An 81,902-nucleotide genomic window follows, 5' to 3' on the forward strand; every position below is an offset into this window, starting at 1 on the left:
CGAGCCCAGGCCGTCGAACATCATGTCCACCTGGCCGCCGACCAGGTCGCGCAAGGCGGGACCGGCGCCGGTGTAGGGGATGTGGGTGATGAAGGTCTTGGTCTGCTGCTTGAACAGCTCGCCGGCCAGGTGGTGCGAGGTGCCGGCGCCGGCCGAGCCGTAGTTGTAGCGGCCCGGGCTCTTCTTCACAGCTTCGAGGAAGCCCTTGATGTCGTTGAAGGGCATGTTCTTGGGGTTGACCACCAGGATCTGCGGCACGCTTGCGGCCAGCACCAGGGGCACGAAGTCGCGGTCCAGGTTGTAGTCCAGCCGCGGATACATCGATGGCGCGATGGTGTGGTGCACAGCGCCCATGAATACGGTGTAGCCGTCCGGCGCGGCCTTGGCCGCGATGCTCGCACCCACCGTGCCGCCGGCGCCGCCGCGGTTCTCGATCACCAGGTTCTTGCCGGTCTGCTTGGCGAACTGCGCCGACAGCGGGCGGCCGAAGGCATCGGTGCCACCGCCCGCAGCAAAGGGCACGACCATGTTGACCGGTTTGGTCGGCCAGGCGCTGGCCTGGGCCCAGGCCAGCGGCGATGAGGTTGCGGCGCTGGCTGCAGCCAGGCGCATGAGGGTGCGTCGGTTCAATGCGTTCACTTCTTGTCTCTCCTGGTTTTCTGGTTTGGAAGGGGGATTCTCTCGGAAATCTCTCACCGTGGCTGCCTCAGCGCAGCACCGCGCTGGCCTGGGCCGCCTGGAGCAGGCGCTGGGCGTCCTCGGCCAGCAAAAAGCCCTGTGTCTGGGCCTTGTCGGCCGCCTTGCGCACCGCCGCCACATAGCCCTCGTGCGAGCCATAACGCTCCTCCAGCGAGGGACGCGGGTCACCCGAGGCACGGCGCTCGGCCGCCGTCCTGGCAAACGGCAGCATGCCGCCCACGTAGTTGCAGATCTGGCCCTGGTGGAAGGGCCGCGCCCCGCCGGCCGTGATGTTCCAGCCCAGGTAGGTGCCCAGCGGCGCCTCCAGCAGCACGACGGGCACGCCACCGAGCTCATTGCCGTCGGCGTCCACCCGCGGCGCGTACATGGGCAGCACCTGGCGCACGGGCGGCGGCGCCAGCGATGCCACGCCCGAGCCGTCGGCCGGGTTGAAGCCCGGACCCCAGTCGTAGTCCAGCACCGGCATGATGAAGTCGGGCTCGGGCACGGTGGGCCGCAGTTGGGGCAGCGTGGGAAAGCCGATGCCGGCCTTGTGCGCCGGCGCCAGCGTGCCCCGTGCCTCGCCGCTGGCGGCGGCCAGGGTCGGCCAACGGCTTGCCGGCGGCTGCGTGCCCTTCATCACCCAGTTGCGCAGGTGCACGCGCAGCGCATTCACCGTTTCCGTGTGCGGCACCGGGTTGGCCGGCAGCAGGCCCGTGCCGTAGTTGTTGCCTGGGCAGACCGCGCCCGTGGTGGGCAGGCCCACGCCGGGCAGGCTGGTGTCGAAGCCGCCGGCGCCACCGCCGTGGTTGGAACTGGCGATGTAGTAGCGCCGCACATTGGACGGCAGGGGCAGGTCGGCCTTGCCGTCCGTGCCCACCCACTCGGGCGTGAGCTTGAGCGCCCAGACCTCGGCCGAACCGAAGTGCTCGAAGATCTTCGGGCAGGTCCGGCTGGCCTCGCAGCGCTCCAGGATGCCGCCGGGCGCGCCGCCGCGCAGCGGGTCGGGATGGCGCGACCACCATTGCGGTCCCTCGCTGCCGGCCTGGTACAGCTCCAGCACGCCGTCGGGCTGGGCCCAGCGGAAGTTCAGGGCGATGCGGCGCCCGGCAATGATGGGCCACAGGCCGTCGTGCACCTGGCGGCCCGTCTCGTCCTGGTTGAAGCCCAGGTGCAGCCAGCCGCGCAGGAAATTGCCCGACTGCGAGACGCCGCGCCCGATGCTGTGGGTGACGGCGCCGGCAATCGGGTTGGGCGTGCCCGTGTCGTCGGCCTTGGCCGTCTTGAAGAACACGCCGACATCGCGCCAGGCGGCAAAGCCCACGCCCAGCAGATAGGGATCGGCCGCCTTGAACACCACCTGGTAGAGCTTGCCGGCGTCGAAGCCGCTCTTGAGGCAGATCTGCGTGGGGTCGGGCGTGCCGGGGAAGGGATTGGCCGCATCGCATTTGGCCCAGGCCCAGTCGGTGGGCGCGATCAGCGTTTCGCCGATCACCTCGCCGCGGGTGGATTCGGCCGCGCGCGACACCAGCCGCGCCTGCCGCGTGTCCAGGCTGGTGGGCTTGTAGGGCACGGGGTTGGTCTGCACGATCAGAGGCTGCGAGCCCGGCCCCGAACGGTTGACGATGCGCCCGAAGACCTCGCCGGTCACCGGCGAGCCGTCGGCGTTCTTCGCCACCGGCAGCTTGAGCCAGTGCGGCTGCTCCACCGCCGCCGTGGCACGCACCGTCGTCGCGCCGGCGTTGTCGCCCTGCCAGGCGCTGGTCAGGTCGATGTCGCCCATCGCGCGCTCCTGCACCACGTTGGGCCGCCGGTTGCCGCGGTTGGGCACCTCGTGCCAGAGCACGCCGCTGGCCTGCTTGAGGTCCACCGGCTTGGTGATGACGAAGGTGGTCACGTAACGCAGCTTGCCGTCCGCGTCCTTGCCCAGTTCGGCGTCCTGGATGATGGCGTTGACCGGCAGCTTGGGATCGAGTTCGCCGAAGGCGCGGCCGGCCAGCTGCTCGAAGGCGACACCTCCGGAGGCAGCCGCGGCCAGCGGCACCCTCTCGTCGATGACGATGCGCGTGACCCGGGCCTGGGCCGGCAAGGCCAGCAAGCCCAAGGCGGCCAGGGCCGCGGCGGCGCCGCACGCAGTGAAGCGGTGAATTGGCATGTCTCTTGTCTCCTCGTTGTTATCTTTGGCTGCAGGGTTCTGCGACCCTGGCTCCGCGCTATCTCATGGCAGCAAGCCCTCGACGGCGGACGACACGGCGATTTTGCCCTCGGCCAGCTGGCTGCGGTGCTTGTCCAGTCGCTTCAAGTCGTAAAGGTAGTTGACCATCAGGCCGTAGGACTGCTTGAGGCCCTTGACCGAGGGGTCGGCCGCCCAATTGAGCCGCTCGACGCGTGCGCCGTTGCCCAGGTGGAAGCGCGCCACCGGGTCGGCCGGCTTGCCCTCGTTGGTCTCGCGGCCCAGGTACTGCGCGGCGGCGGCCAGCGCAAAGGCGCGCAGCGGCGACTTGGCGTCCAGCTCCAGCGGCTTGTCCAGCGCGGCCAGCAGCCTGTCGGGCGTGGCTTCACCCTCCAGGGCGCGGGCCAGTTCGGCGCGCGGCTTGGAGTCCATCTGCTCGAGCAAACTGGCGGCGTTCTTGCCCAGCCAGCCGCGCAGGCCAGGGATGGGCGAGAGCGTGGCAAAGCATTTGAGCTTGGGGAACTCCAGCTTGAGCGTCTCCACCACCCGCTTGATCAGCGAGTCGCCGAAGCTCACGCCGCGCAGGCCGGCCTGGGTGTTGCTGATGGAATAGAAGATCGCCGTCGTCGCCTTGGACAGATCGGCCGGCTCCGCTGCCTCATCAAGCAAGGGCGTGATGCTGCCGGCCATGTCATCGACCAGGGCGACCTCGACGAAGATCAGCGGCTCGCCTTCCAGCCGCGGGTGGAAGAAGCCATAGCAGCGGCGGTCGCTGTCCAGGCGGTTCTTCACGTCGGCCCAGCTGCGGATGTCGTGCACCGCCTCGTACTTGATCAATTTTTCGATCAGCGAAGCCGGTGAATCCCAGCTGATGCGCTGCAGGTCCAGGAAGCCGACGTCGAACCAGGTGGAGAACATGTACTCCATCTCCACGTCCAGGGCCGCCAGGCGCTTGTCGGCCTTGATGTGGGGTTGCATCTCGGCGCGCATCTCCACCAGCAGGCGGATGCCGCCGGGGTTGGCGGAAAAGCGCTGCAGCAGGCGGCGCCGCGGCGAGACGGTGGCGCGGCGGTACTGCACCTCGGCGGCGGCCTCGTCGGGCGTGCCCACAGCCGCCGCGTACTGGGCCTGGGCCTTCTTGACCTTGGCCGGGTCGGCGGTGAACTGCTCGCTCATCAGCAGCCACATGTCGCGCCGCTGCTCCGGCGTGGCCTTGGCGTACCAGCGGGCCACACCCATGGCGCGGCGCCCGCCTTCGACCTCGCTGACCCGCGGGTCGACGATGGCCTGCAGTTCTTCCAGCGTGCGGCGCAGCACGCGCGGCGACAGCGCCTCCTCGCCCTTGCGCAAGGTGGCGCCCAGGCGCTCGCGGGTGGAGCGTCCATTGCCCGGCGTCGCGGCTTTGGCGTCGGTGGCGGCCCTGGCCTCGGGCCGGGCCGAGGCGGCATCGGCAGCCACCGCCAGCTTGGGGCGCAGCACGGCCACGCCCCGGGTGATCCAGGTCGGCGTGTCCATCAGGCCAGCCTCGAGCGTTGGTTGCGGGCCAGCTCGCGCAGGGCCCCGCGCTGGCGCGTCAGGTGGGTGCGCATGGCCGCCTCCGCGCCCTCGGGGTCGCGCGCCTTGAGCGCCGCGAACACCGCCAGGTGCTCGGACAGGCTCTGCTCCAGCCGGCCCGGCGCGTGCAGCTGCTGCAGCCGCGCCAGCTTGACGATCTTGCGCAGACCGGTGATCACCTGGGCCAGCCAGTGGTTGGCCGCCAGCTTGATGATGGCCTCGTGGATGGCGAAGTTGGCGGCGTAGTAGTCGTTGATGCGCCTGGCCTTGGCGTGGCGGCTGAGCTTGTCGTGCAAGGCTTCCAGCGCCTGCAGGTCGGTGTCGCTGGCGTTGCGCGCGGCCTCGTAGGCGCAGCGCCCTTCCAGCAGGGCGATGACGGGAAAGATCTCGTCCAGGTCCTGCTCGGTCACCTCGGCCACGAAGCAGCCGCGCCGCGGCTCGTGGCGCACCAGGCCCTCGGCCGTCAGCACCTTGAGGGCTTCACGCAGCGGCGTGCGCGAGATTGCCAACTCGCCCGCCAGCTTGACCTCGTCGAGAAAACTGCCGGGCGCCAGCTCGCCCGCGAAGATCAGCTCGCGCAGCCGGTCGGCGACGTCGTCGTGCAGGGAACTGTGGACCAGGCGCATGGGCTCTTGCTCCGTAATTTCAAGTAATTACGGGTAATTATGAGCACCCGGCACCCAGCCGTGGGGGAAAAATCGCCGGGAGAAACCCTAGGGCCGGCCGACCTGTGCCCGGCCGTTGGCCCACAACCACAGGCCCATGCCGGCCAGCACCATGGGCACGCACAGCCACTGGCCCATGCTCATGCCCAGCGACAGCAGGCCCAGGTGGGCGTCGGGCTCGCGGAAGAACTCCGCGATGAAGCGGAAGATGCCGTAGCCGATCAGGAACACAGCCGAGACCTGCGCCTGCTTGCGCTGGCGGCGCGCGTACAGCCACAACAGGACGAACAGCAGCACGCCTTCGAGCAGGAACTGGTAGACCTGGGACGGGTGGCGCGCCACCATGGAGCCGCTTTGCGGGAACACCATGGCCCAGGGCAGCAAGGGGTCGGCCGCCCTGCCCCAGAGCTCGCCGTTGATGAAGTTGCCGACCCGGCCGGCCGCCAGCCCCAGCGGCACGCAGGGCGCGACAAAGTCCATCACCTGCCAGAAGGGCTTGCCGCGCGAGCGGGCGAACCACCACTGCGAGACGATCACGCCCAGCAGGCCGCCATGAAAACTCATGCCGCCCTGCCAGACGAAGAAGATCTCCAGCGGGTGGGTGGCGTAGTACATGGGCTTGTAGAACAGGCAGTAGCCGATGCGGCCGCCCGCGACCACGCCCAGCACGCCCAGGAACAGCATGTCCTCCACGTCCTTGGCGCTCCAGGCGCCCGGGCCGGTGATGGCGGCATAGGGCTGGTGCTTCAGGCGCATGTGCGCCGTCAACAGGAACAAGCCAAAGGCCGCCAGGTAGGTCAGGCCGTACCAGTGGATGGACAGGGGGCCGAGCTGCAGCGCGACGGGATTGATCTGGGGAAACATCAGCATGCGGCGTATTGTGCCCGCCGCCTGTGACGCCGGAGCCGCCAGCCAGCCCTACTTGCGAAGCTGCTGACGGGCGAATTCGGTGAAGCGCTGCAGCGTCGCACCGGCGGGCCGGGCGCTCCACACCAGGCTGGTCTCGCAGGCCGGCGCAGCCTTCCTGCCCGTGCCCTCCAGGCTGCGGTAGACCACGCCCGGGCGCTGGAACTGGCGCACGCTCTCGGGCACCCAGGCCAGGCCCAGGCCGGCCGCCACCAGGTTGACGATGGTCTGCATCTGGATCGCCTCCTGCGCCACCAGCGGCGCGCGGCTGGCCGCGTGGTACAGGCCGAAGATGGCGTCGTGCAGCGAGGGCAGGATGCGGCGCGGGAAGATCACCAGCGGTTCGTCCAGCAGCTTGCGCAGCAAGAGCGGCTGCGCGCCGGCCAGCGGGTGCTGCTCGGGCAGGGCCAGCACCAGCGGCTCGCGCGCGATGCGCAGCTGCTCCAGGCCCGGCGGCGCGAAGCCGGGCGAATGCAGCATGAAGCCGGCATCGATGTCGCCGCGCTCCAGCGCCTGCAGTTGCACGTCGCCCGTGGCTTCGATCAGCTCCAGCTGCACCTGCGGATGCTGGGCGCGAAAGCCCCGCACCCAGCGCGGCAGCAGGTCAAAGCCCACGGTGGAGACGAAGGCCACGCGCAAGCGCCCTGCCCCGCCCTCGGCCGCGGCCCGGGCCTGGGCCGGCAGGGCCTGGGCCCGCGCCAGCAGCGCGCGCGCCTCGGGCAGCAAGGCGGCACCGGCCTCGGTCAGCTGCACGCTGCGCTTGCTGCGGTCGAACAGGCGCACGCCCAGCAGTTGCTCCAGGTTGGCGATGGCCTGGGTCAGCGGCGGCTGGGTCATGTGCAGGCGCAGCGCGGCACGGCCGAAATGCAGCTCCTCGGCCACGGCCACGAACTGGCGCCACAGGCGCAGGTCGATCCAGGGTTCAGGGGATGCGTCACTCATATGCCAGACATATTAATCGAGGCGAAAAACGGATTGGAAAGAATCAGTCGGCGGGGGCATACTTTGCCCCTTCCCCCAGAACACACCCACGAGACCATGGACACCAAACCCATCGAGATCAACCGCCGCAGCAAGAACATCACCGAGGGCAAGTCGCGTGCGCCGAACCGCTCGATGTACTACGCCATGGGCTACGAGGAGAGCGACTTCAAGAAGCCCATGGTCGGCGTGGCCAACGGCCACAGCACCATCACGCCCTGCAACTCCGGCCTGCAAAAGCTGGCCGACGCGGCGGTGGCCGGCATCGAGGAAGCCGGCGGCAACGCCCAGATCTTCGGCACGCCGACCATCAGCGACGGCATGGCCATGGGCACCGAGGGCATGAAGTACTCGCTGGTCAGCCGCGAAGTCATCTCCGACTGCATCGAGACCTGCGTGCAGGGCCAGTGGATGGACGGCGTGGTGGTGGTCGGCGGCTGCGACAAGAACATGCCCGGCGGCATGATGGGCATGCTGCGCGCCAACGTGCCGGCCATCTATGTCTATGGCGGCACCATCCTGCCGGGCCGCTACAAGGGCCAGGACCTGAACATCGTCAGCGTGTTCGAGGCCGTGGGCCAGAACGCCGCCGGCAACATGAGCGACGAAGACCTGCGCGAGATCGAGATGCGCGCCATCCCGGGCCCGGGCTCCTGCGGCGGCATGTACACCGCCAACACCATGAGCTCGGCCTTCGAGGCCCTGGGCCTGTCCCTGCCCTACTCGTCGACCATGGCCAACCCGCACGACGAGAAGCAGAACTCGGCCAAGGAGTCGGCCAAGGTGCTGATCGAGGCCATCAAGAGGGACATCAAGCCGCGCGACATCGTCACCAAGAAGGCGCTGGAGAACGCGGTGGCCGTCATCATGGCCACTGGCGGCTCGACCAACGCCGTGCTCCACTTCCTGGCCATCGCCCACGCCGCCGGGGTGGAATGGACCATCGACGACTTCGAGCGCGTCCGCCAGAAGACGCCGGTGCTGTGCGACCTCAAGCCCTCGGGCAAGTACCTGGCGGTGGACCTGCACCAAGCCGGCGGCATCCCGCAGGTGATGAAGGTGCTGCTGCAGGCCGGCCTGCTGCACGGCGACTGCCTGACCATCAGCGGCCAGACGATTGCCGAAGTGCTCAAGGATGTGCCGGACGCGCCGCGTGCCGACCAGGACGTGATCCGCCCCATCGACAAGCCGATGTATGCCCAGGGCCACCTGGCCATCCTCAAGGGCAACCTCTCGCCCGAGGGCGCTGTGGCCAAGATCACCGGCCTGAAGAACCCGGTGATCACCGGGCCGGCGCGCGTCTTCGACGACGAGCAGTCGGCGCTGGCCGCCATTCTGGCCGGCAAGATCGTCGCCGGCGACGTGATGGTGCTGCGCTACCTGGGCCCCAAGGGCGGCCCCGGCATGCCCGAGATGCTGGCCCCGACGGGCGCCCTGATCGGCGCCGGCCTGGGCGAGAGCGTGGGCCTGATCACCGACGGCCGTTTCTCCGGCGGGACCTGGGGCATGGTGGTCGGCCACGTGGCGCCGGAAGCGGCAGCCGGCGGCACCATCGCCTTCGTCAACGAAGGCGACTCCATCACCATCGATGCGCACAAGCTGGTGCTGGAACTGAACGTGCCGGAAGCCGAGATCGCCAAGCGCCGCGCCGCGTGGACCGCGCCGGCCCCACGCTACACCCGCGGCGTGCAGGCCAAGTTCGCCTTCAATGCCGCCAGTGCCAGCAAGGGCGCGGTGCTGGACAACTACTGAAGCAAAGCAAAAGGGCGCCGCGCGGCGCCCTTTTTTGTGCAGGCGCCCTAGCGCTTGCGCCGGTTGCCCATGCCCAGGGCATCGCGGCTCTTCTCGATGCGGGCCTTCTTCCTGGCGTCTTCCTTTTCCATGGCCTTTTTCTTGGTGTAGCCCGACCAGTCGGCCCAGGCCCACCAGAGCATCGCCAGGCCGAATGGAGACAGCACCACGTACCAGGGCCACAGGGCCACGGGACCGATTTCCAGGTACCACAGGGCCAGCAGAACGATTCCCAAACCCAGCAGATACATCGCTATTCCTTCACCAGAGGCCGTTGGCGGCTTTACCGGGGGCTGACACAGCGGGTCAACCGCCCTCACTACAATGACGTTGAAGAATAACCCAACCCCAAGAGGATCCACGATGAAACGTGCCTTGTTCGCACTTGTTGCCGCCGCCGCGGTGGCTGGCCCGGCGCTGGCTGACCAGGCTCTGGCCACGGCCAAGAACTGCATGGCCTGCCACGCAGTCGACAAAAAGCTGGTCGGCCCCTCGTACAAGGACGTGGCCGGCAAGTACGCCGGCCAGGCCGGCGCCGCCGACAAACTGGCGGTGAAGATCCAGAAGGGTGGCTCCGGCGTCTGGGGCCCCGTGCCCATGCCCGCCAACGCCCAGGTCAGCGAAGCCGAGGCCAAGAAGCTGGCCGCCTGGGTCCTGACGCTCAAGTAATCCGGGCGCAGTCCCCAACAAAAAACCCGCCGAGGCGGGTTTTTTGTTGTCTTACAGCTTTTCCGCCAACTGCTCCAGGATGGCCGGATTCTCCAGGGTCGAGGTGTCCTGGGTGATGGCCTCGCCCTTGGCGATGCTGCGCAGCAGGCGGCGCATGATCTTGCCGCTGCGGGTCTTGGGCAGGTTGTCGCCGAAGCGGATGTCCTTGGGCTTGGCGATGGGGCCGATCTCCTTGGCCACCCAGTTGCGCAGCTCGGTGGCGATCTGCTTGGCCTCCTCGCCGGTGGGGCGCGAGCGCTTGAGCACGACGAAGGCGCAGATGGCTTCGCCGGTCAGGTCGTCGGGCCGGCCAACCACGGCGGCCTCGGCCACCAGGTCGGTCTTGGACACCAGGGCCGACTCGATCTCCATCGTGCCCAGACGGTGGCCGGACACGTTCAAGACGTCGTCGATGCGGCCGGTGATGCGGAAGTAGGCCCGGTCCGCGCTGCGCACGGCGCCGTCGCCGGCCAGGTAGTAGGTGCCCCCCATCTCCTCGGGGAAATAGCTTTTCTTGAAGCGCTCCGGGTCGCCCCAGATGGTGCGGATCATCGAGGGCCAGGGCCGCTTGATCACCAGCATGCCGCCCGAGCCATTGGGCACGTCCTTGCCCAGCTCGTCGACGATGGCCGCCATGATGCCCGGCAGCGGCAGCGTGCACGAGCCCGGCACCAGGGGCGTGGCGCCCGGCAGCGGCGTGATCACGTGGCCGCCGGTCTCGGTCTGCCAGAAGGTGTCGACGATGGGGCAGCGCTCGCCGCCCACGTTCTTGTAGTACCACATCCAGGCTTCGGGGTTGATGGGCTCGCCCACGCTGCCCAGGATGCGCAGGCTGCTCAAGTCGCTGCGGGCCGGGTGCACCTTCTCGTCGCCCTCGGCCGCCTTGATCAGCGAGCGGATGGCGGTGGGCGCAGTGTAGAAGATCGTGACCTTGTGCTTTTCGATCATCTGCCAGAAGCGGCCGGCGTTCGGATAGGTGGGAACGCCCTCAAAGATGACTTGTGTGGCGCCGGCGGCCAGCGGGCCGTAGGCCACGTAGGTATGTCCAGTGATCCAGCCGATGTCGGCCGTGCACCAGAACACGTCCTCGGGCCGGATGTCGAAGGTCCAGTCCATGGTCAGCTTGGCCCACAGCAGGTAGCCGCCGGTGGAGTGCTGCACGCCCTTGGGCTTGCCGGTGGAGCCCGAGGTGTAGAGGATGAACAGCGGATGCTCTGCCCCCACGGCCTGCGGCTTGCAGTCGCTGGGCTGGCCCTGCAACGCCGCGTCAAAGGTCTTGTCGCGGCCGGCCACCATGTTGCAGGCCGTGGGCGTGCGCATATAGACCAGCACCGTCTTGAGCGTGGTGCAGCCGCCCATGGCGATGCCCTCGTCGACGATGGACTTGAGCGGCAGCTCCTTGCCGCCGCGCATCTGGAAGTTGGCGGTGATGACGGCCACCGCGCCGGCGTCGATGATGCGTTCGTTCAGGGCCTTGGCCGAGAAGCCGCCGAACACCACGCTGTGGGTGGCACCTATGCGCGCGCAGGCCTGCATCGCGATCACGCCCTCGATGGTCATGGGCATGTAGACGATGACGCGGTCGCCCTTGGCGATGCCCTGTGCCTTGAGCGCGTTGGCGAATTGGGCCACGCGGCCCAGCAGCTCCTTGTAAGTGACCTTGGTGACGGCGCCGTCGTCGGCCTCGAAGACGATGGCCGTCTTGTTCTCCACCGGCGTGCCCATGTGCTTGTCCAGGCAGTTGGCGCTGGCGTTGAGCTCGCCGTCCTCGAACCACTTGTAGAACGGCGCCTGGGACTCGTCCAGCACCTTGGCAAAGGGCTTGCTCCAGTCCAGGTTTTCGCGCGCCAGCCGGGCCCAGAAGCCCTCGAAGTCCTTGTCCGCCTCGGCGCACAGCGCGTTGTAGGCCTCCATGCCGGAGATGCGCGCGGCTTTGACCGTGGCATCGGCAGGGGGGAACACACGGTTTTCGACCAGAACCGACTCGATGGCACTCATTGCATTGTCTCCGCAGGTGAACTTGGAATTTCACGGGACTGTCGTGTTTGGCACTTACAGTGCACTGACTGGCGCCAAGCTTACAAAGATACCCCTTTCCGGGGCATGCCGCCGCCGAATCTACAATCGCGCTTCCTCACGAAGCCCCCCACATGCAAGACCCCAATTTCCCGCCCAAGATCTCCCCCCTGCGTCCCGTGCCCAACCTGATCTTCGCCAGCCGCTGGCTGCAGCTGCCGCTGTACCTGGGCCTGATCGCTGCGCAGGCGGTCTATGTCTTCCATTTCTGGGTGGAACTGGTGCATCTGCTGGAAGCAGCATTCGGCAGCAAGACCGCGCTGGAGGCGCTGGTCAGCAGCATCGGCTACAAGTCCACCGTACCGCTGACCGGCCTGAACGAGACCGTCATCATGCTGGTGGTGCTTGCGCTGATCGACGTGGTGATGATCTCCAATCTGCTGATCATGGTGATCGTGGGCGGCTACGAGACCTTTGTCAGCCGCATGGGCCTGCAGGGCCACCCCGACCAGCCCGAGTGGCTGTCGCACGTGAATGCCTCGGTGCTCAAGGTGAAGCTGGCGACCGCCATCATCGGCATCTCCTCGATCCACCTGCTCAAGACCTTCATCAACGCCGACAACTACTCGGACAAGGTGCTGATCGCCCAGACGGCCATCCACATCACCTTCCTGCTGTCGTCCATCGCCATCGCCTACACCGACAAGATCATGTCGGGCATCGCCTCCAGCAAGCCCCACTGATCCGCTACGCTTTCGATAGCGCCGCAAGTCCTTTCCACGGGGGCTTGCGGCGTTTTTACTTTGCTTTCGAAGCGCGCAGCAGGAGCAGGGTGCCGAGCACGGCGGCGACCAGCGAGCCGGCCAGCACGCCGATCTTGAGCTGCATCTCGAAGGCCGGGCCCTGCCCCTCGAAGGCCAGGGCGCCGATGAACAGGCTCATGGTGAAGCCGATGCCGCACAGCACGCAGACGCCGAAGAACTGCTGCCAGTTCGCCTGCGCCGGCAGCGCGGCGCCGCGAAAGCGGATCAGCAGCCAGGACGCGCCGAACACGCCGATGGCCTTGCCCAGCACCAGGCCTGCGGCGATGCCCAGCGGCACGCCCTGCACCAGCGAGGCCGGCGTCACGCCGGCCAGGGACACGCCGGCATTGACGAAGGCAAAAACAGGCAGCACCAGGAAGGCCACCCAGGGTTGCAGCACATGTTCGGCGCGCTTGAGTGGCGAGCCGCCGCGCGGATCGGCCAGCGGCACGGCCAGGGCGGTCACGACGCCCGCCAGTGTGGCATGGACGCCGGACTTGAGCACGCAGACCCAGACCACCAGGCCGACGATCACATAGGGCGCGATGGCCATGACACGGGCGCGGTTGAGGGCCAACAGCAATACGCTCCCCGTGGCCGCGGCCAGCAGCATGGTGAACGACAGGTCAGCGGTGTAGAACAGCGCGATGACGACAATGGCGCCCAGGTCGTCGATGATGGCCACCGCCGTGAGAAAGACCTTGAGCGAGGCCGGCACCCGGCTGCCCAGCAGGACCAGCACGCCCAGCGCGAAAGCGATGTCGGTGGCCGCCGGGATGGCCCAGCCGCGCAGCGCCACCGGGTCGGCGTGGTTGATGGCCGCGTAGATCAGCGCCGGGACCACCATGCCGCCCAGTGCGGCGCCGGCCGGCAGCTGGGCCTGCTTGAGCGAGGACAACTCGCCCTCGAGCAGTTCGCGCTTGATCTCCAGCCCCACCAGGAAGAAGAACGCTGACATCCACAGGTCGTTGACCCACAGCAGCAGGGGCTTGGCCAGCACCAGTGAGCCGCCGATGGCCACCTGGCCGGGCGTGCGCAGCAGGTCCTGGTACTCGTCCGCCAGCTGCGAATTGCTCACCAGCAACGCGACCAGCGCCGCCAGGGCCAGCAGGATGCCGCCGGTGGATTGCGAGGCCACGAAACGCTGGAAGTGACGGTGCAGGCGCTGGAGCATCGCCGCAGGATACACGCCGGCGGCGTCAGCCCTGGCCGCCGACCATGTCGCCGGGCCTGACCCAGGCGTCGAACTGCTCGCCCGTGACATGGCCCGAGGCGATGGCGGCCTCGCGCAGGCTGCTGCCCTCCTTGTGGGCCTTCTTGGCGATGAAGGCCGCCTTGTCGTAGCCGATGTGCGGGTTGAGCGCCGTCACCAGCATCAGCGAGCGGCCCACCAGCTCGCTGATGCGCTCGCGATTGGGCTCGATGCCCACGGCGCAGTTGTCGTTGAAGCTGCGCATGCCATCGGCCAGCAGGCGCACGCTCTGCTGGAAGTTGTGGGCGATCATCGGCCGGAACACATTGAGCTCGAAGTTGCCCGAAGCGCCGCCGAAGTTGATGGCCACGTCGTTGCCGAAGACCTGGCAGCACAGCATGGTCACGGCCTCGCTCTGGGTCGGATTGACCTTGCCCGGCATGATGGACGAGCCCGGCTCGTTCTCGGGGATGGACAGCTCGCCGATGCCGCTGCGCGGACCGCTGGCCAGCCAGCGCACGTCGTTGGCGATCTTCATCAGGCTGGCCGCCAGGGTCTTGAGCGCGCCGTGGGCGTGGACCAGGGCGTCGGCCGCGGCCATCACCTCGAACTTGCTGGGCGCGCTGACGAAAGGCAGGCCGGTCAGGCGCGCCAGTTCGGCCGCCACCTTGTCGGCGTAGCCTGGCGGCGCGTTCAGGCCCGTGCCCACGGCCGTGCCGCCCAGGGCCAGCTCGCACAGATGCGGCAGGCTGGCGTGCAGGTGACGGTCGCACTGCTGCAGCTGCGCCACGTAACCGGAGAACTCCTGGCCCAGGGTCAGGGGCGTGGCGTCTTGCAGGTGGGTGCGGCCTATCTTGACGATGTCCTTGAACGCCTCGCTCTTTTGCGCCAGCGTGGCCTCGAGCTTTTGCAGCGAAGGCAGCAGGCGGTTGCGGATGGACTCCACCGCCGCCACGTGCATGGCGGTGGGAAAGACGTCGTTGGACGACTGGCTCATGTTGACGTGGTCGTTGGGATGGACCAGCCTGCCCTCGCCGCGCACTCCGCCCAGCAGCTCGCTGGCGCGGTTGGCCAGCACCTCGTTGACGTTCATGTTGCTCTGCGTGCCCGAGCCGGTCTGCCAGACCACCAGCGGGAACTCGTCGGTGTGCTGGCCGGCCAGCACCTCGTCGGCGGCGGCGATGATGGCCGCGGCCTTGCTGTCATCGAGCAGGCCCATCAGGTGGTTGACCACCGCGCTGGAACGCTTGACCTGGACCAGGGCGCGGATGATTTCGCGCGGCTGGCGCTCGCCCGAGATGTCGAAGTTCTGCAGCGAGCGCTGCGTCTGTGCGCCCCACAGGCGCTCGGCCGGGACGGCGATGGGGCCGAAAGTGTCGCGTTCGGAACGGGTCTTCATGGCGTGCTCGCCCTCTCTGCTACGGGCTGGGAACAGCCTTGCCCAAGCCCGCCAGTATCGCGCAGATCAGCCCACCTGCTCGGCCTCCCCGGCCAGGACGCCCCCGTGGGCCAGCGTCAGGCCGACGGTGGTCTGCACGCCCACCAGCCGCACCAGCGCATCGCCGGGGTTGATGCCGGCAGTGGCGTTGGAGATGAACAGGTAGCGGTCGCCGCCGTGCAGGAAGGCGGCCACGGCCGTCTGGTAGGCAGCCACGGGCCCGCCCGCCTGGATGGCTGCTTCGGTCCAGGTGATCTTCTCCGCCAGTGTTCCTTCGCTGGCGAAGCTGGCGTAGCCCTGGGAGATACGGGCCACGCCCGGCATCGCCGTTGCATGGTCGACGGTGACGGCGGTGAACAGGGCCAGGGCAGAATCGCCGTAGCGGATGAAATCCCGGCCCGTGCCCCAGTTGGTGAACTCGTCGGCGCTGGCCGCCAGCTGGGCCGCGCTGGCAGCCGCAAAGTGGCTGGAATAGAGAGTGAAAAAATCGCCGCCCGTGACGCGGCCGCCGGTGAAGATGTCGATGCCGGCACTGCCGATCAGCTGGTTTTGGTTGTGCTCGCTGCCTTTGGCCGTGATGCCGTTGAGGCCCCCGGCATTCAGCTCGAAAGCACCCGTGCCATTGAGCGCCACTGTCATGCGCTCGGACCGGCCCGGCTCGAACGACAGGCGCACCTGGCCCGCACCGGTCGATTCGATGCTGCGCACGTTGGTGCCGGCCACCCCTCGCAACCCGGCTGCACCGCTCAGATCGATGTCCACCACCGTGGCGCCGCCCAGCATGCCGGTCAGGTCCAGCGAGCCCTGCCCTGTGGCATTGACCTGCAACGCAGATCCCAGGCCCGTGAAGCGGGGGTTGCCGGTGTAGTTGGTGGTGAAATCCAGATTCAGTGTCCGCATCTGCGGCACGTCCAGTACCAGGCCGGCAGAGGATGCCTGCAGCACCAGCGATTCGACGCCGGGCAGATGGATGGTCGCCGCCTGCCCGGTGATCTGGTCAACGCGGGCAAGGGTCGCGGTGGTGGTGCCGGCCGCGTCGCGGTCGGCGAATTCCACGCTCAAGTCCGCGCCTTCGTAGGCCTGGACGGCCAGGCTGACTGCACTGTTCAGGCCGCGCAGCACCATGGCGCCATGCACGTGCATGCCCACCGTAGTCAGGCCGGCGATGCCGGCAAGGTTGACCACGGCCCGAGCGCCGTCGAGCCATACCTGTTCGATGCCGCTGACGCGCAGGCCGGTGGTGTCGAGGTTGCCGCCGCCAAGGAATATCAGGGTGTCGGAGCCACCGCCCCCGTCCAGCCTGTCGCTTGCATCCAGCGTGCCCTGTGGCGCCCGGAAGAAGTCGCTGCCGGTGGACGCCACGAACAGGCTGCTTGAGGCAGTGGTGTTGACGCTGCCATCGATGGTGTCCGCGCCGGTAGTGAGCTCGAAAGGCCGGCCGGGCGGCTGGCCCAGCGCTGCCGCGGCGGACATCGCAACCTGGGCACCGGCCACCGCAGCAGTCACGCTCGCTGGATCATTGCTCACGGCCAGCAGCCAGGACCGCGCCGAGTTCCCGGCGGCGGTCCCGGAGTAATAGGTGTTCTCCAGCTGCGTGTCCAGGGCGGCTTCGAAGGCGGCAGCGGCCTGCAGCTTGTTGGCCACTGTCGTGCGATCGGTGTTCTGCGCACCCTGCAGCAAGCCAATGGGGAGATCCGCCAGGCCCAGCCGGCCGGAAGCCACCTCGGCGGCCCAGTAGGCCTGCGCCGCCGGTTCGGCGCCGCGGTTGAACAGGCGTTGGTAGGCCGCTTCGATCAGCGCCGGCACATCCGTCGAGGGGCCGAATTCGGCCGAGCCGAAGAAGGCCCGCCCCAGGCCGGGGCTTTGCATGCTATCGCCGGACCCATACTGGGCATAAGCGTCCCTCGGCCGACCGAGATAGGCGAGGTAGTAGTCGCGTAGCTGTGCGGAAACAATGGCCATTGCGTGCACCCTGGTGAACTTTCATTCTGGCGCATCCGGTGCGCAGCAGGTGTAACTGCGCGCGCTGACCAAGCGTGCAGGGCCCTTACTCCACCACCCCCGCCCGCTCCAGCATCACGCGCAACAGCACGTTCGCACCCGCCTCCACGTGGTCCGCTCTCGCATCCTCGATCTCGTTGTGGCTGATGCCGTCCTTGCAGGGGATGAAGACCATGGCGGCCGGGGCGCGCCGCGCCAGGTAGATCGCGTCGTGGCCAGCGCCGGACACCGCCGGCATGTGGCTGTAGCCCAGGTCCCGCGCGGCCTGCGCGATGGCGGCAACGCTCGCGGCGTCGAACTGCTGCGCGGGGTAGCTGGAAACCAGTTCGATGTGGATCGCCAGCCCCGTCTCGGCCTGCAGCCGCGTGGCGCAGGCTTGCACCTGCGCAACCTGGGCATCCACCGCTGTGTCGGTGGCGTTGCGAAGGTCGATCGAGAACTGCACCCGTCCGGGAATCACGTTGCGGCTGTTGGGATGCACATGCACCATGCCGACGGTGCCGCGCCCGTGCGGGCCATGGCTTGCCGCGGAAGCCACGACTTCCTGCATCAGCCGGGTGGCCACTTGCAACGCATCGCGGCGCAGCTTCATCGGCGTGGGGCCGGCGTGCGCCTCCATGCCGGTGACGGTGCAGTCGAACCAGCGGATGGCCAGCACGCCCTCCACCACGCCGATGGTCACGTCCGCGTCCTCCAGCACCGGGCCCTGCTCGATGTGGACTTCAAAGTAGGCGCCCACCGGGTGCTGCCCCGGCACCTGCGGCCCCAGGTAGCCAATTGCCTCGAGCTCGTCGCGCACCGTCTTGCCGGCAACGTCGGTGGCGGCATAGGCCTGCTCCAGGCTGAAGGCGCCGGCGAACACGCCCGAGCCCATCATCACCGGCACGAAGCGCGAACCTTCCTCGTTGGTCCAGAACGCCACCTCCACCGGCGCGCGGGTGCGGATGCCGTGATCGTTGAGCGTGCGCACCACCTCCAGGCCAGCGAGCACGCCGTAGTTGCCGTCGAACTTGCCGCCGGTGGGCTGGGTGTCGATGTGGCTGCCGGCCATCACTGGCGGCAGGCTCTCATCCTCTCCGGCGCGCCGCATGAACACATTTCCGATGCGGTCCACAGTCACCTGCAGTCCGGCCTCGCGGGCCCAGGCCGTAACCTGGTCGCGGCCCAGCCGGTCCTCGTCGCTGAGGGCGAGCCGGCAGACACCGCCCTTGGCGGTGGCACCGATGCGCGCCAACTCCATCAGGCTGTGCCACAGCCGCGGGCCGTCGATGCGCAACTGCGAAGCAGTCAGGGAAGAGATGGTTTGGTCTTTCATGGCCTTCGCGCCCTAGGGCGCGCTGTTGTCTTGCACGATCCGCTGCGCAGGTTCATCGGTTGGTCTTCATTGCTTTTCATGCCGGCGCGCCCTGCTCCACCAGCAGGCAGCGCACCGCATGGCCGGCCTCGGGCCAGCGCACTTCGGGCCGGGCTTCGAGGCAGGCAGCCTGGGCCTGGCTGCAGCGCGGCGCGAAGGCACAGCCGGCAGGCAGGGCGCTCAAATCCGGCGGCGCGCCGGCGATGGTTTCCAGCCGCGTGTTGCGGGCGAGCGCGCCGTCGGCCCGGCTGCGCAGCAGCGCCAATGTGTAGGGATGGCGCGGGGACCGCAGCACGGTGCGCACCGGCCCTTCCTCGACGATGCGGCCCGCGTACATCACGGCGATGCGGTCGGCCACCTCGACCGCGGCGCCGATGTCGTGTGTGACGAAGACCACGGCCAGGCCCAGCTCGCGTTGCAGCTCGCGCAGCAGCAGCAGGATCTGGATCTGCACCGTGGCGTCCAGCGCCGTGGTCGGCTCGTCGGCCAGCAGCAGCTGCGGCTGGCAGGCCAAAGCCAACGCGATCATCGCGCGCTGGCGCATGCCGCCGGACAGCTCGTGCGGGTAGGCCTGCAGGCGCCGCTCGGGACTGGGGATGCGCACCCGCTCGAACAGTTGCAGCGCGCGCTGCATGGCCTGGGCCTGGCTCACCGGCTCATGGCGGCGGATGGCCTCGGCGATCTGCGCGCCGACGGTGTACACCGGGTCCATGGCCAGCAGCGGCTCCTGGAAAACCATGGCGGCGACCTTGCCGCGGTAGGCGGCCAGCGCGGACTGCGACAGCTTGAGCACATCGTGCGAGCCCACCCGCACCGCGCCTTCGATGCGGGTGCGCTGGGGCGGGTGCAGCCGCAGCAGGCTGCGCAGCGTGACGCTCTTGCCGGAACCGGACTCACCGATCAACGCCACCACCTCGCCGCGCTGCACCTGCAGGTCGACCCCGCTGACCGCCTCCACGACTTTGCCGCCACCGGTGAAACTGACGTGCAGCTGGCGCACGTCGACAAAGGGTTCTTGCGCGCTCACGGGCTGAGCTCCGAGCCACACGCTGCGGCCACGGGGGCAGCGCTGTGCCCGCTGCCCGCCACATGCATCCAGCAGGCGACCACCTGGCCGGCAGCAACCGGCAGCAAGGCTGGGCTGCGCTGCGCGCACACAACTTCCGCGTGCTTGCAGCGGGGATGGAAGCGGCAGCCCGAGGGCGGGTTGATCGGGTCCGGCGGGTCACCCGCCAGTGGCGGCTGCTCGGTGCGCCGGTCCGGGTCCAGCGACGGGATGGAGGACAGCAGCGCCCGTGTGTAAGGGTGGGCGGGCTCGCTGAACAGGGCTTCGCTCGCGCCGATCTCCACCACCTGGCCCAGGTACATCACCATCACGCGGTCGCTCATGTAGCGCACCACGTTGAGGTCGTGGCTGATGAACAGGTAGGTCAGGCCGAATTCCTGCTTCAGGTCCAGCAGCAGGTTCAGCACCTGGGCTTCGACCGACTTGTCCAATGCCGACACGGCTTCGTCCAGGATGACCAGCCGCGGCTGCAACGCCAGGGCCCGGGCGATGTTGACGCGCTGGCGCTGGCCGCCGGACAGCTCGTGCGGGTAGCGCCCGGCAAAGCGGCTGGGCTCCAGCCCCACGCGTGCCAGCAGGTCGCGGGCCCGCGCCACCGCGGCCTGGCGCGATGCGCCGTGCACCTGGGGGGCGAAGGCGATCGAATCTTCCATCGTGAGCCGGGGGTTGAGCGAGGCGTAGCTGTCCTGGAACACCATCTGCGCCTGGCGCCGGAACTGCTTGAGCGGCAGCGCCGCGCCAGCCACCGTTTCGCCGTCGAAGGTCAGGTCGCCGCGGTCTGCGGCGATCAGGTGCATGAGCAAGCGGGCGGTGGTCGACTTGCCGCAGCCGGACTCGCCCACCACGCCCAGCGTCTCGCCCTTGCGGATATCGAAGGCTATGCCGTCCACCGCGCGCACCACGCCGCCGCCGCGCCCCAGCACGTCCTTTTTCAGGGGGAAATGCTTGACCAGACCCCGCACCGTCAGCAGGGGCTGGGCCGGTCCACCCACGTCCACCGCGCTCACTGCTTGATCTCCATCGCCGAACGCAGGCCGTCGGCCAGCAGGTTGAAGGCGATCGAGGTGATGAAGATCATCACGCCCGGCAGCGCGGCCAGCCAGGGCTCGATGTAGATGGCGGTGCGCAGGGTGTTGAGCATCAGGCCCCATTCCGGCTCGGGCGGCTTCACGCCCAGCCCCAGGAAGCTCAGGCCCGAGGCCAGGATCATGGACACCGCCACCAGGCTGGTGGCGTAGACAAAGATCGGCCCCATGACGTTGCCCAGCACATGGACCCGCACGATGGTGAAGGCGCCGGCACCGGAGGCGCGCGCGGCATCGACGAAGTCGCGGTGGCGGATCTGGGTGGTGACGCTTTCGGCCACCCGCGCCAGGGGCGGGATGAAGACGATGGTCAGCGAGATCAGCGAGTTGGTCGTGCCGGCGCCCAGCGCCCCCGACAGCGCGATGGCCAGCAGCACAGAGGGAAAGGCGTAGAACACATCGACGGTGCGCATGATCACGTTGTTGAGCCAACCGCCGGCATAGCCGGCCGTGATGCCGATCAACGAGCCGGCCAGGAAGGCGAAGATCACCGGCGTGATGCCCATGAACAGGGACAGCCGCGAGCCCACCATCAAACGCGAGAGCATGTCACGCCCCAGTTCGTCCGTGCCCAGCGGATGGCCGGCAAAGCCGATGGGCTTGAGACGGTTGAGCATGGCCGCGGCATAGGGATCCATAGGCACCAGCAGCGGCGCGAAGACGGCCAGCAGCAGCAGCAGCGCGATGACGATGCCGGCACCGAGCGCCACCTTTTCGCGCAGGAAGCGCCGCAGCACGGTCTGCCAGTAGCCAGGCGAGCGTTCGAGGGCGATGGCCCCGATCTGGGAAGGTGTCTGGGCGGTGGCTTGCAGCACGGGCATCTCTCAGGCGCGCGCGATGCGCGGATCCAGCAGGGTCTGCACGACGTCCACCAGCAGGTTGAGCACCACGAAGAACATCGCCAGCACGAGGATCGTTCCCTGCAGCAGCGGCAGGTCGCGCTGGAAAATCGCGGAGTTCAGCAGAAAGCCGGTGCCGGGCCAGGAGAACACCGTCTCGATCAGGATCGATCCTCCCAGCAGATACCCCAGTTGCAGCCCCATCACAGCCAGCGCGGTGGGCGCGGCGTTCTTCACCACATGCAGGAAGATGCCCAGGTCGGTCAGGCCCTTGGCGCGCAGGCCGACGATGAACTCCTGCGCCAGGATGTCCGCCACCAGCGCGCGCACGGTGCGCGAGATGATGCCCATGGGGATCACGCTCATGGTCACGGCGGGCAGCAGCATGTGCTTGAAGTGTTCCCAGTCCCAGGCCCACTCGGTGGAAGCACCGGCGCCGCCCGGCGGCAGCCAGTTGAGGAACACCGAGAACACGATCACCAGCACCATGCCCAGCCAGTAGTGGGGCACGCTGACGCCCAGCACGGAGACCAGCGAGGCCGCCCTGTCAATCCACGAATGCTGGAAATAACCGGCCACGAAGCCGAACATGCAGCCCAGGACGAAGCCGATCAGCGTCGCCAGCAGGGCGATCCGCAACGTGTTGCCGACCGCCCGCAGCACCTCCGAGGCCACCGGCCGGCCCGAAGCGATGGAGGTGCCCAGGTCACCCTGCACGGCGCGCCAGACCCAGCCGGCAAACTGCTCCGGATAGGAGCGGTTGAAGCCATACAGCTCGCGCAGCCGCTCCTGCAACTCCACCGAGGCATCGGGCGGGAGGATGGACACCAGCGGATCGCCCGGCGCGAGGTGCACCAGGGCGAAACACACCAGCGCCACCCCCGCCATGATCGGCAGCGTGTAGAGCAGCCGGCGCAGCAGAAAACCAAGCATGCGCGCCTTCCCGTTGCGCCCTTAATCCATGGACATGGTGGCGATGTCGATGAACCAGCTTTGCGGCTGGACCACGCCCTTGACCTTGGCGCTGATGGCGCGCGGGCCGACGTCATGGGCGATCCAGACGAAGGGCGCGTCTTCGACGATGCGCGCGTGCAGCTTTGCCAGCGCGGCGTCGCGCGCCTTGTCGTCGAAGGCATTGCGCGCATCCGCCACCAGCTTGTCGACTTCCGCGTTGCCGAAGTAGCCCCAGTTGTTGCTGACCGGCGGGAAGGTCTTGGTGCTGACGAAGCGCACCATCGCGAAGAACGGGTCCATCGCGGCGAAGCTCACGTTGATGGCGTTGGCGCCGTTGGCCGAGGGATCCTTCGCGCCCTTGCGCCAGTTGGTGAACAAGGTGTTCCACTCGATCACGTCGAACTGCACGTCGAAGCCACAGGCCTTGAGCGACTGCTGCACGAACTCGTTCATCGGCAGGGGCTGCATCTGGCCGGAACCGCTGGCGGAGATCTGCACCTTGACCTTCAAGGGCTTGGCAGTGCTGTGGCCTGCCTCGGCCATCAGCTTGCGAGCCGCTTCCGGGTCGTACTTGATGTCGAACTTCGGGTTGCCCCACCACGGATGGCCCGGCGGCACCGTGCCCTTGGGAATGGCCATCATGCCGCCCAGCAGCTTGAGCATGCCGGTGCGGTCGACGCAGAGGTTGGCGGCCTGGCGCACCCGCTTGTCCAGCCAGGGCGAGCCGTCCGCGAAGGACAGCTGCCACGGCCACACGTGGGGTTGCTGGTTGAAGTACATCTTGAAGCCGCGGGACTGGATCGGGCCCATGGCGTCGGGGGACGGCGCCTCGATCCAGTCGACCTGGCCGGACAGCAGGGCCGCGGTGCGGGCATTGGCCTCGGGCATGGGCAGCATCACAACGCGGTCGATCTTGGGTGTGCGCAGGGGGTCCCAGTAGGCCTTGTTGGCCACCACTTCGAGCCGCTCGCGCGGCACGAAGCGCACCATCTTGAACGGTCCGCTGCCCGAAGCGTCCGCAGCGAAAGCCGTCCATGCGGTCTTGGCCTTGTCGGTCGGCGTGGCGCCGGCAGCGGCGTCGAACTTCTTTTGCCAGTGCACCGGGCTGGCCATGAACAGGTTCGTCAGGTTCAGGGGCAGGAAGGCATCGGGCTCGGTGGTGGTCAGTTCCACGCTCAGGTTGTCGATCTTGCGGGCGCTTTTGAGCGTCGGCATGCGCGAGGCGGTGACGCCCACCTGGCTGGCGTCGAAATGCGGCGCGTCCTTGTCCAGCACCTTGCGCACGTTCCACACCACGGCGTCGGCATTGAACTCGGAGCCGTCGTGGAACTTCACGCCCGGGCGCAGCTTGAAGACCCACTTGGTCTTGTCCTTGGCATCAACCGCCCAGGCCGTGGCCAGGCCGGGAATGATCACGCTGGCCCGGTCGGACTTGGACAAATCCCAGTGCGTCAGCGCGTCGTACATGGGGATGCCGGTGAAGCGGTTGCCCTCGAAACCCTGGTCCGGCTGGCCCAGCGTGCGCGGAATGTCGGCCGCCGTCATGGCGATGCGCAAGACCTTGTCCTGGGCCAGCAGGACGGGCGAGGCAAAGGTGGCGAGCACGCCGGCAGCAAGCGCGATGGCACGGGCCGGTTTGGACAGGCTTGGGAGGGCGGCGGACAGGATCATCGGGGCTCCAGAGTTGAGGCTGACGCGGTGTCCGGCATGGGGTTTCCGCTTGGGATCAGCTACAGCTCCTAAGCAACGGCTGTGCCATGAGCGCCCGTTCTCACCAAACATCGGCGACAAGCATCCGCGCACGCCTTCGGAGGCCGGCGCACCAGCAAGACGCAAATCCCGCTGGTGGCGCACCAGGAAGGCCACTGGGGCCCAACAGCGTCTGGGATAATCTGCCAACGCCTCTCCCTACCCTCTCAAAAGCCATGACGACCATCAAAGCCAACGATCTGATCGAGTCGATCTCCGCCGCCCTGCAGTACATCAGCTACTACCACCCGGCCGACTACATCGCCCACCTGGCGCGCGCCTACGAGCGCGAGCAAAGCCCGGCGTCCAAGGATGCGATCGCCCAGATCCTGACCAACAGCCGCATGAGCGCCACCGGCCACCGGCCCATCTGCCAGGACACGGGCATCGTCAACGTCTTCCTCAAGGTCGGCATGGATGTGCGCTGGGAAGGCTTCACCGGCAGCCTGGACGACGCCATCAACGAAGGCGTGCGCCGCGGCTACAACCACCCGGACAACACCTTGCGCGCCTCGGTCGTGGCCGACCCGCAGTTCGCCCGCAAGAACACCAAGGACAACACGCCGGCGGTGATCTTCACCGAGCTGGTCCCCGGCGACAAGCTGGACATCACGGTGGCGGCCAAGGGCGGAGGCAGCGAGAACAAGAGCAAGATGATCATGCTCAACCCGGGCGACTCGGTGGTTGACTGGGTGCTCAAGACCGTGCCCACCATGGGCGCCGGCTGGTGCCCGCCGGGCATGCTGGGCATCGGCATCGGCGGCACGGCCGAAAAGGCCGTGCTGATGGCCAAGGAATCGCTGATGGACGACATCGACATGTACGAGCTGCAGGCCAAGTCCTCGCGCGGCGAGGCGCTGGACAAGGTCGAGGAGATGCGCCTGGAGCTGTACGAGAAGGTCAACGCCCTGGGCATCGGCGCGCAGGGCCTGGGCGGCCTGACCACGGTGCTGGACATCAAGATCAAGCTCTACCCCACGCACGCGGCCAGCAAGCCTGTGGCCATGATCCCCAACTGCGCGGCGACCCGCCATGCGCACTTCGTCATGGACGGATCGGGCCCGGTCTACCTGGACGCGCCCTCGTTGGACCTGTGGCCCGACGTCAACTGGGAGCCCGACTACAAGAAGAGCAAGAAGGTCGACCTCAACACCTTGAGCAAGGAAGAAGTCGCCAGCTGGAAGCCGGGCGACACCCTGCTCCTGAACGGCAAGATGCTGACCGGCCGCGACGCCGCCCACAAGCGCATCCAGGACATGCTGGCCAAGGGCGAGCAGTTGCCGGTGGACTTCGCCAACCGCGTCATCTACTACGTCGGTCCGGTCGATCCCATCAAGGGCGAGGCCGTGGGCCCGGCCGGCCCCACCACGGCCACCCGCATGGACGGCTTCACCGAGATGATGCTGGCCCAGACCGGCCTGATCGCCATGGTGGGCAAGGCCGAGCGCGGCCCGGTCGCCATCGAGGCCATCCGCAAGCACAAGAGCGCCTACCTGATGGCCGTGGGCGGCGCCGCCTACCTGGTGTCCAAGGCCATCAAGACCGCCAAGGTCGTGGGTTTTGCCGACCTGGGCATGGAAGCCATCTACGAGTTCGACATGGTCGACATGCCGGTGACCGTGGCTGTGGATGCCGGAGGCACCAGCGCCCACATCACCGGCCCGGCCGAGTGGCAAAAGCGCATCGCCACCGGCGAGTTCAAGAACATCCCGGTCGCCGCTGCCTGACGATGCGCGCTGGCGCCGCCGCCGCACCCATCGGCAGCATCACGAGCGCCGATCGGCCGATCGGCGTGTTCGACAGCGGTGTCGGCGGCTTGAGCGTGCTCAGGGCGCTGCGCGCCGAATTACCGCAGGAAGACTTCGTCTACTTCGCCGACAGCGGCAACGCGCCGTATGGCGAGCGTGACGACGCCTTCGTGGCCCAGCGCTCGCAGGCCATTGCACAGCAACTGCGCGAAGAGCACGGCATCAAGGCCCTGGTCGTGGCCTGCAACACGGCGACAGCCGCAGCCGTGCACCTGCTGCGCGCCGGCCATCCCGGACTGCCCCTGGTCGGCGTCGAGCCTGCGCTCAAGCCGGCGGCGGCACGCAGCCGCACCCGGCGCATCGCCGTGCTGGCCACGCGCGGCACGCTGGCCTCGGCCAAATTTGCAGCGTTGCATGCCTCGCTGCGCGATGAAGCAGAGTTCCTGCTCCAGCCCTGCGACGGCCTGGCCGCTGCCATCGAAGCCGACGACGCTACAAAAATCAGAGCGCTCTGCGAAGAATACACGCGGGCTAGCGGCCGATTTGGCTCCAAAAATGGGCAAATCGACAGCCTGGTGCTCGGTTGCACCCACTACCCCTTTGCCGCGAACCATTTCGCCGAATTGGCCGGACCGGAGGTGGCCTTGATCGAGACCGGCGAGCCGGTGGCGCGCCAGACCCGGCGCCTGCTGGGAGCCGCCGGCCTGCTGCGCACGCAAGGCGTGGGCAGCATCACGCTGCAGGCCAGCGCTGGGCAGGCAGCCCTGCACGCCACCGCCACGCGCTGGCTGGGCCGCTAGGGGGCCTGCAAGGCCGCGGCGCGGCCGCGTGCCACGTCCACCTTCAGCAGCAGCACCAGGCCGACGAAGAACAGCACCGTGGTCGAGAGGATGGCGATGCGCTGGTTGCCGCCGGTCGCCCAGGCAATGGCGCCGTAGCTCAGGGGGCCGATCACGCTGGCCAGGCGGATGGCGAAGGTCCACAGGCCGAAGAACTCGCCCAGCTGCCTGGGCGGCGCAAACAGACCGGCCATGGCACGGCCGGCCGACTGGCTGGAGCCCATGCACAGGCCGGCGATGGCGGCGGCCCACCAGAACTGGCCCTTGCTGGTGCTGACAGCGGCGATCACGCAGGTGGCGATCCAGCCGACCAGGGTGCTGCCCAGGGCCAGCTTGTGGCCGATACGGTCCTGCAGGTAGCCCCAGGCGAAGGCGCCGCCGGCGGCCGCCAGGTTGAGCACGAAGATCAGCACCATGGTCTCCTGCGGCTCGAAGCCGATCACCTGCTCGGCGTAGATGGCCGCCAGCGTGATCGCCACCGCCACGCCGCCCTGGTAGAACACCGCGCAGGCCAGCAGCCACATGAAGTCTCGGTAGCGCCGGGCCTGGCGGAAAGTCTGCTGCAACTGGCGCAGCGAGGCCTGCAGGCCGCTCTGCTGTGCGGCCGCGGGATTGGGCTGGGCACGCTCGCTCAGCAGCCAGAATGTCACCAGCGAGGCCGAGCCGTAGATGGCGGCCGTCAGCAGCACCGTCACCGGCACGAAGCTGCTGGCGGGAATGCCCTGTTTTTGCGCCCACAGCACGTAGCCAAGGCTGATGCCCAGGGCCAGCATGCCGCCGAAGTAACCGAAGCCCCAACCCCAGCCGCTGACCTTGCCCAGCGACTCAGGCCGCGCCAGCTCCGGCAGGAAGGCCGCCGTCAGCGATTCGCCCCAGGCATAGAAGGTGTTGGACAAGATGATGAGCGCCACCGCCAACGCCACCGAGCCGGTGCCGGCCAGGGCCAGGGCCGCGGTGCTGAGCACGCATCCGGCCGTCACCATCATCAGCAGCTTCTTTTTGGCGGCGCGCAGGTCGGCCCAGGCGCCCAGGCTGGGCATGGTGAGCATGACGATGGCGTAGGAGGTGCTCAGAGCCGCCGTCCAGGCAAACGTGGCCCACTCGGCCTTTTGCGCGATCCCGCCGACGAAGTAGGCGGCGAACACGGCGGTGATGATCACCGTGGTGTAGCCCGAGTTGGCGAAGTCGTACATCGCCCAGCCGAACACCTCGCGCCGGCGCACGCCGGGATTGAGAGCTTCCCTGGAAAAAAGGGCCACGCTGCGTCTCCTTGGTTGGAGCGCAGCATAGCCCAGGCCGGTGACGGCCCGGCCGGATCAGTGCAGGTGGCGCGGGCGGCGTCCGCCGCCGTGGCCTCCGCCGGTCCCACCGCTGCCGCGCGGCGGGCGGCCGATCTCCAGCGAGTTGACCAGGGCGTCAAAGCGCTGGCTGAAGAGCTTGTCGATCTCGCCGACCACGCCGCCCAATTCGGCGCCGTCGAAATGGCGCTCCATCAGGTTGACCACGTCCTCGACCAGCAGGTCGCGCTGCACCTGCATGATGGCCGCCGGATTGGGCCCGACGAACAGCATGATGAAGTCGTCGCGCGATTCGGCCTCGGGGCGCTCTTCTTCCTCGTCGAACTCGGCGTCGTAGAAGGTCACCTCGATCGCGGCGCCCTGATCGGCCAGTTCGTTCAGGCTCATGCACATTTCGTCGAGCGACTGGCGGAAGTCCTCGTCACCCGGCAGCGTCCAGCACATGGTCAGCAGGTGCTTGGCGGCGTCGAACTTCAGGCCCGACTCTTCCTCGTAGGTGCTTTCGGCGGCGTCGGCCAGCGATTTGGCGCCGGCGTACTTCCACAGCGGTTTGAGGGCCTCCTGCAGCTGGGCGAAGCTCACATCGGCGCGCAGAGGCACATCGCCGTGGACGTGGATTTCAAAAGGGGCGTTGTAGTTGGACATGTTCGTACTCCGGCTGGTGCCTCGAGCCGGGCTTGAACCGGCACGCCCCCTTGCGGGTAGCGGCGGATTTTAAGTCCGCTGTGTCTACCAATTTCACCATCGAGGCTTCGAGCCCAATGTAAGACAAAACAGCCCCGGCAACCTGGGTTGTCGGGGCTGTATGTCTGGAGGCGCGACCCAGAGTTGAACTGGGCTAGCCGGATTTGCAATCCGGTGCATAACCGCTTTGCTATCGCGCCCGAATCCGTTCGCTGTTGCCGCATGAAAAAGGGAAGCCGAAGCTTCCCTTTTACCGGTTCTACCGGCAAAAGCAGCACTGCTGCTTTTGAAATATGGAGCGGGAAAAGAGTCTCGAACTCTCGACCTCAACCTTGGCAAGGTTGCGCTCTACCAACTGAGCTATTCCCGCATTTCGAGCCTCGAATTATAGCGCAATTTTTTGGCTCTTTGCAACCATCCTCAATGTTTCACTGAGGCGGGCGTTGTGACCGGCGCTGCCACCGGCGCGGCGGCCGCTGCCGGTTCGTCGTCGGGCAGGGGCGTGGGCGGGCGCTCCAGCGCCAGTTCCAGCACCTTGTCGATCCACTTGACCGGCACGATCTCCAGGCCCTGCTTGACGTTGTCCGGAATCTCCTGCAGGTCCTTCTGGTTCTCTTCGGGGATCAGCACCGTCTTGATGCCGCCGCGCAGGGCTGCCAGCAGTTTTTCCTTCAGGCCGCCGATGGCCGTGACCTCGCCGCGCAGCGTGATCTCGCCGGTCATGGCGACGTCGGCGCGCACCGGGATGCCGGTCAGGGCCGACACCATGGCGGTGGTCATCGCCGCGCCGGCGCTGGGGCCGTCCTTGGGCGTGGCGCCGTCGGGCACGTGGATGTGCATGTCCTTTTTCTCGAACACTTCATCGGGAATGCCCAGGCCGCGGGCGCGGCTGCGCACCACGGTGCGGGCAGCCGAGACCGATTCCTTCATCACGTCGCCCAGCGAACCGGTGGTGGTGATCACGCCCTTGCCGGGCATCAGCGCCGCCTCGATGGTCAGCAGGTCGCCGCCGACCTCGGTCCAGGCCAGGCCCACGACCTGGCCGACCTGGTTCTGCTGCTCGGCGCGGCCGTAGGTGAACTTGCGCACGCCCAGGTAGTCGTGCAGGTTCTCGCCGTTGACCGTGACCAGAGGCTTGAGCTTCTTGAGCTGCAGGCCCTTGACCACCTTGCGGCAGATCTTGGACAGTTCGCGCTCGAGCGAGCGCACGCCCGCTTCGCGGGTGTAGTAGCGCACCACATCGCGGATGGCTTCTTCCGTGACCAGCAGTTCCACATCCTTCAGGCCGTTGTTCTTCAGCTGCTTGGGCAGCAGGTACTTCAGGGCGATATTGGTCTTCTCGTCCTCGGTGTAACCCGACAGGCGGATCACTTCCATCCGGTCGAGCAGCGCCGGCGGGATGTTCATCGAGTTGGAGGTGGCCACGAACATCACGTCCGACAGATCGAAGTCGACCTCAACGTAGTGGTCACCGAAGGTGTGGTTCTGTTCCGGGTCCAGCACTTCGAGCAGCGCACTGGAGGGGTCGCCGCGGAAGTCCGTGCCCAGCTTGTCGATCTCGTCGAGCAGGAACAACGGATTGCGCGTGCCGATCTTGCCCAGGCTTTGCAGCACCTTGCCCGGCAACGCGCCGATGTAGGTGCGGCGATGGCCGCGGATCTCCGCCTCGTCGCGCATGCCGCCCAGGGCCATGCGCACGTACTTGCGGCCGGTGGCCTTGGCGACCGACTGGCCAAGCGAGGTCTTGCCCACGCCGGGCGGGCCGACCAGGCACAGGATGGGCGCCTTGACCTTGTCCACGCGTTGCTGCACCGCGAGGTATTCGAGGATGCGGTCCTTGACCTTGTCCAGCCCGTAATGGTCCTCGTTGAGCACCTTCTCGGCGTTGGCCAGGTCGTGCTTGATCTTGGTCTTCTTGCTCCAGGGCAGGCCGGTGAGCACGTCGATGTAGTTGCGCACCACGGTGGCCTCGGCCGACATGGGCGACATGAGCTTGAGCTTCTTGAGCTCGCCCTCGGCCTTCTTCAGGGCTTCCTTGGGCATCTTGGCGAGCTTGATCTTCTTCTCGATCTCCTCGATGTCGGCGCCCTCTTCACCCTCGCCCAGTTCCTTCTGGATGGCCTTGACCTGCTCGTTGAGGTAGAAGTCGCGCTGGTTCTTTTCCATCTGGCGCTTGACGCGGCCGCGGATCTTCTTGTCGACGTTGAGGATGTCGACCTCGCGCTCGATCTGCTCGAACAGGTTCTCCAGGCGCAGCTTGACGTCGGCCAGGTCCAGGACGACCTGCTTGTTGTCCAGCTTGAGCGGCAGGTGGGCGGCGATGGTGTCGGCCAGGCGGCCGGGATCGTCGATGCTGGAGATCGAGGTCAGGATCTCCGGCGGAATCTTCTTGTTCAGTTTGACGTACTGGTCAAACTGCTGCATCACCGCGCGGCGCAGGGCCTCGATCTCGCTGGACTTGGGCTCCTGGCCCGAGGCGTCCACCGGCGTGACGTTGGCGGTGAAATGCAGTTCACCGTCCTCGATGCGGTTGACGGTGGCGCGCTGCTGGCCTTCGACCAGCACCTTCACGGTGCCGTCGGGCAGTTTGAGCATCTGCAAGATGGTGGACACGCAGCCCACCTCGAACATGTCGCCCACCGAGGGCTCGTCCTTGGCGGCGGCCTTCTGGGCCACCAGCATGATGCGCCGCTCGGCTTCCATCGCCGCTTCCAGGGCCTTGATGCTCTTGGGACGGCCGACGAACAGCGGAATGACCATGTGGGGGAACACCACCACGTCCCGCAGCGGCAGGAGCGGCAGGTCGATGGCGGTTGCAGGCAGGGGGACGTGTCCGGACATGGGAATCCTTGTTGTTACCAGTCGAATATGGACTGGAATAGGGCATTTTCAACCCACCCGCGGTCCCCTGCGAGGCTGCGGGTGGGAAGACAAGCAAGATACCACCAGAGGGCAGATCTTCAGGCCCCGATAACCGGCTGTTTCAAGCCTTTTTCGCGGCTTCGCGGTAGACCAGCAGCGGCGGCTTGTTCTCGTCGATGGTCGACTCGTCCACGACCACTTTGTCCACATTGGACGTGGTGGGAAGCTCGAACATGGTGTCGATCAGCGACTGCTCCAGGATGGAGCGCAGGCCGCGGGCGCCGGTCTTGCGCTTGAGCGCCTTGCGGGCGATGGCGCGCAAGGCGTTGGGGCGGATCTCCAGGTCCACGCCCTCCATCTGCAGCAGCTTGCCGTACTGCTTGACCAGGGCGTTCTTGGGCTCGGTCAGGATCTGCACCAGAGCGTCCTCGCTGAGCTCGGCCAGGGTGGCGACCACCGGCATGCGGCCGACCAGCTCGGGGATGAGGCCGAACTTGATCAGGTCCTCCGGCTCGACATCGCGGAACACGTCGGTCAGGCTGCGCTGCTGCTTGCTCTTGACCGCGGCGCCAAAGCCGATGCCCGAGGACTCGGTGCGCTGCTCGATGACCTTTTCCAGGCCGGCGAAGGCACCGCCGCAGATGAACAGGATGTTGGTCGTGTCGATCTGCAGGAAATCCTGATTGGGGTGCTTGCGCCCGCCCTGCGGCGGCACGCTGGCCATGGTGCCTTCGATCAGCTTGAGCAGGGCCTGCTGCACGCCCTCGCCCGAGACGTCGCGGGTGATGGAGGGGTTGTCGGACTTGCGCGAGATCTTGTCGATCTCATCGATGTAGACGATGCCGCGCTGGGCCCGCTCGACCTCGTAGTTGCAGCTTTGCAGCAGCTTCTGGATGATGTTCTCGACGTCCTCGCCGACGTAGCCAGCCTCGGTCAGCGTGGTGGCGTCGGCCATCACGAAGGGCACGTCCAGCATGCGCGCCAGAGTCTGGGCCAGCAGGGTCTTGCCCGAGCCGGTGGGGCCGATCAGCAAGATGTTGCTCTTGGTGAGCTCGACCTCGTCCTTCTTGGCCTTTTCCTTGTGGCGCAGCCGCTTGTAGTGGTTGTACACCGCCACCGACAGCGTCCGCTTGGCCGGCTCCTGGCCGATCACGTAGTTGTCGAGGTTGGACTTGATCTCCACCGGAGTGGGCAGGTCGCCGCGTGCTTCCTTGGTCTCATCGCCGGTGGGCAACTCATCGCGGATGATCTCGTTGCACAGGTCAATGCACTCGTCGCAGATGAAGACGGAAGGTCCGGCGATGAGCTTCTTGACCTCGTGCTGGCTCTTGCCGCAGAAGGAGCAATAGAGCGTTTTTTCGCTGGAAGAGCCTTTTTTCTCGGCCATGTGCGCTGTGCCCTCAGAAGGTGTTTCTCAATGATACCCAAATAGCAAACGGCGCTTCCCCTGTTACAGGGAGCGCCGTTGCGGCTGTGCAACCCGGCGCCCGGCGGCGCCGGCGGCCGGCCTCAGGGACGCTTGGCGATGACCTGGTCGATCAGGCCGTAAGCCTTGGCCTCTTCGGCCTCCAAGAAGTAGTCGCGCTCGGTGTCGTTCTTGATCTTTTCCAGCGGCTGGCCGGTGCGCTCGGCCAGGATGCGGTTCATCTGGTCCTTGGTGCGCAGGATGTCGCGCGCATGGATCTCGATGTCGGTGGCTTGGCCGCGGGCGCCGCCCAGCACCTGGTGGATCATGATCTTGGAGTTGGGCAGCGAAAAGCGCTTGCCCTTCTCGCCGGCGGCCAGCAGGAAGGCGCCCATGCTGGCGGCGAAGCCGCAGCACAGGGTGGACACGGCCGGCTTGATGAAATTCATGGTGTCGAAGATCGCCATGCCGGCCGTGACGCTGCCGCCCGGCGAGTTGATGTAGAACGAGATGTCCTTGTCCGGGTTCTCGCTCTCCAGGAACAGCAGCTGCGCCACGATCACGTTGGCGGTCTGGTCGTTGACCTCGCCGACCAAGAAGATCACCCGCTCCTTGAGCAGGCGCGAGTAGATGTCATAGGACCGCTCGCCGCGGCCCGACTGCTCGATGACCATCGGGATCATGCCGAGGTTCTGGGTCTCAAGTGCGCTCATGGAATGCTCCGTTTCGTTACGCCTACTGTATCCAAAAAGGATTTGGGGCCGGGATGGCCTTTGACAAGACCGTCCGGCCCCAGCGGGGACGCGGCCCTCAGGCCGCGTTGTCCTGCGTTCAGCCCTGCTGGCCCATCAGGTCGTCGAAAGCGATGTCCTTGGCGGTGACCTTGGCCTTGGCCAGGACGAAGTCGGTGACGTTGTTCTCGATCACGATGGCTTCGACTTCCGCCAGGCGGCGGGTGTCGCTGAAGTACCAGCGGATCACGTCGGTGGGCTTCTCGTAGCTGGCAGCCAGTTCCTCGACGTGGGCCTTGACCTGCTCGGGCTTGGCCTGCAGGTCGTTGGAACGCACCAGCTCGGCGACCACCAGGCCCAGGCGCACGCGGCGCTCGGCTTGCGGGCGGAAGATGTCGTCGGGGATCGGCGCCTTGTCGGCGTCCTTGATGCCGCGCTGCTTGAGGTCGGCGCGGGCGCTCTCGATCATGCGGTCGAGTTCAGCTTGCACGCTGGACTTGGGCAGGTCGAGTTCGGCCTTGGCCACCAGGGCGTCCATGACGGCCTGCTTGTTGCGGCCCAGCAGGCGGAACTTGACTTCGCGCTCCAGGTTTTTCTTGATGTCGGCGCGCAGGCCGTCCACCGTGGCGTCGGCGATGCCCAGCGACTTGGCCAGGGCTTCGTTGACTTCGGGCAGGTGGGCCGCTTCGACCTTCTTGACCGTGACCAGGAAGTCGGCCTGCTTGCCGGCCACGTCCTGGCCGTGGTAGTCGGCCGGGAAGGCCAGCGGGAAGGTCTTGCTCTCGCCGGACTTCATGCCGCGCACCGCAGCCTCGAACTCCTTGAGCATCTGGCCTTCGCCGACCAGGAACTGGAAGTCCTCAGCCTTGCCGCCCTGGAAGGTCTCGCCGTCGATCTTGCCTTCGAAGTCCACCGTCACGCGGTCGCCGTCCTGGGCACCGTCGGTCAGGGAGCGCTGGGCAAAGCTGCGGCGCTGCTTGCGCAGGATGTCCAGGGTCTTGTCAATGGCAGCATCGGTCACTTCGGCCGACAGCTTGTCGACCTCGGCCGCGGCCAGGTCGCCGATCTTGACCTCGGGATAGACCTCGAAGACGGCGTCGAAGGCCATCTCGCCCTCGGGCGCGCTTTCCTTCTCGGTGATGCGCGGCTGGCCGGCCACGCGCAGCTTGGCCTCATTGGCAGCCTGGGCGAAGGCCTCGCCGACCTTGTCGTTCATGACCTCGTAGTGCACCGAGTAGCCGTAGCGCTGGGCCACGACGGTCATGGGCACCTTGCCGGGACGGAAACCGTCCATCTTCACGGTGCGCGCCAGGCGCTTGAGGCGGGAATCGACTTCCGACTGGATCACGTTGACGGGCAGCGTCAGCGTCATCTTGCGTTCGAGCTTCTCGAGGGTTTCAACGGTCACGGCCATGGTAGGTCTCTCAAAGGTGATTTGGACGGTGTATGGGGCTGTCTGGTGCGCGGGGGGGGACTCGAACCCCCACACCATTGCTGGCGTCAGGACCTAAACCTGGTGCGTCTACCAATTTCGCCACCCGCGCGCCCCAATTCGGGCAACCGGCTATTTTAACCGGGCGCGGGAGCCTCTTCCCGCTTGACCCTGAACCACGCTGCATACATCGCCGGCAAGGCCAGCAAAGTCAGCACCGTGGCGACGATCAAGCCGCCCATGATGGCCACGGCCATAGGCCCCCAGAACACCGAGCGCGACAGCGGGATCATGGCCAGCACGGCGGCCGCGGCCGTCAGCACGATGGGCCGCAGGCGCCGCACGGCGGACTCCACGATGGCGTCCCAGGCGGGCACGCCGCGGGCGCGGTCCTGCTCGATCTGGTCGATCAGGATCACCGAATTGCGCTGAATCATCCCCATCAGGGCGATCACGCCCAGCAGGGCGACGAAGCCGAAGGGGCGATTGAGCAGCAGCAGGGCGCCGGCCACACCGGCGATGCCCAGCGGGCCGGTGATGAAAACCAGCATGGCGCGGCTGAAACTCTGCAACTGCAGCATCAGCAGGGTGAAGGTCAGGAACAGCATGATGGGGATGCCGGCCGAGATCGATGACGAGCCCTTGGAGCTTTCCTCCACCGCGCCGGCCACCTGGATGGCATAGCCCTGCGGCCACTTGGCCTCCAGCGCCTTGAGCTCGGGGAGCAGCTGCGCGCTGACGGTGGCGCCCTGCAGGCCCTCAATGATGTCGCCCTGCACGGTGATGGCGTAGTCGCGGTTCTCGCGCCACATCACGCCGGGCTCCCAGCTGAGCGTCGGCTTGGTGATCTGCGTCAGCGGGATCGATTTGCCCGAAGCCGTCGGCAGGTAGGCGTTGGCCAGGTCGGTGATGGCATTGCGCTCGTCCAGCGGCTGGCGCAGCACGATGTCGATCAGGCGGTCGCCCTCGCGGAACTGGCCCACGTTGGCGCCGGCCAGGATGGTCTTGGAGGCCTGGGCGATGGACTGGCTGGTCACGCCCAGGGCACGCGCCTTGGACTGGTCCACTTCCAGCCGCAACACCTTGACCGACTCGTTCCAGTTGTCGTTGACGCCGCGCGTGTTCGGGCTTTGCCGCATCACGGCCTTGACCTCGTCGGCGCGCGCGCGCAGCTGCGCCGGGTCCGGGCCGACCACGCGGAACTGCACCGGATAGGGCACGGGCGGGCCGTTGGGCAGCAGCTTGACGCGGCCGCGCACCTCGGGGAACTCCTGCGCCAGCAGGGCCGGCAGCTTGATGCGCAGCGATTCGCGCAGCTTCAGGTCGCGCGGAATGATGATGAACTGCGACACATTGGCCTGCGGGAAGACCTGGTCCAGCGGCAGGTAAAAGCGCGGCACGCCCGAGCCCACCCAGACACTGACGTCGACCACGCCCTCCTCATCGCGCAAGCGCTTTTCCACGCGCTTGACGACCTCCTCGTTGGCGGCAAACGAAGTGCCCTCGGGAAACCATATGTCGACCAGGACTTCGGGCCGGCTGGAGTCGGGGAAGAACTGCTGCTGCACCTTGCCCATGCCCAGGATGCCCAGGGCGAACACCAGCACGGTGGCGCCGATCGTCAGCCAGCGGTGCTGCACGCACCAGTTGACCGCGCCGCGGAAGGCCCGGTAGAACGGCGTGTCGAAGTGCTCGTGGTGCGCGGCTTCGCCGTTGGCCGGCAGGGGCTTGGCCTTGAGCAGCAGCGTGCCCAGGTAGGGCACGAAGTAGACCGAGACCAGCCAGCTCAGGACCAGGGCGATGACGGTGACGGCGAAGATGGCGTAGGTGTACTCGCCCACCGTCGACTTGGCCATGCCGATGGGCAGGAAGCCCGCCGCCGTGATCAGGGTGCCGGTCAGCATGGGCATGGCCGTCACCTCATAGGCGAAGGTGGCGGCGCGCACCTTGTCGTAGCCCTCCTCCATCTTGCGCACCATCATCTCCACCGCGATGATGGCGTCGTCCACCAGCAGGCCCAGGGCGATGATCAGCGAGCCCAGCGAGATCTTGTGCAGGCCGATGCCCCAGTAGTTCATGGCCAGAAAGGTGACTGCCAGCACCAGGGGGATGGTGATGCCCACCACCAGGCCGGGTCGGACGTCGATGTAGTAGCGCCGCCACAAAGGCAGGCCGGGCTCGGGCCGCTTGTGCAAGCCCAGGGCGATGAAGCTCACGGCCAGCACGATGACCACGGCCTCGATCAGGGTGCTGACGAATTCGTTGACCGAGCTGGCCACCGCCCTGGGCTGGTCCTGGATCTGCGACAGCTTGATGCCGGCCGGCAGGCCGGTCTCGATCTTGCCAAACGCCGTCTTGAGCGACTCGCCCAGGCGGATGATGTCGCCGCCCTTGGCCATGGACACGCCCAGGGCGATGACCTCCTTGCCCTGGTGGCGCACCTTGACCACCGGCGGGTCGACGTAGCCGCGCCCGATGGTGGCGATGTCGCCCAGGCGCAGTTGCGCCCCCGAGCTGCCGCGGATCGGCATGGCGCGCAGTTGCTCGACCAGCTCGAACTGGCCGGCCACGCGCACCTGCACCACGTCCAGCGGCGTCTGCACCGCGCCGGCCGACTCCACCGCGTTCTGCTGGCCCAGTTGGGCCAGCACCTGGTTCATGTCCAGCCCGAGCTGGGCCAGGCGCTTTTGCGAAATCTCGATGTAGACCTTCTCGTCCTGGACGCCAAAGAGTTCGACCTTGGCCACGTCGGGCACGCGCAGCAGCTGCTGGCGCACGTCGTCGGCAAAGGTCTTGAGCTCGGCATAGTTGAATCCGTCGGACTCCAGCGCGTAGATCACGCCATAGACGTCACCGAATTCGTCGTTGAAGAAGGGGCCGAGCACGCCCTGCGGCAAGGTGGAACGCATGTCGGCGACCTTCTTGCGCACCGTGTACCAGACGTTGGCCACGTCGCCGGGCTTGGACGAGTCCTTGATCTGGAAAATGATCTGCGATTCGCCCGGCTTGGAATAGCTGCGGATCTTGTCGGCATAGGGCACTTCCTGCAGGGTGCGCTCGAGCTTGTCGGTCACCTGCTCGGCCACCTGCTGGGCGGTGGCGCCTGGCCAGTACGTGCGCACGACCATGGCGCGGAAGGTGAAGGGTGGGTCCTCGTCCTGGCCCAGCTGGAAGTAGGCGGCACAGCCCAGCAGCATCAGCACCACCATCAGGTAGCGGGTCAGGGCCGGATGCTCCAGCGCCCACTTGGACAGGTTGAAGGACTCGCGGGCCGGTGGCGTCTGCGTCATGCGCGCCTCACTTGGCCGGAGCCGGGGTCGTGGTTGCTACCGTTTTGGTAGCATCCGGACCAGGATTGGCAGGGGCTACAACCTGTTTTCCCTGGTAAATCGTGACTTTCTGGCCGGCCGAGAGCACATGAACGCCAGCGACCACCACCAGCTGGCCGGGCTGCAGGCCGGCGGCCACCACCGCCTCGTTGCCGTCTGCTGTGGCGATCTGGACGGGCTGCGACTTCAGCGTCATGCTGGCCTTGTCCAGCACCCAGACCGCGGTGGCCCCGCCTTCCTGGCGCAGGGCGCTGGTGGGCAGCTTGATGACCTGGGCGCCGGCGTGGCTGAACACCTGCGGCGCCACATAGACCGTCGCCCCCAGCGGCGGCGGCGCCGCGCCATCGAGGCCGACCTTGACCGCATAGGTGCGGGTGACGGGGTCGGCGCTGGCAGCGACTTCACGCACCTTGCCGCTAAGCGTGCGGTTCTCGGACCACAGGCGCACGCTGACCTCGGAGCCCGGCTTGATCGCCACCACCTTGTCTTCCGGCACGGCGAAGACCACGTCGCGCGGGCCGTCCTGGGCGATGCGCACCACCGGCGCGCCGGCGCTCACCACTTGGCCGGGCTCGGCCTCAATGGCCGTAACCACGCCCGAGACATCAGCCACCAGGCTGGTGTAGCGGGCCTGGTTGCCCTGTGAGGACAGCTGCGCCCTGGCTTGGTCGAATTGGGCCTGGGCCGACTTGAGCGTGGTCTCGCGGCGCTCCAGTTCGGCGCCGCTGATGAAGTTCTGGTTCTTCAACTGGGTGTAGCGCTTGAAGTCCGCCGCCGCCAGCTCGAGGTTGGTCGTCGCTGCGGTCAGCTGGGCCCGCGCCACTTCGGCGGCCAGCTGGTAGTCCTGCGGGTCCAGCTGGGCCAGCACCTCACCGGCCTTGACCCGCTGGCCCAGTTCGGCCTGGCGGCGGGTGATCTTGCCGCCGACGCGAAAGCCCAGGCGCGACTCGACGCGTGGCCGCACCTCGGCGGCAAATTCGGTGGCGGACTGGAAGCCGCTGGTGCCCACGGTCAGCACCTTCACCGCCCGCACCGGCTCTTGCGCCGGCTCGGGCCGGGAACAGGCGGACAGGACCAGGGCGCTGGCGCTGGCGGCGGCCAGCAGGACAAGGCGTGCAAAGGAGGAAAGAGGCTGGGTGGGCATGGCAAACCTGATGGAAAGGACGGGCACAGGGATGGCGGGAGCGTCCGTCGGTCGCTAATGACTGACTGGTTAGTAATCTAAATCCTGCTCCGGAGGCTGTCAAGGCAAAAAGTTCCCCGACAATTCCCGCGTGACGCCCCCTTCCCCGCCGCCAGCCGCGCCCGACCAGCTCCTGCTGTTGCGCGGCGTCAGCCGCTCCTTCTACCTGTCGATCCGCCTGCTGCCGCCGCCCCTGCGCGAGCCCATTGCCGTGGCCTACCTGCTGGCCCGCGCCACCGACACGGTGGCCGACACCACAGGCCTGCCGGCGCCGCAGCGCCTGGTCCAGCTCCAGGTGCTGGGGCTGGCGATCGAGGGCTACAGCAAGGCCCGCGAGGCCATCCCCGCCCTGGCCGCGTCTTTCTCGGCGCTGCAGCAGGACCCGGCCGAGACCGCCCTGATCCAGGCTCTGCCCCAGTGCCTGGCCTGGCTGGACGCCCTGGGACCGGCCGATCGCGCCGACGTGCGGGAGGTGCTGCGCAAGATCACCCACGGCCAGATGCTGGACGTGGAGCGCTTCGGTGACGGCGGCGCACTGCAGGCCCTGGCCGATGCGCAGGAACTCCACGGCTACACCTATCTGGTGGCCGGCTGCGTCGGCGAGTTCTGGACCACCCTGTGCCAGCGCCACCTGGCCGGCTTCGCCACGCTCCAGGCGCAGCGCATGCTGGAACTGGCGCGCGACTACGGCATGGGATTGCAACTGGTCAACATCCTGCGCGACCTGCCGGCCGACCTGGCCGCGGGCCGCTGCTACCTGCCGCGCGACGAGCTGGCGGCCGCCGGCCTCACGCCGCAGGACCTGCTGCGCGAGAGCGCGCTGGCGGCGCCGCTGCAGGCGCGCTGGCGCGGCGAAGCGGCGCGCAAGCTCGTCGCGGGCATGGACTACGCGCTGGCCGTCAACAGCCGCCGCGTGCGTGCCGCCTCCGCCCTGCCCGCCCTGCTGGGCGCACGTACGCTGGCGCTGCTGGCGCAGCCGCAGGCCCTGGGCCAGCGGGTCAAGGTGCCACGCAGCGAAGTGCGCGCCATGGCGCTGCGGCTGGCGCTGGGTCTGGCCGGCCGCAGCACGCTGACCGCCATGTCGCGTGCGCTGCGCGCAGCGGCACGCGATGCCGATGGGACAATCGGGCCATGACTCCGCAACAGTACGTGCAGGACAAGGCCGCTGCCTCGGGCAGCAGCTTCTACTACGCCTTTCTCTTCCTGCCCAAGCCGCGCCGCGCCGCCATCACCGCCTTCTATGCCTTCTGCCGCGAGGTCGACGACGTGGTCGACGAGGTGATGGACCCGGGCGTCGCCGCCACCAAGCTGGCCTGGTGGCAGTCCGAGGTGGCCCAGGCCTTTGCCGGCCAGCCCCACCATCCTGTGATGCAGGCCCTGATGCCCTGCGCCGCGCAATTCGGCATCGAACAACACCATCTGCAGCAGGTGATCGAGGGCTGCCGCATGGATCTGGAGCAGACCCGCTACCTGGACTACCAGGCCCTGCAGCGCTACTGCCACCTGGTGGCCGGCGTGGTCGGCGAGGTGGCGGCCCGCATCTTCGGCCAGACGCAGGAGCAGACCACCGAGTTCGCGCACAAGATGGGCCAGGCCTTCCAGCTGACCAACATCATCCGCGACGTCGGCGAGGACGCCTTGCGCGGGCGCATCTACCTGCCAGTCAGCGAGCTGCAGCAGTTCGACGTCAAGGCCCACGAGATCCTCAAGCGCACCTACTCGGAGCGCTTCACCGCCCTGATGCAGTTCCAGGCGCAGCGCGCCCACCGCCTCTACGACGAGGCCATGGCCCTGCTGCCGCCGCAAGACCGGCGCAGCCAGAAGCCCGGCCTGATGATGGCCAGCATCTACCGCACCCTGCTGCGCGAGATCGAGGCCGATGGCTTCCAGGTGCTGCACCAGCGCGTCAGCCTCACTCCCTTGCGCAAGCTCTGGCTGGCTTGGCGGGTGCAGGCTCTGGGCAGGCTCTGAATCGCGTCATTCCCGCGCAGGCGGGAATCCAGTGCGTTCGCATTCGGACTGTCCTCAGATTCCGTTCGGGCTGAGCCTGCCTGTAGCGACTCACCTTTGCGCTTCTATCGGCTGGAGAAGGGAGAGCGCCACGGCCCATTGACCTTGACTCATCAGTCGGACATGATCTGCAAAGTCGGGCAGCCAAGGTGAAGACACGAGCCGAGTTATTTTCGGCAGACCCGGGTCGTCCTCATTCACACCGCAAAGGGGTATTGGTGTTCAAACTTGGTCTCGCTTTTCTATTCGCTACTGTGCTGACTGCATGTGGCGGGTCTTCCTCGTCTTCTCAAGCTCAGCCCGCTCATTCCCAGTTTGCCTCTACCGTAGAAACGGCAGACGACGAAAATCTGCGGTTACCCATGGCTGAGACTCCTGTTCTTGAAGGGCACAGCGGTTCGGCGTACCGGATGTATCAGGCGGCCTTCGACAGAGCGCCTGATTCCGCAGGCCTCAATTACTACATTGAAAAGCTGTCTACACGTCAGATGACGCTTAAAAGTATGGCTATTGGTTTCTACAACAGCCCGGAATTCAAGTCGCGTTACGGGGATGTAGGACCCCAAACCTTTATCGACTTGCTTTACCGCAACGTTCTAGGTCGGGACGGTGAAACTGCCGGGCGGTTCTTTCACATGTCCAACATTGCGAACGGTCGAACTGATGTGTATGACACGTTAGTCTCGTTTTCAGAGTCACCCGAGAACATCGCGCGCGTGTCCGCTAGCCTCGGAACAGGCACAGCACCTGGCACCGGAACATTGGCCACATGTCCCGTTGCTACCGACTCAAAGATGGCGCGGCCGTATTCGAACTGGCTGTTCGTTCAATCGGACAAAGCTCTCCAGGTTCGTTACGGAATTTTGAAAGAGTATTCCGACGGAACGGCGGACGTCTGTCTACAGTATCAAGTGAACAAGGCCGATTCTATTCACTGCACTTCAGCAAGCTGCGATGGCTACATCCTTGAAACGAACGTCCTTGAAGTCCCCTCCAACTCATCTCGGCACTATTGGTTTACGCGGGCTTTCGATGGACCATACACCGAGACCTTTCTAAAGCGAAGACTGAAGTTCAGCGATGGCTCTGAACTGCGATGGGATCAGAGCAAGGGAATAGTCTTGTTAGAGAGCGGCGTCGCCACTGGAGGGGTTTGGTCAACGCTCTGCGTTGACAACAAGCTCACATCGGGCTCTACTCGGTGCACATACTACCGTCCTGACATGTCCAAAACAGTCTCCATCAACGGTAGTTGAACCTGGCACTGTCTGCTCCAACTGCAACGGCCGCAAGGCTAGCTGGCGCACCGAGTAGGCCAGCATGCCGCCGTAGTATCGACCCTGCATATTCCCAGGTGCCTTGACGGCTTCCTGCCGGAAGACCGCCGGATCGGCGCCAGTTCGGTGGAGCAGCAACGCATGAAAGTGTATATGCGGCTGTCGGGCTAGCAATGCGGAAAGACGCAGGCTTTCCGCAAACAAATGTTCCAACCCGCTAGAGCGGACAGGTGAACTCAAACGTTATAGACGGCACCATGAAATCTGTGGAGGCACTCGCAGTGATAAGAACCCTCTGCGGGCTGTACTACTTCGCACCCGGCATGTCGGCAGGAAGACACCTCCGAGATCGGGAGCGTGCGGGCGGGCTGCGGGACGCCATTCGACGGGTGCCGGGGAAATCTGCCTGGCCGTGTCGGCGAGCGCAACGCACTCCGTGCACTGACTTGCGGCAGCAAGCCTAAACGGAACGGCCTCATGGCGCGAAGTGAGTTCTGCCGCCCGACAGGCCAGGCGGATTTCTCCGGGAAGCGTATGCGGGGCGAAGCGAACATGCGCCGCCCGTTGTGCACCACGCGGCCCGCCCGCACGCGGCTGGGGCGCTCAGCGGAGGGCTTTGACAAGCTCAGTCCGAACGGATATCGGATTTCAGCAGGTCCACCAGTTCGGTCAGCGAGACCACCGTCAGGTGCGGCTGCGGCTCGTGCGGCCAGATCGTCTCGGTGCGGTTGAGCCAAACCGCCTGCATGCCGGCGTTGAGCGCGCCCAGCGCATCGAGCGTGGCGTCGTCGCCTATGTGCAGGACGTTCTCCGGCGGCACCTCCACCGCGCCGGCGGCGGCGTGGAAGATGCGCGGGTCGGGCTTGCCCACGCCGAACTCGCGCGCCGAGATCGCGGCGCGGAAGTACCTGGCGATGCCCACCCGCTGGAGGTTGGCATTGCCGTTGGACAGGCTGACCATGGGATAGCGCGCGGACAGGAACTCCAGTGCCGCCGGCACGTCCTCGTACAACGTCACGTTCTGCCGCTCAGCAAAGAAGGCCTCGAAGGCCGGCTCGGCCAGCAGCGGGTTCTCGCCGGCGCGGTACAGGGCCAGCCGGATCGACTCGCGCCGCACGGCGCTCAGGTCGTTCTTCAACTCGGGCCGCTGGGTCGCCATATGGTTGCGGATGTCACGCAGGGCCGCCGGGCTGGAGAACAGGGCCGCGGCCATGGGCGCGTTGTCCACCAGCCAGTTGTGCAGCGCCTTTTCCGCCCGCTCGATGGTCGGCCAGATGGGCCACAGGGTGTCGTCCAGGTCGATGGTGATCGCCCTGATTTTTCCAAGGTCCAGCATGCAGGGGAGAATACCTGATGCCTTCCCCATCCCCTGCTACCGCCGTGGTCCTGTGCAACCTGGGAACGCCGGATGCGCCCACGGCACCGGCCGTGCGCCGCTACCTGGCGCAGTTCCTGTCCGATCCGCGCGTGGTCGAGATCCCGCGCGCCGTCTGGCTGCCCATCCTGTACGGCGCCGTGCTGACCACCCGGCCGGCGAAGTCGGCCGCCAAATATGCCAGCATCTGGTTGCCCGAAGGCTCGCCGCTGAAGGTCTGGACCGAGCGCCAGGCCGCCGCCTTGCAGGAAGCCCTGGGGCCCGAGGTCACGGTGCGCGCCGCCATGCGCTACGGCGAGCCCGCCCTGGCCTCGGTGCTGGACGCGCTGCGCGCCCAGGGCGCGGACCGCATCCTTGTGCTGCCGGCCTATCCGCAGTACAGCGGAACGACCACGGCCAGCGTCTGGGACGCGCTGGCGCAATGGGCAGGCGCGCAGCGCAATCTGCCCGCGCTGCGCTTCGTGCGCGGCTACCACGACGACGCCGGCTACATAGGCGCTCTTGCCGCCACTGTGCGCGCCCACTGGCAGCGTAACGGCCGCGGCGGCCACCTGGTCATGAGCTTCCATGGCGTGCCGCAGCGCACCGTGGACCAGGGCGACTCCTACGCCGATGAGTGCCGCGAGACTGCCCGCCTGCTGGCCGCGGCCTTGCAACTGCAAGAAGGCAGCTGGAGCCTGAGCTTCCAGTCGCGCTTTGGCAAGGCCAAATGGCTGGAGCCAGCCACCGAGCCCAGCCTGGTGGCTCTGGCGTGTGCCGGCACGGCGCGGGTCGATGTGATGTGCCCGGGCTTTACCAGCGACTGCCTGGAGACCCTGGAAGAGATCGACCAGGAGGGACGCGCCGCCTTCATGGCCGCCGGCGGCAGCACGTTCCACTACATCCCCTGCCTGAATGCCGACGCCGCATGGACAGCAGCCCTGGCCGGCCTGGCCCGCAGGCAGCTTGCCGGCTGGCTCCCGCAATCACAGGAAAATCAGGCCGCGGCTCCCGGCTCCTGGACCTGAGGCGCTATTGATTCGATAGCGCAGCGGCTTCGCATGCAGCCTCGATGAAGGCCGTGACCGGGTCCAGCTGCGAGGCCACGTTGAGCGCCGGTGCATGGCCGCAGCCGGGCACCTCGATCAGTTCGGCCAGGCCGCGCGCGCCCGGCCCGCGGCGCAGCATCTCCTGCGCTGTCTCGGGCAGCACCAGGTCCGACTCGGCGCCGCGCAGGCACAGCACCGGGATCTCCAGCGCGTCGTAGTGCTCCCACAGCGCGTAGTCGTCGGGATGGTCGATGAACTGGCGCACCATCGCCGGGTCGTAGTGCGGCGTGACGCGGCCATCGGCCAGGCGGCGCGCCGAGCTCTCGGTCAGGCGCCGCCACTGCGCGTCGCTCAGCCAGCCATAGGGCCGGTAGACCTGGCGAAAGAAGGCTTCCAGTTCGGCGATGGTGGCAAACGACGGCGGACTGCCCGCATAAGCCTTGATGCGCTCGACTGCCGGCGCCGCCAGCTGCGGCGCGTTGTCGTTGAGGACCAGGCTGTGGATGCGGCCCTTGAGCTGGGGCTGCATCAGGCCGGCGGCACAGACCGTGCCGATGGCCCCGCCCATGGAGGTGCCGATCCAGTGCACGGCGTCGAGCTGCAGCTGCTCGAACAGGCCGGCAGCGATGCGCGCATAGAACTCCAGCTGGTACTCGCCGCCCGGGTCGGCCGCCCACTGGCTCAGGCCTCGGCCGATGGTGTCGGGACAGATCACCCGCCAGCCGCGCCCGGCCAGGTGGGCCGCCAGTTCGTCCATGTCGCGGCCGGTGCGCGCCAGGCCATGCCAGGCCAGCACCGTGCGGCCATGCTGCGCGCCCCACTGCGTGTAGTGGATCTCGCGCCCCGCGCATGTCACGTAGTTCGAGCTGTAGTCCATTGCCTGCGTCCTCAAGATCCTGTGTGCCGTCCGCGCGCCTGCCCCATCGCCCGCAGCTTGCCCACCACGCCGGTGGGAAAGTAATACACGGACAAGACGAAAAGCAGGCCCAGCCAGAGCAGCCAGCGGTCGGGCGACAGCAGGGCCGACAGCCAGGGCAGCGATGCAGTGGCTTCGCTGCCCAGGCGCAGCAGGTCCTGCAGGTAGCTCTGGGCGATCACGAAAATGGCCGAACCGATGGCCGCGCCATACATCGTCCCCATGCCGCCGATGACGACGATCAGCAGCACGTCGATCATGATTTCGAAGGACAGCGAGGTGTCCGGGCCGTTGTAGCGCAGCCAGATCGCCAGCATCGCGCCAGCGGCGCAGGCGAACAGGGCCGACAGCACGCTGGAGGTGGTGCGGTAGACCACCACGCGGTAGCCGATCGCCTCGGCGCGGAACTCGTTCTCGCGGATCGCCTGCAGCACGCGGCCGAAGGGCGAGTTGACGATGCGCAGCAACGCCAGCAGCAGGCCCAGGGCGACAAAGAACAGCAGGTAGTAGCACAGCAGGCGGCCGTCCAGGTTCACGCCCAGGAACGGTGTGTCCGACAGCTCGAAGCTGGGCGACAGCAGCTCGGGCACCTTGAAGCTCAGCCCGTCCTCACCGCCGGTGAAGTCCGACAGCTGCGAGGCCAGGGTCTGGAAGGCCGCGGCCACCGCCAGCGTGATCATGGTGAAGAAGATGGCCTTGACCCGCAGCGAGAACAGGCCCACCACCAGGGCCAGCACAAAGGACAGGGCCAGGGCCGCGGCCAGGCCCAGGGCCAGTGCACCCCAGCCCGCGCCCATGCGCGTGGAGGCAATCGCGATGCCGTAAGCACCGATGCCGTAGAACATGGTGTGGGCAAAGCTGACGATGCCGGTGTAACCCAGCAGCAGGTCGAAGCTGGCCACCAGCACCAGGAAAACCAGCACCTTGGCCGCCACGTTCAGCGCCTTGACGCCGGGGAACAGGAAGGGCGTGAAGGCCAGGGCCAGCAGCAGCGCCACCAGCAGCACGGCCAGAACGCGGTTGCGCGGGAAATCGTTGGAGAGAAGTCGGGTCAGCATGGCGGTCTCAGCGGCCCGCGCCGCGCACGCCCTGCGGGCGCCACAGCAGGATGGCCATCATCAGGGCGATGTTGGAAAACAGCGCCGCCTTGGGCGCCAGGAAGCCGGCGTAGTTGGTCAGCAGGCCCACCAGCAGCGCGCCGATCAGGGCGCCGCCGGTGGAGCCCAGGCCGCCGATGATGAGCACGATGAAGATCAGGATGTTGACCTGCGCGCCGATCTGCGGCGTCACATTCTGCAGGTACAGGCCCCACATCACGCCGCCCAGGCCGGCCAGCGCGCTGCCCGCGACAAACACGCCGATGAACAGCACGTTGATGCGGTAGCCCAGCGACTCCACCATCTCGCGGTCCTGCACGCCGGCGCGGATCAGCAGGCCGATCTTGGTGCGCGCCAGGGTCCAGGCCAGCAGGCCGAACACCGCCAGGCCGACCACCACCGCGATCACCCGGTACTTCTCGATCGCCGCCTCACCCAGAAAGATGGTGCCGCGCATGCCCGCGGGCAGCGGCAGCGGCACCTGCAGCGGGCCCCAGATCACCTTGATCAGCTCCTCGCCGATGATGGCGCCGCCCACAGTGATGAGAATCTGCTTGAGGTGGTTGCCGTAGACCGGCCGCACGATGAAGCGCTCGAAGGCCAGGCCGCCGGCGCTGGCCACCAGCATGGCCACCAGCATGGCCGGCAGCACCGCCAGCAGGTTGCGCCAGAGCTCGCCCGAAGCCGTCCAGTCGCCCATGCCGGCGAGCACGCTGGTGGCGATGAAGGCGCCCAGGGTGATGAAGATGCCGTGGCCGAAGTTCATCACGTCCATCAGGCCGAAGACCAGGGTCAGGCCCGAGGCGATGATGAAGATGATCATGCCCATGGCCAGGCCGGCCACGGTCAGCGTGACCCAGGTCGAGCCCGAGCCGATGAAGGGCAGGACGATCAGCGCCAGCAGGGGCACCAGGGCCAGCGGCTTCCAGTCGATGTCTTTCACTCCGTTCATAGCGCCAGCCCCAGCAGCGAGCGCTGCAGTTCCTCGTTCTCAGACAGTTCACGCATGGAGCCGGCATGCACGACCACGCCGTTGTCCATGACGGCGACCGTGTCGCCCAAGCGCTTGGCGAAATTGATGTTCTGTTCGACCAGCAGAATGGTCACGCCGCTGGCCTTCAACTGCGCGAAGGCCTCGATCATGTTGTTGATGATGGCCGGCGCCAGGCCCTTGCTGGGCTCGTCCACGATCAGCAGCTCGCGCGGCTCGACGATGGCGCGCGAGACCGCCAGCATCTGTTTTTGCCCGCCCGAGAGCTTGCCGGCCGGGTGGTTCCAGAACTTCTCCACCGCCGGGAACAGCGAGAAGATCCATTGCAGGCGCTGGCTGTCGATGTCGGCAGCGCTGCGCGCGCCGCGCGCGGCCAGCAGCATGTTCTCCTTGACCGTGAGGTCGGCGAAGATGCCCATGTTTTCTGGCACGTAGGCGATGCCCAGGCCGGCGATCTGCGGCGTGGCCAGGGCCGTGCTGTCCTGGCCGTTGAAGACGATGCTTCCCTGCGAGGCTTTCCACAGGCCCATGATGGTGCGCAGCGTGGTGGTCTTGCCCGCGCCATTGCGCCCCAGCAGCATGGTGAGCTGGCCGCGCGGCACGGCCAGGTCCACGCCGTGCAGGATGTGGTACGCCCCGATGTGGGTGTGCACGCCCTTCAATTCGAGGAGCTTGTCGCTGCTCATGCGGCCTCCTTCGGGGCGACGCCCAGATAAGCCTCTTGAACGATTGGGGAGGCAATCACCTCCGCCGGTTCGCCGTCGGCCACCAGCGAGCCGTTGTGCAGCACGATGATGCGGTCGGCCAGCTCGCGCACCACGTCCATCTTGTGCTCGACCAGCAGGATGGTCTTGCTGCGGTCTTCTTTGAGCTTGCGGATCAGGTTGAGGATGACCGGCGCCTCGGCGCTGTTCATGCCGGCGGTGGGCTCGTCGAACATGAAGACCTTGGACTCCAGCGCCATCAGCAGCGCCACCTCCAGCTTGCGCTGGTCGCCGTGCGGCAAGCTGGCCACCAGCTCGCCGGCCTTGTCGGCCAGCGCCACCGCCTGCAGGACCTCGTCGGCCCGCTCCATCAAGCCCTTGTGGTCGCTCCACACACTCCACAGGTTCAGGCCGCGCCGGTGCGCACCGTCCCGCGTGGCCTGCACGGCCAGCCGGATGTTCTCCAGCACCGTCAGGCGCGGGAACAGGTTGGTCAGCTGGAAGGCCCGGCCCAGGCCGGCGCGCGTGCGCGCGGATGCGGACAGGCCGGACAGGTCACGCCCATCCAGCGTGACCTGGCCGCTGCTGGCCCTGAGCTGGCCCGAGATCAGGTTGAAGTAGGTGGTCTTGCCCGCTCCGTTGGGGCCGACGATGGCGGTCAGCGTGCCCGGCTGGAAAGCGCAGGTCACGGCGTTGACCGCCACGTGGCCGCCGAAGCGGATGGTCAGGTCCTTGGTGGCTAGCAGACTCAAGTGATCTCCGAAGGGCAATGGGACGTCGGGGACAGGGTTGTCGCCTGTGTGTCGGGATGCAGACAACCTGCCCCCGTGTCACAGGGGGCCTCAGTCACGAACTGCAAAAACAGGGGGCGGCCGGCGGGCTGCCCCGAAGCGGCTCAGCGCTTGTTGCGGATCGGCACGTTCATCTCGGCCGCCGTGATTTCCTTGACCAGCTGCAGATCGGCCTGCGCGCCCATCTTGGCGCCGGGCGCCACGCGGAAGTGGTACATGGACTGCATGGCCTGGTGGTCTTCCTTGCGGAAGGTCATCGTGCCCTTAGGCGTGTCGAAGCTCAGGCCTTCCATGCCGGCGATGAGCTTGTCGCTCGCGGTCTCGCCGTTGGTCTTCTTGAGCGCGGCCACCAGGGCGGCGGCGGCACTGAAACCACCGGCGGTGAAGAAGTCGGGCGGCGACTTGAAGCGGCTGTAGTGGTTGGTCACCAGCCAGACGTTGGCCGGGTTCTTGGGAAAGCCGTAGTAGTAATAGCTCGCGCCTTCCATGCCGGGGAACTGGTTGTAGGCCACCATGGCCGGCAAGATGTTGCCGCCGGTGGCGATCTCGATGCCGTAGCGCTTGAGGTCCAGGTCGGCGATCTTGAAGGGGTTGCCGGCGCCTGCCCAGACGATCCAGATGACCTTGCGGCCGGGCAGGTCCTTGAGCTTGTCGATCAGGCGCTGGGCACCGGCGGTGAAGTCGGTGGTGTTAGCCGGCAGGTATTCCTCATGGGCGATCTTGGCGGTCTTGATCGACTCCTTGAAGGCCTTCACGCCGTCGCGGCCGAAGGCGTAGTCCTGCGCCAGGGTGGCGATGTTCACGCCGGCCTTGTCCAGCGCCACGGCGTTGGAGATCGCGTCCTGCGAGCTGTTGCGGCCGGTGCGGAAGATGTACTTGTTCCACTTGTCGCCGGTGATGGAGTCGGCCACGGCCGGCTCGACCAGCAGGATCTTCTTGTATTCCTCGGCCACCGGCAGCATCGCCAGGGCGACGCCGGAAGACGTCGGGCCAACGGCGATGTCGGCCTTGTCGTCGGAGTAGGCGGTGGCCAGCAGTGACTTGCCCAGGTCGGGCTTGCCCTGGTCGTCCTTCTCGATCACCACCAGCTTGCGGCCATTGACGGCCATGGTGCCGCCGGTGGCGTATTCCAGGCCCAGCAGCAGGCCGGCCTGGGTCTGCTTGCCGTAGGCCTCGAGCGGACCGGTGCGGCTGTAGACGTGGGCGATCTTGATGTCCTTGGCCTGGGCCATGGCCAGGGGGGCGGTGAAGGCGGTGGCGGCAAAAGCGGCCAGCGCAACCAGATTGCGACGCTGCATGGGGACTGTCTCCTGTTATTGGTGCAAGAACTCGCACCAACAATGCACAGTGCGTGCCAGCGTCTAAGTCCTTGATTTATATGACGGCGAACCGGCGTCAACGCCAATTTGCCTGACAATCAGACAGATTTGAGTGTCTATATTTCAGACAATGACTGAATATCAGGCATTGCATCCAGCCGCTCATAGAGCTTGGCACGTGAGATGCCCAGCAGTCTGGCGGCGCCCAGCTTGTTGCCGCCGGTGGCTGCCAGCGCCGCCGTGATGGCCTGGCGCTCCAGCCGCGCCACCTGCTCGGCCAGCGGCCGCAAGGCGTGGCCGGCCGGCGGTGCCGGCACCGTGGCGGGCACAACGGCCGGCGCAATCTGCTGGATGCCGGACTCGCGCAGCACATCCTCCAGATGCTCGATCTCGATGTGCTGCGAGTCGCTGCGCATGGCGGCCTGCTCCAGCACGTTGCGCAACTCGCGGATGTTGCCGCGCCAGGCCTGGGCCGACAGCAGGGCGATGGCGCCGGCGCTCAGCTCCGGCGGGGCCGAGCCGCTGCGCAGCGCCATGTCCTCGCCCAGCACTTCCACCAGGGTCGGGATGTCGGCGCGGCGCTCGCGCAGCGCCGGCACGCGGATGGGCAACACGTTCAGGCGGTAATACAGGTCTTCGCGGAACTTGCCTTCGCGCACCAGGGCGCCCAGGTCGCGCGAGGTGGCGGCGATGACGCGGGCGTCGAAAGGGATGACCTTGTTCGAGCCCAGTGCCTCGATCTCTCCCTCCTGCAGGGCGCGTAGCAGCTTGGGCTGCAGGCTGGGCGGCATGTCGCCGATCTCGTCGAGGAACAGCGTGCCGCCGTCGGCCAGCTTGAACTTGCCGTCGCGGCCCTTGCGGTCGGCGCCGGTGAAGGCGCCCGGCGCCACACCGAAGAACTCAGCCTCCAGCAGCGTGTCGGGCACGGCGGCGATGTTGATGCTGACCAGCGGGCCGGCGGCCCGGGCCGACGCGGCGTGGATGGCATGGGCCAGCAACTCCTTGCCCGTGCCTGTCTCGCCCAGCAGCAGCACCGGGCTGGACGAGAGCGCGGCGCGGCGCGCCTGGCGCTTGACCTCCACCGCGGCCACGCTGCCGCCGACAAAGCTGGCCAGGGTGTACTTGGTGCGGCGCTGGCTGGCCAGTTCGCGGCGGGCGTCGTCCAGATCGCGCTGCAGGTGGGCGAACTTGTGGATCAGCGGTTGCAGCGTGGTCTCCGGGTGGTCGAACAGCACGATGCCGATGGCGCCGATGAGCGCGCCGTTGTGCTCGTCGCGCAGCGGGATGCGGCTGACCACAAAGGTGCCGGCCTTGTTGGTCAGCAGGTCGATCAGCACCGGCTGGCCGGTCTCCAGCACGCGGCGCATCTGGGTGTTGGGCACCACGTCCTCGACCATGTGGCCCAGGAACTGGTCGACCGAGGAGAAGCCCAGGGCCGGCAGGAAGCGCTTGTAACCCTCGTTGAGCCACACAATCCGCCCGGTGCGGTCGACCAGGAACATGCCCTGGCTGACACTGGAAAACAGCTGGAACATCGAGCGCGCGGCCAGCGCCAGGATGCTCTGGCCGTCCAGGGGCAGGCTCTGGCTGGTGGGGGTGTCGCTGGCCGTCATGGGCCCATCCTAGCCTGAGATCCGGCGCGCTTAGACCTGGCGCTGAGCGCGCAGCCGCATCAGCCGCGGCACGGCCAGGACGGCCAGCACCACAAGGAGCAGCACCAGCGACATCGGCCGCTGCACGAAGATCAGGAAGCTGCCCTCGCCAATGGACACGGCGTTGCGCATCTGGGCTTCCGCAAGAGGGCCCAGGATCATGCCCACCACCACCGGGGCGGTGGGAAAGTCAAAGCGTCGCATCACCACGCCCAGCAGGCCGATGCCATACAGCAGCACCAGATCGAAGGCGCTCTGGCGCATGCCATAGGCGCCAACGGTGGCAAAGATCAGGATGCCGGCATACAGCTGCGGCTTGGGGATCTTCAGCAGCTTGACCCAGAGCTTGATCATCGGCAGGTTCAGCACCAGCAGCATCACGTTGCCGATGTAGAGCGAGGCGATCAGCGCCCACACCAGGGCGGCCGAGGTGGTGAACAGCTGGGGCCCTGGCTGGATGCCGTAGTTCTGGAAAGCGCCCAGCAGGATGGCCGTGGTGTTGGAGGTGGGGATGCCCAGGGTCAGCAGCGGGATCAGCGCCGCCGTCACCGAGGCGTTGTTGGCCGCCTCGGGGCCGGCCACGCCCTCGATCGCGCCCTTGCTGCCGAACTCCGCCAGGTTCTCGCCCTTGGCCAGCTTCTTTTCCGTCGCGTAGCTCAGAAAGGTAGGGATCTCGGTGCCGCCGGCCGGGATGCAGCCGAAGGGCACGCCAATGGCCGTGCCGCGCAGCCAGGCGGGGATGGAGCGGCGCCATTCCTTGCCCGTCATGTAGACCTTGCTCATGGCGTTCTGGGTCTCGTCGCTGCGGCCCTCGTACATGGCGGCGTACAACACCTCGGCAACGGCGAACAGGCCGACCGCCACCAGCACGATCACGATTCCCTCGAGCAGATCGGGCACGCCCAAGGTGTAGCGTCCCTGGCCCCAGATCTGGTCCAGGCCGAAGCAACCGATGGCCAGGCCCAGCAGCAGCGCCGTCATGCCGCGCAAGGTGCTCTTGCCCAGCACCGCGCTGACCGTGGTGAAGGCCAGCACCATGAGCATGAAGTACTCGGGCGGTCCCAGCTTGACGGCGAACTCCGCGACAAAGGGCGCGAACAGGGTGACGATGACGGTGGCGATGGTGCCGGCCACGAAGGAGCCGATGGCCGCCGTGGCCAGGGCCGCGCCGGCGCGGCCGCTCTTGGCCATCTTGTTGCCCTCCATGGCCGTGACCATGCTGGCGGTTTCGCCCGGCGTGTTCAACAGGATGGAGGTGGTCGAACCGCCATACATCGCGCCGTAGTAGATGCCCGAGAAAAAGATCATCGAGGCCGTGATGTCGACCTTGCCCGTGATGGGCAGCAGCATGGCCACGGCCACGGCCGGACCGATGCCGGGCAGCACGCCGACGGCCGTGCCCAGGGCGCAGCCGACAAAAGCCCAGACCAGGTTGACCGGCGAGATCGCCGTGGCGAAGCCCTGCAGCAGTGCGTTGAGGATTTCCATCACAGCCATCCCGTCGAAGTCAGGCCCGGCAGGTTGATGGCCAGGAACTGCGTGAACATCCAGAACACCGGGGCCGAGATGATGGCGCCGGTGGCCGCATCCACCACCCAGGTGCTGGCTGCGATGGACTGGCCGCTGGCGCGGCGCAGGCCCTGCACCGCCAGCAGGTAGCACAGCGTGCAGCTGAGGATGAAGCCGATGCTGGTGATCAGCGCCGCATTGGCCAGCAGGCCGGCCGAGACCCAGACCAGGCCGGCCCAGTTGGCGCGCGCAGCGCCCGTGGGCTCCTCCATCGCGCGAAAGCCGCCGGTGCGCGCCTCGCGGATGATGAGCGCGCCGCACAGCGCCAGAGAGACCGCCACCAGCCAGGGCAGGAAGTTGGGCCCGACGCCGCCGTAGCCGGCCGCCGAGGGGATGGAGACCGCGCCGGCCGCCAGGGCCAGGCCCAGCAGCAGCACGCCGGCGCCAACGGCGGTCTGTACCGCGCTTGCAGGGCTTGCTTGTGTCATGTTTGATCTTTCGCAATGCACGAAAAAACGCCCGGCAGGCCGGGCGTCGCGTCTGGCATGGACGCCGCTCAGACCATGCCGGACTTGACCATGGTGGCGCGCAGGCTGGCGAATTCGTCGTCGACGAACTTGTCGAAGGCCGGGCCGGACAGCACGGCCGGCGTCCAGTCGTTCTTGGCCAGCGACTCCTGCCAGGACTTGGTCTTGAGGGCCGCCAGCACCATGTCGGTCAGGGCCTTGCGCTGCGCCTCGTTGATACCGGAGGCGCCGTAGACGCCGCGCCAGTTGCCGATCTCGATGTTCAGGCCCTGCTCCTTGAGCGTGGGCACGCCCTTGAGGCGCTGGGCCGAGGTGACGGCGATGGCCTTCATCTTGCCTGCCGTGATGTACTCGGCGAACTCGCTGTAGCCGCTGCCACCCACGGTGACGTTGCCGCCCAGGATGGCGGCCGTGGCTTCGCCGCCGCCACGGAAGGCGACATAGTTGATCCTGGACGGGTCGACGCCCACTTCGCGGGCGATCATGGCGGCGGCGATGTGCTCGGTCGATCCGCGCGAACCGCCGCCCCACTTGACGCTGCCCGGGTCCTTCTTGAGCTGGGCGATCACGTCGGCCATGGTCTTGAACGGCGAATTGGCCGGCAGCACGAAGACGTTGTACTCGCTGGTGATGCGGGCGATCGGCGTGGCCTGCGACAGGTTGACCGGCGGCTTGCCGGTGATGATGCCGCCGAGCATGACGGCGCCCATCACCATCATGGCGTTCGGATCGCCCTTGCTGCCGTTGACGAACTGGGCCAGGCCCAGCGCGCCGGCGGCGCCGCCCTTGTTGTCGAAGCTGACGTTGTCGGCGACCTTGGCTTCCAGCAGGGCCTTGCCCAGGGCGCGGCCCGTGCTGTCCCAGCCGCCGCCGGGATTGGCCGGAATCATCATCTTGACGCTGGCGGCAGCCTGGGCCGACAACGGCAGTGCGCCAGCGGCGGCCAGTGCGGCCATGGATTTGAGGAAGGTGTCGCGACGCATGGGCTGTCTCCTGGAAATACTTGTTGGAAGGTGAACGGCCAAATCATGCGCCCGCTGCCTGTCAAACGGCTGTCCAGGGCATTGGGGAAACTACTACATTCGGCGGGCCCCGCGGCATCCGCTAACCTCGCATCCATTGATGAAACTCCTGCTGGTCGAAGACGATCCCTCCATGCGCGCCACCCTGGAGCGCGCGCTGTCGCGGCGCGGCATGCAGGTGAGCAGCTGCGGCGACGGCCTACAGGCCCTGGCCCAATGGAAGGACAGCGCGCCCGATGCCCTGGTGCTGGACCTGAGCCTGCCCGGCCTGGACGGCTTGCAGGTGCTGGAGCAGGGACGCCGCGCCGGCCTGCACACGCCGGTGCTGATCCTCACGGCCCGCGGCACCGTGGGTGATCGCGTGATGGGCCTCAACAGCGGCGCGGACGATTACCTGCCCAAGCCCTTTGACCTGGACGAACTGGAGGCGCGGCTGCGCGCGCTGCTGCGCCGCGGTCCCGCGTCCGGTGCCGAACCGGCCTCCAGCCCTTTGCAAATGGGCGCGCTGCGCTATGAAAAAGAGAGCGGTGCGGTCTACCACCGGGACCAGGTGCTGGAGCTGACGCCGCGTGAGGCCGCCCTGCTGCAAGCCCTGATGGCGCGGCCGGCGCACGCCGTCTCCAAGGAGAAACTGTTCGAGCTGGTCTTTCCCGGCGAGGCCGACGTGCAGTACGAGGCGGTGGAAGTGGTGGTCTACCGCCTGCGCAAGAAGCTGGCCCACACCGGCGTCACCCTGATGACGCTGCGCGGCCTGGGCTACCTGCTGAAGGAGGAATGAGCGTGCGGGCGCTTTCGCTCAGACGGTATTTGCTGGTCGGCATCCTGGTGCCGGTGGTGCTGCTCATCACCCTCAACAGCGTGAGCCTGTACACCCAGGCGCTGGCGGCGGTGAACACGGCCTACGACCGCACCCTGCTGGCTTCGGCCAAGGTGATCGGCGAGCAGCTCGATGTCGAGGGTTATGACGAGCTCTCGCTGCTGCGTGCCACCGTGCCCTACTCCGCGCTGGAAGCCTTCGAGGCCGACAACAGCAGCCGCATGTTCTACCGCGTCTCCAGCCTCAAGGGCGAGATGGTCTCGGGCTTCGCAGAATTGCCGTTCTGGCGCGGCACCCTGCCGCAGCGCCCGCCCTATGCCGCCCTGGTGGACTTCTACGACGACAGCTTCCGCGGCGCCGAGGTCCGGGTGGCGGTGATGCTGCAGCCGGTGGCCAGCCCCACCGGACGCGCCATGGCCGTGGTCCAGGTGGCCGAGACCCTGGAGCTGCGCCGCACCCTGGCCCGGCAGATCCTGGTCGACACCATCTGGCGCCAGGCCGTGCTGGTGGCGGTGATCGCCCTGGTGGTGGTGGTCGTGGTGCAACGGGCCACGCGGCCGGTGCGCCGGCTGTCGGGCGAGCTGCAAGAGCGGCGCGAGGGCGACCTCACGCCGATTGCCGCACCGGACGCCCCCCGCGAACTGCTGCCCCTGGTGGACGCCACCAACCAGGTGATGGCGCGGCTGGACCAGTTGCTGGACAACCAGAAGCGCTTCGTGCGCGACACCGCCCACCAGCTGCGCACGCCGCTGGCCGTGCTCAAGACCCAGGTGCAGTCGGCCCTGCGCGGCGACGCCCCGCCTTTGCAGGCGCTGCAGGAGATCAACGCCACGGTCGAACGCGCCACCGTGCTGGCCAACCAGATGCTGTCGCTGGCCAAGGTGGAACAGCTGCGCCAGCAGCCCGATGCGGCGGTCAACGACCTGTCGGCCCTGGTGCGCGCCATGGCGCTGGAGCTGTCGCCGCTGATCGCCGAGAAGGACCTGGACTTCGAGATCAGCACCCACAGCGCACCGGTGATGGCGCACGAATGGATGCTGCGCGAGCTCTCGCGCAATCTGCTGCACAACGCCATCCGCCACAGCCCGGTGGGCGGCGGCCTGGCTGTGCAGGTGGTCAGCGACGCGCATGCTGTCGCCCTGACCGTGGCCGACGCCGGGCCCGGCATCACGCAGGCCCTGCGCGGCCGCCTGTTCCAGCCGTTTTCGGCCGGCGACCTGCACCACGGCTCCGGCCTGGGCCTGGCCATCTGCCAGGAGATCGTGCAGGCGCTGGGCGGCAGCATCGCCCTTGAAAACCGCGAGCGCCATGGCCAGGTGCAGGGACTCGACGCCACGGTGCGCCTGCCGCGCGCCCAACCGGCGGACAATGGGCACTGACATGGACAAGTTACGCATCGACAAGTGGCTCTGGGCCGCGCGCTTTTACAAGACGCGCAGCCTGGCCAGCGAGGAAATCACGAAAGGCCGGGTCGAGGTCAATGGCCTGGAGGCCAAGCCCTCCCGCGAGGTGAAAGTGGGTGACACGGTGCAGCTGCGGCGCGAGGCCGTGGTCCGCACCGTGGTGGTCAAGGGCCTGTCGGCCACGCGCGGCGCGGCGCAGGTGGCCCAGCAGCTGTACGAGGAAACGCCCGACAGCCTGCGCGCGCGCGAGCAGGCTGCAGAGCAACGCCGCTTGGCGCCCGAGCCGGCGCTGGCCATCGAACACGGCCGCCCCACCAAGCGCGGCCGGCGCGAACTGGACCAGGCCCAGGGCGGCTGGGGCGACCGCTGGAGCGCCTCGGCCGACGAATAGCCCACGTTGCAGGCCAAAGCGGCCTGTAGCCCCCGGGATAGGGACCCCGGATGCTCCTGATTCCATAGCAAGCCGGAAATCGCCGGCGGCCCCGGGCTTTCACTATGGAGCGGCCCACCGCATACATGGTCTACTTCTTGCCTCTCTGACATCTCAGTTTTTCTGGAGCAAGACATGAGCATCAAGCACTGGGCCGCCGCCTTCGCCGCCACCCTGGCCTTCGCAGGCGCAGCCAACGCGCAGCAGTTCTTCCGCATCGGCACCGGCGGCACCGCCGGCACCTACTACCCGGTGGGCGGCATGATCGCCAACTCGGTCTCGCAGCCGGGCAAGCTCATCGCCACCGCCCAGGCCAGCAACGGCTCGCTGGCCAATGTCACGGCCGTGGCCGGCGGCTCGCTGGAAGCGGGCATGACCCAGTCGGACGTCGCCACCTGGGCCTTCACCGGCACCGGCGCCTTCGAGGGCAAGCCCAAGATCGCCGACCTGCGCATGATCGCCAACCTCTACCCCGAGAGCATTCACCTGGTGGTCAAGAAGGGCTCGGGCATCAAGTCCGTGGCCGACCTCAAGGGCAAGCGCGTGGCGCTGGACGAGCCGGGCTCGGGCACGCTGATCAACGCCCGCATGGTGCTGGCCGCCTACGGCGTCAAGGAAGCCGACATCAAGCCCGAGTACATCAAGCCCAACCAGGCCGGTGACAAGCTCAAGGACGGTGCGCTCGACGCCTTCTTCTTCGTCGGCGGCGCCCCGGCCGGCGCCATCGCCGAACTGGCCTCCGGCGGCGCCGGCATCGAACTGGTGGCGCTGACCGGCCCGCAAGCCGAAGCCCTGCGCAAGACCAACCCCTACTTCGCGGTCGACAACATCGCCGCCGGCACCTACAAGGATGTGGCGGCCGTGCAGACCCTGGCCGTGGGCGCCCAGCTGGTGACCAGCGCCAAGATCGACACCGAGACCGTCTACCAGGTGACCAAGGCCATGTACAGCGAGGCCACCCAGAAGGCGCTGCAGGCAGGCCATGCCAAGGGCAAGTTCATCACCAAGGAAAACGCCGTCCAGGGCGTGGGCATCCCCTACCACGCAGGCGCCGAGAAGTTCTACAAGGAAGCCGGCCTGCTCAAGTAAGCACCGCGCACGCAACGAGGGAAACAGGGAGGCCCGCCTCCCTGTTTGTATTTTGAAGAGGACGAAAAGATGACGACAAGCACGCTGGACGACAAGAAGCTGCAGGAACTGGAAGAAAAATTCGACCCGGAGATGCGTTTCCGGCAGGTGGTGCCGCCGGCCTCGCAGATCGTCAAGTGGCTGCTGATCGCGCTGTCGTGCTTTCACTACTACACGGCCGGCTTTGGCCTGCTGCGCGAGACCACCCACCGCGGCGTGCACCTGGCCTTCGTGCTAGGCCTGATCTTCCTGGTCTTCGCCGCCAGCAAGAAGTCGCTGGAGAACCCGCGGCAAAACAGCTGGCTGGCGCCCGGCGGCGTGCCCCTGGTCGACTGGCTGCTGGGCCTGGCCTGCGCCGCCAGCGTGATGTACATCCCCTACATCTTCGAGGACATGGCCTTCCGTGTCGGCAACCCCGACACCATGGACGTGGTGATGGGCTCCATCCTGTTCCTCACCCTGCTGGAAGCCACGCGCCGCTCCATGGGCTGGCCGCTGCCGCTGATCGCGCTGGGCTTCACCGCCTATGCCCTGGCCGGGCCCATGTTCCCCGGCCTCCTGAAGCACGCCGGCGCCAACTGGAGCCAGATGATCAACCACCAGTACCTCACCAGCCAGGGCATCTACGGCGTGGCGGTGGGCGTGGTGGCGACCTATGTCTTTCACTTCGTGCTGTTCGGCGTCATGGCCACGCGCATCGGCCTGGGCCAGCTGTTCCTGGACATCGCCTCCAGCGTGGCCGGCCGCTATGCCGGCGGCCCGGCCAAGGTCAGCGTCTTCGGCTCGGCCATGTTCGGCATGCTCAGCGGCTCCTCGGTGGCCAATGCGGTGACGGTGGGCTCGCTGACCATCCCGGCCATGATCCGCGTGGGCTACAGGCGCGAGTTCGCCGCGGCGGTGGAAGCAGCCTCGTCCACCGGCGGCCAGATCACACCGCCGGTGCTGGGGGCCGCGGCCTTCCTGATGATCGAGTTCCTCAACGTGCCCTACCAGACCATCATCGCCGCGGCGGTGATCCCGGCCTTCATGCACTTCTTCGGCGTCTTCATGCAGGTGCATTTCGAAGCCAAGCGCTTCGGCCTGCGTGGTCTGACCGAAGAGGAAATGCCCAAGCTCAAGGAGTCGCTGCGCCAGCGCTGGCCGACCCTGATCCCGCTGGTGCTGCTGATCGCCATCCTGGTGTCGGGCCGCACGCCCTACTTGGCAGCCTTCACCGGCATCAGCTCCTGCGCCATCGTCGGCCTGACCACCCAGACCCAAGGCAATTCGCCCAAGAACTGGGCCCTCATGCTCGCGCTGCACGCCATCCTGGGCGTGATCGCGTTTGCCGACCTGGGCCAGCAAAGCGAATGGATCAAGCTGGGCCTGTTCGCCGTGGGCACGGCCATCGCCCTGGCCGGCTGGAAGCTCGCCGGCATCACCGGCCGCATCAAGCACGGCGTGCTGGTCGAAGCCTTCGAGACCGGCGCCAAGTACGCGCTGGCCGTGGGCGCGGCAGCGGCCACGGTGGGCATCGTCATCGGCGTGGTCACGCTCACCGGTGTCGGCTTCAAGATCAGCTACATCATCACCAGCTGGGCCACCGTCATCGCCAGCGGCCTGTCGGTGGTGGTGCCGGACTTCCTGGCTGGCACCAAGGGCCTGACCCTGTTTGCCGCCCTGGTGATGACCGGCATGGTCTGCATCCTCATGGGCTGCGGCATTCCGACCACGGCCAACTACATCATCATGGTGACGGTGGCCGCGCCCACCCTGGTGCAGTTGGGCGTGGAGCCGCTGGTGGCCCACTTCTTCGTCTTCTACTACGGGGTTCTGGCCGACATCACGCCGCCGGTGGCGCTGGCCGCCTATGCGGCCGCCGGCATGGCCGGCAGCGACCCGTTCAAGACCGGCAACATGGCCTTCCGCCTGGGCCTGGCCAAGGTGCTGGTGCCCTTTGTCTTCGTCTTTTCGCCCTCGCTGCTGCTGGTCGCCAAGGGCTTCACCTGGTACGACTTCAGCGTCACCTTCATCGGCTGCATCCTGGGCATCGTGGCGCTGGCGGCGGCGCTGTCGCGGTTCTTCCTGGTGGAGATGAAGCGCTGGGAACAGGCGCTGTGCCTGCTAGCGGCCCTGCTGCTGATCGCGCCGGGACTGATCGTCACCCTGATCGGCGCGGCCATGCTGGTGCCCATCCTCGTGCACCAGCTGGCTGCCTGGAAACTGGGCAACACGCGGGCAGCGCCGGCCTGACTGCCCGGCTGTGGGACAGGTCCGACCTCATCTGTAGCAGCCTGCTGTCACAACGCTGTCGCCATCGCAGCCCATACTGCACAGCGTTGTTTCAGAGAGGTCCAACAAGATGAACGAAGCCAAGTCCCCTTCCGTGCTGCAGCGCCTGACGCGCATCCTGGCCGTCACGGCCGCCGCCTATGGCCTGCCCCAGCCGGCACAGCTGCCGGCGCATTGAACAGGCAAGCCCCTGCGGGCATGAAAAAAAGCCGCCCTCGGGCGGCTTTTTTGTTTGCGGGGATGCCCCTGCGGCTCCCCCCAGTCGGAGTACTTCTCGCAGGTCTTGTTGACTTCCTTGCCTTTGCGGGTGTCGGCAAATGTCACCAGGTTGCCCTTGAAGTCGTCGGGCGTCACGTTCCGCACGCAGGTGCATCAAGCTTGCGCCTTGGTCTGGCCCTTGATCGGGCGGGCGTCGTTGCAGGCAGGAGGGTCACGGTCGCCGTAAGCAACAGCTACGACCGTCCCTTGCGTTGACGCGCCCGGCGCACCTGGCGGCTTGCACCGTCCATTGCCTTGGCGTCGGCCCGCTCCCTGGCCTGCTTGGCGCGGCGCTCGCGAAAGCCCCGGCCCAGCACGCGGGCGACAACAAAGGTGGCAATGAAGCACACCAGGGCAAAGGCGATGGCACCAGTGCTGAGGTTCATATCGGCAGAATCTGAAAAAACAAAACCCGCCAGAAGGCGGGTTTTGAAGGTTTTGGCGGAAACGGAGGGATTCGAACCCTCGATGAGGCTCTACACCCCATACTCCCTTAGCAGGGGAGCACCTTCGGCCACTCGGTCACGTTTCCTGCAAATGCGATTATAGGCGCTCAGACAGCCGGCTGATCCAGATCGAAGGCCTTGTGCAGCGCGCGCACGGCCAATTCCATGTACTTCTCGTCGATCACCACCGAGGTCTTGATCTCGCTGGTAGAGATCATCTGGATGTTAATGCCCTCTTCGGACAGGGCGCGGAACATCTTGCTGGCGATGCCCACGTGGCTGCGCATGCCGATGCCCACGATGCTGACCTTGCAGATCTTGGTGTCGCCTTCGATGTGGTCGGTGCCCAGGCTGGGCAGCACCTTGGCCTTGAGCAGGTCCACGGTGCGCGCGTAGTCGTTGCGGTGCACGGTGAAGCTGAAGTCGGTCTTGCCGTCCTTGCTGATGTTCTGGATGATGACATCGACCTCGATGTTGGCATCGGCCACCGCGCCCAGAATGTTGTAGGCAATGCCGGGCTTGTCCGGCACGCTCAGGATGGAGATCTTGGCTTCGTCGCGGTTGAACGCGATGCCGGACACGACGGCTTGTTCCATTTGTTCGTCTTCCTCGAAAGTGATCAGCGTCCCGGAAGCCGCCTCTTCATTGATGTCGATGTCCCAGGGCGTGAAGCTCGACAGCACGCGCAGCGGCACCTTGTATTTGCCGGCGAATTCCACCGAGCGGATCTGCAGGACCTTGGAGCCCATGGAGGCCATCTCCAGCATCTCCTCGAAGCTCACCGTGTGCAGGCGCCGCGCCTCGGGCACGACGCGCGGGTCGGTGGTGTACACGCCGTCGACGTCGGTGTAGATCAGGCACTCGGCGGCCTTCATGGCAGCGGCCACGGCCACGGCCGAGGTGTCGCTGCCGCCGCGGCCCAGGGTGGTGATGTGGCCCTGGTCGTCCACGCCCTGGAAACCGGTGACGATGACCACCTTGCCGGCGGCCAGGTCGGCACGCACCTTCTGGTCGTCGATCGATTCGATGCGGGCCTTGGTGTAGGCGCTGTTGGTGCGGATGGGAACCTGCCAGCCGGCGTAGCTGACCGACTCCTGGCCTTCTGCCTGCAGGGCAATCGCCAGCAGGGCCGACGAGGCCTGCTCGCCAGTGGACGCCAGCATGTCGAGCTCGCGGTCGTAGGCCGGCGAGGCCTTGCCCGGCGCCAGTTCCCTGGCCAGGCCCAGCAGGCGGTTGGTCTCGCCGCTCATGGCGCTGGGCACGACCACCATCTGGTGGCCGGCGCGCGCCCATTTGGCCACGCGCTTGGCGACATTGCGGATGCGCTCGGTCGAGCCCATCGACGTGCCGCCGTATTTGTGAACGATCAGTGCCATTGGAATGGAAAGGATGATGCGGCGAGAAATGGAAAAGGCCCCGACAGGGCGTGCCGCGTGAAACCCTGGGATTATACCGAGGGCGGGAGGGCGGCCGCGTAGCCCAGGGCGGCCCCCTGCCTGAGCACGAAACCGGCGCCGACCTTGATGCGGATGGCGTGGCCGCGCGTGGTGCAGGCCGCCACCTGGTCGAGCAACTCCTCCAGCTGGGCGGCGCTGGCGGCAGCCCCGTGCTGCGCACGCAACCAGTGCCGCAGCAGATTGGCCTGGCGCGAGCGCGGCAGCGCCTGCAGCACGGCGATGGCCGGCGGCGCGCCCGCGGCCACGAGGTCGTCGGCGGCCAGCGCGGCCAGCAGTTCCTGCGCCTGGGCCGCATGCCGGGCCGAGCGCGCAAAGGTCTCGCGAAACTGCGGAAAGGCTTGCTCCAGCGCGGGCAGCAGTTGGTGGCGGATGCGGTTGCGGGTGAAGGAGGTATCGGCGTTGCTGGGGTCCTGCACACAGGCGATGCCGGCATCGTCCAGCCATTGCCGCAGCGCCGCGCCGCTGGTGCCCAGCAAGGGCCGCTCGAAGCGCATGCCGTGCCGCTCGAAGCGCGCCGGCATGGCCGCCAGGCCCGGCAGGCCGGCGCCACGGCTCAGGGCCAGCAACAGGGTCTCGACCTGGTCGTCCGCATGCTGGCCCAGCAGCACGCAGGCCAGGCCGTTGGCCTGCGCCGCGCCGGCCAGCGCCCGGTAGCGCGCGCGCCGGGCCGCGTCCTCCGGGCTCTCGCCGGACGCGTGGCGGGCGTCGACCCGCAGGGCATGCAAGGGCACACCGGCCTGCTCGCAGACGGCCATGCAATGGCGCTCGAAGTCATCGGCCGCCGCCTGCAAGCCGTGGTGGACATGGATGGCATGGACCTGGCCGGGCCAGGCCTGTGCCGCGGCCAGCAGCAAGGCAGTGGAGTCGGCGCCGCCGCTGAAGGCGACTGCCAGCGGCAGGGACGGATTGAGCCCCTGCAAAGGGGCCAGGGCGGGGTTGCCCCCCGTGCTAGCGGGCGTCGGCCTTGGTGTCGGTGAAGCGGCCATAGCCTTGCAGCCGCTCGTAACGGCGGTCCAGCAACTCTCGCACCTTGAGGTCGCTGACCTGACGCCAGGCATCGTTGAGGGCGCGCTTGAGAAAAGCCGCCATCTGCTTGTGGTCACGGTGGGCACCACCCACCGGCTCGTTGACGATCTTGTCGACCAGGCCCAGGGCCTTGAGGCGGTGCGCGGTGATGCCCATGGCGTCGGCCGCGTCCTGCGCCTTCTCGGAGGTCTTCCAGAGGATGGAAGCGCAGCCCTCGGGGCTGATCACCGAGTAGATCGAGTACTGCAGCATGACCACCTGGTCGGCCACCGAGATGGCCAGCGCGCCGCCGGAGCCGCCCTCGCCAATCACCGTGGTGATGATGGGCACTTCGAGCTGGGCCATCTCGTAGATGTTGCGGCCGATGGCCTCGGACTGGCCGCGCTCCTCGGCGTCGATGCCCGGGTAGGCACCGGGCGTGTCGACGAAGGTGAAGACCGGCAGCTTGAACTTCTCGGCCGTCTTCATCAGGCGCAGCGCCTTGCGGTAGCCCTCGGGCCGGCTCATGCCGAAGTTGCGCAGGCCGCGCTCCTTGGTGTCGCGGCCCTTCTGGTGGCCCAGCACCACGCAGGCGTTGCCGTTGAAGCGGGCCAGGCCGCCGACGATGGACAGGTCATCGGCAAAGTGGCGGTCACCGTGCAGCTCGATGAAGTCGGTGAAGATTTCGTTGATGTAATCGAGCGTGTAGGGACGTTCCGGATGGCGGGCGATCTTGGTGATCTGCCAGGGCGACAGCTCGCTGTAGATGTCCTTGGTCAGCTGCTGGCTCTTCTTGCTCAGCTGGTCGATCTCCTCGGAGATGTCGACGGCCGACTCGGTCTGCACATAACGCAGTTCTTCGATCTTGGTCTCGAGTTCGGCAATGGGCTGCTCGAAATCCAGAAAGGTCTTCTTTGCCAAGGTGTGCTCCTTGTAGGGGGTCGTTGCCCGTCAGTAGGCCACGGGCAGGGGGTCGAGCGAGCGCCAAATATACCAAGTCGCGACACTGCAATAGGGCTCCCAGGCGGCGGCCACCTCGCGGGCGTCGCTGCGACTGACCGGGTCGCCGGAAAAGTAGTTTTTGCTGATGCCGGTGATCAGGCCGACGTCGTCCAGCGGCAGCACGTTGGGGCGCATCAGGTGGAAGATCAGGAACATCTCGGCAGTCCAGCGGCCGATGCCGCGGATGCCCACCAGCTCGGCGATGACGGTTTCGTCGTCCATGGCCTGCCAGGCCTCAACGCGGATCGCGCCGGAATCGAAATGCAATGACAGGTCGACCAGGTACTCGATCTTGCGCGCCGACAGGCCGGCCGAGCGCATGTCGTCGACCTTGAGCTTGAGCACATTGCCCGGCAGCATGCGCCGCGGCAGCTTGGCGAAGCGGTCCCACACGGTCTGGGCCGCCTTCACCGAGATCTGCTGGCCGACGATGCTGCGCGCCAGCGTGGTGAACGCGTCGCCGCGCGACTGCAGGCAGCCGTCGCCGAACTGCGGGATCAGGCGCTTCATCACCCGGTCTTTTTTGGCCAGGTGCCTGCAGGCCTCGTCCCAGTAGCCCGGGGTGATCAGTTCCACCGCGTCGCTCACTGGAGCGCCTCCCAGGTGGTGCCGGCAGCAGAGTCCTTGAGCACGATGCCCTGGGCCAGCAGTTGCTGGCGGATGCGGTCGGCTTCGGCGAAGTTCTTCGCGGCCTTGGCGGCAGCGCGTTCGGCGATCAGGCCAGCGATGCTGGCCTCGTCGAGCGCCGCGCCGGCCTGCAGGAAGGCCTTGGGCTCCCCCTGCAACAGGCCCAGCACGCCCCCCAGGGCCTTGAGCTGGCCCGCCGCTTCGGCGCTGCGGCTGCGGTTGACGTCGGCCGCCAGCTCGAATAGCACGGCCACGGCCTCGGGTGTGCCGAAGTCGTTGTCCATCGCCGCCTTGAAGCGGGCCGCGTGCGGTGCGGACCAGTCGATCCCGGCCTGGGCCGGCGCCACCAGGTCCAGGGCCGTGTACAGCCGCTTGAGCGAGGCACGGGCGTCGTCCAGGTGCACATCGCTGTAATTCAGCGAACTGCGGTAATGGGTACGGACGATGAAGAAGCGCACGGTTTCCGCATCGAACTTGCCCAGCACGTCGCGGATGGTGTCGAAGTTGCCCAACGACTTGGACATCTTCTCGTTGTCCTTGTTGACGAAGCCGTTGTGCATCCAGAGCTTGGCCAGGGGCACGCCGTTGGCGCCCTCGCTCTGGGCGATCTCGTTCTCGTGGTGCGGGAAGGTCAGGTCCAGCCCACCGCCGTGGATGTCGAAGGTCTCGCCCAGCAGGGCGCAAGCCATGGCGGAGCATTCGATGTGCCAGCCGGGGCGGCCCCGGCCATAGTCGCTGTCCCACTGCGCGTCCTGCGGTTCATGCGGCTTGGCAGGCTTCCACAGCACGAAGTCCAGCGGGTCTTCCTTGCCATCGAGCACGGCCACGCGCTCACCGGCATGCAGTTCGTCCAGCGACTTGCCCGAGAGCTTGCCGTAGCCCGGGAAGCGCCGCACGGCGTAGTTCACGTCGCCGCCCTCGGCCCGGTAAGCCAGGCCCTTGGCCTCGAGCTTACGCACGATGTCCAGCATCTGCGGCACGTAGTCGGTGGCGCGCGGGTCGTGAGTGGGCCGCTCGATGCCCAGGGCGTCGAAGTCGCGGTACATCTCGGCGATCATGCGGTCGGTCAATGAGCGCACGCTCTCGCCGTTCTCGACCGAACGGCGGATGATCTTGTCCTCGATGTCGGTGATGTTGCGCACGAAGGTCACGCGCAGGCCGCTGGCCTTGAGCCAGCGCTGCACCACGTCGAAGGCAATGTTGGCACGGGCATGGCCCACGTGGCACAAGTCATAGACCGTGATGCCGCAGACGTACATGCGCACATGGCCGGGTTCAAGCGGAGAAAAGTCCTCCAGAGCACGCGACAGCGTGTTGTAGATTCGCAGGCTCATGGGTGTATCAGGGGGCCGGGCTGCGGTGCATGCCGGCGGCGCAATTCGGATTGGCTTTGTTCGTCAGGAGTCCGGGGCCCCGACGGGGTGCCCCGGCTACAATCCGATGCAGTATATAGCCCGTGGTACGGGCTTGTCACACGTGTAGATCCAAGAGGCCTTCATGACGCATGCCCGCTTTCCCGTCCCCAAAACGCTGCGCCTGGTGGCCCTGGCCGCAGCCCTGCTGGGGCCCGTCGTCGCATTCGCCGATGACTACAGCGACGTCAACCAGTTGATGCGCTCGGGCAAGCTCGCCGAAGCCCTGACCAAGGCCGACCAGGTCCTGGCAGCCAAGCCCCGCGACCCGCAGATGCGTTTCCTCAAGGGCGTGATCCAGACCGAGGCCGGCCGGCCGGCCGAGGCCATCACCACCTTCACCAAGCTTACCGAGGACTACCCGGAGCTGCCCGAGCCGTACAACAACCTGGCCGTCCTGTATGCCGGCCAGAGCCAGTTCGACAAGGCCCGCGCAGCGCTGGAGATGGCCATCCGCACCAACCCCAGCTATGCGACGGCGCATGAGAACCTGGGCGATGTCTACGCGAAGTTGGCCAGCCAGGCCTATAGCAAGGCACTGCAACTCGACGCCAGCAACACCGCCGTGCAACCCAAGCTGGCGCTGATCCGCGATCTGTTCACCCCTGGCGCCAAGGGCTCCAAGCCCGGCGCCCCGGCCGCTGCCGCGCCCGCCCCCGCCGTGGTCGCCAAGGCGCCAGCGGCCGCCGGCCCGGTGACTCCCGCCCCCGCCCCGGCTGCGGCGGCTCCCGTACCAGCCGCTGCGCCCGCTGCCGCCGCGCCCGCAGCGCCAGCCTCGGCAGCCAGCCGCGAGGTCGAAGCCGCCGTGCAGGCCTGGGCTACGGCCTGGGCCGCCAAGGACATGGGTGGCTACCTGGGCGCCTACGGCAAGGAATTCGATCCGCCCGGCGGTCAGGCCCGCAAGGCCTGGGAAGACGAGCGGCGCAGCCGCATCGTGGGCAAATCCCGCATCAGCGTGAAGCTCAGCGACGTCGCGGTGTCGGTCAACGGCAGCAAGGCCACGGCGAAATTCAAGCAGGCCTACAGCGCCGACACCCTGAACGTGTCCAGCCGCAAGACGCTGGAACTGGTCAAGGCCGGCGACCGCTGGCTGATCGTGCGCGAAAGCACCGGCGCCTGATCACGTGGCTAGCGCCGCGCCGGCGCACAGGGTGTTGCCGTTTTGAATTCTTCTCTTTGTCTGTCCAAGCCATGAAGCGGGCGTTGCTCGTCCTTTGCTGCGTGCTGTCGGTCGCCCTGATGGCGGCGCAGGCCTGGGCCGCGCCGCAGAAAAAGGCCAAGGCCCGCAGCCAGGCGCCGGTGGTGCGCGATGGTGAGGCAGAAGCCCGGCTGCTCGAGGTCTACCGCCTCATCGGCCAGGCCCAGGGCCGCCAAGCCCTGGCCAAGGCCGAGGCGCTGGTGACCGAGCATCCCAATTTCCAGCTGGCCCAGCTGGTCTACGGCGACCTGCTGGCGTCGCAAAGCCGGCCGCTGCGGGCCCTGGGCGATGTGCCGGACGCAGTGGCCAAAAGCGGCGCGCAACTCCTGAGCGACCTGCGCGACGAGTCCGCGCTGCGCATCCGCGCCCTGCGCGAACGGCCGCCGGCAGGGACCATCCCCGCGCAATTCCTGCAGCTGTCGATGCGCAACAAGCACGCCATTGCCATCGACAGTTCGCGCGCCCGCCTCTACCTCTTCGAGAACACAGGCGGCGAACTCAAGCTGCTGGCCGACTACTACATCTCGGTGGGCAAGTCCGGCATTGAAAAGGCGGTGGAGGGCGACCTGCGCACACCGCTGGGCATCTACTTCGTCACCAGCAACCTCGACCCGAAGTCGCTGAAAGACTTCTACGGTGTGGGCGCCCTGCCGATCAACTACCCCAACCCCTACGATGCGCGCCGCGGCAAGACCGGTGGCGGCATCTGGCTGCACGGCACGCCGCCGGCGCAGTTCTCGCGCGCGCCCAAGGCCACCGACGGCTGCGTGGTGCTGGCCAACCCGGACCTGCAGCGCATCATCCGCACGGTGGAGATCCGCACCACGCCGGTCGTGATCGCCGACAAGCTCAACTGGGTCACGCCGCAAAGCGTGCAGCCCGACAGCCGGCGTTTTGCCGACACGCTGCAGGCCTGGCGGGCCGCCAAGGCCAGTGCCGACATGACCCGCCTGCTGGCGTTCTATTCGGCCGATTTCTCGTTCTACGGCAAGAACCTGGCCGAATGGACACCGGCGCTACGCAGCGAGCTGGACAAGGCCCGTGGCCGCGACATCCAGCTCAAGGACGTGTCCTACCTGCACTGGACCGACAGTGCCGATACCATGGTGGTCACCTTCGGCGAAGTGCCCGAAGGCGCCCGCAGCGGCCCGGTCAAGCGCCAGTACTGGCTGCGCCAGGGGACGCAGTGGAAAATCTTTTTCGAAGGAGTGATCGGATGAACCCATTGGCCCTGGCAATGACGCGACGCGGCGCGGCCGCCCTGCTGTATTGCAGCCTCGCAGGCGCAGGTGCTCTGGCACACGCCAACGATGCGCCGCGCGTGAAGTTCGCCACCACGGCCGGCGACTTCGTGGTTGAGGTCTATCCCGACAAGGCGCCCAAGACGGTGGACAACTTCCTGCAGTACGTCAAGGACAAGCATTACGACGGCACGGTCTTCCACCGCGTCATCGACAACTTCATGGTCCAGGGCGGCGGCTTCGACACCAGCTACGCCCAGAAGCCGACCCGTTCGCCGGTGGCGCATGAAGGCCGCGAGGCGCTGGCAAAGGGTGGGGCCAAGAACGTGGTGGGCACGCTGGCGATGGCGCGCACCAACGACCCCAACTCGGCCTCCTCGCAGTTCTTCATCAACGTCAAGGACAACGCCTTCCTTGACCCCACCATCATCCCGCCCGGCGACCCGGTGCCCCGGTTCGAATACCAGGGCAAGGTCTACGAGAACATCGCGCGCGCCCAGTTGGTCAATGCGCCTCAGCTGTTCGGCTACACGGTGTTCGGCAAGGTCGTCAGCGGCATGGATGTCGTCAACAAGATCAAGGCCGTGCCCACCGCCGCGGGCGGCCCCTTCCCCTCCGACGTGCCCAAGACGCAGGTCGTCATCACGTCGGCCACGCTGGTCAAGTAAACATTCGCAAAGGATTTCCCATGAGCAACCCCAAAGTCGAACTGCACATCGCCAACCACGGCGTCATCACCCTTGAGCTGGACGAGGCCAAGGCGCCCAAGTCGGTCGAGAACTTCCTGAACTACGTCAAGAAGGGCCACTACGACCGCACCATCTTCCACCGCGTCATTCCCGGCTTCATGGTCCAGGGCGGCGGCTTCGAACCGGGCATGACCCAGAAGCCCACCGACGCGACCATCGAGAACGAGGCCAACAACGGCCTGAAGAACGACAACTACACGGTGGCCATGGCCCGCACGAATGCGCCGCATTCGGCCTCCTCGCAGTTCTTCATCAACATCGCCGACAACGCCTTCCTCAACCACACGGCGCCCAGCGCCCAGGGCTGGGGCTACGCGGTGTTCGGCAAGGTCGTGGCCGGCACCGAGGTGGTCGACAAGATCAAGGCCGTCAAGACCGGCCGCAAGGGCTTCCACGACGACGTGCCCAACGAAGACGTGGTGATCGAAAAGGCCGTGGTCGTCGCCTGACGGCCGCCCCGCCTGCCCATGGACGCTGCATTGCCCCGGTTCGGCCAGGTGCTGGCGCCGCCGGGCTGGCGCAGCGTGGAGCTGATCTCCGACCTGCACCTGCAGGCGTCGGAGCCCGCCACCTTCGAGGCCTGGCGCAGCTACATGCGGGACACGGCGGCCGACGCCGTGTTCATCCTGGGCGACCTGTTCGAGGTGTGGGTCGGCGATGACGCCGCCGCGCAGCCCGGCTTCGCCGCCGACTGCGCCGCCGTGCTGCAAGCGACCAGCGCTGCGCGGCCGGTGTTCTTCCTGCACGGCAACCGCGACTTCCTGGTTGGTTCTGCCTTCCTGCAGTCCTGCGGCGTGACCCTGCTGGAAGACCCCAGCGTGCTGGACTTCGCCGGCCGGCGCTGGCTGCTCTCGCACGGCGACGCCCTGTGCCTGGCCGACACCGACTACCTGCGCTTTCGCCAGCAGGTGCGCCAGGCCGGCTGGCAGCGCGACTTCCTGGCCAAGCCCCTGGCCGAGCGCCAGGCCATCGGCAGAGCGATGCGCGAGCAAAGCGAGGCGCGCAAGCAGCCCGATAGCGGCTGGGCCGACGTCGACAGCGGTGCGGCGCTGGCCTGGTTGGCAGCAGCCGGCGCCGATGTGCTGGTGCACGGCCACACCCACAGGCCCGCCCGACACGCCCTGGATGCGGTCCGTGAGCGCATTGTCCTGACCGACTGGGATGCCAGCGCGGTGCCGCCACGCCTGCAGGCCCTGCGCCTGGACAGCGCCGGAGCGCAGCGCATCCCCCTGGCCTGATGTTTGGCTGGTTCAAACCGGGCCGCGCCACGCGCGCCATCCCCGAGCCCCTGTGGCAGGACGTGCTGGAGCGCCACCCCTTTCTGGCCGAGCGTGCCGGGCGTGATCTGCCACGCCTGCGCGAACTGGCCGGCCAGTTCCTGGCCAGCAAGGAGTTCCATGGTGCTGCCGGCTTCGACGTCAGCGACGAGATGGCCGTGGCCATCGCCGCCCAGGCCGTGTTGCCGGTGCTGCACCTGGGCCTGGCCTGGTACGACGACTTCGTGGGCATCGTGGTCCACGCCGGCGAGGTGCTGGCCCAGCGCACGGTGACGGACGAGGACGGCGTGGTCCACCACTACGACGAGGTGCTCGCCGGCGAAGCCATGGACGGCGGCCCCGTCATGCTCAGCTGGCAGGACGTGGAAGCCGCCGGCGACAGCGCCGAACAGGGCTACAACGTTGTGATCCATGAGTTTGCGCACAAGCTGGACATGCGCGACGGCGAGCCCGACGGCTGCCCGCCACTGGCCAACCGCGCGGCGCGGCAGGCCTGGCTGGCGGTCATGCAGGCCGAGTACGAGAGCTTCCGCGAGAAGGTCATCATCGCCGAGCGCTTCGGCGGCGAGTCCACCTGGCTAGATCCTTATGGGGCGCAGTCCATCGACGAGTTCTTCGCCGTGACCTGCGAGGCCTGGTTCGTCAACCGCCAGCGCTTCATGGACGAGTTCCCCCGCCTCACACTGCTGTTCGAAAGATTTTTCGGCCTCTAGCCCCCGTCAAATGGGCGCAGGCCGCTATCAAATAGATAGCGGCCTGCGTTCTTTCAGTCGCGCAGCAGGACCTTCAGCACGTTCTGCAGGCGGCGTGCGACCTGCGGCTCGTGCGTCGACGCCAGCACGCGCGCTGCATCCTGGCCCCAGGTCTGGGCCGGCGAAGGATCGTTGCGCCTGGTCAGCAGCTGCAGCTGCAGCAGGCGGCGCGCGCTGATCTGATCAGCCGGCGTCGGCACTTCGGCGGCGATCTCCAGCCGCAGCAGTGCCTCGCCTGCATCCTTGGCCGGCGCTGCGCCCAGGGCCTGGGCCCAGCTGCCGCGCACGGCCGGCGACACCGACTTGCCCAGCTCGCTCTGGCTGGGCACCTGGTCGGCTGCCCGCTTCTCCCAGGCCGTGATCAGCTGGGTCAGCGCCTCGCCATGGGCCTGGGCCGCCAGCTTCCTGAGGGTGGACTGGGCGTGTTCGAGTGCGTCGCGTTGCGCGCGGAAGGCGGCATCGCCCAGACGCGGGCCGCGGTCTTCCTGCTCACGGTCGCCAAAGCGCCCGCCCCGGTCACCGCGGTCACCGCGGTCACCGCGATCGCCCGGCTTGTCGCCAAAGCGCCCGCCTGGAGCGCCCTTGCGGTCACCGAACTTGCCGCCGCGGCCAGCCGCAGCCGGCTCGGCCTTCTTCATGCCGGGGCGGTCGTCGCCACGCATGGCGATGACCGGCTTGGGCGGCGCCTTGGGCGGGGGTGCCACAGGCGCGGCAGCCGCATCCGGCGCAGCGGACTCGGCGCCCTCGCCTTCCGGCGCTGTTGTTTCGGCTGCGGCGGCAGAAGCAGCCGGCGCGAGCTCGGCACGGGACGCAGCCTCCTCGTCCTCTTTTTTCACCGCGGCCGCTGCCTGGGCCTGACCGCGCAGGGCGGCGTCCAGGCCGGCCATTGCGGCGCGGATCTTGTGCGCATCACCGTCGGCGTTGGCAGCTTCCAGGGCCTTGGAGGCATCGAGCACGGCGCGGTCGCGCTCGCTCAGCGCCGCAGCGGCATGGTCGCGTTCTTCACCCTTGCGGTTGAAGGCTTCGTCAATCGGCTTGCGGAATGCGTCCCAGAGCTTTTGCTCGTGCTTGCGGTCCAGCGGCACGCCCTGGGCTTCGACCTGCCAGCGCTGTTGCAAAGCCTTGACGGCATCGACACGCAACTGGGGCGCTGCGCCCAGAACCCTGGCCTCGTCGATCAGCGCATGGCGGCGCTCCAGGCTCTGCTTTTGCATCGTTTCAAGAGGTGCGGCGGCGCCATGGATGGCTTCTTTCCACAGCGGCTGCAGTTCGGCATAGGCCTTCTCGCTGAGGTGGCCGGCATCGCGCCAGCGGTCGGAGAACTGGTGCAGGATGCGGTTGAACCCTTTCCAGTCGCCATCCTTGGCCGTCTGGTTGTCCGCACCCCAGGCTTTGACTTCCGCGATCAGGGCCAGGCGCTGCGCCTTGTGCTCCGCCGCCTCGGACTTGACCTTGTCCAGCCAAGCCTCGACCACCTTGTAGGCCTCGTTGCAGGCGTCGTCGAAACGCTTCCACAGGGCGTGGTTGGGCGGGCCACCCTGGTCGGTCTGCTTCCACTGCTCGCGCAGCGCGCGCAGGCTCTCCTGCATCTTGCGGCCGCCAAAGCGCGGCTTGCGCGCCTGGCTCTGCGCAGGCGCAACCGCTGTAACCGGGGCAACCGGCGCTGCAGCCTCCGCGCCTTCGACCGGGGGCACGACAGCTTCGGCTTCGGCTGCGGTTTCTGCTGCGGGGGCGGGCGCCGGAGCGGCTGGAACGCGCTCGAACAGCGCCTCGGCCTTGGCCACCAGCTCCTGGCGCAGCTGGTCGGCACGCCAGCGTTGCCAGCCTTCCAGTTCACCGGCTGCCGCCAGGGCGGCATGGGCCTGGCTTTCCAGCTTCTCGCCGGCCAGCTTGCCGTGTTCCTTCAAGGCGTTGCGCAGGGCTGCTGCCGCGCCGGCGCTGGCCTTGCCATGGCCTTGGGCGATTTCCTGCTCCAGCTTGGCAAGCGGCTCGCGCACGGCTTGTGCTGCCTTGGCCCGCACTTCCGGATCGACCTTGGGCCGGCCCGGCTTGGCCTGCGCTTCCACCGGCAAGCCGCGCGCAGCGCGCATCTCGTCGGCCCAGACCTGCACTGGCGGAAGCGGCGCAGCAGGATCTGCATCGGCGGCGGTCGCGAGCGCCAGCGCGCCCTGGAAAGCGTCCCACACGGCCTGCAGTTGCCCCCGCGATGCTTCCAGCAAGGGCGGGAATTTCACATCCACGCTGGCCCAACCCGGATCTGCCAGCAGGCCGCTGGCCTGCGTCTGCCAATCGGGCACGTCGGCGGCCAGGATGGCGGCGGCCGCGCTGGCATCGCGCCAGGACTTCATGGACAGCACCTCGATGCGCTGCGCCAGCAGGACAGCCGCCTCGCGCTGCACCTGCACGCGATGCTGCAGGTCTTCGATGCTACGCACACGGTCGGCCAGTTGCGTCTTGAGCGACGCCAGAGGTTCGCGGCTCAGGGGCGCGCCGGCCTTGGCGGCATCGCGCTGCCAGGCCATGGCATCGGCGATATTGAGCTTGCCCTGGGCCAGCAGGCCCTGCGCCTTGTCGGCCCATTCCGCGCCAATGGCCTCCTGGCCCTTGCTGCGCTTGATCTCGTCGAGGCGCTCGCGCAGCAGCTTGGCTGCCCCCTTGTCGCGGCCGCTGAGTTCACGGTACACCTCCTGCATCTGCTCCACGGCGGGATTGGCGGCAAGCCAATCGCGCACGCGTGCTGCGCGCTCGCCCGATGTGGGAGCCGTGAAGGCGCCGCCGGTCAACGCGTCAAGCGCCTGGGTGTCGTTGGATTTGATGCTGGCTTGGGTCACTGAATGTCTGGCTCTCAAATAGATAGCTGCCCCCGGCGCGAGGGCAAACCGCTATTCTCGCCGCGAAACAGCTGCCCTCGCGCGGCAGTCGGTCTGCGCCACCTGCCCAACAAAAGAGAAAGCCCGGAAGGAGGCCTGAAGCCACCCTGCCGGGCTTGACGGCTGACACGAGGTCTTTTGCCGTCGAGGGCCGCAGACAAGGAGATTGAAGTCCCCATCTGCGTCGGAGGCAAGAGATTGCCTCCAGGAGGGGCCGGGGCTACCACCGAAGTGGCCCTACCGGCTGAGTGCCCGATCACTCGGGCCTTCCAAAGTTAGGCGAGGCGGCCGCCCTTTCCCAATCTGGGTTTTCAATCGCGCGGGGCCGCGTGATTGCGGCATTTGCATTGACAAGTCCCTGCGCAGAGCTGTCTTTCGCAAGGAGCTATATTGAGACCGGTCCGCCAAATCCTGTTACCCGAACGCAGTCCGACGAACGGTCGCAAGCCCATTCAATTCCACATGATGGATTTGAAGGAATTGACGGGCCAAACTCAAGAATTCCCAAACTCTGCCGACAGGCCCCGCCCCTTGCCTTGCGGTCGCGCTCTCCTTTTGGGAGCACAGCGCCGCGCAACAAGGGTTTGCAGGCCTTGTCTGACATCCATATGCGCCATTCGGGGACATGTTTCCAAGCCTTCTTGTAGGTAAATTCCTGATGTCTTATGTAATTTTAGAAATTAAAAACTAATTTCATATTCTTGACTGCATATTTAGACCCCCCCTAGAATCCGCCGTCCCTGGCAAAAGTACCAGGGGCCATTCGAATCGCTGCCGAACCGGCTAAGTCGAATCGCTGCAGTAGGTCTTGAGAGACCACCAGCTTTTTGATGGCGTACCAATCCAAACGAGGGGCCAGACGTTTGTGATGCCTGCAAGGCAGCACACCACGGACCGGCCCCGCGCGTAGAAAGGAAGTGCTATGACAGCGCTAGGAAAAATCGCCGCAGGCCTGCGAACCTTCGCATCCGATATCGCCCAAGGCTTTTTTGAGATCACCCACAATGGTTTTGCCCTCGTCGGCCTGACCGTCGTGTTTTCCGTGATCACACTGACTGCCCGGCCTGACCTGCGTCAGACCGGCGAAACCAAGTTGATGGGCTGGCTGCAGGCCAGACAGGCCGCAACCCTGGGCATGGTGCCCGAGCTCGACGCGATCGATCGCGCCACGGCCACCAATCCCAAGGACCTGCCCAAGCAGCAGGCGGCCGTGGCCTACTGGCTGAGCAAGAAATACAAGGTGGCTCCCGAACCGCTGAGCGCCCTGGTGGCCGAGGCGTATGAAATCGGCGCCCGGGCGAAGCTGGACCCCACGCTCATCCTGGCGGTGATGGCCGTGGAATCGGGCTTCAACCCCTTTGCCCAGAGCCCGGTGGGCGCACAAGGCCTGATGCAGGTCATGACAGGCGTGCACAGCGACAAGTACGAGAGCTTCGGCGGCAAGCTGGCCGCGTTCGATCCCGTCACCAACCTGCGGGTGGGCGTCAAGGTGCTGCAGGAATGCATCCAGCGCAGCGGCTCACTGCACGGCGGGCTGCGTTTTTATGTGGGCGCCGCCAACCTGGGCGACGACGGCGGCTATGCCGACAAGGTGATGGCCGAGCATGCCCGCCTGCTGCAAGTGGCCTCCGGCCGTGCCGTGCCACTGCTTGCGCCGCCCACAATCCGGACCATCGCCCCAGCTCCCCAAGCCGAGCCGGTGGCCGAGGACAAGGTCGCCGCGCTGGTGATCTCCTGACTTTCAGGGCCTCAGCTACACTAGCGCTGTACGCGACTGGCGATAGGCGCGGCGCCCTCCGGGCGACCCGCTGACGTGGAAATGCAACCACTGGGAAGCGTGCCGCCGGGGGCCTTGGCAACCGACGTTCAGCCGTTCGCCTGGGCAGCCCTTGTCTGACCGCAGGGAGCCATTGTCTTCAGGACTGCCGCAATGTACCAACGCAATATTCTCATCGAGCAAACCGATCCCGAGCTCTGGGCTGCCATCCAGGCGGAAAACGCCCGCCAGGAGCAGCATATCGAGCTGATCGCCAGCGAAAACTACGCCTCGCCGGCTGTCATGGCGGCCCAGGGCACCCAACTGACGAACAAATACGCCGAAGGCTATCCCGGCAAGCGCTACTACGGCGGCTGCGAGCACGTGGACGTCGCCGAACAGCTGGCCCTGGACCGCATCAAGCAGATCTTCGGCGCCGAAGCCGCGAACGTGCAGGCGCATTGCGGCGCGTCGGCCAATGAGGCCGTCTTCCTGGCCTTCCTCAAGCCCGGAGACACCATCATGGGCATGAGCCTGGCCGAAGGCGGCCATCTGACCCATGGCATGGCGCTGAACATGAGCGGCAAGTGGTTCAACGTGGTGAGCTATGGCCTGAACGACAAGGAAGAGATCGACTACGACGCCATGGAGCGCAAGGCCCATGAGTGCAAGCCCAAGCTGATCATTGCGGGCGCATCGGCCTACTCGCTGCGCATCGACTTCGAGCGCTTCGCCAAGGTGGCCAAGGATGTGGGTGCGATCTTCATGGTCGACATGGCCCACTACGCCGGCCTGATCGCCGCGGGCGTGTATCCCAACCCGGTGCCGCATGCGGACGTGGTCACCTCCACCACGCACAAGAGCCTGCGCGGTCCGCGCGGCGGTTTCATCCTGATGAAGGCGCAGCACGAAAAAGCCATCAACAGCGCGATCTTCCCCGGCCTGCAGGGCGGTCCGCTGATGCATGTGATCGCCGCCAAGGCCGTGGCCTTCAAGGAGGCATTAGCCCCGGAATTCAAGGTCTACCAGCAGCAGGTAGTCAAAAACGCCCAGATCGTCGCTGAAACCCTGGTGCAGCGCGGCCTTCGCATCGTCAGCGGCCGCACTGAAAGCCACGTCATGCTGGTGGACCTGCGTGCCAAGGGCATCACCGGAAAGGAAGCCGAGGCGGTGCTGGGCGACGCCCACATGACGATCAACAAGAACGCCATCCCCAACGACCCGGAAAAGCCCATGGTCACCAGCGGTGTGCGCATCGGCACGCCGGCCATGACCACCCGCGGCTTCAAGGAAGAAGAGGCGCGCATGACAGCCAACCTGCTCGCCGACGTGCTGGACAACCCACGTGACGCGGCCAACATCGCAGCCGTGCGCGACAAGGTCAACACCCTGACCAGCCGCTTCCCGGTCTACAAGTGATGGCCGCGCGATGAAGTGCCCGTTCTGCGGCAACGTCGACACCCAGGTGGTGGAAACGCGCGTGGCCGAGGACGGGGACTTCATCCGCCGCCGCCGCCAGTGCGGCAGCTGCGAGAAGCGCTTCACAACCTATGAGCGGCCGGACGTCACCTTTCCCTCCGTGGTCAAGAAGGACGGCCGGCGCATCGATTACGAGCACGCCAAGCTGGCTGCGTCGATGAACCTGGCGCTGCGCAAGCGGCCGGTCAGCACCGAGCAGGTCGACGGCGCCATGGAGCGCATCGAGGAAAAGCTGCTGAACCTGGGCGTGCGGGAGATCCCCTCGACCCGCATCGGCGAACTCGTCATGCGCGAACTCAAGAAGCTGGACAAGGTCGCTTATGTCCGCTTTGCCAGCGTTTACCGCAGCTTCGAGGACATCGACGAGTTCAAGACGCTGGTGGACGAGGTCAGGCGCTAGCGGCACCGCCGGTCACTGCCTTCCAACCGCCCGTCTGGCCGCCATTGCGGCTGCAAACCGTCACGACGGACAATCGGTCCATGCGTAGATCATACGGGTTCACTTTGGTCGAACTGCTGGTCGTGATGACGATTCTGGGCATCCTGTCAGCGATCGCCGTGCCCTCCCTGCAGCGGTTCATCCGGTCGAGTTCCATGTCCAGCGCGGTCAATACCTTCATGGCGGATGCACGCTACGCCCGAAGCGAGGCAATTCGCCGCGGTGGTGGGGTGGTTTTGTGCAGAAGCAACTTCCCCGAAGCGGCGGCCCCGGTTTGTAATACTGGCTCAGGCCCAGGCGGCAATGGATGGGTGAGCGGCTGGATCGTCTTTCACGACCTGAACAGGGACGGCGACAAGGATGCAAACGAGCCTGTTTTGCGTGTCCAAGCGGCCATCACAAGCGTCAATTCCATCGTGGATGCACCTGCGTCGACAAAGCTCAATTTCGTCGGCAGTGGCAGATTGAACCTGGGCGCATTGGCGAGCTTTCAATTCGGAAGCACTCCGCAGTTTGCCAATAGTGAGCAACGCGTACTTTGTGTCAGTCGCGGTGGGCGTGTGCGCATCGCCGGCGACGGAACGGCGGGCTGCGCATGACTGCTTTTCGCCGCTCCCTTTCCCGCGAAGCGGGCTCAAGTCTGATCGAGGTGCTTATCGCAATCCTGGTGCTGTCGTTTGGCATGCTGGGCCTCAGCGGCATGCTTGCGTTTGCCGTCCAGGCCCCCAAGCTGTCAGGCAATCGCGCAACCGCCGCCAACCTGGCCTCCAGCCATGTGGAACGAATCCGCGCGAATCCAGCTGGTTTTTCCGGCGGGAACTACGCCAAGCCGCTCACCTACGACGAAACCTTCAACAGCATTTCGGTGACCGCGTGCGCCTACCCCAATTGCACGGTCTCCTCGCTGGCCGACATGGACCATGGCGAAACAGCCAGGGCCATCCGCCTCGCACTGCCAGCTGGGGGGATGCTGATGTCCTGTGACCCCTCGCCGTGCAACGAAACCTCATACGGCAATCTGTGGGTGATCTGGCAGGAACCCGCCACGTCGGCCACGCTCAGTGGCGCCAACTCCGACAATTGTCCTGCGGCGGTCGCAAGTTTCGTCAATCCGGTGCCGCGCTGCCTCTATGTGAGGTTCAAGCCGTGAAAATTGCCCAGATCATTTCGGGTCCGCGTCCGAGCCGCCTCGCCGGCCTGACACTCATCGAGTTGCTTGTTTCGATGGTGCTGGGACTGTTGATCATCCTGGCGGCGACCTCCACCTACCTCGGAGCATCCGGAGCGGGCCGGATGGCGGAAGCCCAGGGCCGCATGAACGAAGACGGACAGGCTGCGCTCTCGATCCTGTCGCAACAAATCCGGATGGCCGGCAACAATCCGGACCAGCCCAACCGGGTCGTGGAAAGCCGCCGCAACCCGGTGTACCTGCCCAATACCTTGACCTCGACGCTCACACTGACTGCGTTTTCGATTCGCGGCTGCGACGGCAAGGCGACCAACATCACGGCCACAGTCACCATCGATGGCCTGACATGCGCAGCGGGCACCTCAACGCTTCCAGATTCGATCGCGATCAACTACGAGGCCGATATTTACAACACGCCGCGCATAGCCTCGAGCGGGGGGCGGCCGAGCGACTGCCTGGGAAGCCAGCCCGGCACAGCGACAGCGAATCTGAGCGTCATCAATGGGGCTGGCACGGGAACACTGACCAGCGCCGTGAACTACCACGTTGCCGAGAATAGGTTCTTCATCGGAACCTCCACGGCCATCGTCTCGCCCAGCCTGTATTGCCGCGGCAATGGTGGAGCGGGTGCATTCGAGCCGCTCGTCGAAAACATCGAAGACCTGCAGTTCACCTACGGCACCGTGCCTGCAAACGCGACCTCCACCAGCGTCAATGTGGCCGGCTACCTGAGCGCCGCCTCGGTGCTGTCGGAATCGACTCTGGCAGCGCTCACGACCGACGCCGACCGGTGGGGCAAGGTGGTCGCCGTCCGGATTTGCGTGGTCGCCCGCAGCGAAGCCCCTGTCGTGAACGATGCGGCGTCCGCGCGCTATCTCAAATGCGATGGCACCGTCGAGGAGAACCCGCCCGACCTGCGATTGCGGCGCGCCTACACAACCACGGTCGTCCTGCGCAATCGCCTCTAGCCGGCGCCAACCTCGATCTACGCCACCGAACCGTCGCCATGCAAGA

Annotated in this window: 69 protein-coding genes, 5 tRNA genes and 1 riboswitch (1 of these 75 cut by a window edge); of the genes, 26 read left to right on the forward strand and 48 right to left on the reverse strand. The window is 67.0% G+C overall.

Features of this window, described 5'->3' with window-relative positions; genetic code table 11:
- The 6 genes from Q0632_RS10620 to Q0632_RS10645 form a co-directional block, all read right to left on the reverse strand.
- Positions 1 to 612, reverse strand: the 5' portion of a protein-coding gene (locus tag Q0632_RS10620) for a tripartite tricarboxylate transporter substrate binding protein (RefSeq protein ID WP_298928913.1). 348 nt of this gene lie to the left of the window's left edge; only the first 612 of its 960 coding nucleotides appear in the window; its start codon is at positions 610 to 612; the stop codon falls past the left edge of the window.
- A 94-nt stretch (positions 613 to 706) separates the two neighbouring features.
- The gene (locus Q0632_RS10625) at positions 707 to 2,833 is read right to left on the reverse strand and encodes an alpha/beta hydrolase domain-containing protein (protein WP_298928654.1); all 2,127 of its coding nucleotides are present in this window, start codon (positions 2,831 to 2,833) and stop codon (positions 707 to 709) included.
- A 63-nt stretch (positions 2,834 to 2,896) separates the two neighbouring features.
- Complete coding sequence (locus tag Q0632_RS10630; RefSeq protein ID WP_298928657.1) at positions 2,897 to 4,366, reverse strand: malonyl-CoA decarboxylase family protein; 1,470 nt, start codon at positions 4,364 to 4,366, stop codon at positions 2,897 to 2,899.
- Positions 4,366 to 5,031 carry a GntR family transcriptional regulator gene (locus Q0632_RS10635; RefSeq protein WP_298928662.1) on the reverse strand — a complete coding sequence of 222 codons (666 nt, stop codon included), beginning with the start codon at positions 5,029 to 5,031 and terminating at the stop codon, positions 4,366 to 4,368. Before Q0632_RS10635 ends, Q0632_RS10630 begins: the two co-directional genes overlap by 1 nt.
- Before the next feature lie 87 nt (positions 5,032 to 5,118).
- Positions 5,119 to 5,940, reverse strand: coding sequence for a prolipoprotein diacylglyceryl transferase (lgt, locus tag Q0632_RS10640; RefSeq protein WP_298928665.1), 822 nt, complete (start codon positions 5,938 to 5,940; stop codon positions 5,119 to 5,121).
- 48 nt (positions 5,941 to 5,988) lie between these two features.
- A complete protein-coding gene (locus Q0632_RS10645) occupies positions 5,989 to 6,918 on the reverse strand; it encodes a LysR family transcriptional regulator (RefSeq protein WP_298928667.1) in 930 nt (309 codons plus the stop codon).
- A gap of 96 nt (positions 6,919 to 7,014) precedes the next feature.
- Between Q0632_RS10645 and ilvD the strand changes: the two genes are divergently transcribed.
- Positions 7,015 to 8,709 carry a dihydroxy-acid dehydratase gene (gene ilvD / locus Q0632_RS10650; protein ID WP_298928669.1) on the forward strand — a complete coding sequence of 565 codons (1,695 nt, stop codon included), beginning with the start codon at positions 7,015 to 7,017 and terminating at the stop codon, positions 8,707 to 8,709.
- 47 nt (positions 8,710 to 8,756) lie between these two features.
- Here ilvD and Q0632_RS10655 read toward each other — a convergent pair whose 3' ends face one another.
- A complete protein-coding gene (locus Q0632_RS10655) occupies positions 8,757 to 8,999 on the reverse strand; it encodes a TIGR04438 family Trp-rich protein (RefSeq protein WP_298928672.1) in 243 nt (80 codons plus the stop codon).
- A 112-nt stretch (positions 9,000 to 9,111) separates the two neighbouring features.
- Here Q0632_RS10655 and Q0632_RS10660 point away from each other — a divergent pair, with 112 nt between their 5' ends.
- Positions 9,112 to 9,417, forward strand: a complete 306-nt coding sequence (locus Q0632_RS10660) for a c-type cytochrome (RefSeq protein ID WP_298928675.1) — start codon at positions 9,112 to 9,114, stop codon at positions 9,415 to 9,417.
- 51 nt (positions 9,418 to 9,468) lie between these two features.
- Here the strand turns inward: Q0632_RS10660 and acs are convergent, their stop codons facing one another.
- Positions 9,469 to 11,454, reverse strand: coding sequence for an acetate--CoA ligase (gene acs / locus Q0632_RS10665; protein ID WP_298928678.1), 1,986 nt, complete (start codon positions 11,452 to 11,454; stop codon positions 9,469 to 9,471).
- Positions 11,455 to 11,606: 152 nt separating this feature from the next.
- On the opposite strand from acs, the gene Q0632_RS10670 reads away from it, so the two are divergent.
- The gene (locus tag Q0632_RS10670; protein ID WP_298928681.1) at positions 11,607 to 12,215 is read left to right on the forward strand and encodes a YqhA family protein; all 609 of its coding nucleotides are present in this window, start codon (positions 11,607 to 11,609) and stop codon (positions 12,213 to 12,215) included.
- 55 nt (positions 12,216 to 12,270) lie between these two features.
- Here the strand turns inward: Q0632_RS10670 and nhaA are convergent, their stop codons facing one another.
- From nhaA to Q0632_RS10715, 9 genes are all read right to left on the reverse strand, one after another.
- Positions 12,271 to 13,449 (reverse strand): Na+/H+ antiporter NhaA, encoded by a 1,179-nt coding sequence (gene nhaA, locus Q0632_RS10675; RefSeq protein WP_298928684.1) that lies wholly within the window; start codon positions 13,447 to 13,449, stop codon positions 12,271 to 12,273.
- 25 nt (positions 13,450 to 13,474) lie between these two features.
- The gene (gene fumC / locus Q0632_RS10680; RefSeq protein WP_298928687.1) at positions 13,475 to 14,866 is read right to left on the reverse strand and encodes a class II fumarate hydratase; all 1,392 of its coding nucleotides are present in this window, start codon (positions 14,864 to 14,866) and stop codon (positions 13,475 to 13,477) included.
- Between the two features lie 66 nt (positions 14,867 to 14,932).
- The gene (locus Q0632_RS10685; protein ID WP_298928689.1) at positions 14,933 to 16,774 is read right to left on the reverse strand and encodes a hypothetical protein; all 1,842 of its coding nucleotides are present in this window, start codon (positions 16,772 to 16,774) and stop codon (positions 14,933 to 14,935) included.
- Positions 16,775 to 16,952: 178 nt separating this feature from the next.
- A complete protein-coding gene (locus Q0632_RS10690) occupies positions 16,953 to 18,221 on the reverse strand; it encodes a Zn-dependent hydrolase (RefSeq protein WP_298928693.1) in 1,269 nt (422 codons plus the stop codon).
- Between the two features lie 76 nt (positions 18,222 to 18,297).
- On the reverse strand, positions 18,298 to 19,287 hold the full coding sequence (locus tag Q0632_RS10695; RefSeq protein ID WP_298928696.1) for an ABC transporter ATP-binding protein: 990 nt from the start codon (positions 19,285 to 19,287) through the stop codon (positions 18,298 to 18,300).
- A complete protein-coding gene (locus Q0632_RS10700; RefSeq protein ID WP_298928702.1) occupies positions 19,284 to 20,333 on the reverse strand; it encodes an ABC transporter ATP-binding protein in 1,050 nt (349 codons plus the stop codon). The genes Q0632_RS10695 and Q0632_RS10700 overlap by 4 nt, the downstream gene beginning before the upstream one ends.
- The gene (locus tag Q0632_RS10705) at positions 20,330 to 21,232 is read right to left on the reverse strand and encodes an ABC transporter permease (RefSeq protein WP_298928705.1); all 903 of its coding nucleotides are present in this window, start codon (positions 21,230 to 21,232) and stop codon (positions 20,330 to 20,332) included. Before Q0632_RS10705 ends, Q0632_RS10700 begins: the two co-directional genes overlap by 4 nt.
- A gap of 3 nt (positions 21,233 to 21,235) precedes the next feature.
- Positions 21,236 to 22,183 (reverse strand): ABC transporter permease, encoded by a 948-nt coding sequence (locus Q0632_RS10710; protein ID WP_298928708.1) that lies wholly within the window; start codon positions 22,181 to 22,183, stop codon positions 21,236 to 21,238.
- 21 nt (positions 22,184 to 22,204) lie between these two features.
- Positions 22,205 to 23,875: an ABC transporter substrate-binding protein gene (locus Q0632_RS10715; protein WP_298928714.1), complete on the reverse strand. Its 1,671-nt coding sequence runs from the start codon at positions 23,873 to 23,875 to the stop codon at positions 22,205 to 22,207.
- Between the two features lie 254 nt (positions 23,876 to 24,129).
- Between Q0632_RS10715 and Q0632_RS10720 the strand changes: the two genes are divergently transcribed.
- Both Q0632_RS10720 and murI read left to right on the forward strand, forming a co-directional pair.
- Positions 24,130 to 25,680 carry a fumarate hydratase gene (locus Q0632_RS10720; RefSeq protein ID WP_298928717.1) on the forward strand — a complete coding sequence of 517 codons (1,551 nt, stop codon included), beginning with the start codon at positions 24,130 to 24,132 and terminating at the stop codon, positions 25,678 to 25,680.
- Positions 25,681 to 25,682: 2 nt separating this feature from the next.
- The gene (murI, locus tag Q0632_RS10725) at positions 25,683 to 26,501 is read left to right on the forward strand and encodes a glutamate racemase (protein WP_298928720.1); all 819 of its coding nucleotides are present in this window, start codon (positions 25,683 to 25,685) and stop codon (positions 26,499 to 26,501) included.
- Here murI and Q0632_RS10730 read toward each other — a convergent pair.
- From Q0632_RS10730 to Q0632_RS10785, 12 genes are all read right to left on the reverse strand, one after another.
- Positions 26,498 to 27,799, reverse strand: a complete 1,302-nt coding sequence (locus tag Q0632_RS10730; protein ID WP_298928724.1) for an MFS transporter — start codon at positions 27,797 to 27,799, stop codon at positions 26,498 to 26,500. The genes murI and Q0632_RS10730 overlap by 4 nt on opposite strands.
- Positions 27,800 to 27,856: 57 nt before the next feature.
- Positions 27,857 to 28,483, reverse strand: a complete 627-nt coding sequence (locus tag Q0632_RS10735; RefSeq protein ID WP_298928727.1) for a DUF6806 family protein — start codon at positions 28,481 to 28,483, stop codon at positions 27,857 to 27,859.
- A gap of 14 nt (positions 28,484 to 28,497) precedes the next feature.
- Positions 28,498 to 28,589 (reverse strand) — tRNA-Leu (locus Q0632_RS10740).
- A gap of 59 nt (positions 28,590 to 28,648) precedes the next feature.
- A tRNA-Cys gene (locus Q0632_RS10745) sits at positions 28,649 to 28,722 on the reverse strand.
- 94 nt (positions 28,723 to 28,816) lie between these two features.
- Positions 28,817 to 28,892 (reverse strand) — tRNA-Gly (locus tag Q0632_RS10750).
- A 50-nt stretch (positions 28,893 to 28,942) separates the two neighbouring features.
- On the reverse strand, positions 28,943 to 31,363 hold the full coding sequence (gene lon / locus Q0632_RS10755) for an endopeptidase La (protein ID WP_298928729.1): 2,421 nt from the start codon (positions 31,361 to 31,363) through the stop codon (positions 28,943 to 28,945).
- A gap of 142 nt (positions 31,364 to 31,505) precedes the next feature.
- Positions 31,506 to 32,771: an ATP-dependent Clp protease ATP-binding subunit ClpX gene (gene clpX / locus Q0632_RS10760; protein ID WP_298928732.1), complete on the reverse strand. Its 1,266-nt coding sequence runs from the start codon at positions 32,769 to 32,771 to the stop codon at positions 31,506 to 31,508.
- 122 nt (positions 32,772 to 32,893) lie between these two features.
- The gene (clpP, locus tag Q0632_RS10765; RefSeq protein ID WP_298928735.1) at positions 32,894 to 33,502 is read right to left on the reverse strand and encodes an ATP-dependent Clp endopeptidase proteolytic subunit ClpP; all 609 of its coding nucleotides are present in this window, start codon (positions 33,500 to 33,502) and stop codon (positions 32,894 to 32,896) included.
- 118 nt (positions 33,503 to 33,620) lie between these two features.
- Positions 33,621 to 34,934: a trigger factor gene (gene tig, locus Q0632_RS10770; RefSeq protein WP_298928739.1), complete on the reverse strand. Its 1,314-nt coding sequence runs from the start codon at positions 34,932 to 34,934 to the stop codon at positions 33,621 to 33,623.
- A 43-nt stretch (positions 34,935 to 34,977) separates the two neighbouring features.
- Positions 34,978 to 35,064, reverse strand: a tRNA-Leu gene (locus Q0632_RS10775).
- Between the two features lie 25 nt (positions 35,065 to 35,089).
- The gene (locus Q0632_RS10780; RefSeq protein ID WP_298928742.1) at positions 35,090 to 38,242 is read right to left on the reverse strand and encodes an efflux RND transporter permease subunit; all 3,153 of its coding nucleotides are present in this window, start codon (positions 38,240 to 38,242) and stop codon (positions 35,090 to 35,092) included.
- Positions 38,243 to 38,249: 7 nt separating this feature from the next.
- Complete coding sequence (locus Q0632_RS10785; RefSeq protein ID WP_298928745.1) at positions 38,250 to 39,425, reverse strand: efflux RND transporter periplasmic adaptor subunit; 1,176 nt, start codon at positions 39,423 to 39,425, stop codon at positions 38,250 to 38,252.
- A 130-nt stretch (positions 39,426 to 39,555) separates the two neighbouring features.
- Here Q0632_RS10785 and Q0632_RS10790 point away from each other — a divergent pair, with 130 nt between their 5' ends.
- The 3 genes from Q0632_RS10790 to Q0632_RS10800 all read left to right on the forward strand — a co-directional run bounded on the left by Q0632_RS10790 (position 39,556) and on the right by Q0632_RS10800 (position 42,730).
- Complete coding sequence (locus Q0632_RS10790) at positions 39,556 to 40,599, forward strand: squalene/phytoene synthase family protein (RefSeq protein WP_298928748.1); 1,044 nt, start codon at positions 39,556 to 39,558, stop codon at positions 40,597 to 40,599.
- Positions 40,596 to 41,435 carry a presqualene diphosphate synthase HpnD gene (gene hpnD / locus Q0632_RS10795; RefSeq protein ID WP_298928750.1) on the forward strand — a complete coding sequence of 280 codons (840 nt, stop codon included), beginning with the start codon at positions 40,596 to 40,598 and terminating at the stop codon, positions 41,433 to 41,435. The genes Q0632_RS10790 and hpnD overlap by 4 nt, the downstream gene beginning before the upstream one ends.
- Positions 41,436 to 41,836: 401 nt before the next feature.
- Positions 41,837 to 42,730 carry a DUF4214 domain-containing protein gene (locus Q0632_RS10800; protein WP_298928754.1) on the forward strand — a complete coding sequence of 298 codons (894 nt, stop codon included), beginning with the start codon at positions 41,837 to 41,839 and terminating at the stop codon, positions 42,728 to 42,730.
- Between the two features lie 646 nt (positions 42,731 to 43,376).
- On the opposite strand, the gene Q0632_RS10805 is transcribed toward Q0632_RS10800, so the two are convergent.
- Positions 43,377 to 44,087: an HAD family hydrolase gene (locus tag Q0632_RS10805; RefSeq protein WP_298928757.1), complete on the reverse strand. Its 711-nt coding sequence runs from the start codon at positions 44,085 to 44,087 to the stop codon at positions 43,377 to 43,379.
- 17 nt (positions 44,088 to 44,104) lie between these two features.
- On the opposite strand from Q0632_RS10805, the gene hemH reads away from it, so the two are divergent.
- Positions 44,105 to 45,133: a ferrochelatase gene (gene hemH / locus Q0632_RS10810; protein WP_298928760.1), complete on the forward strand. Its 1,029-nt coding sequence runs from the start codon at positions 44,105 to 44,107 to the stop codon at positions 45,131 to 45,133.
- Between the two features lie 4 nt (positions 45,134 to 45,137).
- On the opposite strand, the gene Q0632_RS10815 is transcribed toward hemH, so the two are convergent.
- The 10 genes from Q0632_RS10815 to Q0632_RS10860 all read right to left on the reverse strand — a co-directional run bounded on the left by Q0632_RS10815 (position 45,138) and on the right by Q0632_RS10860 (position 55,643).
- Positions 45,138 to 46,031, reverse strand: coding sequence for an alpha/beta hydrolase (locus Q0632_RS10815; protein WP_298928762.1), 894 nt, complete (start codon positions 46,029 to 46,031; stop codon positions 45,138 to 45,140).
- A gap of 11 nt (positions 46,032 to 46,042) precedes the next feature.
- Entirely contained in the window at positions 46,043 to 47,128 is a 1,086-nt protein-coding gene (locus Q0632_RS10820) for a branched-chain amino acid ABC transporter permease (RefSeq protein ID WP_298928765.1), read from the reverse strand.
- A gap of 7 nt (positions 47,129 to 47,135) precedes the next feature.
- Positions 47,136 to 48,119, reverse strand: coding sequence for a branched-chain amino acid ABC transporter permease (locus Q0632_RS10825; RefSeq protein WP_298928770.1), 984 nt, complete (start codon positions 48,117 to 48,119; stop codon positions 47,136 to 47,138).
- Entirely contained in the window at positions 48,116 to 48,844 is a 729-nt protein-coding gene (locus Q0632_RS10830) for an ABC transporter ATP-binding protein (RefSeq protein WP_298928773.1), read from the reverse strand. Before Q0632_RS10830 ends, Q0632_RS10825 begins: the two co-directional genes overlap by 4 nt.
- Positions 48,841 to 49,608, reverse strand: a complete 768-nt coding sequence (locus tag Q0632_RS10835) for an ABC transporter ATP-binding protein (RefSeq protein ID WP_298928915.1) — start codon at positions 49,606 to 49,608, stop codon at positions 48,841 to 48,843. The genes Q0632_RS10830 and Q0632_RS10835 overlap by 4 nt, the downstream gene beginning before the upstream one ends.
- 149 nt (positions 49,609 to 49,757) lie before the next feature.
- Complete coding sequence (locus tag Q0632_RS10840) at positions 49,758 to 50,951, reverse strand: substrate-binding domain-containing protein (protein ID WP_298928775.1); 1,194 nt, start codon at positions 50,949 to 50,951, stop codon at positions 49,758 to 49,760.
- 137 nt (positions 50,952 to 51,088) lie between these two features.
- Complete coding sequence (locus tag Q0632_RS10845) at positions 51,089 to 52,585, reverse strand: sigma 54-interacting transcriptional regulator (RefSeq protein ID WP_298928778.1); 1,497 nt, start codon at positions 52,583 to 52,585, stop codon at positions 51,089 to 51,091.
- A gap of 30 nt (positions 52,586 to 52,615) precedes the next feature.
- Positions 52,616 to 54,112, reverse strand: a complete 1,497-nt coding sequence (locus Q0632_RS10850) for a tripartite tricarboxylate transporter permease (RefSeq protein ID WP_298928781.1) — start codon at positions 54,110 to 54,112, stop codon at positions 52,616 to 52,618.
- On the reverse strand, positions 54,112 to 54,621 hold the full coding sequence (locus Q0632_RS10855; protein ID WP_298928784.1) for a tripartite tricarboxylate transporter TctB family protein: 510 nt from the start codon (positions 54,619 to 54,621) through the stop codon (positions 54,112 to 54,114). The genes Q0632_RS10850 and Q0632_RS10855 overlap by 1 nt, the downstream gene beginning before the upstream one ends.
- A 68-nt stretch (positions 54,622 to 54,689) precedes the next feature.
- Entirely contained in the window at positions 54,690 to 55,643 is a 954-nt protein-coding gene (locus Q0632_RS10860) for a tripartite tricarboxylate transporter substrate binding protein (RefSeq protein WP_298928787.1), read from the reverse strand.
- A gap of 139 nt (positions 55,644 to 55,782) precedes the next feature.
- Here Q0632_RS10860 and Q0632_RS10865 point away from each other — a divergent pair, with 139 nt between their 5' ends.
- The 5 genes from Q0632_RS10865 to Q0632_RS10885 all read left to right on the forward strand — a co-directional run bounded on the left by Q0632_RS10865 (position 55,783) and on the right by Q0632_RS10885 (position 61,692).
- Complete coding sequence (locus Q0632_RS10865; RefSeq protein ID WP_298928790.1) at positions 55,783 to 56,460, forward strand: response regulator transcription factor; 678 nt, start codon at positions 55,783 to 55,785, stop codon at positions 56,458 to 56,460.
- Positions 56,457 to 57,878 carry a sensor histidine kinase gene (locus Q0632_RS10870; protein ID WP_298928793.1) on the forward strand — a complete coding sequence of 474 codons (1,422 nt, stop codon included), beginning with the start codon at positions 56,457 to 56,459 and terminating at the stop codon, positions 57,876 to 57,878. Before Q0632_RS10865 ends, Q0632_RS10870 begins: the two co-directional genes overlap by 4 nt.
- A 1-nt stretch (position 57,879) precedes the next feature.
- Positions 57,880 to 58,293, forward strand: a complete 414-nt coding sequence (locus Q0632_RS10875) for a S4 domain-containing protein (protein WP_298928796.1) — start codon at positions 57,880 to 57,882, stop codon at positions 58,291 to 58,293.
- Between the two features lie 174 nt (positions 58,294 to 58,467).
- On the forward strand, positions 58,468 to 59,421 hold the full coding sequence (locus Q0632_RS10880; protein WP_298928799.1) for a TAXI family TRAP transporter solute-binding subunit: 954 nt from the start codon (positions 58,468 to 58,470) through the stop codon (positions 59,419 to 59,421).
- Positions 59,422 to 59,490: 69 nt separating this feature from the next.
- Entirely contained in the window at positions 59,491 to 61,692 is a 2,202-nt protein-coding gene (locus tag Q0632_RS10885; protein WP_298928802.1) for a TRAP transporter permease, read from the forward strand.
- A 491-nt stretch (positions 61,693 to 62,183) separates the two neighbouring features.
- Here Q0632_RS10885 and Q0632_RS10890 read toward each other — a convergent pair whose 3' ends face one another.
- From Q0632_RS10890 to cysS, 7 genes are all read right to left on the reverse strand, one after another.
- Entirely contained in the window at positions 62,184 to 62,375 is a 192-nt protein-coding gene (locus Q0632_RS10890; RefSeq protein WP_298928804.1) for a hypothetical protein, read from the reverse strand.
- Between the two features lie 53 nt (positions 62,376 to 62,428).
- Positions 62,429 to 62,521, reverse strand: a tRNA-Ser gene (locus Q0632_RS10895).
- A gap of 21 nt (positions 62,522 to 62,542) precedes the next feature.
- A complete protein-coding gene (locus Q0632_RS10900) occupies positions 62,543 to 63,811 on the reverse strand; it encodes an aspartate kinase (protein ID WP_298928805.1) in 1,269 nt (422 codons plus the stop codon).
- A gap of 71 nt (positions 63,812 to 63,882) precedes the next feature.
- Positions 63,883 to 64,812, reverse strand: coding sequence for a tRNA lysidine(34) synthetase TilS (tilS, locus tag Q0632_RS10905; RefSeq protein WP_298928850.1), 930 nt, complete (start codon positions 64,810 to 64,812; stop codon positions 63,883 to 63,885).
- Between the two features lie 28 nt (positions 64,813 to 64,840).
- On the reverse strand, positions 64,841 to 65,818 hold the full coding sequence (locus tag Q0632_RS10910; RefSeq protein ID WP_298928854.1) for an acetyl-CoA carboxylase carboxyltransferase subunit alpha: 978 nt from the start codon (positions 65,816 to 65,818) through the stop codon (positions 64,841 to 64,843).
- 30 nt (positions 65,819 to 65,848) lie between these two features.
- Positions 65,849 to 66,502: a DNA-3-methyladenine glycosylase 2 family protein gene (locus Q0632_RS10915; RefSeq protein ID WP_298928916.1), complete on the reverse strand. Its 654-nt coding sequence runs from the start codon at positions 66,500 to 66,502 to the stop codon at positions 65,849 to 65,851.
- A complete protein-coding gene (cysS, locus tag Q0632_RS10920) occupies positions 66,484 to 67,860 on the reverse strand; it encodes a cysteine--tRNA ligase (RefSeq protein ID WP_298928858.1) in 1,377 nt (458 codons plus the stop codon). The genes Q0632_RS10915 and cysS overlap by 19 nt, the downstream gene beginning before the upstream one ends.
- Positions 67,861 to 68,023: 163 nt before the next feature.
- Here cysS and Q0632_RS10925 point away from each other — a divergent pair, with 163 nt between their 5' ends.
- The 6 genes from Q0632_RS10925 to Q0632_RS10950 are packed head-to-tail and all read left to right on the forward strand — an operon-like array spanning position 68,024 to position 73,116.
- Entirely contained in the window at positions 68,024 to 69,058 is a 1,035-nt protein-coding gene (locus Q0632_RS10925; RefSeq protein WP_298928860.1) for a tetratricopeptide repeat protein, read from the forward strand.
- 56 nt (positions 69,059 to 69,114) lie between these two features.
- A complete protein-coding gene (locus Q0632_RS10930; RefSeq protein ID WP_298928863.1) occupies positions 69,115 to 70,356 on the forward strand; it encodes a L,D-transpeptidase family protein in 1,242 nt (413 codons plus the stop codon).
- A complete protein-coding gene (locus Q0632_RS10935) occupies positions 70,353 to 71,045 on the forward strand; it encodes a peptidylprolyl isomerase (RefSeq protein ID WP_298928866.1) in 693 nt (230 codons plus the stop codon). Before Q0632_RS10930 ends, Q0632_RS10935 begins: the two co-directional genes overlap by 4 nt.
- A 20-nt stretch (positions 71,046 to 71,065) precedes the next feature.
- On the forward strand, positions 71,066 to 71,575 hold the full coding sequence (locus Q0632_RS10940; RefSeq protein WP_298928869.1) for a peptidylprolyl isomerase: 510 nt from the start codon (positions 71,066 to 71,068) through the stop codon (positions 71,573 to 71,575).
- Between the two features lie 18 nt (positions 71,576 to 71,593).
- Positions 71,594 to 72,364, forward strand: coding sequence for a UDP-2,3-diacylglucosamine diphosphatase (locus tag Q0632_RS10945; RefSeq protein WP_298928872.1), 771 nt, complete (start codon positions 71,594 to 71,596; stop codon positions 72,362 to 72,364).
- A complete protein-coding gene (locus Q0632_RS10950; RefSeq protein ID WP_298928875.1) occupies positions 72,364 to 73,116 on the forward strand; it encodes a zinc-dependent peptidase in 753 nt (250 codons plus the stop codon). Before Q0632_RS10945 ends, Q0632_RS10950 begins: the two co-directional genes overlap by 1 nt.
- Positions 73,117 to 73,169: 53 nt before the next feature.
- On the opposite strand, the gene Q0632_RS10955 is transcribed toward Q0632_RS10950, so the two are convergent.
- The gene (locus Q0632_RS10955; RefSeq protein WP_298928878.1) at positions 73,170 to 75,986 is read right to left on the reverse strand and encodes a DUF349 domain-containing protein; all 2,817 of its coding nucleotides are present in this window, start codon (positions 75,984 to 75,986) and stop codon (positions 73,170 to 73,172) included.
- A gap of 961 nt (positions 75,987 to 76,947) precedes the next feature.
- Here Q0632_RS10955 and Q0632_RS10960 point away from each other — a divergent pair.
- From Q0632_RS10960 to Q0632_RS10985, 6 genes are all read left to right on the forward strand, one after another.
- Positions 76,948 to 77,763 carry a lytic transglycosylase domain-containing protein gene (locus Q0632_RS10960; RefSeq protein WP_298928881.1) on the forward strand — a complete coding sequence of 272 codons (816 nt, stop codon included), beginning with the start codon at positions 76,948 to 76,950 and terminating at the stop codon, positions 77,761 to 77,763.
- A gap of 22 nt (positions 77,764 to 77,785) precedes the next feature.
- Positions 77,786 to 77,916, forward strand: a riboswitch (ZMP/ZTP riboswitch).
- A 39-nt stretch (positions 77,917 to 77,955) separates the two neighbouring features.
- Positions 77,956 to 79,200 (forward strand): serine hydroxymethyltransferase, encoded by a 1,245-nt coding sequence (gene glyA / locus Q0632_RS10965; RefSeq protein WP_298928884.1) that lies wholly within the window; start codon positions 77,956 to 77,958, stop codon positions 79,198 to 79,200.
- Positions 79,201 to 79,210: 10 nt separating this feature from the next.
- Entirely contained in the window at positions 79,211 to 79,660 is a 450-nt protein-coding gene (gene nrdR / locus Q0632_RS10970; protein WP_298928887.1) for a transcriptional regulator NrdR, read from the forward strand.
- An 80-nt stretch (positions 79,661 to 79,740) separates the two neighbouring features.
- Entirely contained in the window at positions 79,741 to 80,298 is a 558-nt protein-coding gene (locus tag Q0632_RS10975) for a GspH/FimT family pseudopilin (protein ID WP_298928889.1), read from the forward strand.
- Positions 80,295 to 80,849, forward strand: a complete 555-nt coding sequence (gene pilV / locus Q0632_RS10980) for a type IV pilus modification protein PilV (protein WP_298928891.1) — start codon at positions 80,295 to 80,297, stop codon at positions 80,847 to 80,849. Before Q0632_RS10975 ends, pilV begins: the two co-directional genes overlap by 4 nt.
- Positions 80,846 to 81,856, forward strand: a complete 1,011-nt coding sequence (locus Q0632_RS10985; RefSeq protein ID WP_298928893.1) for a PilW family protein — start codon at positions 80,846 to 80,848, stop codon at positions 81,854 to 81,856. The genes pilV and Q0632_RS10985 overlap by 4 nt, the downstream gene beginning before the upstream one ends.
- Positions 81,857 to 81,902: the final 46 nt, after the last annotated feature.

The sequence above is a fragment of the uncultured Ramlibacter sp. genome, from assembly GCF_936925435.1.
Lineage (GTDB): Bacteria > Pseudomonadota > Gammaproteobacteria > Burkholderiales > Burkholderiaceae_C > Ramlibacter.

Bases quoted from the DNA above. Each gene is read 5' to 3' on its own strand.
- Q0632_RS10780 (WP_298928742.1), bottom strand. From the start codon at position 38,242: ATGACGCAGACGCCACCGGCCCGCGAGTCCTTCAACCTGTCCAAGTGG.
- lgt (WP_298928665.1), bottom strand. From the start codon at position 5,940: ATGCTGATGTTTCCCCAGATCAATCCCGTCGCGCTGCAGCTCGGCCCC.
- pilV (WP_298928891.1), top strand. From the start codon at position 80,295: ATGACTGCTTTTCGCCGCTCCCTTTCCCGCGAAGCGGGCTCAAGTCTG.
- Q0632_RS10660 (WP_298928675.1), top strand. From the start codon at position 9,112: ATGAAACGTGCCTTGTTCGCACTTGTTGCCGCCGCCGCGGTGGCTGGC.
- clpX (WP_298928732.1), bottom strand. From the start codon at position 32,771: ATGGCCGAGAAAAAAGGCTCTTCCAGCGAAAAAACGCTCTATTGCTCC.
- nhaA (WP_298928684.1), bottom strand. From the start codon at position 13,449: ATGCTCCAGCGCCTGCACCGTCACTTCCAGCGTTTCGTGGCCTCGCAA.
- Q0632_RS10785 (WP_298928745.1), bottom strand. From the start codon at position 39,425: ATGCCCACCCAGCCTCTTTCCTCCTTTGCACGCCTTGTCCTGCTGGCC.
- Q0632_RS10705 (WP_298928705.1), bottom strand. From the start codon at position 21,232: ATGCCCGTGCTGCAAGCCACCGCCCAGACACCTTCCCAGATCGGGGCC.
- Q0632_RS10875 (WP_298928796.1), top strand. From the start codon at position 57,880: ATGGACAAGTTACGCATCGACAAGTGGCTCTGGGCCGCGCGCTTTTAC.
- clpP (WP_298928735.1), bottom strand. From the start codon at position 33,502: ATGAGCGCACTTGAGACCCAGAACCTCGGCATGATCCCGATGGTCATC.
- murI (WP_298928720.1), top strand. From the start codon at position 25,683: ATGCGCGCTGGCGCCGCCGCCGCACCCATCGGCAGCATCACGAGCGCC.
- Q0632_RS10890 (WP_298928804.1), bottom strand. From the start codon at position 62,375: ATGAACCTCAGCACTGGTGCCATCGCCTTTGCCCTGGTGTGCTTCATT.
- Q0632_RS10715 (WP_298928714.1), bottom strand. From the start codon at position 23,875: ATGATCCTGTCCGCCGCCCTCCCAAGCCTGTCCAAACCGGCCCGTGCC.
- Q0632_RS10935 (WP_298928866.1), top strand. From the start codon at position 70,353: ATGAACCCATTGGCCCTGGCAATGACGCGACGCGGCGCGGCCGCCCTG.
- Q0632_RS10975 (WP_298928889.1), top strand. From the start codon at position 79,741: ATGCGTAGATCATACGGGTTCACTTTGGTCGAACTGCTGGTCGTGATG.
- Q0632_RS10625 (WP_298928654.1), bottom strand. From the start codon at position 2,833: ATGCCAATTCACCGCTTCACTGCGTGCGGCGCCGCCGCGGCCCTGGCC.
- Q0632_RS10820 (WP_298928765.1), bottom strand. From the start codon at position 47,128: ATGCTGACCCGACTTCTCTCCAACGATTTCCCGCGCAACCGCGTTCTG.
- Q0632_RS10945 (WP_298928872.1), top strand. From the start codon at position 71,594: ATGGACGCTGCATTGCCCCGGTTCGGCCAGGTGCTGGCGCCGCCGGGC.
- Q0632_RS10940 (WP_298928869.1), top strand. From the start codon at position 71,066: ATGAGCAACCCCAAAGTCGAACTGCACATCGCCAACCACGGCGTCATC.
- Q0632_RS10855 (WP_298928784.1), bottom strand. From the start codon at position 54,621: ATGACACAAGCAAGCCCTGCAAGCGCGGTACAGACCGCCGTTGGCGCC.
- Q0632_RS10685 (WP_298928689.1), bottom strand. From the start codon at position 16,774: ATGCAAAGCCCCGGCCTGGGGCGGGCCTTCTTCGGCTCGGCCGAATTC.
- Q0632_RS10865 (WP_298928790.1), top strand. From the start codon at position 55,783: ATGAAACTCCTGCTGGTCGAAGACGATCCCTCCATGCGCGCCACCCTG.
- Q0632_RS10720 (WP_298928717.1), top strand. From the start codon at position 24,130: ATGACGACCATCAAAGCCAACGATCTGATCGAGTCGATCTCCGCCGCC.
- Q0632_RS10710 (WP_298928708.1), bottom strand. From the start codon at position 22,183: ATGCTTGGTTTTCTGCTGCGCCGGCTGCTCTACACGCTGCCGATCATG.
- Q0632_RS10825 (WP_298928770.1), bottom strand. From the start codon at position 48,119: ATGAACGGAGTGAAAGACATCGACTGGAAGCCGCTGGCCCTGGTGCCC.
- Q0632_RS10635 (WP_298928662.1), bottom strand. From the start codon at position 5,031: ATGCGCCTGGTCCACAGTTCCCTGCACGACGACGTCGCCGACCGGCTG.
- Q0632_RS10840 (WP_298928775.1), bottom strand. From the start codon at position 50,951: ATGCAGCGTCGCAATCTGGTTGCGCTGGCCGCTTTTGCCGCCACCGCC.
- Q0632_RS10805 (WP_298928757.1), bottom strand. From the start codon at position 44,087: ATGCTGGACCTTGGAAAAATCAGGGCGATCACCATCGACCTGGACGAC.
- Q0632_RS10925 (WP_298928860.1), top strand. From the start codon at position 68,024: ATGACGCATGCCCGCTTTCCCGTCCCCAAAACGCTGCGCCTGGTGGCC.
- Q0632_RS10735 (WP_298928727.1), bottom strand. From the start codon at position 28,483: ATGTCCAACTACAACGCCCCTTTTGAAATCCACGTCCACGGCGATGTG.
- Q0632_RS10860 (WP_298928787.1), bottom strand. From the start codon at position 55,643: ATGCGTCGCGACACCTTCCTCAAATCCATGGCCGCACTGGCCGCCGCT.
- Q0632_RS10870 (WP_298928793.1), top strand. From the start codon at position 56,457: ATGAGCGTGCGGGCGCTTTCGCTCAGACGGTATTTGCTGGTCGGCATC.
- lon (WP_298928729.1), bottom strand. From the start codon at position 31,363: ATGTCCGGACACGTCCCCCTGCCTGCAACCGCCATCGACCTGCCGCTC.
- glyA (WP_298928884.1), top strand. From the start codon at position 77,956: ATGTACCAACGCAATATTCTCATCGAGCAAACCGATCCCGAGCTCTGG.
- Q0632_RS10815 (WP_298928762.1), bottom strand. From the start codon at position 46,031: ATGGACTACAGCTCGAACTACGTGACATGCGCGGGGCGCGAGATCCAC.
- cysS (WP_298928858.1), bottom strand. From the start codon at position 67,860: ATGAGCCTGCGAATCTACAACACGCTGTCGCGTGCTCTGGAGGACTTT.
- hpnD (WP_298928750.1), top strand. From the start codon at position 40,596: ATGACTCCGCAACAGTACGTGCAGGACAAGGCCGCTGCCTCGGGCAGC.
- Q0632_RS10690 (WP_298928693.1), bottom strand. From the start codon at position 18,221: ATGAAAGACCAAACCATCTCTTCCCTGACTGCTTCGCAGTTGCGCATC.
- Q0632_RS10885 (WP_298928802.1), top strand. From the start codon at position 59,491: ATGACGACAAGCACGCTGGACGACAAGAAGCTGCAGGAACTGGAAGAA.
- Q0632_RS10630 (WP_298928657.1), bottom strand. From the start codon at position 4,366: ATGGACACGCCGACCTGGATCACCCGGGGCGTGGCCGTGCTGCGCCCC.
- Q0632_RS10645 (WP_298928667.1), bottom strand. From the start codon at position 6,918: ATGAGTGACGCATCCCCTGAACCCTGGATCGACCTGCGCCTGTGGCGC.
- Q0632_RS10670 (WP_298928681.1), top strand. From the start codon at position 11,607: ATGCAAGACCCCAATTTCCCGCCCAAGATCTCCCCCCTGCGTCCCGTG.
- Q0632_RS10850 (WP_298928781.1), bottom strand. From the start codon at position 54,112: ATGGAAATCCTCAACGCACTGCTGCAGGGCTTCGCCACGGCGATCTCG.
- Q0632_RS10900 (WP_298928805.1), bottom strand. From the start codon at position 63,811: ATGGCACTGATCGTTCACAAATACGGCGGCACGTCGATGGGCTCGACC.
- Q0632_RS10880 (WP_298928799.1), top strand. From the start codon at position 58,468: ATGAGCATCAAGCACTGGGCCGCCGCCTTCGCCGCCACCCTGGCCTTC.
- hemH (WP_298928760.1), top strand. From the start codon at position 44,105: ATGCCTTCCCCATCCCCTGCTACCGCCGTGGTCCTGTGCAACCTGGGA.
- ilvD (WP_298928669.1), top strand. From the start codon at position 7,015: ATGGACACCAAACCCATCGAGATCAACCGCCGCAGCAAGAACATCACC.
- Q0632_RS10655 (WP_298928672.1), bottom strand. From the start codon at position 8,999: ATGTATCTGCTGGGTTTGGGAATCGTTCTGCTGGCCCTGTGGTACCTG.
- Q0632_RS10845 (WP_298928778.1), bottom strand. From the start codon at position 52,585: ATGACGGCCAGCGACACCCCCACCAGCCAGAGCCTGCCCCTGGACGGC.
- Q0632_RS10800 (WP_298928754.1), top strand. From the start codon at position 41,837: ATGGCTGAGACTCCTGTTCTTGAAGGGCACAGCGGTTCGGCGTACCGG.
- acs (WP_298928678.1), bottom strand. From the start codon at position 11,454: ATGAGTGCCATCGAGTCGGTTCTGGTCGAAAACCGTGTGTTCCCCCCT.
- nrdR (WP_298928887.1), top strand. From the start codon at position 79,211: ATGAAGTGCCCGTTCTGCGGCAACGTCGACACCCAGGTGGTGGAAACG.
- fumC (WP_298928687.1), bottom strand. From the start codon at position 14,866: ATGAAGACCCGTTCCGAACGCGACACTTTCGGCCCCATCGCCGTCCCG.
- Q0632_RS10950 (WP_298928875.1), top strand. From the start codon at position 72,364: ATGTTTGGCTGGTTCAAACCGGGCCGCGCCACGCGCGCCATCCCCGAG.
- Q0632_RS10960 (WP_298928881.1), top strand. From the start codon at position 76,948: ATGACAGCGCTAGGAAAAATCGCCGCAGGCCTGCGAACCTTCGCATCC.
- tig (WP_298928739.1), bottom strand. From the start codon at position 34,934: ATGGCCGTGACCGTTGAAACCCTCGAGAAGCTCGAACGCAAGATGACG.
- Q0632_RS10830 (WP_298928773.1), bottom strand. From the start codon at position 48,844: ATGAGCAGCGACAAGCTCCTCGAATTGAAGGGCGTGCACACCCACATC.